Annotated in this window: 95 protein-coding genes (1 of these 95 only partly in view); 55 read left to right on the plus strand and 40 right to left on the minus strand. The window is 71.8% G+C overall.

Features of this window, described 5'->3' with window-relative positions; translation table 11 throughout:
• The first annotated feature begins 84 nt into the window (after positions 1-84).
• Complete coding sequence (locus tag NH2_RS09285) at positions 85-948, plus strand: P1 family peptidase (protein WP_067651230.1); 864 nt, start codon at positions 85-87, stop codon at positions 946-948.
• A gap of 14 nt (positions 949-962) precedes the next feature.
• Here the strand turns inward: NH2_RS09285 and NH2_RS29490 are convergent, their stop codons facing one another.
• From NH2_RS29490 to NH2_RS09325, 8 genes are read right to left on the minus strand one after another with little or no spacing between them, the layout of a single operon-like run.
• Positions 963-1619 carry a LuxR family transcriptional regulator gene (locus tag NH2_RS29490; RefSeq protein ID WP_067651233.1) on the minus strand — a complete coding sequence of 219 codons (657 nt, stop codon included), beginning with the start codon at positions 1617-1619 and terminating at the stop codon, positions 963-965.
• Complete coding sequence (locus tag NH2_RS09295; RefSeq protein WP_067651236.1) at positions 1616-2980, minus strand: cation:proton antiporter; 1365 nt, start codon at positions 2978-2980, stop codon at positions 1616-1618. The genes NH2_RS29490 and NH2_RS09295 overlap by 4 nt, the downstream gene beginning before the upstream one ends.
• A 25-nt stretch (positions 2981-3005) precedes the next feature.
• Positions 3006-3482 (minus strand): PaaI family thioesterase, encoded by a 477-nt coding sequence (locus NH2_RS09300; protein WP_067651239.1) that lies wholly within the window; start codon positions 3480-3482, stop codon positions 3006-3008.
• Complete coding sequence (locus NH2_RS09305; protein WP_067651242.1) at positions 3472-4269, minus strand: alpha/beta fold hydrolase; 798 nt, start codon at positions 4267-4269, stop codon at positions 3472-3474. The genes NH2_RS09300 and NH2_RS09305 overlap by 11 nt, the downstream gene beginning before the upstream one ends.
• Complete coding sequence (locus NH2_RS09310) at positions 4250-6022, minus strand: AMP-binding protein (protein ID WP_067651245.1); 1773 nt, start codon at positions 6020-6022, stop codon at positions 4250-4252. The genes NH2_RS09305 and NH2_RS09310 overlap by 20 nt, the downstream gene beginning before the upstream one ends.
• 1 nt (position 6023) lies before the next feature.
• Positions 6024-6920, minus strand: a complete 897-nt coding sequence (locus NH2_RS09315; RefSeq protein ID WP_067651248.1) for an SDR family oxidoreductase — start codon at positions 6918-6920, stop codon at positions 6024-6026.
• A gap of 26 nt (positions 6921-6946) precedes the next feature.
• Positions 6947-8473: an NAD(P)/FAD-dependent oxidoreductase gene (locus NH2_RS09320; RefSeq protein WP_084505363.1), complete on the minus strand. Its 1527-nt coding sequence runs from the start codon at positions 8471-8473 to the stop codon at positions 6947-6949.
• Positions 8474-8494: 21 nt separating this feature from the next.
• Positions 8495-16936 (minus strand): type I polyketide synthase, encoded by an 8442-nt coding sequence (locus NH2_RS09325; RefSeq protein ID WP_084505364.1) that lies wholly within the window; start codon positions 16934-16936, stop codon positions 8495-8497.
• Positions 16937-17350: 414 nt separating this feature from the next.
• Here NH2_RS09325 and NH2_RS09330 point away from each other — a divergent pair, with 414 nt between their 5' ends.
• From NH2_RS09330 to NH2_RS09350, 5 genes are all read left to right on the plus strand, one after another.
• Entirely contained in the window at positions 17351-17935 is a 585-nt protein-coding gene (locus tag NH2_RS09330) for a hypothetical protein (RefSeq protein WP_157103667.1), read from the plus strand.
• Between the two features lie 415 nt (positions 17936-18350).
• The gene (locus NH2_RS09335) at positions 18351-18836 is read left to right on the plus strand and encodes a hypothetical protein (protein ID WP_157103668.1); all 486 of its coding nucleotides are present in this window, start codon (positions 18351-18353) and stop codon (positions 18834-18836) included.
• A gap of 3 nt (positions 18837-18839) precedes the next feature.
• Positions 18840-20060 (plus strand): DUF6545 domain-containing protein, encoded by a 1221-nt coding sequence (locus NH2_RS09340; RefSeq protein ID WP_067651263.1) that lies wholly within the window; start codon positions 18840-18842, stop codon positions 20058-20060.
• Between the two features lie 119 nt (positions 20061-20179).
• Positions 20180-21715, plus strand: coding sequence for an MFS transporter (locus NH2_RS09345; RefSeq protein WP_169811467.1), 1536 nt, complete (start codon positions 20180-20182; stop codon positions 21713-21715).
• Between the two features lie 250 nt (positions 21716-21965).
• Positions 21966-22400 carry a VOC family protein gene (locus NH2_RS09350; RefSeq protein ID WP_067651267.1) on the plus strand — a complete coding sequence of 145 codons (435 nt, stop codon included), beginning with the start codon at positions 21966-21968 and terminating at the stop codon, positions 22398-22400.
• 90 nt (positions 22401-22490) lie between these two features.
• On the opposite strand, the gene helR is transcribed toward NH2_RS09350, so the two are convergent.
• Positions 22491-24674, minus strand: coding sequence for an RNA polymerase recycling motor ATPase HelR (helR, locus tag NH2_RS09355; protein WP_169811468.1), 2184 nt, complete (start codon positions 24672-24674; stop codon positions 22491-22493).
• Positions 24675-25004: 330 nt separating this feature from the next.
• Between helR and NH2_RS09360 the strand changes: the two genes are divergently transcribed.
• A complete protein-coding gene (locus NH2_RS09360; protein WP_157103669.1) occupies positions 25005-25955 on the plus strand; it encodes a DUF1214 domain-containing protein in 951 nt (316 codons plus the stop codon).
• 60 nt (positions 25956-26015) lie between these two features.
• Here the strand turns inward: NH2_RS09360 and NH2_RS09365 are convergent, their stop codons facing one another.
• Positions 26016-27632 carry an alpha/beta hydrolase gene (locus NH2_RS09365; RefSeq protein WP_245650522.1) on the minus strand — a complete coding sequence of 539 codons (1617 nt, stop codon included), beginning with the start codon at positions 27630-27632 and terminating at the stop codon, positions 26016-26018.
• 148 nt (positions 27633-27780) lie between these two features.
• Positions 27781-28881 (minus strand): oxidoreductase, encoded by a 1101-nt coding sequence (locus NH2_RS09370; protein ID WP_067651275.1) that lies wholly within the window; start codon positions 28879-28881, stop codon positions 27781-27783.
• Between the two features lie 47 nt (positions 28882-28928).
• Between NH2_RS09370 and NH2_RS09375 the strand changes: the two genes are divergently transcribed.
• A complete protein-coding gene (locus NH2_RS09375) occupies positions 28929-29294 on the plus strand; it encodes a MerR family transcriptional regulator (RefSeq protein WP_067651277.1) in 366 nt (121 codons plus the stop codon).
• A gap of 144 nt (positions 29295-29438) precedes the next feature.
• Here the strand turns inward: NH2_RS09375 and NH2_RS30140 are convergent, their stop codons facing one another.
• Positions 29439-32351, minus strand: a complete 2913-nt coding sequence (locus NH2_RS30140) for an AfsR/SARP family transcriptional regulator (RefSeq protein ID WP_067651280.1) — start codon at positions 32349-32351, stop codon at positions 29439-29441.
• Positions 32352-32449: 98 nt separating this feature from the next.
• Between NH2_RS30140 and NH2_RS09385 the strand changes: the two genes are divergently transcribed.
• On the plus strand, positions 32450-33523 hold the full coding sequence (locus NH2_RS09385) for a class I SAM-dependent methyltransferase (RefSeq protein ID WP_067651283.1): 1074 nt from the start codon (positions 32450-32452) through the stop codon (positions 33521-33523).
• A gap of 14 nt (positions 33524-33537) precedes the next feature.
• Complete coding sequence (locus NH2_RS09390) at positions 33538-34287, plus strand: PIG-L deacetylase family protein (RefSeq protein WP_067651287.1); 750 nt, start codon at positions 33538-33540, stop codon at positions 34285-34287.
• 13 nt (positions 34288-34300) lie between these two features.
• On the opposite strand, the gene NH2_RS09395 is transcribed toward NH2_RS09390, so the two are convergent.
• From NH2_RS09395 to NH2_RS09410, 4 genes are all read right to left on the minus strand, one after another.
• Positions 34301-34777, minus strand: coding sequence for a nuclear transport factor 2 family protein (locus tag NH2_RS09395; protein WP_067651290.1), 477 nt, complete (start codon positions 34775-34777; stop codon positions 34301-34303).
• 19 nt (positions 34778-34796) lie between these two features.
• Positions 34797-35243: a nuclear transport factor 2 family protein gene (locus NH2_RS09400; RefSeq protein ID WP_067651292.1), complete on the minus strand. Its 447-nt coding sequence runs from the start codon at positions 35241-35243 to the stop codon at positions 34797-34799.
• A 145-nt stretch (positions 35244-35388) separates the two neighbouring features.
• Positions 35389-36813, minus strand: coding sequence for a rifampin monooxygenase (gene rox, locus NH2_RS09405; RefSeq protein WP_067651295.1), 1425 nt, complete (start codon positions 36811-36813; stop codon positions 35389-35391).
• 84 nt (positions 36814-36897) lie between these two features.
• Entirely contained in the window at positions 36898-37311 is a 414-nt protein-coding gene (locus NH2_RS09410) for a VOC family protein (RefSeq protein WP_067651298.1), read from the minus strand.
• 76 nt (positions 37312-37387) lie between these two features.
• On the opposite strand from NH2_RS09410, the gene NH2_RS09415 reads away from it, so the two are divergent.
• The 3 genes from NH2_RS09415 (at position 37388) to NH2_RS09425 (ending at position 39709) form a co-directional block, all read left to right on the plus strand.
• Entirely contained in the window at positions 37388-37969 is a 582-nt protein-coding gene (locus NH2_RS09415; RefSeq protein ID WP_067651300.1) for a TetR/AcrR family transcriptional regulator, read from the plus strand.
• Positions 37970-38025: 56 nt separating this feature from the next.
• Positions 38026-38250, plus strand: a complete 225-nt coding sequence (locus tag NH2_RS09420; protein WP_067651303.1) for a hypothetical protein — start codon at positions 38026-38028, stop codon at positions 38248-38250.
• A gap of 169 nt (positions 38251-38419) precedes the next feature.
• On the plus strand, positions 38420-39709 hold the full coding sequence (locus NH2_RS09425) for a serine/threonine-protein kinase (RefSeq protein ID WP_169811469.1): 1290 nt from the start codon (positions 38420-38422) through the stop codon (positions 39707-39709).
• A gap of 103 nt (positions 39710-39812) precedes the next feature.
• On the opposite strand, the gene NH2_RS09430 is transcribed toward NH2_RS09425, so the two are convergent.
• The 3 genes from NH2_RS09430 to NH2_RS09440 are packed head-to-tail and all read right to left on the minus strand — an operon-like array spanning position 39813 to position 43093.
• Positions 39813-40646, minus strand: coding sequence for a tyrosine-type recombinase/integrase (locus tag NH2_RS09430; RefSeq protein ID WP_067651309.1), 834 nt, complete (start codon positions 40644-40646; stop codon positions 39813-39815).
• A 43-nt stretch (positions 40647-40689) separates the two neighbouring features.
• Positions 40690-41604, minus strand: coding sequence for a cation diffusion facilitator family transporter (locus tag NH2_RS09435; protein WP_067651312.1), 915 nt, complete (start codon positions 41602-41604; stop codon positions 40690-40692).
• Positions 41605-41626: 22 nt separating this feature from the next.
• The gene (locus NH2_RS09440; protein ID WP_067651315.1) at positions 41627-43093 is read right to left on the minus strand and encodes an alpha/beta hydrolase; all 1467 of its coding nucleotides are present in this window, start codon (positions 43091-43093) and stop codon (positions 41627-41629) included.
• 290 nt (positions 43094-43383) lie between these two features.
• Here NH2_RS09440 and NH2_RS09445 point away from each other — a divergent pair, with 290 nt between their 5' ends.
• Both NH2_RS09445 and NH2_RS09450 read left to right on the plus strand, forming a co-directional pair.
• On the plus strand, positions 43384-44727 hold the full coding sequence (locus tag NH2_RS09445) for a lipase family protein (protein WP_245650482.1): 1344 nt from the start codon (positions 43384-43386) through the stop codon (positions 44725-44727).
• Between the two features lie 151 nt (positions 44728-44878).
• Positions 44879-46285 carry a carotenoid oxygenase family protein gene (locus NH2_RS09450; protein WP_067651318.1) on the plus strand — a complete coding sequence of 469 codons (1407 nt, stop codon included), beginning with the start codon at positions 44879-44881 and terminating at the stop codon, positions 46283-46285.
• A 61-nt stretch (positions 46286-46346) separates the two neighbouring features.
• Here the strand turns inward: NH2_RS09450 and NH2_RS09455 are convergent, their stop codons facing one another.
• Complete coding sequence (locus NH2_RS09455) at positions 46347-46805, minus strand: hypothetical protein (protein ID WP_067651322.1); 459 nt, start codon at positions 46803-46805, stop codon at positions 46347-46349.
• Between the two features lie 251 nt (positions 46806-47056).
• On the opposite strand from NH2_RS09455, the gene NH2_RS09460 reads away from it, so the two are divergent.
• The gene (locus tag NH2_RS09460; protein WP_084505368.1) at positions 47057-48328 is read left to right on the plus strand and encodes a cytochrome P450; all 1272 of its coding nucleotides are present in this window, start codon (positions 47057-47059) and stop codon (positions 48326-48328) included.
• Here the strand turns inward: NH2_RS09460 and NH2_RS09465 are convergent.
• The 3 genes from NH2_RS09465 to NH2_RS09475 form a co-directional block, all read right to left on the minus strand.
• A complete protein-coding gene (locus tag NH2_RS09465) occupies positions 48276-49439 on the minus strand; it encodes a PrsW family intramembrane metalloprotease (protein WP_067651325.1) in 1164 nt (387 codons plus the stop codon). The genes NH2_RS09460 and NH2_RS09465 overlap by 53 nt on opposite strands.
• Positions 49436-50029, minus strand: coding sequence for a hypothetical protein (locus NH2_RS09470; protein ID WP_245650483.1), 594 nt, complete (start codon positions 50027-50029; stop codon positions 49436-49438). The genes NH2_RS09465 and NH2_RS09470 overlap by 4 nt, the downstream gene beginning before the upstream one ends.
• 403 nt (positions 50030-50432) lie before the next feature.
• A complete protein-coding gene (locus NH2_RS09475; RefSeq protein WP_067651328.1) occupies positions 50433-52730 on the minus strand; it encodes a glycoside hydrolase family 3 C-terminal domain-containing protein in 2298 nt (765 codons plus the stop codon).
• A gap of 107 nt (positions 52731-52837) precedes the next feature.
• Between NH2_RS09475 and NH2_RS09480 the strand changes: the two genes are divergently transcribed.
• Positions 52838-53419: a TetR/AcrR family transcriptional regulator gene (locus NH2_RS09480; RefSeq protein WP_067651331.1), complete on the plus strand. Its 582-nt coding sequence runs from the start codon at positions 52838-52840 to the stop codon at positions 53417-53419.
• On the opposite strand, the gene NH2_RS09485 is transcribed toward NH2_RS09480, so the two are convergent.
• The 4 genes from NH2_RS09485 to NH2_RS09500 form a co-directional block, all read right to left on the minus strand.
• The gene (locus tag NH2_RS09485) at positions 53420-54184 is read right to left on the minus strand and encodes an SDR family NAD(P)-dependent oxidoreductase (RefSeq protein WP_067651334.1); all 765 of its coding nucleotides are present in this window, start codon (positions 54182-54184) and stop codon (positions 53420-53422) included. It lies immediately after the preceding gene.
• A gap of 95 nt (positions 54185-54279) precedes the next feature.
• Positions 54280-58107, minus strand: coding sequence for an ABC transporter ATP-binding protein (locus NH2_RS09490; protein ID WP_245650484.1), 3828 nt, complete (start codon positions 58105-58107; stop codon positions 54280-54282).
• A 282-nt stretch (positions 58108-58389) separates the two neighbouring features.
• Positions 58390-59544, minus strand: a complete 1155-nt coding sequence (locus NH2_RS09495; protein ID WP_067651340.1) for an ROK family transcriptional regulator — start codon at positions 59542-59544, stop codon at positions 58390-58392.
• 93 nt (positions 59545-59637) lie between these two features.
• Positions 59638-60228 (minus strand): TetR/AcrR family transcriptional regulator, encoded by a 591-nt coding sequence (locus NH2_RS09500; protein WP_245650485.1) that lies wholly within the window; start codon positions 60226-60228, stop codon positions 59638-59640.
• 102 nt (positions 60229-60330) lie between these two features.
• Here NH2_RS09500 and NH2_RS09505 point away from each other — a divergent pair, with 102 nt between their 5' ends.
• From NH2_RS09505 to NH2_RS09535, 7 genes are all read left to right on the plus strand, one after another.
• Entirely contained in the window at positions 60331-61920 is a 1590-nt protein-coding gene (locus NH2_RS09505; RefSeq protein ID WP_067651346.1) for an MFS transporter, read from the plus strand.
• Positions 61921-61984: 64 nt separating this feature from the next.
• The gene (locus tag NH2_RS09510) at positions 61985-63112 is read left to right on the plus strand and encodes an NDMA-dependent alcohol dehydrogenase (RefSeq protein ID WP_067652516.1); all 1128 of its coding nucleotides are present in this window, start codon (positions 61985-61987) and stop codon (positions 63110-63112) included.
• Between the two features lie 183 nt (positions 63113-63295).
• A complete protein-coding gene (locus tag NH2_RS28665; protein ID WP_067651349.1) occupies positions 63296-64255 on the plus strand; it encodes a terpene synthase family protein in 960 nt (319 codons plus the stop codon).
• Positions 64252-65256 (plus strand): polyprenyl synthetase family protein, encoded by a 1005-nt coding sequence (locus tag NH2_RS09520; RefSeq protein ID WP_067651352.1) that lies wholly within the window; start codon positions 64252-64254, stop codon positions 65254-65256. Before NH2_RS28665 ends, NH2_RS09520 begins: the two co-directional genes overlap by 4 nt.
• 179 nt (positions 65257-65435) lie before the next feature.
• The gene (locus tag NH2_RS09525) at positions 65436-65705 is read left to right on the plus strand and encodes an ArsR/SmtB family transcription factor (RefSeq protein WP_245650486.1); all 270 of its coding nucleotides are present in this window, start codon (positions 65436-65438) and stop codon (positions 65703-65705) included.
• A 26-nt stretch (positions 65706-65731) separates the two neighbouring features.
• Entirely contained in the window at positions 65732-66190 is a 459-nt protein-coding gene (locus tag NH2_RS09530) for an SRPBCC family protein (RefSeq protein ID WP_218021679.1), read from the plus strand.
• A 329-nt stretch (positions 66191-66519) separates the two neighbouring features.
• Positions 66520-67149: a DUF4097 family beta strand repeat-containing protein gene (locus NH2_RS09535; protein WP_067651362.1), complete on the plus strand. Its 630-nt coding sequence runs from the start codon at positions 66520-66522 to the stop codon at positions 67147-67149.
• A 47-nt stretch (positions 67150-67196) separates the two neighbouring features.
• On the opposite strand, the gene NH2_RS09540 is transcribed toward NH2_RS09535, so the two are convergent.
• The 3 genes from NH2_RS09540 to NH2_RS09550 all read right to left on the minus strand — a co-directional run bounded on the left by NH2_RS09540 (position 67197) and on the right by NH2_RS09550 (position 71792).
• Positions 67197-69050, minus strand: coding sequence for an ATP-binding cassette domain-containing protein (locus NH2_RS09540; protein WP_067651365.1), 1854 nt, complete (start codon positions 69048-69050; stop codon positions 67197-67199).
• Between the two features lie 35 nt (positions 69051-69085).
• A complete protein-coding gene (locus tag NH2_RS09545) occupies positions 69086-70240 on the minus strand; it encodes a type III polyketide synthase (protein WP_439951745.1) in 1155 nt (384 codons plus the stop codon).
• Between the two features lie 88 nt (positions 70241-70328).
• On the minus strand, positions 70329-71792 hold the full coding sequence (locus NH2_RS09550) for a fatty acid desaturase (RefSeq protein ID WP_067651368.1): 1464 nt from the start codon (positions 71790-71792) through the stop codon (positions 70329-70331).
• A 442-nt stretch (positions 71793-72234) separates the two neighbouring features.
• Here NH2_RS09550 and NH2_RS09555 point away from each other — a divergent pair, with 442 nt between their 5' ends.
• The 6 genes from NH2_RS09555 (at position 72235) to NH2_RS09580 (ending at position 77230) form a co-directional block, all read left to right on the plus strand.
• Positions 72235-73074: an LppX_LprAFG lipoprotein gene (locus NH2_RS09555; RefSeq protein ID WP_245650487.1), complete on the plus strand. Its 840-nt coding sequence runs from the start codon at positions 72235-72237 to the stop codon at positions 73072-73074.
• 224 nt (positions 73075-73298) lie between these two features.
• Positions 73299-73883 carry a TetR/AcrR family transcriptional regulator gene (locus NH2_RS09560; RefSeq protein WP_067651372.1) on the plus strand — a complete coding sequence of 195 codons (585 nt, stop codon included), beginning with the start codon at positions 73299-73301 and terminating at the stop codon, positions 73881-73883.
• Entirely contained in the window at positions 73880-75115 is a 1236-nt protein-coding gene (locus NH2_RS09565; protein ID WP_067651375.1) for an NADH:flavin oxidoreductase, read from the plus strand. Before NH2_RS09560 ends, NH2_RS09565 begins: the two co-directional genes overlap by 4 nt.
• Before the next feature lie 11 nt (positions 75116-75126).
• Positions 75127-75636: an SRPBCC family protein gene (locus tag NH2_RS09570; RefSeq protein ID WP_067651378.1), complete on the plus strand. Its 510-nt coding sequence runs from the start codon at positions 75127-75129 to the stop codon at positions 75634-75636.
• Positions 75637-75858: 222 nt separating this feature from the next.
• On the plus strand, positions 75859-76641 hold the full coding sequence (locus NH2_RS09575) for an MBL fold metallo-hydrolase (RefSeq protein ID WP_067651381.1): 783 nt from the start codon (positions 75859-75861) through the stop codon (positions 76639-76641).
• An 88-nt stretch (positions 76642-76729) separates the two neighbouring features.
• A complete protein-coding gene (locus tag NH2_RS09580) occupies positions 76730-77230 on the plus strand; it encodes a DUF1772 domain-containing protein (protein WP_067652520.1) in 501 nt (166 codons plus the stop codon).
• A 168-nt stretch (positions 77231-77398) separates the two neighbouring features.
• On the opposite strand, the gene NH2_RS09585 is transcribed toward NH2_RS09580, so the two are convergent.
• Entirely contained in the window at positions 77399-77821 is a 423-nt protein-coding gene (locus NH2_RS09585) for a hypothetical protein (protein ID WP_067651384.1), read from the minus strand.
• A gap of 228 nt (positions 77822-78049) precedes the next feature.
• The gene (locus NH2_RS09590; RefSeq protein WP_067651387.1) at positions 78050-78682 is read right to left on the minus strand and encodes a TetR/AcrR family transcriptional regulator; all 633 of its coding nucleotides are present in this window, start codon (positions 78680-78682) and stop codon (positions 78050-78052) included.
• A gap of 67 nt (positions 78683-78749) precedes the next feature.
• Here NH2_RS09590 and NH2_RS30295 point away from each other — a divergent pair, with 67 nt between their 5' ends.
• The 6 genes from NH2_RS30295 (at position 78750) to NH2_RS09615 (ending at position 82984) form a co-directional block, all read left to right on the plus strand.
• Positions 78750-78797, plus strand: a complete 48-nt coding sequence (locus NH2_RS30295; protein WP_369690040.1) for a hypothetical protein — start codon at positions 78750-78752, stop codon at positions 78795-78797.
• Positions 78798-78860: 63 nt separating this feature from the next.
• Entirely contained in the window at positions 78861-79379 is a 519-nt protein-coding gene (locus NH2_RS09595) for a DUF4242 domain-containing protein (RefSeq protein ID WP_067651390.1), read from the plus strand.
• A complete protein-coding gene (locus tag NH2_RS09600) occupies positions 79376-80392 on the plus strand; it encodes an acyl-CoA dehydrogenase family protein (RefSeq protein WP_067651393.1) in 1017 nt (338 codons plus the stop codon). The genes NH2_RS09595 and NH2_RS09600 overlap by 4 nt, the downstream gene beginning before the upstream one ends.
• Positions 80368-81084 carry an ABC transporter ATP-binding protein gene (locus NH2_RS09605; protein ID WP_067651397.1) on the plus strand — a complete coding sequence of 239 codons (717 nt, stop codon included), beginning with the start codon at positions 80368-80370 and terminating at the stop codon, positions 81082-81084. Before NH2_RS09600 ends, NH2_RS09605 begins: the two co-directional genes overlap by 25 nt.
• Positions 81081-82208, plus strand: a complete 1128-nt coding sequence (locus NH2_RS09610) for an ABC transporter substrate-binding protein (RefSeq protein ID WP_067651400.1) — start codon at positions 81081-81083, stop codon at positions 82206-82208. Before NH2_RS09605 ends, NH2_RS09610 begins: the two co-directional genes overlap by 4 nt.
• On the plus strand, positions 82205-82984 hold the full coding sequence (locus tag NH2_RS09615; protein WP_067651403.1) for an ABC transporter permease: 780 nt from the start codon (positions 82205-82207) through the stop codon (positions 82982-82984). Before NH2_RS09610 ends, NH2_RS09615 begins: the two co-directional genes overlap by 4 nt.
• Before the next feature lie 10 nt (positions 82985-82994).
• Here the strand turns inward: NH2_RS09615 and NH2_RS09620 are convergent, their stop codons facing one another.
• Complete coding sequence (locus tag NH2_RS09620) at positions 82995-83573, minus strand: TetR/AcrR family transcriptional regulator (RefSeq protein ID WP_067651406.1); 579 nt, start codon at positions 83571-83573, stop codon at positions 82995-82997.
• Between the two features lie 161 nt (positions 83574-83734).
• On the opposite strand from NH2_RS09620, the gene NH2_RS09625 reads away from it, so the two are divergent.
• From NH2_RS09625 to NH2_RS09685, 13 genes are all read left to right on the plus strand, one after another.
• Positions 83735-84370 carry a pentapeptide repeat-containing protein gene (locus NH2_RS09625; protein ID WP_245650488.1) on the plus strand — a complete coding sequence of 212 codons (636 nt, stop codon included), beginning with the start codon at positions 83735-83737 and terminating at the stop codon, positions 84368-84370.
• Positions 84371-84483: 113 nt separating this feature from the next.
• Complete coding sequence (locus tag NH2_RS09630; RefSeq protein WP_067651411.1) at positions 84484-84957, plus strand: MarR family winged helix-turn-helix transcriptional regulator; 474 nt, start codon at positions 84484-84486, stop codon at positions 84955-84957.
• Positions 84958-84972: 15 nt separating this feature from the next.
• Positions 84973-86601, plus strand: coding sequence for an MDR family MFS transporter (locus NH2_RS09635; protein ID WP_067651414.1), 1629 nt, complete (start codon positions 84973-84975; stop codon positions 86599-86601).
• Positions 86602-86886: 285 nt separating this feature from the next.
• Positions 86887-87744, plus strand: a complete 858-nt coding sequence (locus tag NH2_RS09640) for an SGNH/GDSL hydrolase family protein (protein WP_067651417.1) — start codon at positions 86887-86889, stop codon at positions 87742-87744.
• A gap of 53 nt (positions 87745-87797) precedes the next feature.
• Complete coding sequence (locus NH2_RS09645) at positions 87798-88457, plus strand: HAD family hydrolase (protein WP_067651420.1); 660 nt, start codon at positions 87798-87800, stop codon at positions 88455-88457.
• A 196-nt stretch (positions 88458-88653) separates the two neighbouring features.
• A complete protein-coding gene (gene gnd / locus NH2_RS09650; protein ID WP_067651423.1) occupies positions 88654-90096 on the plus strand; it encodes an NADP-dependent phosphogluconate dehydrogenase in 1443 nt (480 codons plus the stop codon).
• 33 nt (positions 90097-90129) lie between these two features.
• On the plus strand, positions 90130-90705 hold the full coding sequence (locus NH2_RS09655) for an NADPH-dependent FMN reductase (protein WP_067651426.1): 576 nt from the start codon (positions 90130-90132) through the stop codon (positions 90703-90705).
• A 57-nt stretch (positions 90706-90762) separates the two neighbouring features.
• Entirely contained in the window at positions 90763-92055 is a 1293-nt protein-coding gene (locus NH2_RS09660) for a DHA2 family efflux MFS transporter permease subunit (RefSeq protein ID WP_281202024.1), read from the plus strand.
• A gap of 151 nt (positions 92056-92206) precedes the next feature.
• Positions 92207-93250, plus strand: coding sequence for a fused (3R)-hydroxyacyl-ACP dehydratase subunits HadA/HadB (locus tag NH2_RS09665; RefSeq protein ID WP_067651429.1), 1044 nt, complete (start codon positions 92207-92209; stop codon positions 93248-93250).
• 33 nt (positions 93251-93283) lie between these two features.
• Positions 93284-94282: an alpha/beta hydrolase gene (locus NH2_RS09670; protein ID WP_067651432.1), complete on the plus strand. Its 999-nt coding sequence runs from the start codon at positions 93284-93286 to the stop codon at positions 94280-94282.
• A 39-nt stretch (positions 94283-94321) separates the two neighbouring features.
• The gene (locus NH2_RS09675) at positions 94322-95221 is read left to right on the plus strand and encodes a reductase (protein ID WP_067652522.1); all 900 of its coding nucleotides are present in this window, start codon (positions 94322-94324) and stop codon (positions 95219-95221) included.
• Complete coding sequence (locus NH2_RS09680) at positions 95218-96750, plus strand: flavin-containing monooxygenase (RefSeq protein WP_245650490.1); 1533 nt, start codon at positions 95218-95220, stop codon at positions 96748-96750. The genes NH2_RS09675 and NH2_RS09680 overlap by 4 nt, the downstream gene beginning before the upstream one ends.
• Before the next feature lie 41 nt (positions 96751-96791).
• A complete protein-coding gene (locus tag NH2_RS09685; protein WP_067651435.1) occupies positions 96792-97568 on the plus strand; it encodes a MerR family transcriptional regulator in 777 nt (258 codons plus the stop codon).
• A 122-nt stretch (positions 97569-97690) separates the two neighbouring features.
• On the opposite strand, the gene NH2_RS09690 is transcribed toward NH2_RS09685, so the two are convergent.
• The gene (locus NH2_RS09690; protein WP_067652526.1) at positions 97691-99373 is read right to left on the minus strand and encodes an MFS transporter; all 1683 of its coding nucleotides are present in this window, start codon (positions 99371-99373) and stop codon (positions 97691-97693) included.
• A gap of 38 nt (positions 99374-99411) precedes the next feature.
• Positions 99412-101124, minus strand: coding sequence for a phytoene desaturase family protein (locus NH2_RS09695; RefSeq protein ID WP_067651437.1), 1713 nt, complete (start codon positions 101122-101124; stop codon positions 99412-99414).
• Positions 101125-101289: 165 nt separating this feature from the next.
• Between NH2_RS09695 and NH2_RS09700 the strand changes: the two genes are divergently transcribed.
• The gene (locus tag NH2_RS09700) at positions 101290-101880 is read left to right on the plus strand and encodes a TetR/AcrR family transcriptional regulator (protein ID WP_067651440.1); all 591 of its coding nucleotides are present in this window, start codon (positions 101290-101292) and stop codon (positions 101878-101880) included.
• 134 nt (positions 101881-102014) lie between these two features.
• Here the strand turns inward: NH2_RS09700 and NH2_RS09705 are convergent, their stop codons facing one another.
• From NH2_RS09705 to NH2_RS09715, 3 genes are read right to left on the minus strand one after another with little or no spacing between them, the layout of a single operon-like run.
• Positions 102015-103289, minus strand: coding sequence for a condensation domain-containing protein (locus NH2_RS09705; RefSeq protein WP_067651442.1), 1275 nt, complete (start codon positions 103287-103289; stop codon positions 102015-102017).
• On the minus strand, positions 103270-104709 hold the full coding sequence (locus NH2_RS09710; RefSeq protein ID WP_067651445.1) for a condensation domain-containing protein: 1440 nt from the start codon (positions 104707-104709) through the stop codon (positions 103270-103272). The genes NH2_RS09705 and NH2_RS09710 overlap by 20 nt, the downstream gene beginning before the upstream one ends.
• Complete coding sequence (locus NH2_RS09715) at positions 104706-106124, minus strand: condensation domain-containing protein (RefSeq protein WP_067651447.1); 1419 nt, start codon at positions 106122-106124, stop codon at positions 104706-104708. Before NH2_RS09715 ends, NH2_RS09710 begins: the two co-directional genes overlap by 4 nt.
• A gap of 443 nt (positions 106125-106567) precedes the next feature.
• On the opposite strand from NH2_RS09715, the gene NH2_RS09720 reads away from it, so the two are divergent.
• Complete coding sequence (locus tag NH2_RS09720) at positions 106568-107533, plus strand: ATP-binding cassette domain-containing protein (protein WP_067651450.1); 966 nt, start codon at positions 106568-106570, stop codon at positions 107531-107533.
• Entirely contained in the window at positions 107530-108360 is an 831-nt protein-coding gene (locus NH2_RS09725; protein WP_067651452.1) for an ABC transporter permease, read from the plus strand. Before NH2_RS09720 ends, NH2_RS09725 begins: the two co-directional genes overlap by 4 nt.
• A gap of 1 nt (position 108361) precedes the next feature.
• On the opposite strand, the gene NH2_RS30300 is transcribed toward NH2_RS09725, so the two are convergent.
• Complete coding sequence (locus tag NH2_RS30300; RefSeq protein WP_157103670.1) at positions 108362-110527, minus strand: glycosyltransferase; 2166 nt, start codon at positions 110525-110527, stop codon at positions 108362-108364.
• Between the two features lie 269 nt (positions 110528-110796).
• Here NH2_RS30300 and NH2_RS09740 point away from each other — a divergent pair, with 269 nt between their 5' ends.
• From NH2_RS09740 to NH2_RS09750, 3 genes are all read left to right on the plus strand, one after another.
• Positions 110797-112071, plus strand: coding sequence for a glycosyltransferase (locus tag NH2_RS09740; protein ID WP_067651455.1), 1275 nt, complete (start codon positions 110797-110799; stop codon positions 112069-112071).
• A complete protein-coding gene (locus NH2_RS09745; protein WP_067651462.1) occupies positions 112065-113381 on the plus strand; it encodes a hypothetical protein in 1317 nt (438 codons plus the stop codon). Before NH2_RS09740 ends, NH2_RS09745 begins: the two co-directional genes overlap by 7 nt.
• Before the next feature lie 65 nt (positions 113382-113446).
• Positions 113447-114769, plus strand: a complete 1323-nt coding sequence (locus NH2_RS09750) for a hypothetical protein (RefSeq protein WP_067651469.1) — start codon at positions 113447-113449, stop codon at positions 114767-114769.
• 4 nt (positions 114770-114773) lie between these two features.
• Here the strand turns inward: NH2_RS09750 and NH2_RS09755 are convergent, their stop codons facing one another.
• Positions 114774-115343, minus strand: partial view of an AraC family transcriptional regulator gene (locus NH2_RS09755; RefSeq protein ID WP_067651473.1) — the 3' portion only. It continues 510 nt past the right edge of the window; 570 of the gene's 1080 nt are visible here — the last part of the coding sequence; its start codon lies off the right edge, out of view; the stop codon is at positions 114774-114776.

Raw genomic sequence — 115343 nt, forward strand, 5'->3', positions numbered from 1 at the left:
GGGCGTAAAATCGGAGCGGGTGAAGACCGCATTGATTCTGTCGACGCCTATTCCCTGAAGTTTTCGAACGAGCCGAGGTGGCGCATGACAATAGGGATTCCGGACATCCGGGTCGGCCATTGGTCCGATCCGGACGGGGAAACCGGATGTACAGTCCTGATATTTCCGGCGGGCACGATCGGGTCCTGCGAGATCCGCGGCGGCGCACCGGCGAGCCGCGAGCTGGATGTGCTGGCACCGGACAAGACGGTCCCGTTCGTCGACGCGGTGGTGCTGACCGGCGGCTCGGCGTTCGGCCTCGCCGCGGCCGACGGGGTCATGCGCTACCTGGAGGAGCTCGGGCGCGGCGTGCCCACCCCAGGCGGCAATGTCCCGATCGTGCCGGCCCTGGCGCTGTTCGACCTGGCAGCGGGCGATCCGACGGCCAGGCCGACAGCCGAGAGCGGGTACGCGGCGGCCAAGGCTACCACCGGCGACCAATACCTCACCGGCCGGGTCGGCGCGGGTACCGGCGCTTACACCTCGCAGTGGCGCGGCCCGGAGCGGGTACCCGGCGGGGTCGGCTATGCCGAGCGGCGCTGGAACGACCTGGTTGTCGGCGCCATCTGCGTCGTGAATGCCTTCGGCGACATCGATGACGGGTCCACCGAGATCACGCTGGAGCCGTTCACCCTCTTGGGTTCGCTGGATCCGGCGGCCCGGACGCACACCACGATCGGCGCGGTCGTCACCAATGCCCGGCTGGACAAGGTTGGCTGCCACATCGTCGCGCAGGGCGCGCATGACGGGCTCGCTCGTGCCGTCACACCCCCGCATGCCCGCTTCGATGGTGACGGATTCATCACCGCCGCAACGGGTTCCGTCGAGGCCGACGTCGATCTAGTGCGCTTGATGGCGCTGGCTACGGTGACCGAGGCGATCCGCTCGGTCGGCTTGGCCGCCGGATAGCACGCACCGAACCCTCAGCAGTCGCCGCTGCCGAACTCCGCACGGACAGCGGCGACTGCGGCCTCGATCCGGCTGGTAACCTCGAGCTTGGCGAGAATGCGGCTGACGTATTCCTTCACGGTATCGGGGCTCAGGAACAGCCGCGAACCGACCTCCCGGTTGGACAAGCCGTCTACGATCAACCGGAGCACATCCCGCTCCCGCTCGGTCAGATTCGACAGACGGTGCTGAGCGGCGCTGTCGGCTCGGCGGCCGCGGCCGGTCCGGCGGCGCTGCGGGGCGACGGCCAGCACCGCCCCGGACATCAGCAGATCCAGCACTTCCAGTGCCGTGGCCGCGCCGTGCCCCACCGCCAGCACCGCGTCCACCGGCATCGCCGCTGTGCCGGTGTCGCTCGTCGCGAACAGCATGATCATCGGCACGTGCCTGCCGCCGCGAAGCCGGTCGATGACATCCGGCAGCTCGGCTGCCCGCGCTACCGGGGTGTCGAGCACGACGGCGTCGGGGCGGCGGCACGCCGACCGGTCGACGACATCGCGCCAGGCGCAGGTGCCTGCCAGCACGAAGCGGTCGTGTACCGCGACCGTGTTCTCGAAATCGCCGCGAGCGAACGGAGAGTCGGAGGCAACCAGGAGCGTGCGGGTGGCCTGCCCGGTGTCGAGGCCGATCATGTCGAGGTACCTGCGCTCAGTCTTACGGCGATCGGCTCGGGCTCCTCACCACCGGGACTGAAGACCTTGCCCGCTTTGCGGGCCTGCCGCTCGAACATCCGCTGCAGCGGGGTGGCGAGGAAGGTGGTGATGATGGTCATCAGAGCCAAGATCGTGTACAGCTCGGGGGTGATCAGGTTGGCGTTGGCACCCACATTCAGCAGGATCAGTTCCATCAGCCCGCGGGCATTGGCGAGCGCACCCATGGCGCCAGCCTCCCGCCAGCTCATGCCCTGCCACCGGGCGGCCAGGCCGATCGCCCCGAACTTGCCCGCGAACGAGAGTGTCAGCACCACCAGCGTCATCAGCAGGATGGGGGCGTCGAGGAGCAGGCTCAGCTCGGTGTTCAGCCCGGAGTAGATGAAGAACGCGGGCAGCAGCAGGTAGGCCACGATGGGTTCGAACCGTTCTCGGATCTGGTCCAGCAGCAGCCCGCGCGGCATCACCGTGCCGGCGACGAAAGCGCCGAACACCGAATAGATCCCGACCCAGTCGGTGAACCAGGCTCCGACGAGCACCACGAGCAGGACCGCGCACAGGTACGCGGTCGGCACGCCGCCGGTCGTCGGCTCCGAGTTTTCCCTGAGTACGGTGCGCGCTTCGAACCGGGCCAGCAGGCGACGCCCGGCGAAGGCCATGAACAGCACGTAGCCGACGCCACCGCCCACCGTCAGCACGATGTCGCCCATCGAATTCTTGGTGGTCGCGACGACCGTGGCGAGCAGCACCCAGGAGCAGGCGTCGTCGACGGCGGCGCAGGACAGTGACATCGTGCCGAGGCGGGTGTTCAGCAGCCCCGAGTCGTAGACGATCCACGCCAGCATCGGGAAGGCGGTGATCGCGATGGCCGAGGCCATGAACAATCCGCCCTGCCAGTTCGCTACCCGCTCGGTGAAGTAGCGTCCCCCCGGCACCATGAGCCAGCCGCAGATCCCGCCGAGCACCAGCGGGACGAGGACCCCGAACGCGGACGTCGTCCCGGCCTGCCGCAGATGCGCCTGGAGGATGTCGAGCTTGAACGATGCCCCCACCAGGAACATGTACAGCACCAGGCCCAGCTGGCCGACGACGTACAGCGCGGCCAGGTTGGGGTGCATAGTGGTGGCACCGCCGATCGTCAGCGTAACCGGGAAGAGCCATTCCTGGGCTCCCGGCCACACCGCACCCAGCAGGGACGGCCCCAGGACGAATCCGGCGACCATGATCGCCACGACCTGAACCTGGCCGAGCCGCCGGAACAGCGGCCACAGCAGCCGGTAGGTCGCCAGAATGACGGCGACCTGCAGAAAAAAGTGAGTGGTGACCTGCAGTGGCGTTGGCACTGTACACGCTCCCCCCGGGGATGGATCAGGACGTCGGTTTCGGCAGAACCTGCACGGTGGAGACCGCGGTGGCCACCAGCTTGTCCTTGGCGTTGTGCGCTTCGGCCCCGATGAAGATGGTGGTCGAACCCGCCTTGCGCACTGCCGCTTGCAGCCGCAGCTGCTCGCCGGGGAATACCGGGCGCAGGAAGTGCGTGGTCAGCTCCAGGGTCGTGGTCGGTCCACGCGCGGTCAGGTAGCTGAGCGGCCCGATCAGGTTGTCGAACATCGCGGAGAGGAAGCCGCCCTGCAGCAGCCCTACCGCGTTCGCGAACTGTTTCGACACCGCCGCCGTCGCGGTCAGTGATCGGCCCGGCACGTACTCCACGAACCGCAGGTCGAATGCCTTCGCCGAGGGCGGCGGCAGCTCGAGTTCGATACCGGGCGGGGTGAACTCGCGAAACAGTTCGACCGTGTGCGCCAGCACCGCGTCGTTGCCCCGAATGGTTGCGTCATCGCTCATCGGTATCTCCCTGTGTTCTGCCGCGGACCTGTTCCGCGGACGTCAGAAACCGCTCCAACAGCACGTTGAAGCCGGGCGCTCTCGGCACCGCGTGCCCGGCACCGGGCAGCCGGGCACGCTCGGCATCGAGCTGCTTCGCGAGGGCGTCGCAGACCCGCTCGAGCGCCGGGTTGTGCTCGCCCGAGATGACCAGTGCCGGAATTCCCGCGGCGGTGAGCACCGGGAAGCGCGGCACCGCCTCGCGCGGCGACCGGAGCTTGCGGCCCAGCTCCATCGCCCGCCGGATGCCCTCTCCGTCATCCAGTTTCGCGGGGTCGACACCGGCGAGCGTGAAGAAGTCACGCTCGGCCTGCGCGTCGTCCGAGCTGGCCGCGAACCGATCGGCCAGCTCGGCGATCTGCCGCACCAGCTCGTCTCCTTCGGCGACCGTCCACAACGGAACCTCGATCAGGGTCAGCGACCGGACGAGGTGGGGCAGCCGCTCGGCGGCGAGGCACGCGCCGAGCCCGCCATAGGAGTACCCGACCAGGTGCGCGCCGCCAGGCACCGCGGCGATCAGCTCGACCAGGTCGTCGGTGTCGGCGCGGAAGTCCTGACGCTCCGCGGCCGGGCTGGGGGTGAAGCCGCGGCGGCTCGGCACGAGCAGCGACCACCGTTGTTCGAGCTCGGCCTGCAGTGCCCAGGTCAGCTCGGCGGGGAACCCGCCGTGCACCAACACCACCGGGGGTCCGGTGCCGGATCTCCGGACGACCAGGTCCGCGGTGTGGTCAGGTCCGATCGAGGTCATGGCTACTCCTTGCGCTGACGATGGCCGCATACCGCTCCGGCGTGAGCTCCCGGTATTCGTCCTCCCCCTCGATCCGCACGTAGATCGGCTCACCCGCCCCGGGGGCGAAGCCCGCGCGCTGGAGTTCCAGCTTCGCCAGCTTCAAGGTCGCCGTCGTGTCCAGCGCGGACCGCAGCCGGATGAACAGCGGTCGGGCGTAGGGCGCCAACACCGCGTCCAGATGCGTGGCGACGGCTGCCCCGTCGAACCGCGTACCCACCTCCAGCACGACCGCTGCCATCCCGGCGCGCCCCTCCCGACCGGGTACCGGGACTCCGTATACACAGGCCGCGGCGATCCCGGGTACGCGCACGAGCTGCTCCTGCACCTCGATCGTGGACACATTCTCGCCCTTCCAGCGAAAACTGTCGCCCACCCGATCGGCGAAGAATAAATTCTTCGCGGCATCGATCCGGAACAGATCGCCGGTGTCGAACATCGCGTCGCCCACCCGGAAGGCGTCGGTCACGATCCTGGCACGGGTCGCCGCTGGATCCCGATAGCCGGCAAAGGGTGTCCGCTTCCGGATCGGCCCGAGCAGTACCCCGGTTTTGCCCGGCGCGGGGCGCACCAGCCGCCCGTTCTCCCGGACGAAGTCACCGCGTTCGAAATCCCATTCGGCGAGCTCGGCGCCGAGCCGGAGCTTACCGACCGACCCGACCTCGCCGCCGAGATTGATCGTCGCGATATTTCCCTCGGTCGAGGCGTACATCTCGACGATCCGCGGAATCGCGAACCGCTCGTGCAGTGCAGTCCAGACGTCACCCTGCAGCCCCTGCCCCGCGATCACCCGCACCCGGTGCGACCGATCCCGGTCGCTCGGCGGATTGCTCACCAGGTAGCGACACATCTCGCCGATGTAGTTGAAACCGGTGGCCTCGAAGCGGTGGATGTCCGGCCAGAAACCGCGTGCGGAGAAGCGCCGGCCCAGCGCCAGCGTCGCCCCGTGCGCGATCACGCTGGACAGCGCGATCAGCAGTGCGTTCGAGTGGAAGAGCGGCAGGCAGTTGTAGACTACGTCCCCGGGCTCGAACTGCCAGGCAAGGGCACCCAGTACCCGGCCGATGCTGGTCAGCCGCTGGTAGCTCATGACGGCGGCCTTGGGACGCCCGGTCGTTCCGCTGGTGAAGATGTAGGCGCCGGTCTCCCCGAGGGTGCGCGCTGCGGTGCCGGGCGGGACTGCGGCTTCAGCGCTCCGAACGAACCGCAGCAGCCCCGTGCCCGTCGGCGCCGGGGCGATGTCGTCCTCGTCCACCCGGGTCCGATCCAGCAACCCTTCCGGCAGCCGGTCGCGGATGGCCAGCAGAGCGGGCACGCACTCCGATCCGACGATCAGGTGGGTCGCCCCGCACACCGTGAGTGCGTGCGCGAGTCCGTCCGCGCGGACCCGCGTATTGACCAGGGCCACCACGATCCCGAGCTTCCCGGCGGCGAGGTAGTGCCAGATGAACTCGGGCCGGTTTTCCATGAGTAGAGCGAGGACGTCGCCCTGCTTCAGCCCCGCGGCCAGATAGCCGTGCGCCACCCTGTTGACTGCGAGATCTGCTTCAAAGTAATCGAATTCGTGATCCGCATAGCGCAGGAAGGGGCGCGTCCCATCGCTGCGGCTCCGCCGCTCGAGCTCGGCGGCCAGCGTCCGGTGTGATCCGGGGCCTTCGAGCAGGCCGCGGACGAGCACCGCGTACGAGCGCGCGCGATCCACCGCTGTCACCACGTCAGCCCTCCACTGGATCGGCCGCCGCTACCGCGGCGAAGTACCGTTCCCGCGCCGCCTCGGCAAGCCGATCCCAGCGTTCCCAGGTCATCGGGACCGGCTCCCGGCCAGGCACCGCGCGATACCCGGATAGGTCCTCGATTCCTCTGATCCGCAACAGTATTTCGTCGTCGACCAGCGCGTTGCCGGTGAAGGTTGCCGGATCCTGTTCCAGCACGACCATGGTCGCGTCCACCACGATGGCCTCGGTCCGGCAGTCCGCGGGGTCGCCGATTCCGAGGTTCTCCGTGGCCGCTGTCCTGATCAGCGTCCGGGGCCAGATCGAGTTGCAGGCAATCCCCGCACCCGCCAGCTCGTGTGCCAGACCGAGGGTGAGCAAGGTGGCCTGCAGCTTCGACGCCATATAGGCCACCTTGCCCGCCACGTGCTCAAGCACCGTGAGGTCGAGTGGCGGGCTCATGTTGACGATGTGCCCCCAGCCGTTCTCGAGCATGTGTGGAAGGCAGTAGTGCGCGAGCAGGAACGGCGCCCGCGCGTTGATGTCCGTCACCAGGTCGAATCGCTTCCGCGGGGTCGCTTCGACCGACTGGATCCACATCGCGCCGGCGTTGTTGACCAGGATGTCGACCCGGCCGAACCGTTCCACCGTGCGGTCGACGACGTTGCGCAGATCGGCGTCGTCCCGGACGTCACACCGCACACCGAGCGCCCGGCCGCCCCGCGACTCGATCTGGCGCACCGTCTCAGGCACGCTGCCCGGCAGCCTGCCACCTTCCTCCATGGTCTTCGCCGCGATCACCACGGCCGCGCCACTGCTGGACAGTTTCAGCGCCAGTGCCTTGCCGATCCCCCGGCTGCCACCGGTGATGATGGCAACCCGGTCCTCGAACCGCGTCACGATTCCTCCTGTCGGCCGGGCCGGCCCTACACGCCGGCTATCTCGCGCTCGAATGAATCCGCCCACGATTCCAGCCGGTCGACATTGCGCCGCATGTCACGGAAGCAGCGATCCGCGCTCTTCTCCGTGAGCAGGTCCAAATGCAACTCCGCGCAGATCGGAACCTTGCTGTACTCGACGAACAGGTACTTCTCCGGCTGCGCGGCCTGCGTGCCGAAGGTTCGCAGCGCGGCCTGCATACGCTGCTGAATGCCGTGGTAGCGGGTCGCGATGGGATGAAACTCGGCGACGGCGTCAGGACTCGTGAGCAGCCCGCGGAAAAGCAGCTGCGACGGCAGCGCCCAGTAGAACGAGGTATCCCACAGCACCTTGGTGAACATCGCGGGTGCGTTACCGAAGATCGCGTAGTTGTCGTGATACATGGCGAGGTAGTTCGGCCACAGATCCTCGAGCAATAGCCGGTTGTAGGTCTCCGCCACCTCGGCGGTCAGCCGGCCCCTGCGGTCGAGCTCCACCATACGGGTGGCGATGGTGTTGGTGTAGGCGATGTAATCCGAACCAGGGCTGTAAAAGGCGTCGAGGAAAACTGCCGCCTCGCCCACGCAGGCCCAACGTTCGTGCGAGAACACCTGGGTGGAGCTGTAACTCAGGTTCTTCATCGTCAGGAAGTCGAGCGGCTCGGCGTCCTCGACGAATGCGGCGAGCGTCGGTTCGTGCTCGGACAGCCATTGCCGCGCCTTGATCTGGGTGCCGTACGTCCGGAACGGATGCGGACGCTCGTCGGCGACGATGCCGATGCTGGTATTGCCGGAGGACAGCGGAATCATCCACACCCAGTACCCAGGCCCCATCAGGTGATTGGTGGAGAACCAGCGCCGCTCCTGCGTCTTCGGCTTCCACGTGGGGCTCGTGGCGGCGGCCATTTTGTCCACGTCGTACTCGCCGCGGAAGCGCCACCAGGCCGCCCCGATCTTGTGCGGGCTGGCGGCACCCACCCCGAGCTTGCGCTGCAGCAGCCGGTGCCGCCCGGATGCGTCGACGACGAAGCGTGCCCGTACCTTCCGCTCGGCGCTCTCTCCCGTGACCTCGACGTGCACCACGTGATCGGCGTCGTCGGCGCCGAGATCCACCGCGAGCACCTTGGCCTGCTCGACCAGATCCACCCCGAGCTCACCCATGCCCTGCCGCAGATCCCGCTCGAAGATTCCGCGATCGACCTGGTAGGACGGCACCCGCGGGAACCGGCGCGCGCCCAACTCGGGCCGCTCCTCGAACGGCCCCTGCGGGTCGCCGAAGAACAACCGCAGCCCGAGCTTGTGCAGGTGCCGCTTATTGAAGTACCCGGTGAGACCCAGCTGTTCGGTGAAGTAGTGCGCACCTCCCTCGACGGTCGCCTCACCGACCTTGTGCGCACCCTCGGCGATCTCGCCACCCGATCGCTCCAGCACCAGCACGGTGAGATCCGGCATCGTCCGCTTGAGTTGGCGGGCCAGCGTCAGCCCGGCAAGGCCCCCGCCGCACACCACCACGTCATATCGTTCGGCCGTCTTCATGGTCGTCTCCGTTCCAGCCGATCAGTGCCCGCTAGCCAGGCCCATGAACATCGGGTACAGGTCTTCGGCAGACAGTTCGCTCGCGATAGTCCGCATGATGTGTGTGTCCGGGTTGCGGATGAACAGGTGGTCACCGCGGACCTCGGAGCGGGTGAACCGTCCGATGGTGAGCTGCTCCCAAGCCGCGAGTTGCGCGGCGTCGAAGAGCGGATCCTCCGTTCCGTGCAGCACGGTGATCGGCGCGCGCAGCGCGACGCCGTGCTCGAAGCGGTAGTCACCGAGCATCGTCAGATCGGCGCGGATCGACGGCATCAGCGGTCCGACCGCAGCGTCGTCGTCGAGCGCTGTGGTGAACAGCCCGTTGTCACGCAGCACCTCCATAATTCTGGCGTCCGATTCGGCGTTCAGGTCGAAGCCGTCGCGGATGTGCTTCAGGTTCCGCACGTATTCCTCGACCAGCGATGGTGCGGGCCAGCCGGCGATCACGAGCTTCATCGGCACCTCGGCGTACTGCTGCTCGAGGAACTTGGTGAGCTCGTAGGCGAGCAGCCCGCCCATGCTGTGCCCGTAGATCGCGAAGGAGCGGTCGAGGTAGGGCAGCATGGCGTCGGCCAACTCGGCGACGAGCGCCGGAATCGACGCGATCGGCGTCTCGCCGATCCGATCCTCTCGGCCGGGATACTGGATCCCCATCACTTCGACCGTGTCCGGCAGGTGGTTCGGCCACGACGCGAATACCGACGCACCACCGCCGACGAAGGGCAGCGCGAACACCCGCATGGTGGCGGTGTCCGAACGGCCACACATGCTCCTGATCCACTGCTCCGGACCGGTGATGGCCATCGCGGGCGCGGCCACCCCCGCCGTGTCGCCACTCACCAGGGCCAATACCTCGGTAGCGAGCTCGGTGATCGTCGGGCCGCGCATCAGGCCCATGGTCGGGAAGTCGATCTCCAGATGCTTCGACAGCGCGTTGCGGATCTGCCCCGCCATCAGCGAGTCCATCCCCTGGTCGGTCAGCGAGACGTCGAGCGCCAGCCGTTCGACCGGTGTGTCGAAGATCCGGGAGATCTGCCGCGCAAGCGCCAGCACCAGCCGCGGCTCCCTGGCCTCCTCGGGAAGGTCGAGAAGTTCGGCGCGCAGCCCCTCGGTGCCCGCCACGCCGGAGCCGTCGACGGTGTCCTCCGCGCCCAGGTGCGTGAGCCGCGGCGAGCTGCGCAGGATCGGCATGACCTGGCTCATCTTGGCCCAGTTCACGCCGAAGACACTCGCCCGGCCGACGCCCTGCGTCAGGCATCGCCCCACAAAGGCGAGTGCGTTGGCCGGCGAGATCGCCGTCCAGCCCAGACGGGCGAGGGTGTCGAGCTTGTTCCGTGCGACGAAGCCCACCTCGTCGATGGCGCCCCAGTTGATGGTGAGCGCGGGCAGCCCGCGCTCCCGACGATAGGTGGACAGCGCTTCCAGGAAGCCGTTCGCGGCGGCGTAGTTCGCCTGCCCCGGCGTGCCCACGTTCCAGGTCATCGACGAGTACATGACGAAGGCGTCCAGGTCGAGTGCCAGGGTGTGATTGTGCAGATGCCAGGCTCCGTCCACCTTCGGGCGCACCGCTCGCAGGAACTGTTCCTCGGTCATCGTCGTCAGTGGCACGTCGTCCAGCACCATCGCCGCGTGGAAGATCCCCTTCAGCGGAGGCAGCGCGGAAAGTCGCTCGATGAGCGCGGCGACCTCGGATTCGACCGCGACATCGGCCCGTTCGAGCACCACGGTTGCGCCCTGTTCGCGCATGGCCGCGATCGGCCCCTCGTTCTCCGCGTCGATCTGCCCCCGCCTGCCTACCAGCACCACGGTGCCAACGCCGCTTTCCACCAGCCACTGCGCCGTGCGTAACCCGAAACCGCTGTACCCGCCGGTCACCAGGTAGGTGCCCGCAGCCTCCAGTTTCTCGGTGCCGCCCGCGGCCGGGTAAACGAGTACATCGACCTCCGGCTCGAATTCGACGACTACCTTGCCGATCTGCTTGGCCGAGGCCATATAGCGAAAGGCGGATTCCACCTCCGTGGCGGCGAAGCCGGTGTGCGGCAACGGCGGGAGGACACCCGAAGCGACCCGCTCGAGCACCTGGCCGAGCGCCTCGGCGCACAGCGCCGCGTCCTCCAGCAGGAGTCGGTCTATATCGATCGCCGCGTAACTCAGGTTGTTGCCGAACGGCTTGAGGCCAAGCTTGTAGTTGTCGTAGATGTCCTTCTTGCCGATCTCCAGGAACCGTCCTCGGGGCCGCAGCAGCTCCAGGCTCTTCGGGATGGTCTCGCCCTGCAGGGAATTGAGGACGAGGTCGACGCCGTCGTGGCGGTTCCGGATCTCGTCCGCGAAGGAGGTCGACCGGGAGTCATACACCTCGTCGACGCCGAGCCCGCGCAGGTACGCGCGCTTCTCGTCGTTGCCCGCTGTGGCGACGACGGACGCCCCGAGCGCGTGCGCGATGTGCACGGCGGCGAGCCCGACGCCACCTGCGGCAGCATGCACGAGGACCCGCTCACCAGCCCGCAGCCGGCCCACATCGACCAGCGCGTACCACGCTGTCAGGTAGGCCATCGGCAGGGTCGCCGCTTCGGTGGTGGTGACGTTCGGCGGCATCGGGAAGACCCGCTCGGCATCGGCGATGACCTGCGAGCCGAAGCATCCCCGGGCGAAGGCGACGACGTGATCACCGGGCGCGAACCCGGTGACGCCGTCGCCGACCGCGGTCACCACCCCGGCGCACTCCACACCGAGCGTGCGCTCGTACAGTCCGCCGAGGGTCGCGCCCTCGGAGAGCACGCCGAGCGCGAGCATGATGTCGCGGAAGTTCAGGCCGGTAGCCAACGGTCGCAGGGCGATTTCGCCCACCCCGGGTGCCTGCGGGGTCAGCTGCTCGTACCGGAGCTGCTCGAGTCCGGGTTCCGCGGGGACTGCCAGGGCGAACGGCGTCTCTGGCTCCCGCGACCGGACCGCGACCGAGGCTTCGAACTCGGCGAGCGAAACGTGTTCGAGGCGATCGGTGTAGCGGGTGTCGCCACGGAATGCAACCTCCTCCTCCGCTGTGCGGACGTGCAGGAGTTCGGCCACGAGCTGATCGGCGCGAGCATCGGGATCCGCGGCCGGATCGAAGTCGATGATCTTGGCACGGAGGCTGCTGCGTTCACTCAGCAGCACCCGGAGGATGCCCCAGCCGGGAACCTGGCCCGGCCTGATCCGCTCGGCGGGGTCGATGACGTGCGCCCCGGAGGTTCCTATCCAGAACCGTGGTGCGGTGGCCAAGTCCAGCTCCTCGACCGCCTGGAGCAGCGCGATCAGGCTGTAGGCGCCGTCGCCCTCGACCGCGGGCAGCAGCTCGGTGGTGAGCTCCGCCGCGGCGAAGTCCAGGTTCCACAGGTGCAGCACTCCGGCGACCCCGCCCGCTGCGTCCCGTACCCGCTCCAGCACCTGGCGTAGCTGGCCGGCGCTGGTGGGGTCGGCGCGGAAGGTTCGCTCATCCAGCTGCTCGAACGCCTCTCCTCTGGTGACCAGCACGCTACCGGCGCCTGCCTCACCGAGCCGGCTCAGGAACCGCCCGGCGACATCGTCGAGATCGGCGAGCACGACCCAGGGACCCGGCTCGACCCTTGGCTGGTGTGGCTCCAGGTCGATGACGGGTGTTCGTGCCACGATCACCGAGTTGCCGGACTCCTCCGAGGTCGACATGTCCGAGAAGATCCCGACCCGGTCGAATCCGGCGGTCGGTAGGTACCGCCGCCAGGTCTCCTCGGACATGAGTGGGTAGGACGGGCGCAGCTCGTGGTCGGCGAACTTCCACCAGCCCTCGGTCATGCCGAAGGTGAGGTCCACCCAGTGCGGGGGCACCGTCGCCTCGACGATCAGCAACATTCCCTGTGCCGTCATCAGCCGCTGCACATTGGCGAGGGTGGCGTTCAGGCTCTCGGTGGCGTGCAGGACGTTCGAGGCTATGACGATGTCGAAGTAGTGCGGGTCGAAACCCTGGGCCTCGATATCGGCCTCGATATCGAGGATCCGGTAGTCGACGAAGCCGAAATCGCCGAACCGCTGCCGCGCCTTGGCGAGGAACAGCTGCGTGACGTCGGAGTACACGTACTCGGCACGGTCCTCGGGCAACTCGGGAAGCACGTAGCCGGTAGTACCGCCGGTGCCTGCGCCGATTTCCAGTAGCCGGATCGGCCGGTCGGCGGGCAGTTCGCGCACGCATTCGGCCACCACCCGGCGCACGATCCGATTGCACTTGCCGAAGGAGAAGGACGGGCCGTAGAGGTCGGCGACCGTCTGGAACTCGTGCTCCGGGAAGATCAGCTCGATCGGGTTGACCTCGTCGCGCAGCACCGCGGCCTGCCCGGCACCGCAGCGTTCCAGCACCGCATACTCGGATTCGCACTCCGGGTGCTGCGCACGCAGCCGCGCCAGCAGCTGCGCGGTGTCGACCCGGTCGGGCACGATCCTCAGTTGCCAGAGCTCCCCATCGGATTCGGTGATGCCGTGCAGCGCGAGCAGTTCCAGCAGCCGGCCGAGGTAGCGGCGGTGCTTGTCGTGCACCCGCATCTCGCGCGCGATCTCGTCGGTGGTGAAGCGGCGGCCCACGACGAAGCGCATGCCCAGTTCGTGGAACGCCTCGGTCACATACGCGATGCAGAGCCGGTTCATCTCGATCTCGGTCACGGCGTGGTAGTCCCGGTTGACCGGCCAGTTCCGCAGCTCGTCCAGCAACGGCTCGACGGCGGCGTCCAGTTCCGCCTCCGGCGGCAGGAAGCTGGCCGGAATCCGGGTCCTGGTGCGCACCGGGGCCGGCTGCCAGCGGTATTCGTAGAACCACTGCAGCAGCGTGTCGCTCTCGTCGGCGCTCTGGGTGATCGATTTGCCGACAAAGCCCTCGAGTTCTGCCACGACCGTGCCGTCCTCGGCGACGATCCACAGATCACCCTCGCAGTACAGCGGATCGTCGCTCACCCGCGCTCGCCCGTAGCAATGCACCCGCCCAGTCGCCTTCGCGTGGAAACTGAGCCGCTTGACCTCGACCGGCAGGTAGAGCGTCTTGGCATCGCTGTTCGTGTCATTGCCCATCGCGATCGACAGCGACTGGAAGCACGAGTCGAGCACCGCAGGGTGGATCATGTGCCGGGGCGCTTCATCGGCCAAAGCGCCGGGGGTGTCGATCCGGCCCAGCGACTTCAGGTCGTCGTGCGCGAGCCGCGTGATCGCCTTGAACGTCGGGCCGAGCAAGAGGCCGTTGTTGCGCAGTTTGGCGTAGAGACCGGCCGGATCGACCACGGTGGTACATTCCGCCTCGAGCGCGGCGAAGGGCACCGGAAGCTGTGCGGCGGGCGGGTCCCGGCGCACAGACCCCACTGAATGCAGCGTCCACTCGGTGTCGCCGTCCTGCCTGCTGTACACCGAGTAGTGCAGCGCAGGCGTCAGCACGACCTGCACGACCGGGGCCGGACGATCGTCGAAAACGAAGAGCGCACGGCGGAATTCCACATTCTCCAGCGAGTAGGCCCCACTTCCGAAGGCACTCTCCGCGCACCCGAGAACCATGTCGAGGTAGCCGGCGCCGGGGAAGACGATGGGGCCCTGCACCCGATGGTCGTCGAGCCAGGGGTACCGGACCGGATCCAGCACCACTTCCCACACATACTTGCCCGGTTCGTCTGCCGCGTGGCTCTCGGTGCCGACGAGCGGATGCCGTGGCGGGGGGAACCGGCGTTCCCGCGACGACGGCGCCTCGAGCCAGTACGCCTCCCGCTGCCACGGGTAGAAGGGGAGGTCGGCGCGGGTGCGGACGTCGCCGAAGAGGCCGTCCCACCGCGGCTCCGAACCCGCGACGTACAGGGCCGCCAACGAGTTCAACAGCGTCTCGTCATCGTTCTTTTTGCGCCGCAGCGAGGCGACGACCACGCCGTCGGCCCGGCGCGTGCCGAGCAGTTCGGTGATCGCATTGCCGTGGATGGGGTGCGGACCGAGCTCGACGAAGGCACGGTGCCCGTCCTGGATCAGCCGATCGATGGTGGGCGCGAAAAGCACCGGCTCGCGGACATTGCGCCACCAGTACTCGGCGTCGAGAGCGCCCTCGGTGACGATCGCGCCGGTCACCGTGGAGTACATCGGGATCATCGCGGGGCCGGAGGTCAACCCCTCCAGCAAGGAGAGCAGTTCGTCCCGCAGCGGATCCATGTGGTGGCTGTGAAACGCCACGCTGACCTGGAGCATGCGGCAGAACACCCGGTCCAGCTCCAGTTCCCGTTCGATCTCGCTCAGCGCGTCGGGGTCGCCCGCCAGCGCGACCGATTCGGGTCCGTTGACGGCCGCGACACAGACCCGGCCGCGGTACCCGGCGATCCGGACCTCGGCCTGTTCCGGCGGCAGCCCGACAGCGAGCATCCTGCCCTTGCCGGAGGCCCGCTGCTGGACCCGGCTCCGATGGAAGATGACCCGCACTGCGTCTTCGAAGGACAGCGCACCGGACACGCACGCCGCGGCCACCTCGCCGATGCTGTGGCCGACGACCGCGGCGGGAACGATGCCCCAGCTCTGCCACAGCGTCGCCAAGCCGAGTTGCACGGCGAAGACCGCGGGCTGCGCGATGTAGGTCTCCCCGATTCGGCTATCCGCCTCGTCACGGCGGAGTTCGTCGACCAGGACCCAATCGGCGTACTTGCGCAGCTCGGTGTCGACCCGTTCGACGGTGCTCCGGAATACCGCGTTCTTGTCGAACAGGTCCCTGGCCATCCCCCACCACTGCGGGCCCTGGCCGGAGAAGACGAAGGCGATACTCGGCGGGGCGGCAGCGACGCCGCTGCTGACCGCGTCGGGCGCCGAGCCGCGGGCGACGTCGCGCAGCGCATCGCGCAACTCGCCCGCGCTCGTGGCCGGCATCGCGAGCCGGTGCTCGTAGTGCGAGCGGCATCGGGCCTGGGTGGCGGCGATGGCGGGCAGGGGGGTCGTGGTGTCGCGGCGATCGAGGAAGTCGGCGAAGCTTCCCGCGTACGCGCGCAGCGCGTCCTTCGTCTTCGCGCTCAGCGTGAACAGGGCCGGCTGCCCGGAATCGGACGCGTTCGGTCCCGCCACCTCGGCCGCGGTCTCCCGCTCGGGCGGCCCCGCCAGCACCACATGGGCATTCGAGCCGCCGAAACCGAACGAGTTCACGCCGGCCAGCCGTGGCCGACCGGCCGGCCACGGCTGCCGCTCCTGCGCGAGCCGGAGCCCGAGCTCATCGAACGGGATGGTGGAATTGGGAGCCTCCGCATGTAAATTGGCGGGAATCTCGCCATGGCGCAGCACCAGGCACGCCTTGATGATTCCGGCGATACCGGCAGCCGATTCGAGGTGCCCCAGGTTCGACTTGACCGCGCCGACGAGACACGCGCCGTTACCGTTCCGCCCCGGCGACAGCGCCTTCCCGAGCGCCCTGGCCTCGATCGGATCTCCGACCGCGGTGCCGGTGCCGTGCGCCTCCACATAGCCGATATCGGCGGGCTCGACCCCCGCGTCGCGGCAGGCGTCCGCAATCATCTGCGCCTGCGCATCCTCGCTGGGTACCGAGATGCCGTTCGTGCGGCCGTCCTGATTCGTCGCGCTGCCCCTGATGACCGCGTATACCCGGTCACCGTCGGCGAGCGCGGCGGAGAGCGGCTTCAGCACGATCGTGCCGGACCCCTCGCTGCGGACATAGCCGTCACCGGCCTCGCTGAACGACTTGCACCGACCGTCCGGCGCGAGGAAGGTGCCCTGGCTGAACCCGATCGTCGCTTCCGGCAGCAGCAGCGTGCTGACCCCGCCGACCAGCGCCATCGTGGCCTCACCGGAGCGGAGACTGCGGCAGGCGAGATGGATGGCGATCAGGGACGACGAACATGCCGTGTCCACTGTCATGCTCGGCCCGCGCAGGTCGAGCAGGTAGGACACTCGATTGGCCACGATGCAGTTCGTGATACCGGTCATCGTGTGGCCACCGATCAGGTAGCGGTTGTCCGGGTTCAACTGGATGATGCCGTAGTCGTGACCGGAGACTCCGGCGTAGACAGCGGTTTTCGTACCGGCGAGCCGGTCCGGGACGATGCCGGCATCCTGCAGTGCCTCCCAGGTGGTCTCCAGGAAGAGCCGCTGCTGGGGGTCGATCCGGGCAGCCTCGTGCGGCGTGATGCCGAAGAAGTGCGCGTCGAACGAGGCGACGTCGTCGAGGTAGCCTCCCGATCCCACTCGGAGGTGACCGGGGCGGTTCGCGTCCCGGTCGTAGAACGCGGAACTGGACCAGCGGTCCTCCGGAACTGCTCGGACGGCGTCTCTCTCATCGAGTAACAGACGCCAGTAGTCGTCGACATCGCGGACGTGACCCGGGAAGCGACATCCGATGCCGACGACGGCGATACCCTCGTGGGTTTCCGGAGTGGCTTCGATCGTGGAGCTGGCAACAGAGTCCATCGCATTACCTTCGTGTCGAATCCACGCCGGCCGGCCGTGTGACGGCGACCGATCACCGGTCGCCGACGCAGCCGGCGGTGTGGGTAACTACTGCGGTCGCCCCGAGAACGGGACTGTTTCGAGCGGGCTGTTCATCGACGTTGAATGTCCCCGGGTCCGTGCCCCGTTGTGCCTGGTCTTCGGATCCACGCTCTGGTCCGAAACTATCGACCAGTTCTACACATGTCAATGCATTACTGTGCATTACTGCGCATCACCGTACCGAATTGCGCACAAACCGGACCCTGAGCGGCAGAGAGCCCCCCGGTCACCAGGCACACGCTCACCCATCGAGCACAAGGGAAGCTGAGGGTTATGACGCGTCATATGAGCATGGTGAACAGCTCTGCACTGCCGAGTGCTATCATGCTCCCCATGGGCGACGAGATGGGCGCCAGCGAGACCGCGCAGCGCGAGGGAGCCGAGTCCGCTGGGCAGCGGTTCGGTCTGCAGATGAAGGCGTTCCGGCAACGCAACCTCCCCGACGAGCTGATCACCCACCAGCGCGTACACGAGCTGGGCGGCCCGACCAGGAACGTGCAGTCCCGGATCGAGAGTGGACAGGTCGAAACCATCAGCGCCACAACGGAAGCAAAGTACAACCGGGCGCTGGAGGCGCTGGGGCTCGCTCCTGGTAGTGCCACCGCGGCGCTCTACCACGGCGGCGCCCTCGTCCCGCCCGCCCTCGAGCGCGCCGAGGCTGCAGGCATGGACGACGATGTCGAGAGCGGAGTGAGCGCCTTGCAGAATCTCGCGCGCAGGCACCGAGCGGTCGTCGACCTGGTGACCGAGCTCGATCGGCTCGGCATCGAGTTGAAACGGGCCCGGAGTCACACCGAGGGATATCAGCTGACGTTCCCCAAGCCCGCGATCGACCGGCTACTCCAAGCACTGCAAAACGTCACCGATCCCGAGCATGCCGAGCGAGATCCCGAGGCCGGTTCGTCCACGGAACGGTAGTGGGGCGTAGTCGCCGGTATCCGCCAAAGACCCCGATAACCAGGGCAATCGGCACACGAACTTCCTTTGCGTGTGGCAGTTTCGACTACTGTGACCTATGGTGCATTGAGGCCGCCTTTCCTCCAGAGGAGTAGGAATCGGTGCGCCTCCGGCAGCTGGCTGCCGATGCGGTACCGGTAACGAGATGCCGGCATCGTGCCGTGGGGATATGGGCACGTGAGTACATTCGGGGGCAACGGACGACGTCGTGCCGACGGGCCCCGCACGGCCTGGCCGGCGCACCGCAGAGTGCCCGACGGCAGCGAGGCCGCCGGGCACGGACGAAAGTCGGATTTCGTATTCGGGGGAGGAATTGCTCTTGGCCACGATCCGCATTCCACACTTCATGGAGAATCCGTTCCGACGGAAGTCCGCCATGACAGCGCGCCGTAGACGGAGCACGCGCGCCCGCCTGCACGCGCTCATCGACAACCTCGAGCTGCCCGCGGACTGGACGATCGAGGAGTTCATCGCGGCGGTCGAGCACAAACGCGGACGCCCCATCGTGCGCCTCCTCCTCCCCCCTACGGCACCGGTCGGGCTCTGCGGCCTGTGGCTGGCCTGCGAGAACCACGACATGATCCTCCTCAGGCAGTGCTCCGACCCCGCGGTGGAGCACCATGTGGTCCTGCACGAGGTCTCCCACATGCTGCTCGGCCACGGCAGGGACCCCGCGATTCCCGCGGTCCACTGGGGCGGGGCCCCGGGCCGCGGGATCGACCTCTCGGCGGTGCGCGCCGCACGCGGCGTCTCCGGGTACGCCTCCAGAGAGGAGTACGAAGCGGAACTGCTCGCGACCCTGGTCGGTCTCCGGGCCAGGGTCGATGGCCCGCGCCGGGATCCGATGCTGAAAGAGCTGTAGCGCGTGTGGCCGCACCATCACCTGCCCACCGCGATCACCGTGGCCGCGACGGCCTTCATCGTCGCCGTCACGGCGATCCGGCTGACCCTGATCGGCCGGACGAGCGCCTTCGGTCGCCTGATCAATACTCTGCTCGCCCTCGACGCGACAGCGGCACTGCTGCGTGAGCCGATCATCGCGCGCCGGCTGGCGGATCGGATACCCGGCGGGCTGGCCACCGTCTTCGACGCCTGGCACTGGCTTACCGTGGTGGCCTGGGCCTGCGGCATGGGCATGGTGCTGCTGCGCGCATACGGCCCGGTGCGCTATCGGATCCGGTTCGCGGCCGTGCTCGGGTCGACGGCACTGCTCGGCCTGTTCTTTCTGATCCTGAGTGCGCCGGCGCGCGCCGGCGCCGCGGTCTCGATCGCCGAGTACGGCGGCTGGCGCTACGGCGTATACATCGCATTGTATCTCGCTCTGCCGGTGATTGTTTCGTGTCAATTCTATTTGCTGAAGAAGCGAGGGTTGGCATGGCGAGCGACCACACCCTGGGAGAAGTTCACGGTCAACGCCCTGATCGGGCTCGGGATCGCCAGCCTGCTCCCGGTGTGCTCGCTCATGATCACCGCCGCCCTGGACGCCGCCGGGATGGACACCGCGCCGACCCGCGCCGTCTACGACCTCGCCGTCGGCGGAGTCACCTCGGGTGAGCCGGGGTTGTTCGTCTTCGCCGCTGTCGTCGTAATCTTCGTTCCGTCCTCCACTCGCGCCGTGCTCCAGTTCCTGCGCCTCGATTCCGAATCCCGGTGCGCGCGTCGTCTGCATGCGGTCTGGGACGATCTCACCACCGCCGCGCCCGGGGTGGTGCTCCGGTTGCGGCGGGTGGACAGCTGGAGGGCGGCGCCGCGAGAGCGACTGCATCGCCGCCGGATGGAGATCCACGACGCGGCCGAGATCGTCGCCCGGTATGTGCGCCCGCTCCCGACCGGCATCGACGACTACATCGAGGCCACTGTCGCCGAGCGCGACCAGGAGTCCGTCCGGCTCGTCGCGGAACTGGTCCTTGCCGCCGCGCGGCTCACCGAGTGCGGCGGACAGCCCGGTGATGCGACGGCGAGGCGAACCGACGTTCCCGACGAGAGAACGCTGCTGCGACTGTGGGCGCCCGCCACGACCATCGTCCGCGCGGCCGGCCATCCTGCCGCTGAGCTGCCCCGGCCGGCCCCGATTTCGACGGCATGAACGCGAACTGTGTTCCACCACAACATTCCTCGGGAATCCGGCGCCTTCCTTGCGGGCCGCCGGCCGTTGCGGTCGCCGGAAGTTCTTCACGTTGTTCGTCCAACCCGAAGGAGGAGTCCATGGTGGTCGAGAGCCGGGAAGGCGAAGACTCTCAGCAGGAACGATGGCGCTGGCCGGTGCTCGGCGTCATGAGCGTCGGATTGCTCATGGTCGGGCTCGACGTCACCGTGCTGAACGTCGCACTGCCGACCCTCGTCGACGATATGCACGCCTCGACGAGCGAACTGCAGTGGATCGTCGATGCCTATGCTCTGCTCGTCGGTGGGCTCGTGCTGTTCGCCGGGAGCCTCGCCGACCGGCTCGGCCGAAAGACCACGTTCGTTGCCGGACTGGTGCTCTTCGCGGTGGCCTCCGTCGCCGCGGCCTACGCGAGCGAGCCGGGGCACCTCATCGTAGCCCGCGGCTTCATGGGCACTGGGGCTGCGCTGATCATGCCGTCCTCGCTGGCCACGATCGCAACGGTCTTTCCGCGCCAGGAGGAGCGCGCGCGAGCCATCGGGATCTGGTCAGCCGCGGTCGGCGTCGGAATCGCGATCGGCCCGCTCCTCGGCGGCTGGTTGCTCGGGCACTTCTGGTGGGGCTCGGTCTTTCTGATCAACGTGCCGATCGCGCTCGCCGCCGCGCTCGTCGCCCTCTGGCTGGTACCCGCAACCCGCGCCTCGGTGGTGCGGCGCGTCGACATCGTCGGCGCCGTGCTGTCCGTGGCCGGCCTCGGCACGCTGCTATGGGCGGTCATCGAGGCCCCGGTGCGCGGCTGGACCAGCGCCGCGGTGATCGGTGGCATCGTCGCGGGTATGCTTCTGCTCGCCGCGTTCGTCGGCTGGGAGAAGCGCAGCAGCCATCCCATGCTCCCGCTCGGGATCTTCCGGCATCGACGCCTCGCCGCGGGTGACATTCTGGTCTTCCTCGGGATGTTCGCCTTGGTCGGGACCTTCTTCCTCCTGGTCCAGCAGCTCCAGTTCGTGCTCGGGTACGACGCTCAGGAGACCGGCGTGCGGTTGGCTCCGGCGGCGCTGATGATCCTGGTGGCGGGTCCGCTGGGCGGCGTGCTCGCCACCCGGTTCGGCCCGTCAGTGGTCATCGCGGCCGGTCTCGCCGCTCTGGGTGGTGCCATGGCCGTACTGGCCACCTCGACTGCCGACGGAGGTTACACCCGACCCCTCGTGGCCATGGTCCTGCTCGGATTCGGCGCAGGCTTCACCATCAGCCCCACGACCGACGCGATCGTCGGATCGCTGCAGGAATCCGAACTCGGGATCGGATCGGCGACCAATTCCGCGGCCGTGCAGACCGGTTCCGCGTTCGGTGTCGCCGTGCTCGGCAGTATCGCCGCGACCGCCTACCGGAATCGTCTACAGCACGGCACCGGCGCCGACCTTGTCCAGAACCTGCCGCCCGCCGCCCTGGAGGCTGCGCGCGGCTCGGTGGGCGGCGCGCTCCGCGTCGCCGGAGAACTTCCTGGCGACGCCGCACTTCTCCTGGCCGACGCCGGCCGTGACGCATTTACCGGTGGCATGCACGTCGCCATGGTGGCCGGAACCGCAGTCGCGGCAGTGAGTGCCGTGGTGGCCCTGCTGCTCATGCCCCGGCGATAGGTGGCCGACTACCGGATGCGGTGGCGCGCCCGACCTGCGTCCGCACAGCCCGGAGAGCGCACCGCCCGTAATGGAGCTGGCCCGGGGCGGTCAGGCGGCGCTACGGTCCGGCCGCTGCCGGGGCGGACGCGATGCTCCTGCTCGGCACCCAGGCGGGCTTGTCCCGGACCCTGACGTCCGGACCGAGGTGGCGGCGGCGCTGTCCGATCTGTGCAAGACCATGCCGCCTTCGATGCGCCGTACTGAGCACATGACGATCAGTGCGATAACTCTCGGCGTACGCGATTTGCAGCACTCGCTGCGGTTCTACCGGGACGGCCTCGGGCTGCCCTTCCCCGGCATCATCGGCACCGAATTCACCGGCGACGCGGAGAATCCGGGCGGCAGCACGGCCATGCTGACGCTCGGCAACGGCCTGATCCTCTCGCTGTACGGCCGTGACGACCTGGCGAAGGACGCGGGCGTCGCCCCGGACCGGGTAACCGGGTCCGGGGTGAGCCTCGGCTGGTTCGTCGAGTCCGGGGGCGAGGTCGACGACATTCTCCAGCGGGCCGCCGCGGCGGGCGCGACCATGGTGCGGGCGCCGCTGCAGCGGCCATGGGGCATCTACGCCGGGTACTTCGGCGACCCCGACCGGCACCTCTGGGAGGTCGTGCACTTCCTGTCGGGCAGCGCGCCGGGCTGAGCGGCCCGTGCCGCTTGCCGCCGGCGGCACTGGCAGCACCCGGTCGGCGCCGTCCTTCGCCGACCTCGCGTACGTTCGCGAGGTTCGCGATCACTCCGAACCGTGTTCCGGCAGCGGTTCCAGCCCGCGCAGCGCGGGCGGGAGCTCGCCGCGGTGCAGCACACCGAGCCGCTGGGTGGCGCGGGTGAGCGCGACGTAGAGCTCGGCGGCGCCGCGCGGGCCGTCGGCCAGGATCGCCTCCGGCTCCACCACCAGCACCGCGTCGTACTCCAGCCCCTTGGTCGCCGCGGCGGGGACCGCGCCGGTCACCCACCGCGGCCCGATCACCACCGCGGTACCCGGCTGCCCTGCCTCCGCCCGCACGAATTCCTGCACCGCCCCGGCGATCTCGTCCTCGGTGACCCGCCGGGACCAGGGCCGGACCCCGGAGGAGCGCACCGACTCCGGCGGGCGCACCGCGGGCGCGAACTCGGCGAGTACCGCCGCCGCGACCCCCATGATCTCGGCCGGGGTCCGGTAGTTCACCGTCAGCGACCGGTATAGCCAGCGCCCCGGCACGTACCGGTCCAGCGCGGCGCCCCAGCTCCGGGCCCCGGCCGGGGAGCGGCGCTGCGCCAGATCGCCGACGATGGTGAAGGAGTGGCTCGGGCAGCGCCGCATGAGCACCCGCCAGTCCATGTCCGAGAGCTCCTGCGCCTCGTCCACCACCACGTGCCGGTAGGTCCAGTCCCGATCGGCGGCGGCGCGCTCGGCCAGGTCACGGGTGTCGCGCTCGACGAAGCGCTCGGCCAGGTCGGCGCCGTAGAGCAGGTCGGTGGCGAAGAGGTGGTCCTCGTCGTCCATGGAGTCCTCCCGGCTCACCAGGATGTCGAGGACGCCCGCGGCGTAGGTTGCCTCGGCGCGCTCCGCCCGCTCGGCCGCGCCGTCGGCGGGGTGCACCGGGCCGAGCAGGTCGGTGAGCTCGTCCAGCAGCGGCACGTCGGAGACGGTCCAGGCGGTGCCGTCGGCGCGCAGCAGCGCGGGGTCGGCGCCGGCCGCGGCCAGCCGCTCCGGCGACTCGTAGAGCGCGGCGAGCAGCTGCGGCGGGGTCAGCAGCGGCCACAGCTCGTCGAGGGCGGCGGTGAAAGCAGGCAGCTCGGCCAGTTCGGTGGTCAGGTCCTCCCGCAGGTTCGCCCAGGCCTCGCGGTCGTCGCGGGTGAGCCAGCCGCGGCCGACCCTGGCCGCGGCCCGCTCGCTGAGCACGTAGCTCACGATCTCGGTGAAGACCGCGCGCGCCTCGTTGTGCGGGCGCCCGCTCTCCCGCGCCTCTTGCCTGGCCCACTCCGCGGTCTCGGCGTCGAGCCGGACCGTGACATCGCTCAGCTCGAGCTCGATCGGCCGCTCCGGCAGCCGCTGCCGGTCGGCGACGGCGGCGGCCAGCACCTCCAGGATGTCGAGCGAGCCCTTGACCCGAGCCGCCGCCGGGGTGTCCTCGGCGGTGACGCGCAGCCCGGGTACCAGGTCGCCGGTGGTCGTGAACACCACGTTGGTCTCGCCCAGCGAGGGCAGCACCCGCCCGATATGCCGCAGGAAGGCCGGGTTCGGGCCGACCACGAGCACCCCGTTGCGCTCCATCTGCTCGCGCTGGGTGTAGAGCAGGTAGGCGACCCGGTGCAGCGCGACAACGGTCTTGCCGGTGCCGGGACCGCCCTCGATCACCAGCACCCCGGAGTGCGCGAGCCGGATGATCTCGTCCTGCTCGGCCTGGATGGTCGCGACGATGTCGCGCATGCCGTCGCCGCGCGGCGCGTTCACCGCCGCCAGCAGCGCCGCGTCCCCGCCCTCGCCCGCACCGGGGCGGCCGAGCACCTCGTCGGTGAAGGCGGTGACGGCGCGGCCGCGGGTGTGGAACTGCCGCCTGCGGCGCATGTGCTCCGGGTGCGCGGCGGTGGCCACGTAGAACGGCCGCGCCGCCGGCGCCCGCCAGTCCAGCAGCAGTGGCTCGAATTCGTTGCGCTCGTCGAACAATCCGATGCGGCCGATGTAGGACCGCTCGCCGGACGCGGCGTCGAGCCGCCCGAAGCACAGCCCGTTGTCCGCGACGTTCAGCCGCCCGATCTCGCGGCCGAGCGCGCGCACCTCGGCATCGCGCTCCAGTGCGGAATCGCCCTCCGCCCGCAGCGCCGCGGCGTGGCGCTCGCGGGCCTGGGTGCGCTCCGCGTCCAGCCGGACGTAGAGCCCGGCGACGTACCCCTGCTCGCCGCGCAGCTCCGCGTCGTACCCGTCGGCAGTCATGCCCCTCACTTCCCGCGTTTCCGCAGCTTCCGGCTCCGGCGGGCTATTCTGCGGGAAGACCGGGGCCTTGCCGCAAGCCCGGGGGGCCGCGATAGAATGAGCGCGGGAACGAGACGTGCGCATGCCCCCTTCCCTTCCCGACACCCCTTCGCCCCGGTCGATCTCGGCCGCGTACGGCGCAGTGCCGCCCGGCTGCGGGATCGGCTGGACGGGCTCGGCGTCCCGCAGACCAGGTCCGCATCGTGAGTCCCTACCGAGTCACGGCCCGGGGTTCGTCGGCATCCACACCGTTTGCTCTATGATTGCCAGACGCCGACGATCGGAGTGCTGATGCCTGAGGTCGTGACCCCACACACCTATATTCGGGCCGAGGTCGATGGCAGATTCGCTGTCTTCCAGCAACGCGCCGGCGGGGAGGTGAACAAGTTCTACCTGATCTCCCGGCCGACTCCGACCGACGAGCAGCCGGTGGTGCGCATGAACCGCGACACCCTCTACGGTGGCGGTGTCATCGACACCGCGGGCGGAGCGCGGGTATTCGTTCCCGATCTTCCCGACGACCGGTACCGGTCGCTGTTCGTGATCGACAACGACCACTACGTGATCGACATCCTGCACGAACCCGGCTGGCACGAGATCACCTCCCCCACCCGCTACTGCTGCGCGATCCCGCGCGTCGAACTGCACGACCTGACCGACGACGAGGAGATCGCCCGGGTCGCGGACATGCTGCGCCGGTTCGAGATCGAGGCGAACAGTGCCCAGAACTTCACGCCACCGGACTGGGACGTCGACTCCGTGTTCGCGCTGCGAGCCGAGTATGAGCAGCAATTCCGCACCCACACCCAGTACCCGTCGGGCTGGATGGGACGACGAGGCGAGGTCGACGAAGCCACCCGTCACCTCGCGGTCGCCGGCGCGTGGGGGTTGTTCCCCGAGCACGAAGCGGTCTATATCAACTACACCGGTCCCGCCGACGCGTCCAAGGCGTACACCGCGACCTACGACGTGCCGCCCTGCGAGGCATTCTGGTCGATCGCCGTCTACGGCGACGACGCGTTCTTCCACTCCGACAACGCCACCCTGAGCCCGGCCACCACCCACTTCAACGACGACGGCACCTTCACCGTCTACTTCGGCTCCGCCGACATCGTCGGGAACCGGCCGAATCGCCTCGACATCAGCGAGGGATGGAACTTCCTGTTCCGGATCTACCAACCCGCCGCGACCGTCCTCGAACGCGCCTACACCCTGCCCCAGGTCCGCGAATACACCCCCTGAACCAGACCCGGACACCTCCCGGCCAGTACGCGCGCTACCACGTGCTCGAGGACGGTGAGCTCACCCCTCGCGCAGGGCGTTCTCGACCCGTTCGGTGGCGGCGGCGCTCCAGCCGGGCGGGTCGAGGATCTGCGCCCAGAGCTGGGCGGCCTCGGGGCCGTAGGTGTGGCCGAACCCGGCGGGGACGTCGGCGGAGAAGACCATGTCCAGCGTCACCTGCCAGAACGTGACAGCCGGGAGCCAGCGCATGCCGGGGTCCACGTCGGGGCCGAGCGGCTCGCGCAGCCAGTCCGGGCGGTGCCAGAGCAGGTCGAAAGACCACCAGGTGATGGGGTCGCTGGCGTGCTGCCAGAAGACCAGCCGCGGGAACTCCCATCGCGCCGGCAGCGCGGTGTCGTCCGGGCGGGAGGCGAAGCGGAGGTGCGCGCCGCCGTCCACCACCGGCAGCCGCTCGGGTGAGCCGGGGTCGCGGTCCGCGGTGATCCGGCCCCACGGCTCGGCGAAGTTCGGGGTGCCGACCAGCAGCGCGCCGTCGGTGCGGGCCACCAGGTCCGGGCCGGAGGCGAAGGCGGCCTGCCCGCCGTAGGAGCCCAGGCTCTCGCCGAAGACCACGAGCTTCGGCCGCCGGTCATCGGGCCGCGCGGCCCACACCTCGTACACCGCCTCGAAGAGCGCCCGGCCCGCCACCTGGGGAGTGTCGCGATCGGCGATGAAGGCCAGCGGGCTCGGCAGGAACGAATACTGCATGGCGGCGATGGCGGTGTCGCCACCCGACACGTACTCGAAGCTCGACGCCACATTGCCGTTCACCCAGCCGCGCCCGGTGGTGGTGACCACCGCGAGCACCCTGCGGTCGAAGCCGCCGGTGCGCTCCAGCTCGGCGACGACGCGGTCCGCGATCCCGGCGATGGTGTCGGCGGATTCCCGGCCCGCGTACACCCGGATCGGGGTGCGGGCGGGGGCACCGGTGACCGCGGCGATCCGCTCCGCGCTCGGGCCGCCCGCCACGAAGGTGCGGCCCTCCTTGCCCAGCGAATCCCAGGGCTCGGCCGAGGCCGGCGAGCCGGAGCGTTCCGGGAGGAGGGGCTGCTCCACCCCCTCCGCGGTGGCCTTGTCGGCGAGCTTGGCCGACTCCTCGGCCGCCCCGAGCAGCCCGCGGTACAGCGCGCCGTTGAGCAGCACCACCACGACCGCCACCACCAGCACCACCGCGCCGAGCTTCGCCACCGGCGCCGGGAGCCAGCGGCCGGCGAACCGGGTCAGCCCCGCGGTGGCGGCGCGCAGCCCGCGCCCGGCGGCGAGCAGCAGGACCGCGACGAGCACCGCGATCAGCAGTACCAGCAGGTAGAAGGAGCGCTCCACGCGCGCCACCCCGACCAGGTCGCGAATGATCTGCTGCCACCACGAGCCGAGCACCAGGAACAGCGGCACCAGGATCGCCGCCGCCCCGGCCAGCGCCGACCAGCCGATCCGCCTGGTGCGCGCCGACCACTCGGGTGCGACGCCGCAGCGCCGGATCACCCAGGCCACCAGCACGCCGATCCCGTACCCGGTGACCATGGACAGCCCCGTCGCCACGCCCTGCAGGTACCAGACCCGGGGCAGCAGCGACGGCGTCATGGACCAGACGAAGAACAGCAGCGCCCCGGCCAGCCCGACCGGGTGCGGGGCGCGCAGGAAACCGGGCCGGGGCGTTTCGGTATCCGGTGCGTCGACAGGGGGCGATTCGACGTCGGGTGAATCGGGCACGGCCACGTTCCTTCCGGGGCGCGACCGGCGGGGTCCTGGCACGATCGCGTGTGAGCAGGCTACACAGTCGCGGCGATCACCGGCCGTTGGCGGGAGCCGGCGCCCCGGTGGCGGCGAACTCCGGGTAGTCGCTGTAGCCGCGGGCATCGCGGCCGTAGAGCAGCTCGTCGCGGATGGCGGCGAGCGGCAGCCCGTGCGAGATCCGGTGCACCAGATCGGGATTGGCGATCCAGGCGCGGCCGAAGGAGATCAGGTCGGCGTGCCCGGCGCGCAGCACCGCCTCCGCGCCTGCCGCGTCGGTGGGCGCGCGGTTCTCGCCGATATTGCCGATGAGCGTGCCGTGCCAGCGCGGCCGCAGATCGGCCAGCGCCCGGTAGCGGTCGTTGTCGGTGAGGTGCAGGTAGGCCAGTTCGCGCCGGTCCAGCTCGGCGACGAGGGCGCGGTAGAGCGGCGCCGGGTCGGCCTCGGCCATGTGGAACTGCGGATTGCCCGGGGAGAGCCGGATGGCGGTGCGGTGCGCGCCGATCGCCGCCGCGACAGCGTCCACCACGGCGAGCGGGGCGCGCAGGCGGTTCGCGATCGAGCCGCCGTACTCGTCGGTGCGCAGGTTGGTGTTGTCGGCCAGGAACTGGTGCAGCAGATAGCTGTTCGCGCCGTGCAGCTCGACGCCGTCGAATCCGGCGGCGACGGCGTTGCGGGCGGCCGCGGCGAACTGCGCGGGCAGCGCGCGGATTTCGTCCCTGGTCAGCGCGGCGGGCACGATCGGCGCGGCCTTGCCGCCCGCGATGAGGTGCACCGGGTCCGGGTCGAGCACCGCCGACGGTCCGGCGGGGTGCGAGCCGTCGATCCGCCCGAGCGGGTGGTTCTTCCTGCCGCCGTGCATGAGCTGGGCGACGATCCGGCCGCCCCGTGCGTGCACGGCCGCGGTCACCGCTCGCCAGGCTGCCACGTGCGCGGGCGTCTGCAGGCCGGGGACCCAGGCCTCGCTCTGCCCGGTGGAGTGCGGCCAGATGCCCTCGGTGACGATGAGCCCGGCGGCGGCGCGCTGGGCGTAGAAGTCGGCGACGGCGGCGGTCGGCGAGCCGTCCGGGTGCGAGCGCAGCCGGGTCATCGGGGCGAGCACGACGCGGTTGGGCAGGGTCAGGTGGGCGGTGCGGTACTCGGTGAGCAGGTGCATGTGCCGTACGCTAGAACCTCACATGGATGTGAGGTCAAGGAGCTGTGATGCGGATCGGGGAGCTGGCCGCGCGCACCGGGGTCAGCGTGCGGTCGCTGCGCTACTACGAGGAGCGCGGGCTGCTGGCCGCCGAGCGCGGCTCCGGCGGGCAGCGCGAGTACGACGAGGCCGCGGTGGCCAGGGTCGAGCGGATCCAGCGCATGTTCGCGGCCGGGTTGAACAGCGAGACCGTGGGCGAGCTGCTGCCCTGCGTCCACGATGCCGACGGCACCCCGAACGCCGCCGCCACCCCGTTCCTGGTCGACAAGCTCACCGCGGAGCGCGAACGCATCGACCGCGCCCTGCGCGACCTGCACCACACCCGCGACGTCCTGGATGCCGTGCTGCGCGCCGCAGGCGGCGACCCCGCGTGAGCGCCGAGCGCTACCCGGCCTTCGCCGCGCGTGCGGCCGCGGGGAGTGCGCCGCCCAGCGGGCCGCGAGCACCGGATCGACGGCCTCCGCCGCCGGGCCACGGCCGGCCCGATGCCATCGCTGGGTCCGGTCACGATGGCGCGCTCACCCTGCAGACGCAGATCCACCCGCCCCGGCCGAGCCGGTGCGCGCGGCCGGGTCCGCCGTCCCGCTCGAGCCGATCCGAATCGCCGCCGCGGCCAGCGCCGCGAGCGCGGTATCGGCCACCGCCTCCCGGCTGAGCACCGCCCCCTCGGCCCGCGCCCGCGCGAAGGCGACCTCGCCGAGCGCCGCCCGCAGCGCGGCAGCCATTGGCGGCACCGCCTCGGCATCCGCGCCGAACCCGGGCTCGCCGCGCTCCAGCGCGCCGAGCAGCACGGCGGCCTCCCGCTCGGCGAGCCGGGCGAGCAGCGGCAGCAGGGCGCGCAGCGTGCTGCGCTGGTGGTGCCAGACCTGCATGGCCCGCCACCCGCGCACCGCCGCGCCGAAGGCGTCCAGCGCCTCCGGAATCTGCTCCGCCCGCAGGTGCAGCGCGGCCAGCCCGACGTGCGCGACATTGGCCGCGAACACGCTGTACACGGTGGCCGCCAGCGCGACGACCTCGCTGTAGCCGAGCAGTGCCGCCGCCGGATCGAGCACGGCGAGCGCCTCGGCCCGGTTGTAGAGCGCCCAGGCGCGCAGGCTCGGGCTGCCCGCCGCGGCGGCCTCGTCCAGGTTGCGCTCGGCCAGCGCGAGCCCCTCCGCCGGGGCGCCTGCGTAGGTGCGGGCGAGCCCGGCGAAGAGCAGCGCCTCGGCCGCGTGCCAGTGCGTACCCGAGCGCTCGGCCAGGGCCAGCAGCTCGGCGGTGGCGGCGCCGCACTCGTCCAGTTCGCCGCGGTAGAGCGCGACGGCGGCGCGGATCTTGAGCAGCGGCATGCGCTCCGGTGCGTCGGGCGGCAGCGGGGCGAGCGCGGCCTCGGCGACGCGGAGCGCGCGCTCGTGCTCCCCGCCGAAGGTCAGCGCCTCGCCGACCGCGGCGCAGACCGCCGGGTAGCGCGGGTGCCCGGCCGCGCCGGGCAGCGTGAGCGCGGTCTCGCTCCAGGCGACCACCTCGTCCGGGAAGCGGTAGAGCACCGCGAGCGCGAGCCCGGCGCTGAGCCGGAGCGCGCGGTCGGTGTCGCCGGTGCCGACGGTGTGCCGGTGCGCGGCGCGCAGATTGTCCAGGTCGGCGCCGACGACGGCGTACCAGTGCGCCTCGTCGGGGCCGCGCAGCCCGGCGTCGGCGCGCTCGGCCAGCCCGGTGAACCAGGCGGCGTGCAGCTCGAGCACCACATCCGCCTCGCCGCGGCGGCGCAATAGGTCGGCGCCGTACTCGCGCACCGTCTCCAGCATCGTGAACCGGGTTACCCCCGCGGATTCCGTCACCGTGACCAGCGAATTGTCGATCAGGGCGGTGAGCGGCTCCAGCGCGGGGGCGCCGTTGACGACCTCCGCGGCGTCCGCCCCGAATTCACCGTGGAAGACCGAGAGCCGCGCGAAGAGCCGCTGTTCGGCCGGGCCGAGCAGCGCGTACGACCAGTCGAGCACCGCGCGCAGGCTGCGGGCGCCCGCGGCGCCGAGCGGGTCGGTGAGCCGGGCCGCCAGGTCGGCGGGGTTCAGCACCCGCACCCGGGCGGCGGCGAGCTCCAGCGCCAGCGGCAGCCCGTCCAGCCGTCGGCACACCTCGGCGATGTGCCGCAGGTTCGCCCGGTCCAGCTCCAGGCCGGGCCGCACCGCCCTGGCGCGCTCGGCGAAGAGCCGCACCGCGGGGGCGGTGGCGTCCTCCGGCGAATCCGGCAGGCCGAGCGGCGGAATCGGGCGCAGCCACTCCCCCGGCACGCCGAGCGCGGTCCGGCTCGTCACCAGCACGGTCACCAGCGGGCAGCCGCGCAGGATCGCGGTGACCAGCCGCGCGGCCTCCTCGACGACGTGCTCGCAGTTGTCGAGCACGAGGAGCAGTTCCCGCTCGGCCAGCAGCGCGAGCAGCGAGTCGGTGAGGCCGGTGCCCGGCTGGCGGCGCGCACCCACCGCGGTCGCCACCGCCTGCACCACGGCATCGCCGGTGAGCGGGGCGAATTCGCACCAGGCCGCGGGCACCCCCGCCGCGTGCGCGGCGTGCAGCGCGAGCGTTGTCTTGCCGACCCCGCCCGGACCGGTCAGCGTGAGCACGCGGTGTTCGCGCAACCCGCGCGCGATCGCCGCCAGCTCACCCTCCCGGCCGATCAGCGCGGTCTCCGGCAGCGGCACCCCGCGCGCCACCGCCGGTGCCGCCGCCAGCCGCGGATCCTGGCGCAGCACCGCGGTTTCCAGCGCGCGCAGCGCCGCCGACGGCTCCACCCCGAGTTCGGTGTCGAGCCGGACCCGCAGCGCCCGCAGCACCGCCAGCGCCTCGGCCTGCCGCCCGTCCCGGTACAGCGCCCGCGCCAGCTGCCCCACCGGCCGCTCCCGCACCGGGTACTCCGCCACGTGCGCCTGCAGCGCGGCCACCAGCCCGTCCCGCCGGTCGGCCGCCAGCGCCGCCTCGAACCGCTCCTCCACCGCCTCCACCCGCAGCGCGGCGAGCCGCTCCGCCTCGGGGCGAACGGCATCCAGCTCGGCGAACTCCGCGTACGCCGGGCCGCGCCAGAGCGCGAGCGCGATATCGAGCAGCTGCCCGGCCCGCTCCGGATCGGCGTCGCGGGCCGCGCCGAGCAGCTGCGCGAACTCGGCGGCATCCACCGCATCGGCCTGCAGCAGGTAGCCGGGCGGGTGGGTGTGCAGCCGCTCGACCCCGTCGGCCCGCAGCGCGCCGCGCAGCCGGGCGATGTGGCTGTGCAGGGTGCGCAGCGCGGTCGGCGGCGGCTCCTCGCCCCAGAGCGCCAGGATCAGCCGATCGGTGGAGACCACCGTCCCCGCGTGCACCAGCAACACGCTGAGCAGCACCCGCTGCGCACGGCTGCCGAGCGCGACCGCGCCGCCCGCGTGCCGCACCCGCAGCGCCCCGAGTACCTCGAACTCCATCCGGCCCCGATTCCGTGCTCGCAACCGCGCGACAACCGCGCGGCAACAGGGTCGCCCCATCCTCGCATCGACGACATCCACACAGGAGGACGGAAACCATGACCACCACGGAACAACAGCTCGACCCGGCTGCGGTGGAGACCTTCGCCGGACGGGCGGTCGCGGACGCGGCCACCTGGATGGCCACCACCATGACCATGCTCGGCGACCGGCTCGGGCTGTGGCGCGCGCTCGCCGATTCCCGCCCGGTGACCAGCGCCGAGCTCGCCACCCGCACCGGCACCGACGAGCGCTACCTGCGCGAGTGGCTGGCCGCCATGACCGCGCACGGCTACCTCACCCACGACCCCGCCGCCGCCAGCTACCTGCTCCCGCCCGCCCACGTGCCGGTGCTCGCCACCGAGAGCCCGGCTCATCTCGGCGGGCTGCACCAGGCGCTCTACGGCCTCACCGGCATGCTCGCGCCGGTGCTCGAGGTCTTCCGCACCGGGGGCGGCGTGCCGATCACCGCCTACCCGCCGGACTGGTTCCAGGGGCTGGAGCGGTTCAGCGCGGGCTGGTTCGACTTCCTGCTGCCGCAGGTCTGGCTGCCCGCGCTGCCCGAACTGGACGCGGCGCTGCGCCGCGGCGCCGACGTCGCCGATATCGGCTGCGGCCGCGGCCGGGCGCTCATCCGGCTCGCCGAGCGCTACCCCGCCGGTCGCTACACCGGCTTCGACGTGCACCCGGAGTCCGTCGCGGCCGCCGAGGCGGCGGCGCGGGCGGCGGGCGTCGCCGACCGGGTGCGCTTCGAGTGCCTCGACGTCTCCGGCGGGCTGCCCGGCGACTACGACGTGATCACCACCTTCGACGTGATCCACGACGCCGCCGACCCGCGCGGCATCCTGGCGGCCATCCACGCCGCGCTCCGCCCGGACGGCCGCTACCTGTGCCTCGACATCAATTCCAGCCACCGGCTGCAGGACAACCAGGGCCCGATCGCCGCCTACTTCTACGGTGTGAGCGTGCTCTACTGCATGACCACCTCGCTCGCGCACGGCGGCGCCGGGCTCGGGACCTGCGGGTTCCCCGAGCACACGGTGCGCGAGCTGTGCGCGGCGGCCGGTTTCGGCACCGTCCGGCGGGTCGAGATGGAGAACCCGTTCAACATCCTCTACGAGATCACCCACTAGAAGGACGCGCCGTCATGTCTCTCGCACTGCCGGGCACCGGCCCGGTGCTGGGAATCTGGGCCCACCCCGACGACGAGGTCTACCTCTCCGGCGGGCTGATGGCGGCCGCACGGGCCGCGGGCAGGCGGGTCGTCTGCGTCACCGCCACCCGTGGCGAGCACGGCACCGGCGACCCGGAGCGGTGGCCGCCGGAGCGGCTCGCCGCGACCAGGGACGCCGAGCTCACCGCGAGCCTCGCGGCGCTCGGCGTCACCGAGCACCACCAGCTCGGGCTGCCGGACGGCGGCTGCGCCGCGCAGCCGTTCGACACCGTGGTGGCCCGGCTCGCCGCCATCGTCGCCGAGGTGCGCCCCGGGGTCGTGGTCACCTTCGGCCCCGACGGCTTCACCGGCCACCCCGACCACCGCATGGTCTCGGCCTGGGCCGAGGCGGCGCGGAGCCGGGCCGCGCCCGCGGCCCGGCTGCTCTACCCACGGCTCACCGCGGAGTTCGCCGACACCTGGCGGGACCTCTACGACCGGCTGGCGCTCTTCCCCACCGCCGACCTGCCGTGGCGCGCCGCCCCCGACCGGATCGCGGTGCGGCTCCGGCTGGACGACGCGTCGGCCGACCGCAAACTGGTCGCGCTGCGCGCCCAGGCCAGCCAGACCGCGGAGCTGGTGGCGCTGCTCGGCGTCGAGACCATGCGGGCATGGGCCTGCACCGAGGAGACCTTCGTCGACGCGCTCCCCGCGCGGGCGCTCGACTTCGCCCGCGGCTGCTGACCGCCCGGCGCCCTCAGCTCGGCTCGGCCCACATATTGGCCAGCAGCCGATGGCTGGGGGTGTCGGCCAGCGCCTGCGAGGACTCGTAGATGCGCCGGTACCCGGTGGCGGTGATCCGCCAGGCGCCGTCCGGGTCGCGGCGGTACTCGTCGGTGTAGTAGCCGGAGCCGCGGATCAGCACGTTCCACTCGGTGGCGAGGACGGTGTCCTCGAAGAGCCAGCTGCCGGTGGCGGTGTCGCCGTCCACCCGGATCTCCGGGTGGTTCGCCACGTGCGTGGTGACGATGCCGGGCCCCAGGTTCTCCCGCAGGAAGGCGACGATGGCGGCCCTGCCGTCCAGTACCGGCGGCTCGCCGAGGGCGTGCGTGCCGTACCGGCCCCGGCAGTCCGCGGCGAGGGTGTCGGCGAACTCGTCCCACAGTTTCAGATCGAGCGTGCGGAAGTAGCGGTACTTGAGCCCGCGGATCGCCTCGAGCGCAACCAGGTCCATCGGGTCAGAATAACGTGTTCTAGTTTTTCGGAGCGGAATCCGGCGCGAAGGCGGCCTCGAGCCCGTCGAACCACGCCGCCTCCTCGATCAGCCTGCGGCTGCGCCAGCCATCGGCGGTGCGCACGAGCTCGTGGTTGTACCAGCCGCCGCAGAAGAACTGCTTCCCCGGCTTCACCACCATCGGGTTGATGAACATGGCACGCACCCGCGCCGTGTCGCCGTCCAGCTCCACCGCGATATTGGAGATGAAATGCTGTGTGCGGGTGAATAATCCGAGCCCAACCGTGAGCCCCTCGATCACCGCCTCCAGGTCGCCGACCGGGCCGCCCGCGGTGCCGTAGTCGATGTGCGCGTCGGCGGTGAAGACGGTCCGGTAGAGCGCCCAGTCCTTGCCGTCCACCGCGTGCGCGTAGCGGGTGAGCAGGTCGGTGATCTCGATCCGGTCGGCGACGGTCTGCAGGTCCATGCCGTCCATCCAAGCGCACCCGCGCCCCGATGGGAGGCGGAACGCGTTATCGTCCGGCCCTGTGCGCGCCGGGTGCCGTCGGCTCGGCCGCCGGGCCGAAACATCCGGTGCGTCTCGGCCGGCGCGCCGAATCATCCGGTGCGTCTCAGCTCGGCGCGCCGAACCAGCCGGTCAGCGCCTCGCTCAGCCCGGGCCGATCGGCGCCTGCCCAGGCGACGTGGCCGTCCGGGCGCAGCAGCACCGCGGGCTCCGCGAGGTCGGGGCTCTCGGCCACCAGGTGATCGACGCGGTCGGCCCAGCCGGTGACCGACAGCTCACCGGTCCGGTCGAGCAGCAGCCCGCGTCCGGCGTGCAGGTGCTCGTAGAGCCTCCCGTCGCCCACCGGCATATCGCGCAGCCTGCGCCCCACCGGCTCGGGGCCGGGACCGAGGTCGTACCGCACGCCGATGGCGTGGATCGACTCCACCAGGTACCGGTTCACCTCCTCGAACTCCATGAGCCGGGTGACCAGCCGCCGCACCGCCCGCGCGCCCGGATCCAGCGCCATGAGCTGCATCTGCGCCCTGGTGTTGTCCAGCACCTCGGCGGCGACCGGGTGCCGCTCGGCCTGGTAGCTGTCGAGCAGCCCGTCCGGCGCCCACCCGCGCACCGCGGCCGCGAGTTTCCAGCCCAGGTTGACAGCGTCCTGGATGCCGAGGTTGAGCCCCTGCCCGCCGGTGGGCGGGTGCACGTGCGCGGCATCGCCGGCGAGGAACACCCGGCCGCTGCGGTACCGCTCGGCCTGCCTGGTGCCGTCGCCGAAGCGGGAGAGCCAGCGCGGCGAGTGGACGCCGAAATCGGTGCCGGCCACCGCGTGCAGCCGGGCCCGGAACTCGTCGAAGGTGGGGGGAACGGTGCGATCGGCGCTGAGCCCGGGGGCGGGCACCACCACCCGGTACCGGCCATCGCCGACCGGCCCGATCCCGAAGCGCAGCTGGGTCTTCCGGATCTCCGCGGTGACCGCCGCCAGCTCCTCGGGCGCCGCCGTGGCCGCCATCTCGCCGAGCAGCGTCTCCACCCGGCTCGGCTCGCCGGGGAACTCGATACCGAGCAGATTCCGCACGGTGCTGCGCCCGCCGTCGCAGCCGACGAGGTAGCAGGCACCGATTCGCGACCCGTCGGCCAGCTCGGCGGTCACCCCCGACTCGTCCTGACGCAGCCCGGTCACCGCGATGCCGCGCCTGATCTCGGCGCCGAGTTCGGTGGCGCGCTCGGCGAGCAGCCGCTCCGTGATCGGCTGCGGCAGCCCCAGCGTGAAGGGGTGCGCGGTGTCCAGCCGCTCCGGCGGCGGCTTGGGGATCCCGGCGAAGAACCCGCCCGCGGGGTGCTTCGTGCCGAGCGCGAGGAAGCGCTCCAGGATGCCGCGCATATCCAGGATCTCGATACTGCGCGCGTGCATGCCGAGCGAGCGCACCACCTCGGTGGGCTCCGGCTCGCGCTCCAGCACGAGCACCCCGACCTCGTGCAGCCGCAGCTCGCTCGCGAGCACCAGCCCGGCCGGACCGCCGCCCGCAATGATCACGTCGATCATGAAACTCCCGATTTCCGCAGGTAGAAGCCAACGGGAGGAGATTCTGCGGCACACCCCGGGTCTTGCCGCAAGACCCCGGGTTCGCTATACCTTGAAGAGGGCGGAGAACTCTTCCGACGGTTCGATCGGCTGGATCATGTCCACCAGCACCCCGCCCGGGTCGGCGACGATGAAGTGCCGCTGCCCGAAATCCTCGCTCCTGATCGCCAGCACCGGACGCAGCCCGCCCGCGGTCACCATGCGCTCCCACTCCGCGTCGACATCGTCGACCTCCACATTGAGCACGATGCCGCGCGCAGGCGCGCGGTAGCCGGCCGGGACGGTCGGGTGCGCCGGGTCCAGCAGCGCCAGCTCGCACGGCACCGGGCCCGGCCTGCGCAGGCTCACGTACCAATCCGCCTCGAAGGTCACCTCGAAACCCAGCCAGTGGCAGTAGAAGTCGCGGCTCGCCGCGATCGCCTCGGTGCCGAGCACCGGGTAGAAGCTCTGCAGTCGCATGTCACACCTTTCACATACCGATAGTATGTGAGCTACGGTAGGCCGCATACCGTCGGTATGTCAACGAGGAGGACGGATGCCGCCGAACCAACGCGCCGCGCAGCGCGAGCAGACCCGCGCGCTGCTGGTGCGCCGCGGCCGCGAGCTCTTCGCGGCCGAGGGGTACGCGGTGGTCGGGCTGGCGCGCATCGTCGCCGCCGCCGGGGTCACCAAGGGCGCGCTATACCACAATTTCGCCGGCAAGGAGGAGCTGTTCCGCGCGGTGCTGGCCGAGGTGCAGCGAGAGGTGGGCACGCGGGTGGCGGCCGCCGCTGAGGCCGCATCCGGCCCCTGGGAACAGCTGCGCACCGGCTGCGACGCCTTCCTGGTAGCCGCCACCGACCCGGCCATTCAGCGCATCCTGCTGGTCGACGGCCCCGCCGTCCTCGGCTGGCACGAGTGGCGCGCCCTGGACGAGGCGAACTCCGCGAGCCACCTGCGCGACGCGCTCGCCCCGCTCGTCGCCGACGGCACACTGCCCGCCCAGCCGCTGGAGCCGCTGGTGCACCTGCTCTCCGGCGCCATGAACGAGGCCGCGCTGTGGCTGGCCACCGAGCCGGAGGCGCTCCCCGACACCAGCGCCGCGCTCGGCCGCGTCCTGGAAGCGCTGCGCGCCTGACTGGACTTCCCGGTCGGTTACCCGAATGCTGTACGGGGCTACCGAAGGAGTGAGGGATGACGGTACACAGGTTCGCCACCGCGGCAACCGCTCTCGGGCTTGCCGCGGCGGTCGCGCTCGGCGTCTCGGGCTGCGGCAAGTCCGAGCGCTGGTGCGAGCGTGACCAGGGCGACGTCCTCGTCGCGAACTCCTACTGCGAGGCGAACACGCCCGGCTACGAGTGGGAGCCCGACCACGACAAGCCCAAGAAAAAGAAGAAGCCGATCAAGAAGAAGCAGTAGGTCGGCGCGACCAGGACCTGCTCGGACTCCGCCGACCGGAGGCCCTCGGCGCGGCCGGGGCGACGGTCACGGTGGCGCCCGCAGGAACTTTCCCCCTGCACCTCGGTTCGGCGGGGTGGCTTGCGCGGGCGGCCCGGACGGTGTGAGGCTGGAAATGTCCGGAATCACGGTGCTGGGAGGACTCGTGGCGCTGACGCCCGGTGCGGTACTGGCGGAGTACACGATCGTGCAGCCGCTCGGCTCCGGCGCGCACGGCGTGGTCTACCTCGCGCGCCACCCGGACCGGCGCCAGGACGTGGCGCTCAAGGTGCTGCACGCCGACCGGGCCGGGGAGCCGGAGCTGCGCGCCCGCTTCGAGCGGGGGCCGCGGCTCGAGCACCCCAATATCGCGACCGTGCTGGAGCGCAGCCGCCCCGGGGACGAGGTGTGCTGGCTGGCCATGCGATACGTGCCGGGCGGCGACGTCACGCCGCTGCTCGCGGCCGCCGCGGGCGGGCTGGAGCCGGCGCGGGCGGTCCGGCTGGTCACCGATGTCGCGCGCGGGCTGGACTACGCGCACCAGTGGGGTGCGCACCACGGCGATCTCAAGCTCACCGACATCCTGGTCGAGCCGCACCCGGAGGGTGATCGCGCGGTCATCACCGACTTCGGGCTGACTTGCTCGGGCGCCACCCCGGCCTACACCGCGCCGGAGCGCTGGGCCGGAGCGCCGGCTGATTCGGGCTCGGACCTCTACGCCCTCGGCTGCCTGCTCTACCAGCTGCTCTCCGGGCGGACGCCGTACGGCGTCATCGACCCCGAGACCGGGCACCGGTCGGAACCGGTTCCGCCGCTGCGGGTTCCGGGGCTGCCCGCCGGGCTGGACGCCGTGCTCGCCACCGCGATGGCCAAGGATCCGGCCGACCGCTACCCCACCGGCACCGCACTGGCCATCGACGCGCTGCGCGCGGTCACGGCGCACGAGCCGACCCGCGAGCCCGCGCTCACCGGCGACCGGCGATTGCGCGCGGCCGCCGAGCGGGGCGTGCCGGAGGCGGTGCTCGAGCTCGCGCACGCGTACCGGGATCGCGGTGATGTCGAGGCGGCCGAGTCCTGGTATCGCCGCGCGGTCGACCTCGGGCGTCCGGAGGCCGCCGCCAATATCGGCAATATCCAGTACGCGCGCGGGGATTGGGACGATGCGGTCATCTGGTACCGCTGGGCCATCGACCGCGGCGATACCTCCGCGCTGTACAACCTCGGCAAGCTGCACTACGAGCGCGGGTCGCCCGCCGAGGCGGAGGGCTGGTTGCGCCGGGCGGTCGAGGCCGGGAATCCGGCCGCGCTGAATGCGCTGGGGGTGGTGCTGTTCGAGTTGGGGCGGGCCGGGGAGGCGGAGTTCTGGTTGCGGCAGGCGGTGGATCGGGGTGATCCGCACGCGGCGCGGAATCTCGCCGTCGTGCTGCGGGGAGAGCGCTGAGGCGCTGGTCTTCCCCGTCGGAGCCGGGCTCCGGCGGCGATCGCGGCGGCTGAGGCGTCCCGGTCGCTCGGTGCCGGTCGGCCGGGCACGGCCGGCGTCGGCCTCACGAGGCCGACTGTCTGCCTGCTACCTCGTCACCGAAGAGGTCGAGCTGTTCGCGGCCGCACGGCGGAAGCGGGATCCGGCCCGACGGAGGTCGCCCGAGCCGCGCGGCGACGGCATCCGGTGTCAGCCCGGAGCGGGCCAGCCGCTGCTCGGCGGTGCGCCGCAGTATCCCATTGCCCACCTCGACCCCGGCGTCGGCGCCGATTCCGCGCAGAATCTCCTCCACCGTACGATGCGCGAGCCGCCGGTGCGGCGCCTGCTCGGTCACGAAGACGGCGAGCACATCACCCCCGGCGAACAGCCGACGTTCCGCCAGCCACGCGGTGACCGCCCCCCTGGTGGCCCCGGCGATCGGCACCGTCCGCCCGGCCCCGAGGGTGATCCGGCCCGGCCACTCCGCCAGATCGAGCAGACCCAGATCCAGCCCGGCCAGCTCCGCTCCCCCGGCCCCGGTATCCAGCGCGAGCAGGATCAGCGCATAGGCCCGGCTGCCGCGCCGCGCCGCCGCGCCGAGCACCGCCCGCTCCTGCTCGGCGGTCAGCGCTCGCTCGTCCACCGGAACCCGCCGGGCGGAAGGCACCCCGAGGCCGAGCCAGCGGTAGAAGACCCGCAGCGCGGTCAGATCACCGTCCCCGGCCCCGGCCCGCAGATACCCGCACACCGCCAGATCTCGCCCGGCGGCGCTCGCCAGCGCGTCCTCGTGCCCACGCCGTGCGGCCAGCCAGCCGAGGAACCGGGCGACCGCAGCGCGCTGCGCCGGGAAGGCGGCGGCGAACCCGGCGAGCAGCGGTGCGGCGGAAACCCCCACCGGAACACGGATGTCGTCGCTCACTCGGCATCACCTCCGCCCCAAGGGTGCCAGCGGGTACCGACACCTACGGCCCGGCGACGGTCAGCACCGCCTGCGCCACCCGCTCGTTCGCCTCCAGCTCACGCTCCAGCTTGCGGAGCGTGGTGGCGATCGTGTGCTCGGCCGGATCGCCGACCAGGTCCACGCTCGCCACCAGGAAGACCTTCCGCGGCCCGACGTACTCCAGCCGCACGAACCGCACCGATTCCACCTGCGCCAGCGCCTCGATCCGGGCGCAGGCGGCCGCGTGGCTGGGCGCGCTCGCCGGTTCGCCGGTGAGGAAGCGGCGATTGCGGTCGATCAGCAGCACCGCGACCCCGCCGAGCAGCACCCCCACCAGGATCGAGCCGAGCGCGTCCCAGAGCGGGTTGCCGGTGAGCTGGTGCAGCCCCATGCCCGCGGCGGCGAGCAGGATGCCGATGAGCGCGGCGCTGTCCTCGGCGAAGACCGCGCGCAGCGTCGGGTCGGAGGTCTCCAGCACGTAGTCGAGCAGGTCGCTGTCGCGCTCCCGCGCCTCCCCGCCGAGCTGCCGCACCGCCTGCAGCCAGGACACCCCCTCCAGCACGAAGGCGATCGCGAGCACCGCGTACCCGACGAGGTAGTCCTGCCCGCCCGGCGTCTCGTGCACCAGTTCGGAGACCCCGTGCCACACCGACACCGCCGCACCGGCCACGAACAGCCCGACCGCCGCGAGCAGCGACCACACGTACGCCTCCCGCCCGTACCCGAGCGGACGATCGGCGTCCGCGGGGCGGCGGCCGCGCCGGTCCGCGATGAGCAGGAAGATCTCGTTCCCGGTGTCCGACCAGGAGTGCGCCGCCTCGGCCACCATCGACGCCGATCCGGTCAGCACCGCCGCCACCGATTTGGCCGCCGCGATCGCCAGGTTGGCGGTGAACGCGATGACCACGGTCCTGGTCGATTCCCCTGCTTCCGTCATTCCACCCAGTCTGCCCCTCCGGTCAGCAGGAGAGGTCCGCCGCGGGCAGCGTGCCGTCGACGAGGTAGGCGCTGGTGACGTCGTTCGCGCACGCATTCCCGCCGAGCAGGTAGGCGCCGTGGCCGCTGGCGTCGACGCTCACCAGCCGGGCCCGGTCGCCGAACTTCGCGCGCAGCAGCTCGGCCCCGCGGTACGGGGTGGGGACGTCGCGCCGGTTCTGCACCAGCAGGATGTTCACCGGGCCGTCCGCGGCGACCGGGACCGGCGGCTCGGCCGGTTCGTGCGGCCAGAACGCGCACGGGATGATGTTCGCGGCGGCGGCGCCGTAGAGCGGGTACCGCTCCCGATCCTCGGCGACGGCGTCGCGGTAGGGCCGCACCTCCTCGGGCCAGTCGACGTCGTTGCAGGTCACGGTGAGGAACACGGTCCACGAGTTGTCGAACGAGGCGAGGTCGGGCACGTCACCCAGGTCGGGCAGCGGGGCCCCGGTGCGCAGTGCCTGCCACAGCCCGGCCATCGTCGGGTACTGCACCGCGTTGAAGAGGAAGGCGAAGACGCTGCCCCGGAAGGCAGCGCCGTCCAGCCCCTCCCTCGGTTCCCGGTCCAGCCGCCCGGCCAGCTCGAGGTAGGTGGCGCGGACCTCCTCGGGGGTGCGGCCCAGGCCGTAGGTGCCGTCGCGCTCGGCCGCCCAGGCGGCGAAGTCGGGGAAGGTCTGCTCCATGCCGATGGCGTAGCGGCGCAGGCCGTCGCGGTCCAGGTGGGTGTCGCCGACATTGCTGTCCAGCACCACCCGGTCGGCGCGGTCGGGGAACAGCGAGGCGTAGGCGGCGCCGAGCGCGGTGCCGTAGGAGTAGCCGAGGAAGCTCGCCTTCTCCTCGCCCAGTGCGGCGCGGATCCGGTCCAGGTCGCGGGCGGTGTTGGCGGTGGTGATGTGGCGCAGCCTGCCGTCGCGGTCGTTGTCGCCGCACTGGCGGGCGACCTCGCGGGCGACGTCGGCGCGCGCCGTCACCGCCGCGTCGTCGACGGCGTACGGCGGCAGATTGCCGACGTACGGCCCCTCGCCGGTGAAGCCGCAGCGGATCGGCGCCGAGTGCCCGATGCCCCTGGAGTCGATGCCGATCACGTCGTAGGCGTCGGTGACGGTGGCGGGCATGCCGCGTTGCACCAGGAAGGCTGGGAAGGCCAGCCCGGAGCCGCCCGGTCCGCCCGGGTTGGTGAGCAGCACGCCCCGTCGCTTCTCCGGGGCCGGGCTCGCCAGCCGGGAGATCATGATGTCGATCTCGCCGCTCGCCGGGGCCGCGTGGTCCAGCGGGACCGGCACGGTCGCGCAGTCCAGCACGCTCGGCGCCGCCTCGGTCACCACCTCCTCGGGGCAGGGGCCCCACGCCAGTGGCCGCGGTGCGGGCTGGTCGGTGCCGCACGCCACCGCGGACGCCGCGCCGACGGCGATGGCCGCCAGTGCCGCGAGGGTTCGGGTCACGCCGTTCATCGGGTCCTCCTCCTCGATTCCGGATGCGCCACCCAGTCGACACCGTGCCGCCGCGGCACAGTCAATACCGGTCGGACTGCGGCACTTTCCGCCATCGATGTGCGATCTCCAAGATCACTCCCGGGCGCGCTGGTGAAAGTCCCAGACATCGGCGGGCGGTGTCCGGGAAGGGTCGCCGGGCTACTACGGTGGCTCCCGCGGGCCGGGTTCAGCGTCGAGCCGATCGCCCCCGCCTGGTTCCGGATCGATTGTCCGGGAATAGTATTCGTATTGACGCGCGAGGTCTTTCGATGAACGAACGCTGGTCGTTCCGTGCCCTGATGGTCACCGCTGCCACCGCATGCCTGCTCGCGGCCGGGCAGCACCCGGCAGGCGCCGAGGAGGATCCCGGCGCACCCTCCGGGCTGCAGCAGGGAATCGACAGCGCCGTTCCGGCGCCCGTGCTGCCACCGGTGCCGGCGGTCGACGGGCTGACCCCGGACCAGGCCGCGCTGCTGGCCGCCGTGCACTCGCCGCCGACCGGCGACCCCTTCTTCGACGCCGCCCCGCCCGGGCTGGCGGGGCTGAACCCCGGCGACATCCTGGAGCAGCGCGACGTCACCGCGACGGCCGCCTTCGTGGTCGGGGTGCCGATCGCCCGCGCCACCCTGCTCAAGTACCGCTCCACCTCGGCCACCGGCGCGCCCTCGTTCGGCACCGCCACCCTGATCGTGCCGCTCACGCCGTGGACCGCGGGCGACCGGCCGGTGCTGGTCGACAACCAGCCGATCAACTCGCTCGGCTCCAAGTGCACCCCCGGCTACGCCATGGCCTACGGCCCGGCCTTCAAGAACTTCGCCACCGACTCCATCCCGCCGACCGCGCCCTGGGGGCTGAACCAGGGCTTCGCCGTGCTGGTCACCGACCACGAGGGCCCGAACATGGCGTACGCGGAGCCGAACGTGGCCGCGCACGTCATCCTGGACGGCATCCGCGCGGTTCGGTCCACCCCGGGCTTCGGCGCCAGCCGATTCGCCCTCGGCGGCTACTCCGGCGGCGCCATCGCCTCGCACGGCGCGGCCATGCTGCTCGGCGAGTACGCCCCCGAACTGCGCGAGGCGGTGGTCGGCGCGGCGATGGGCGGGCTGGTCACCGACAACCGGGTGATCGCCGACCGGTTCAACGGCAACTTCGCCTCCGGCGTGCTGCTCGCCGTCGTCCTGGCGTACTCCCGCGAGCACCCGGAGATCCTGGACCGGATGAACCACCTCGGCGCCTGGGCGGCCACCTCGCCGCTGAACGCGGTGTGCGGGCAGGCCATCGGCTTCCTCGGCGCGGTCGGTATCCCGATCGACGTCGCCGCCAATGTCGCCGACTCGCTGGACAGCGCGGTCGCGGACGAGATCTTCGCGCGCACCGATCTCAGCGACCGGACCTCGCAGGTGCCGCTCTACATCTACCACGGCGCGCACGACCTGTGGATTCCGTTCGAGGGGGCGCGGGAGCTGTACGAGCGGCAGTGCGCGCGCGGCGTCGACGCGGTCTTCCGCAGCGAGCCGGGTGAGCACATCGTCGCGCTCGCCAGCGGCTTCCCCGGCGCCGCGGGCTGGCTCGGCGCCCGGCTGCGCGGGGAGCCTGCCCCGAACGAGTGCTGACCCGGACTCAGCCGTCCAGGGTCGCCTCGCCGCCTGTGCGGTTCCCACGAGGTGGGCCCGGCGAATTCATCGGTCCGCGTGTTCACGCTGCTCCCGGCAGACACGGCGGATAGGCTTCGCGATCGAAGGGGAACGCTTGCGAGGAGAGCCGATGACCGCAGCCCGGACGCCGCCCGCGCCCGTCGACCTCACCCGCACCGCGCACCTCTCCGGCGTGTTCGCGCCGCAGCGGAGCGAGGTCTCGGTCGCCGGGCTTCCGGTCGCCGGTGCGCTTCCGGCGGACCTGAACGGCACCTACTTCCGCAATGGCCCGAACCCGCGCTTCGACCCCATCGGCACCTTCGTCTACCCGCTCGACGGCGACGCCATGGTGCACCGGGTCACCCTGCGTGACGGCGCCGCGAGCTACGCCAACCGCTTCGTCCGCACCCCCATGGTGGTGGCCGAGGAGCGCGCGGGGCACGCCATCTGGGCCGGCGTCACCGACCTCTACACCCCCGGCGCCGACCTCGTCGGGCCGGAGCTCGCCGGGACCAGCCGGGAACTCCCCGACATCAACGTGGTCGCGCACGCCGGGAAGTTGCTCGCCATGGCGGAGAGCGACCTGCCCTACCGCCTCGACCCCGGCGACCTGGCCACCCTCGGCCGCGACGACTGCGCAAACGCCATGGCGCTCGGCAGCACCGCGCACCCCAAGCTCGACCCGCGCACCGGCGAGCTCGTGCTCTTCACCTACCGGCTGGAACCGCCCTACCTGGCCTGGTCGGTGGTGGCGCCGGACGGCGGGCTGCGCCGCGCGCCGACCCCCGTCGACGGCGTCGACGAGCCGATCATGGTGCACGACATGGCGCTCACCGAGCGCTACATCGTGCTCTTCCTCGGTCCGCTGATCTTCGACATCCCCGGCATGCTGAACGGTGGCTCGCTGCTGGACTGGCGGCCGGGCAACGGCACGAGGATCGCGCTGATCCCGCGCGACGGGTCGGCGGTGCGGTGGTCGCACACCGATCCGTTCTGGGTGTGGCACTTCGCCAACGCGCACGACGACGAGCGGGGGCAGGTGGTCGTCGACTACGTGCGGTGGAGTTACCCGACCGGGCTCGCGGAGGTCGCCGACGAGCAGCGCGGCGGGGTGGAGCGGGCGGTGATCGACCCGGAGTCGGGTTCGGTGCGGCGCACGGTGCTCAGCGATCGGTTCGTGGAGTTCCCTCGGGTGGACGACCGGCTGCTCACCCGGCCGCACGGCACCGTCGCGACCGCATCGAGCGGCCCCGGCCGCAACGCGCTGGTCTTCCTCGATGCCGAGCGGGACACCGAGACGGTGTGGAACGCGGGTGATCTCGCGGTCGGGGAGCCGGTCTTCCTGCCCGGCGCCGAGCACGACTACTGGGGCACGCTCGCCACCGACCCGGGCGACGAGACGTCCTGGTTCCACATCCTCACCGCCGAGGATCCGGGTGCGGGGCCGATCGCCTCGGTCCGGCTGCCCATCCGGGTGCCCGCCGGGTTGCACGGCGCCTGGGTGGGCGCGGACAGCGACGTGCTCGACCCGCCCTGAGCGCGGTGCCCCCGCTTGCCGCTCGACGCGGGCGCCGGGAAGCACTCGGTGGCCGGGCCCGCTACGGCAGCTCCACGGTCTCGGCCCGCTCGATCTCGGCGAAGGCGTTGCGGATCGCCGCGGCCGGTGGCACCCGCGCCACGGCGGCGAGATCGGCGATCAGCAGCAGCGCGGCGGGCTGGGTGACCGCGGGCGCGGGCGGGGACTCGTCGGGTTCGGTGACGCCGAGCGCACCGGTGAGCGCGGCGACGAAGCCGGCCGGGTCGAGCTCCGGCAGCCAGGCGAGGGCCGCGCGGAGCGTGCGCGCGAGCGCGGCCTGGATATCGTCGCCGTCCAGGCCGTCCGGGTGCGCGACCTCGAGCAGCTCGCGCAGCGCGCCGCCGAGCACCAGCCCGGTCTGCTCGGCGGGCAGCGCGGCGAGCTCGGCGGTCGCCGCGCCGAACGCGGCCGCGTCCTGCCCGGTGACCGCGACCAGCGCCGCCTCGATCCCGCGCCCGATCCGCTCGGCCGTCGATGCCACGTGGCTCCCCTTTCGTCGCGGCCACTGTCTCACGCGGCACCGACGGCCGCGATCGACGGCGCCGATCGGGCATTCGGCACCGGTGATCGCGCCGCCGCTCCCGGCATCTAGGACAGGTCGAGTACTGTTCGTGCACAGCCACTTTCGCCGTGAGACCGGAGACGCCACCGTCCGCGGCGCCGGCCGCGCCACTCCGTCCGGCGAGTAGGCTCGGGAACACTGACCGTCTCGGCGCCGAAGTGGGGGTGACGATGACCGCCGACATCGAATCGACCGGCACCGACCTGATGGCAGTGCTGACCGAGCTGTCGAGCCAGGAGGGCCGCGCCGACCCGTACCCGCTGTACCGGCGGCTGCGCGCGCTCGGCCCCGCCGTGCTCGACCCCACCGGCACCCTGCTCGTCTCCGACTACCGGCTGGCCGCCGCGCTCATCCGCGACCATCGATTCCTCAAGCGCCCCGAGATCGCGCTCGCCGCGGCCGGTTTCGAGCACTGGCAGGAACGTCCGGCGCTGCGGCTCATGTTCAACAGCATGCTGCTGCGCAACCCCCCGGTGCACACCCGGCTGCGCCGCTCCGCCGCGGGCACCTTCACCGCCCGCCGGGTCACCGCGCTGCGCCCCGCCGTCGAGCGCATCGTCGACGAGCTGATCGCCGAGCTGCGCGCCGCGGGCAGCGCCGACTTCATCGAGGCGTTCGCGTTTCCGCTGCCGGTCACCGTGATCGGCGAGCTGCTCGGCATCCCGGAGCCGGACCGCGCGCAGTTCCAGCTGTTGGTCCGGCACTGGACCGGCGTCCTGGACTGGCTGACCCCGGAGATCGTCGACCGCGCCGACCCGGCCGCCGTCGAGATCGACGCCTACTTCCGCGACCTGCTCGCCCGCCGCCGGAACGAGCCCGCCGACGACCTCATGTCCGCGCTGGCCCAGGTGGACGGGCTCGCCGACGACGAGATCATCACCACCGCCGCGCTGCTGCTCGCCGCCGGTTTCGAGACCACCACCGGGCTGCTCGCCAACGGCCTGGTGGCGCTGCTCGCGCACCCCGGCGAGGCGGCGGCGCTGCGCGCGCGCCCGGAGCTCGCGGCCGCCGCCACCGAGGAGCTGCTGCGCTACGACTCACCCGTGCAGCTGCTCTCCTCGCGGACCGCGCCCGAGGAGCTGGAGGTGGCGGGCCGGGTGCTGCCCGCCGGGCAGCGGGTGGTCACGCTCATCGGCGCCGCCAACCGGGACCCGGCGGTCTTCCCCGACCCCGACGTGCTGCGCTTGGACCGCGACGGCGAGGCGCCGCTCTCCTTCGGCGGCGGGCTGCACTACTGCCTCGGCGCCCCGCTGGCCCGGCTGGAGGCGCAGATCGCCTTCCCCGCCCTGCTCCGCGCCTTCCCCGAGCTCGCGGTGACCGGTCCGGCCGTGCACCGCGAGGGGCTCGCGCTGCACGGGCTCATCGAACTGCCGGTCACCACGGGTTCGGTCAGGACGCGGGCTGGTGGCGCAGCCGCGCGATTTCCCGACGTGATTCGGTGACCTCGGGGCTGTCGGTTCCTTTGCTGGCAGCCAGGTCCGCGCAGAGATCGAGGGCCGCGCGGACCAGGTGGCGACGCCTGCGGCGTTCCGCGCGACCGGCTCCGGCCTTCACGTAGCGTCGCTGCAGGCGCCAGCCGCCCGCGGCGGTCACCTCGTCCTCGGTCAGCACGCCGGATTCGACCTCCGGGGCGAGCACGTCGCGGGCGAAGTGAGCCTCACGAGGGTGGGCCCAGACGAAGGCGATCCACAGCGCGGTCAGCGCGAAGATCATGTCACCGGCCATCACCACGACCACCAGCAGCGCGGTGCCGCCGGCGAGGGCGACCATCGAGTCCCAGACGCCGTGGATCAGGATCGGGGCCACGATCAGCGCCACACCCCGGCCGATGCGGCGCGGCTGGGCCGCGGTGCCGATCAGATAGATCACCCCGGCGCAGAACAGCGCGGTGAACAGGGGATGGGAGATGATGTCGGAGAAGGTGCGCTGCGCGATGGACCCGGCGAGGCCGTCGGTCTGGTGCGCGCCGAAGCCCTGGATGGCCCCGGCGAACGAATACAGGAAGTCCTCACTGGTCTGGAACCCCAGCCCGATGAAGGCGCCGAGCAACAGCCCGTCGGTCACGGTGCGCACCAGGCGCGGGGCCAGAGCGAGAAGAACGATGATGCCGACGCCCTTGGCGGTCTCCTCGACCAGCGGCGCGGAGAGCCCGGCGTGCCAGTCCTGGGCCCACACCTGCCCGAACAGCTTGGTGTAGAGGGATCCGAGCGCGGTGTTGCCGGGCAGCGCGATGGTGAATGTCGCCGCTGTGGCCCCCCACACGAAGCCGGTGACCACCAGTCCGACGGGTTGGCGTTCGAAGCGGTCGATGTGGCGGAACCACCACCCCCACACCAGGACGCTGATGACGCCGACGATGCCCGCCACGAGCAAGGATCGCCCGAAGTACCCGGAGTAGGGGGCGAACATCTGCCATCCCTTGACCGCCCCGACCCCGCAGAGCCACAGATAGATCCAGAAGACCACGTTGCGGGGCTGGACGAACCGGAACCTCTCGCCCCACGCGGTCTGCTCCAGCGCGGCCGCGCGCGCGTCGGCCAGTGCGGTGCTCACTGTCCCCCCTCCTCGGTGGCGCCGATAGCGGCGATCATCGCCTCGATCTCCGGGCCGCGGTCCGCGATCTGATCGGGCGGACCGACCACCTGCACCCGCACCCCGGTTCCACCGGCGACGAAGGTCGTCACCGAACCCGCGGCGCTGGGCGTGTCGAACCGGACCTGCACACCGGACAACCCGCCGTCGGTGGTGACCGGCTGCGGCGGGCTGGACATGGCGAGCACGGAGTTGCCGCCGGTGGCCGCGCCCACGGCATCGATCTGGGTCAGCAATTCGCTCGCCGTCCCCGCGAAGGCGTCGGCATCGACGGAGAAGGTGACATTGCCGCGGGTCAGGGCCACCCGGGGAACGGAATCGCTCGCGCCGCGCTGACCGACCCGGAACCCGCTGTCGACGTTCCACCCCGGCACCGCCACGAACGACAGCGAATCGGTCACCTGCAGCCGCTCACCCGCCACGACCGGATCCTCCGACGACACCGCCGAGTCGATTGCAGGCACCACCACCACCCACAACAGCCAGACCGCCAGGATTACCAGCGCATGCGGGAACACCCGCGTGTCGAGCCCGAGGAATCGATGATCCACCGGCGGACGGCGACGATGCGCCGGGCGGGCCCGCCCGGGCACCACACTCGCTGCACTACTCATCCTCGGCACTCCTGACCCCGGCGATTCCGGAAGAACTGCGACCGGCACCGGCCCCTTGCGACCCGATCGGTGACAGCCCGTACCGCGCGTGCGGCTCGATTCGATCTTCGCAAATCCAGCCCGGAGATGCCGACCGACGCGCCAGAGCCGCCGACCGGGCGCGCGGATCAGCGCACGAGCGGGCGCTCGCGGGCGGCGCTGTACTCGGCGGTGACGCGACCGACCACGGCGGCCGCGGGGCGGACCTCGCGCACCGCACCCAGATATCGCGCCCAGCGGGTGGCATCCTCGGTAGTGGGGTCGCCCCGAGCCGCTCGGCACGCCCGTGCCGCTCTCCCGGCTATTCGCCGGCGGCTTCGAGCACGTCGGCCAAGCGCTTCTCGTCCATGCCGAAACCGGTGAGCCTGCCCAGCGGGATGGACGACATCATCCGCAGCATGTCCATGCCCATGGCGCTGCCGTCGCCCATGGACTCGGTCATCCCGCCGAACACCTCCGCGAGCGCGGCCGCTGCCTTCGGGTCGGCGAGTGCCTCGCCCAGGGTGGAATCCATGGTGATCGGGATGCGCACGACGTCGCCGGGCAGGTCGAGGTCGGTCTCCGCACGCAGGTCGCGGCTGGAGGCGGCGGCCCAGATCCGGTAGCGGCCCGGCTCGACGACCCAGGTCTCGGTTCGGGTCTCCCAGTAGGCCAGGTCCTCGCGGGCGAGGGTGATCGAGAGCTGTTCGCTCGCACCCGGTTCCAGCTCCGCGGTGACGGCGGAGCCCGCCAGCGCCCGCGCCGGCCGGACCACGGCGGAGTCCGGCACCGCCGTGTAGATCTGCACCACCTCGCGGCCGGGGCGGGCGCCGGTATTGGTGACGGTGAGGCGGACGAGAATCCCCGCTGCGGTGGCTTCGGCGGTGAGGCCGTCGTAGCCGAAGGTGGTGTAGGACAGGCCGTGGCCGAAGGGGTAGCAGACGTCCATGTCGCGGGCGTCGTACCAGCGGTAGCCGACGAAAAGCCCCTCGCCGTAGCGGATGTGCGAGTTCTCGCCGGGGAAGTTCAGGTAGGCGGGGGTGTCCTGCAGGCGGATCGGCACCGTCTCGGCGAGCCGCGCGGACGGGTTCACCGCGCCGAACAGCACGTCGGCGAGCGCGCCGCCACCCGCCTGGCCGAGCAGCCCGCCGTCCAGCACCGCGGGGGCGAGGCAGGCGACCGGCTCGAGCCGCAGGACGCCGCCGTGCGAGAGCACGACGACGGTGTCGGGCTGGGCGCGCACCACGGCCGTGAGGAGCTCCAGCTGGTCGGCGGGGAGTTCGATGTGCTCGCGGTCGAAGCCCTCGGATTCCTGGTCGGCGGCGAGGCCGAGGAAGAGCACGGCCACGTCGGCCGCGGCCGCCGCGGCGACCGCCTCGTCCCGGTCGGAGCCGCTGTGGTGGGTGACGGTGCCGTCGCCCGCGAGCGCGCGGAGCTCGTCGAGCGGGGTGTCCACCCGGGTGGGGGTGACGTGGGAGCTGCCGCCGCCCTGGTAGCGGGGTTCGGTGGCGAAGGTGCCGAGCACCGCGATCGAGCGGCCGGGGGTGAGCGGGAGGATGTCGCGGTCGTTCTGCAGCAGGACGATGCAGCGGGCCGCGGCCTCCCTGGCCAGGCGGTGGTGTTCCTCGGCGAGGGCGTCGATTCCCGTCGGGTTCGGGCCGGTCGCGTGGTCGGGGACCGCCGATCCGGCCGCGGCGCCGTTGAGCTCGGCGCGACCGTCCGGCGCGTCGTGGCCGCCCAGCGTGCCACCGAGCGCCGCCTGCGCCGCGCGCACCCGCGCGACCAGCCCCGCGACATTCGCGGCGGCGGCGTCCACCGCCGCCTCGGGCAGCGTCCCGGCCGCGACCGCAGCGACCACCCGCTCGTCGCCCGCCCCCGCACCGCCCGGCATGGTCAGGTCCAGCCCGGCCGCGACCGACGCGGCCCGATCCACCACCGCGCCCCAGTCGCTCACCACCACCCCGTCGAATCCCCACTCCCCCCGCAACAGCTCGGTGAGCAACCAGCGATTGTGCGCCGCGTGCACGCCGTTGATCCGGTTGTACGAGCACATCACCGTCCACGGCTTCGCAGTGCGCACGATGTGCGAGAAGGCCCGCAGGTAGATCTCGCGCAGCGGCCGCGGATCGATATCCGAGCTGGTCCGCATCCGATCGTGCTCGGCATTGTTGGCCGCGAAGTGCTTGAGCGAGGCCCCCACCCCGGCGCTCTGCACGCCCCGCACCCACGCCGCGCCCAGCCGCCCGGTGAGGTACGGATCCTCCGAGTAGTACTCGAAATTCCGCCCGCCCCGCGGATCCCGCTTGATGTTCACCCCCGGCCCGAGCAGCACATCCACCCCGAGCGCCCGCGCCTCCCGCCCCAGCGCCACCCCGACGCGGCGCACCAGCGCCGGATCCCAGCTCTGCGCCAGCCCGACCGCGGGTGGGAAGCAGGTCGCGGGCTCGCTCCCGGCCAGCCCCAGGTGGTCGGTGGCGCCGGTCTGCCTGCGCACCCCGTGCGGCCCGTCGGTCAGCACCAGCGACCCGGCCGGCCCGATCGCCTTCGTGGACCAGAAGTCCGCACCACTGCCGAGCGCGGCCCGCTCGGCCAGGGACAGATCGCTGAGTTCGCTCACCATCGAGACTCCTCGAGTCGGGGGTATCCGGATCGATATCGCGGCACTCCCACCGTAGCGAGCGGCCCCATCCTGGCTACGATGAATTAGCCACGACCGAGGGAGCCGGGATGACGAGCACCGCGTCGGCGCGCCCGGCCGCCATCCGCCGGGCCGCGCTGGAGCTGTTCATGCGCCAGGGGTACCCGGCCACCACCATGAGCGAGATCGGCGCGCTGGTCGGGATGCGCGGGCCGAGCCTGTACAAGCACGTCGCCTCCAAGCAGGAGCTGCTCGCCGCGATCATGGACAGCATCATGGACGCGCTGCAGGACGCGCATCAGCGCGCGATCTCCGGTACCGCCGACCCGACCGAGCGGCTGCGCCGGGCAGTGGAGGCGCATGTGCGCTACCACGCCAGGCACCGCGCGGAGGCGTTCGTCGGGAACCGGGAGATCCGCAGCCTCACCGAGCCGCACCGCTCGGCGGTGCTGGCCCGGCGCGCCGCCTACGAGCAGGCGTTCCGCGCGCTGATCGCGGACGGGGTGGCCGCCGGGGTGTTCCGGGTGACCTCCACCCGGGTCGCCTCCTACGCGGTGCTCGACCTCGGCATGGGCGTCGCCACCTGGTTCCGGGACGACGGCGAGTTCAGCGAGGACGAGATCGTCTGGCAGTACGCCGACTTCGCGCTGCGGCTGGTCGGCGCGGAGTGATCAGGTGACGGTGAAGCCGCCGTCGACCGCCAGCGTCTGCCCGGTGACGTAGCCGCCGGCGGCCCCGGCCAGGAAGACAACGGCGGCGGCGAGCTCGGCCGGGTCGCCGAGCCGGTTCACCAGCACCCGTCCTAGCTGGCTCTCCAGGTAGCCGTCTCGGTACTGATCGGTCATCTCGGAGCTGAAGAAGCCGGGGGCGATGGCGTTCACCCGGATGCCGCGGCGCCCGCTCCACTGCTGGGCCAGGTCGCGGGTGAGCCCGATCAGCCCGGCCTTGCTCGCGGCGTAGGCGGCCTGCGGCAGCCCGGCCGTGGTGATCCCGAGCACGCTGGAGATATTGACGATGCTGCTGCCCGGCTGCATGACCGCGGCGCAGGCCTGCGCCATCCAGTAGCAGCCGTTCAGGTTCACATCGATGACCTGGGTGAACTGCTCGGGGGTCTCGCGCAGCGCGGGCACCGCGGTGCCGATACCCGCATTGTTGACCAGCACGTCGATCCGGCCGAACTCGCGCACCGCGGCGTCGGTCACCGCCCTGCAGTCCTCCGGGTTCGCCACGTCGAGCTGCACCGGGAGCGCGCGCTGCCCGGCCTCCTCGACCAGCAGCGCGGTCTCCTTCAGCCGGTCCACCCGGCGGGCGGCGAGCACCACGTCGGCGCCCGCCTCGGCGAGCGCGCGGGCGAAGGCAACGCCGAGCCCGGACGAGGCGCCGGTCACCACGGCGACCTTGCCGCGCAGGCTGAACAAATCGAGTACGCCGGCCACTCCGACCTCCTGGCAATTCGTGAATCGGTCGCGATCAGGCTAACAACCATTAGCCGCTGCCGTACGCGTGCCCTCGCCCCGAGCCTCGGGCACGGTCACGGGTTCGGCACCGCGGCCCCGCCGCCGACGTAGGCCGCCCACAGCTCCCGGTACGTCCCCTCGACGGCGAGCAGCTCGGCATGCGTCCCGGTCTGCTCGATCCGCCCGCCGCGCACCACCACGATGAGGTCGGCGTCGGCGGCGGTGGCCAGCCGGTGCGCGACCACCAGGGTGGTGCGGCCCGCGGTGAGCACGTCGACGGCGGCGCGCACCCTGGCCTCGGTGGCGAGGTCGAGCGAGGCGGTGGCCTCGTCCAGGATGAGGATGTCCGGCTCGACGAGCTGCGCCCTGGCCAGCGCGAGCAGCTGGCGCTGCCCGGCGGAGAGCGCGCGGCCGTTGGGGCCGATCGGCTGGTGGTAGCCGTGCTCCAGCGCGGCGATCATCTCGTGCGCCCCGACCGCCCGCGCGGCCCACTCGATCGCGGCGGGCTCGGCGTCCGGGCGGCCGTAGGCGATGGCCTCGCGCACGGTGTCGCCGAAGAGGAACGGCTCCTGCGGCACGATGCCGAGCCGGGCCCGGAAGTCGGCGAGCCGGTAGCGGCGCAGGTCGACGCCGTCGACGAGCACCGTGCCCGCAGTCGGGTCGTAGAACCGGGCGAGCAGCTTGACCAGCGTGGACTTGCCCGCGCCGGTCTCCCCGACCAGCGCCACCTGCTGCCCGGCGGCGATGCTCAGCCCGACGCCGGTGAGCACATCGGGGGTGTCCGGGTGGTAGGCGAAGGCGACGTCGCGCAGCTCGATCCGGCCCGCCAGCCGCTCGACCGGCACCGCGTCCGCGGCCTCGGGGGTGGCGACCGGGGTGCGCAGCAGCTCACCGAGCCGATCCACCCCGACCACCGCCTGCTGGTAGCTGTCGAAGACCTGCGACAGCTGCTGGATGGGGGCGAAGAGCAGCTCGATGTAGAGCAGGAAGGCGATCAGGGTGCCCGCGGTGAGCACACCCTCGCGCACGTCGTGCACGCCGACCGCGAGCACCGCCGCGGTGGCGATCACCGACATGAACTCGATGAACGGGAAGAACACCGCCATCAGCAGCTGGCTGCGCAGCCGGGCGTTCCGGTACGACCAGGAGCGCCGCTCGAACTCGGTGCGGTTGACCGGCTCCCTGCGGTAGGCCTGGGTGACGGCGATGGTGTCGACGTTCTCCTGCAGGTAGGCATTGACCGCCGCGACCCGCTCTCTGGCCAGCACGTACGCGGGCACCGAGAGCCGGCGGAAGACCGCGGTGGAGACCACCAGGATCGGCAGCAGCGCCAGCACCACCAGCGCCAGGTGCGGCTCGATCAGCAGCAGGGCGATCACCACCCCGGCCACGGTGAGGGTGCTGGTGAGCGCGGTGGCGAGCCCGGTCTGCAGGAAGGCGGAGAGGGCGTCCACGTCGGTGGTCATCCTGGTCATGATGCGGCCGCCGAGCTCGCGCTCGTAGTACTGCAACCCGAGCCGCTGCAGGTGCGCGAAGGTCTTCACGCGCAGGCCGTAGAGCAGCCGCTCCCCCGCCCTGCCCATCAACCGCAGCTGGCCGATGCCGATCACCCAGTCCACCAGGCAGACGACGAGCGCGGCGGCGGCCGCGAGCAGCACCACGTCGCGGGAGCCCGCCAGCACGCCGTGGTCGATGCCGTACCGCACCAGCACCGGGATCAGGATCTGGGCCAGCGCATCCAGCGCCACCAGCCCGAGCCCGGCCAGCAGCGGCGCGGCGAACGGGCGAAGCAGCCGGGCGGCGCCGAAGGCCGGGTCGGGGCTGCGGGCGAAGGAGTCGGGCACCTCGGGCTCGCCGGTGACCGGCGGCAGCGCGTCGATCTGCGCCCGCACGTCGCCGCTGGGTGGCGCGGCTGTCATCATGCCGCCGCCCGCGGCGCCGCGGCCGAGACCGGCGGGCGCGCCCGCCGCGCGCTGGGAGAAGGCCGCGGCCGCCTGCTCCAGCGCGCGGTCGTCGTCGGGGCCGCCCGCCGGTTCGTTCCAGAGCGGCGCGGTGGTGGAGCGCGCGCTGCCTGCGGGCGGCTCGGTGTCGATCTCGCTGACGTCCGGCGGGGTGAAGAGCGCGCGGAAGAGCTCGCCGGAGGCGCGCAGCTCCGCCAGCGTGCCGAGTTCGGCGACCCGGCCGCCGTCGAGCACGGCCACCCGGTCGGCCAGCGCCAGCGTCGACATCCGGTGCGCGACGACGAGCGTGGTGCGGCCGCGCACCTCGGCGGCGATGCGCTGGAAGATCCGCTCCTCCACCCTGGCGTCGATGGCCGAGGTGGCATCGTCGAGTACCAGCACCGTGGCGTCGGTGAGCAGGGCGCGGGCCAGGGCGATGCGCTGCCGCTGCCCGCCGGAGAGCCGCTGACCGCGCTCGCCGATCCTGGTGTCGAGGCCGTCCGGGAGCGCGGCGACGAACTCGTCGGCGGCGGCCAGGTGCAGCGCGTGCCGGATGGCATCGTCGGTGGCGTCCGGGACGCCGTAGGCGACATTGGCGCGCACCGTGCCCGCCACCAGGTGGGTGTCCTCGAAGACCATGGCGACCTCGCCGCGCACGCCGGGCAGCTCGCGGATGTCGGTGCCGTCGAGCGTGATCCTGCCCGCGTCCGGGTCGAGGAGCCGCGGAATCAGCAGCGCCAGCGTGGATTTGCCGCTGCCCGCGCCGCCCGCGATCGCTACCGTCTCGCCGGGCTCGACGGTGAGGTCGAGGCCGTTCAGCACGGTGGTGGCGCCGAACGTCACGGTGACACCGTGGAACCCGAGCCCGGGTGGCGGGGTGGTGGCTTGCGCTGTGGCCGCGCCCGGACACCGGATACCGGGCGACGCTGCGGCGACCTGCGGTTCGGCCGCGCCGCGGAGCCCGGCGTCGAGCGGCGGGGCGGCGAGGTACGGTCGGGCCGCGGTGGTGGGCGTCGCGGCGCGGCCTGCGGCTGCCGTCGCTTCCGGCGGCGCGGCAGCGGCGGTGGCCGACGGCTCGGTCTCGATCACCTCGCGCACCCGGTCCAGCGCGGCCCTGCCCTGCTGACTCACGGTGAGCAGCATGGCGAACTGCCGGATCGGCGCGACGAAGGAGCCGAGGTAGGTCATGAAGGCGAGGAAGGTGCCGAGGCTCACCGAGGCGTTCAGCGCCAGCACCCCGCCGAGCACCAGGACGAGCGCCTGGCCGATGGCGGGCACCGACTGCACCGCCGGGGTGAAGCGGCTGGTGATCCGGTTGACCCGGAGCCGGGAGCGGTAGAGGTCGCGGGCGGTGCCTGCGAGCCCGTCCAGCTCGCGCCGCTCCTGTCCGAACCCCTTCACCACCCGGACGCCTGCCACCGCGGCCTCCACCCGGATGGCGACCTCGGCGGCCCTGGCCTGCGCGTCCCAGTTGGCCGGGAACAGCTGGCGCTGGCTGCGCCTGGTCAGGATCCACAGCGCCGGGATCACCAGCAGCGCGATCACGGTGAGCGGCGGCGACATGACCGCCATCAGCACCAGCGCCGCGATCAGCAGCAGCACATTGCCGGTGACGAGCGGGATGAGCAGCAGGAACATCTGGATCAGGGTGACGTCGGTGATGGCCCGGCTCACCACCTGCCCGGTGCGCAGCTCGCCCTGCGCCCGGCCGTCCAGCCGCAGCAGCGCGGCGAAGAGGTCGCGGCGCAGGTCGTGCTGGACGCCGAGCGAGAGCCGCGAGGAACTCACCCGGCGCACGAACGAGGCGCCGAAGCGCAACAGCCCGAGCCCGACCAGCAGCAGCGCCCACGGCAGCACCGAGGCGGCGGTGCTCGTGAGGGTGTCGACCACGTGCCGCACGATGAGCGGCAGGCTCGCGGTGAGCAGCGCGGCCCCCGCCGCGCCCGCGGCAGCGCCGAGCACGGCCCTCGGGTGCGCCCGACATCGGAGGATCAGGTATCGGATCCAGTCGCCGCGCGGTTCGTTCGGAGAGCTAAGCACTTCTCCATTCTGCGCGATCACCGCACGACCGCGAGCGGGACCGCGGTGCCGTACCGATTTCTCCTGGCGGTCGAGGCCAACGTGGCGTACTCGGTGCGGAAGAGCCCGCGCCCCTGCAGGATCGGCCCCACCGTGTCGACGAAGGCGGTCCGGACCGGAGGGCAGCACCGCGGGCGTGATGTCGCAGCCGTCGGGCACGGCCGATCACACGGCGAGACAGGCGGTGCCCGGCGTCGAACCCGCCCAGCGCTCCAGCGCATCGAGCGGGGCGCGGAAGAGGCCGTCCAGCGCGACGGCGGCGCCCGCGATCTCCAGCACCCGCCCCATGAAGGTGGAGGCGGCGATGAGTTCGTCCGGGTCGCTGCTGGTCACCGAGTGCCTGCGCACCGTCTCGACGTAGCTCTCCCGCACCGCGGGCAGCTCGGGCAGGCTGCGGTCCACGATCACCACCGCCTCGGGGTCCAGGATGTCGACCAGCATGGCCACGATCCGGCCGAGCACCGCGGCGCGCTGCACGAAGAGCTCGTGCGCGGCGGGGTCGGTGCCGGCGGCGGCGAGCAGCTCCGGAAGGGTCGCCGCCGGAATCGCGGCCGCCGCGGCACGGCGCAGCAGGGCGTGGTCGGAGTAGTCGTCGCGTGGCGGCTCGGCGCCGCCGACCAGCCGGGAGATGGAGCCGGCCGAGGAGCGCGGGCCGTAGTGCACCCGGCCGTGCACCGCGAAGGCCGCGTCGATCACATTGCCGACGAAGAGCATCACCGCGCTGCTGGTGCCGCGCAACCTGCCGAAGCGCTGCTCGGCGTGCATGAGCGCGCGGGCGTGGCTGTCCAGCTCGACCGGGAGCCCGGTGGCCGCCGCGAGCCGCGCTCGCACCGGGACGTGGTGCCAGCGCAGGAAGGAGTGCTCGAGCACGATGCCCGAGCGCCGGTCCACCCGCCCGCCGATGGCGACCCCGACGGCGAGGACACGGTGCCCGTCGCCGGCGCCGCGGGCCGCCGCGATCGCGGCCACGGCGTCGGCGAGGATGTCGTCCGGGTCGGAGGAGCGGTGCGGGATCTGGTTGCCGGTGAGCACCGTCCCGGCGATGTCGACCACCGCGACGGTGGTCTGCGCGGCCGCGATGTGCACCGCGATCACCACATTGCCCGCGCTGTTCAGCGCCAGCGGCGCGGACGGCCGCCCGATCCCGGAGAGGCTCACCTCCTCCGGCAGCTCGACCAGCAGCCCGGCGTCGAGCAGAGACCTGGACTGCCAGGTCACCGTGGCCGGGGAGACGCCCGCGTGCCGCGCGACCACGCTGCGCGGGACCGGGCCCGATTCCAGCACCGCCCGCAGCACCGCCGCCGCGCTGTTGTCCGTCACCGTCGCCTCCGCCCTCCGCCATGTCTCCCGGCCTCCGCGCCGACAACGCTAGGAGCGCGGGGGAAGAGTGCGAAGGCTTCAGCGCACGCTGATCTATTCTGCTCGCCTCCTGCTCGATGCCGAACGGGCGGCGAGGAAGTCGTCGACCAGCCGGGCGCAGGCCGCGGGCGAGGTGTCGCCGAGCCCGACCAGCCGGGTGAAGACCAGCGGCCCGACCAGCTGGATCAGCACCTGCACCCGGTCGTGCTCGCCGAGCAGCGCGCGCGCCTCGTCTCCGTCGAGCAGCTCGTCGAAGGGCACCCGGTACTGCTCGATCAGCCGGGCCCGCAGCGCGCTCGTCGCGGGGCCGTCCCCCGGGTCGGTGGCGAGCCAGGCCACGGTGGCGAGGTGCAGCGGCACCTCCTCGATGACCTGAGCCTGCCTGGTGAGCAGCTCGACCAGGCGATCGCGCAGCGGGCCCTCCGCGGGGGCGGGCACCGGCGGCGGCAGCAGCCGCTCCAGAGTGGCCGCGCGCAGCTGCGCGGCGCTCTCGAAGTGCCGGTAGAGGGTGGTGCGCGCGACCTTCGATGCCCGGGTCACCGCGTCGACGGTGACCGCGTCCAGCCCGCCACTACGCAGCAGCGCGGTGGCCGCGTCCAGCAGGCGGGCCCGGGACCGCAGCCTGCGGGGGTCGATCTCGGTCATGCTCGCCAGCATTCCTCGCTCCCGGTGCGGATCGCCGCCCACCCCCCTATGATACCGACAGTACCGCTACGATACTGACAGTTTCGTTTCTCCGGGAGGGCGATGATGGCGACGCGGGTGTGGAAGTCCGGGATGTGGATGGTGACCCTCGCCTGCCTGGCGCTGGCGCTGGTGGTCGGCTCGATGGCGGCGCTCTACACCGCGCTGCCGGACATGGCCGTGCGCACCGGGGCGGACCAGCACCAGCTCACCTGGATCGTGGACGGCTACACGCTCACCCTCGCCTGCCTGGTGCTGCTCGGCGGCGCGCTCGGCGACCGCTACGGCAGGCGCACCATGATGGTGCTCGGGCTCATCGTCTTCGCCGCGGCGTCGGCGGTCCCGCTCTTCGCCGAGGGACCTGCCTGGATCATCGTCGCGCGCTGCGTCTGCGGGGCGGGGGCGGCGCTGGTGATGCCGTCGACGCTCTCGCTGCTGACCGCGAACTTCGGCGAGGAGCGGCGCGGGCTGGTGGTCGGCGTGTGGGCCGGGGTCGCCGGAATCGGCGCGATGCTCGGCATCCTCGGCTCCGGGCTGCTGCTCAGGTTCTCGTCGTGGAGCGCGATCTTCGTCGCCATGAGCCTGGCCGGGGTGGCGCTGGCGCTGGCTTCGTTCTCGCTGCCGGAGTCGCAGGACGACTCGCGGCCGCCGGTGGACCTGCTCGGTGCACTCACCTCGGGTGCGACGGTCGGTGCGCTGGTGCTGGCCGCGGTGCAGGTGCCGCTGCACGGCTGGACGCACCCCGCGGTGCTGATTCCGGCGGCGCTGGCGCCGCTCGCGGCCGCGGCCTTCGTGGCGGTGGAGCTGCGGATGGCCAGGCCGCTGCTCGACGTGCGGCTCTTCGCCGACCGCGGCTTCGGCGCGGGCACCATCTCGGTGACGCTGCAGTTCCTGGTCTCGTTCGGCGTCTTCATGGTCTACGTGCAGTTCCTGCAGCTGGTCTTCGGCTACTCGCCACTGCGGGCCGCCTTCGCCATGGCGCCCATGATGATTCCCATGTTGGTGCTGGCCGTGATCGCGCCGAAGCTGGCCGAGCGGTTCGGGCTGCGGATCCTGCTCGGCACCGGGCTGGCGATCATCGGGGCCGGGTTGCTGCTGCTCGCGCAGACCGACGCGTCGAGCACCTACGGCGGCATTGTGCTCGCGCTGCTGGTGACCAGCGCCGGTGTCGGGCTCTCCACCTCGCCCGCCACCGCCGCCATCGTGGCGGGCACGCCGGAGGAGCAGCACGGCGTCGCGGCGGCGGTGAACGACGCCGCGCGCGAGATCGGCGCGGCGGTCGGCATCGCGGTGGCGGGCAGCATCCTCGCGGCGGGGTACGCCGCGCGGATCGACCCGGTGGTCGCGCGGTTGCCGGAGCCGCTGCGCGAGCCGGTGAGCGATTCGCTGGCCGCCGCGCTCGCGGTGGCCGAGCAGGTGGGGCCCGCCGGACAGCCGCTGGCCGATGCCGCGGTCGAGGCCTTCGTGCACGGCACGCACCAGGCGCTGGTCGCGCTCGGCATCATCGCGCTGGTGACCGCCGCGGTGGTCGGGGCATGGGCGCCGGGGCCGAAACGGGGTGCGGCGGTACCGCAGGCCATCGAGCCCGAGCAGGAAGCTGTACAGCTGTCCAAATTAATGTCCAGTTCAAGCGATCATACGCTGGACACGTAGTTGTATGACGGTCTACGGTGACGCCGACGGCGCGCTGCGCGGAAGTGACGAAGGCAGGTTCACCATGAAGACCAAGGGTGCTCTGATCTGGGATTTCAACCAGCCCTGGACGATCGAGGAGATCGAGATCGGCGCACCGCGCCGGAACGAGGTGGCGATCCGGATGGAGGCCGCGGGCATGTGCCACTCCGACCATCACCTGCAGACCGGCGGCATCCCGATGGCGGGCTTCCCGGTACTCGGCGGGCACGAGGGCGCGGGGGTGGTGATCGAGGTCGGCGACGGCGTGGAGGACGTCGCGGTCGGCGACCACGTGGTGCTGTCGTTCATCCCGTCCTGCGGCAAGTGCCCGTCCTGCCAGTCCGGGCTGCGCAACCTCTGCGACCTCGGCGCGCTGCTGCTCGGCGGCGCCTCGGCCAGCGACGGCTCGTTCCGGATCACCGCGCGCGGCGAGAACGTCTACCCCATGTCGCTGCTCGGCACCTTCTCGCCGTACATGGTGGTGCACCGCAGCTCGGTGGTGAAGATCGATCCGTCGATCCCGTTCGAGGTGGCCTGCCTGGTCGGCTGCGGCGTCACCACCGGCTACGGCTCGGCGGTGCGCACCGCGAACATCCGCCCCGGCGAGGACGTCGCGGTGATCGGCATCGGCGGGCTCGGCATCTCCGCGCTGCAGGGCGCGGTGAACGCGGGCGCGCGGCACATCTTCGCGGTGGACCCGGTGCCGTGGAAGCGCGAACAGGCGCTGAAGTTCGGCGCCACGCACGCCTACGCGACCACCGAGGAGGCCACCGCTGCCTGCGCCGAGATCACCGCGGGCGGCATGGCCAAGAAGGTGATCGTGACCGTCGGCGAGGTGCGCGGCGGCGACGTCGACCTCTGGATGGGGATCACCGCCAAGGCGGGCACCTGCGTGCTCACCGCCATGGGCAACCTGGTCGACAACCAGACGACGCTCAACCTGGCCATGCTCACCCTGCTGCAGAAGAACCTGCAGGGCACCATCTTCGGCGGCGGCAACCCGCACTACGACATCCCGCACCTGCTCTCCATGTACCAGGTCGGCAAGCTCAACCTGGACGACATGGTGACCAGGCAGTACCGCCTCGAGCAGGTCAACGACGGGTACGCCGACATGCTCGAGGGCCGCAATATCCGCGGCGTCGTCCGGTACACCGACGCCGACTGGTGAGCTACGTCGCCGCCTGCGCGTACCGCTCGCCGGTGTAGCGCGCGGGTGCCGCTGCGGTGTCTCGGCCGCATGAACCGTTCGCGCCTTCCGGCCTCCATGCCCGGCAGCGCGGGACGATCCGAGATAGTCTCCGCCGCAGGACTATTCGGCGGAAGGCGGCACGATGACCGTTGCGGGGCGCGGATGAGCGCATTCGCCGACGCCTTTCTGGCGCTACCGCCCCGGCGCAACCCCCACGTCGACACCGCCGCCGCGCACGTCGACGCCTGGGTGCGCGGCCACGGCCTGGTCGAGCGCGCGGCCGTGCGGGCCCGGTTCGCGGAGACCGATTTCGGCGCCTTCGCCGCCGCCACCTACCCGGCCGCCGACGCCACGCGGCTGGAGCTGGTGACCGACTGGCTGGCCTGGCTCTTCCTGCTCGACGACCAGCTCGACGACGGCTCGCTCGGCCGCTCGCCGGACCAGCTGGCGACGCTGCTCACCGCCGTCATGGCGGTGCTCGCGGGCGGCGCGGCCGATCCCGCCGCCCCCGGGATCGTGCGCGCCCTCGACGACCTGTGGCGCCGCACCGCCCCCGGCACCGGCGAGGTCTGGCGGCACCGCTTCACCGGGCACGCCACCGAGTGCGCGCTGGCCGTGGTGTGGGAGGTGGACAACCGGGTCCGCGGGGTCGTGCCCGCCGAGGCCGAGTACCTGGAGCGGCGCAGGCACACCGGCGCCATCTACCCGTGCATGGATCTGATCGAGGTGGTCGAGGGGATCGAGCTGCCGGAGGCGGTGTACCGCGGCGAGCCGTTCACCCGCGCCCTCGACGCCGCCTGCGACGTGGTGTGCTGGACCAACGACCTGGTGTCGCTGGACAAGGAGGCCGCGCTCGGCGAGTGCCACAACCTGGTGCTGCTGCTCGAGCACTGGCGCGGGGTGGAGCGGGGGGTCGCGGTGGAGCTGGGCAGGGCCCGCGCCGCCGAGCGGCTGCGCGAGTTCCACGGCGCCGAGGCCGCGGTACTCGCCGCGCACCCGGGTCACCGCGCCGAGCTCGCGGCCTACCTGGGCGGGATGCGCTCGTGGATGCGCGGGCACCTGGACTGGTCCGCGAGCTCCGGCCGCTACCGGGTCGCCACCGGCGGAGGCGGCGCCGGATGACCGTGCTCTCGCATCCGGTGCAGCCCATTCTGGCCCGCACCAGGCAGCAGCTGCTCCCGGTCCTCGGCGCCGCGATCGATCGGCTGGACGGCCCGCTCCGGCTCATGTGCGGCTACCAGCTCGGGCTGCTCGAACTGGACGGCTCCGCCACCGGCAGGCTCGACGGCAAGCTGCTGCGCCCGGCCTTCACCCTGCTCTGCGCCGATGCCACCGGCGCGCGCAGCGCCGACGTGCTGCCCGCCGCGGCGGCGGTCGAGCTGCTGCACAATGCCTGCCTGGTGCACGACGACGTCATGGACGGCGACCTGCTGCGCAGGCATCGCCCCACGGTCTGGGCGCACTTCGGCACCGGCGAGGCGATCCTCGCAGGCGACGCGCTGATCGGGCTGGCCTTCGAGGTGCTCGCCGAGCACGAGCACCCGGCCGCGCGCGCCGCGCTGCGCCAGCTCGCCGTCACCCTGCGGCTGCTCGGCCACGGACAGGAGCGCGACCTGCGGGCCAGCGCGAAATCCGAGGTGAGCGTGGCCGATTGCCTGGCGACCTTCGCGGGCAAGACCGGCTCGCTCTTCGGCTGCGCCTGCCGCTTCGGCGCGCTCTACGGCCCCTCCGGTGCCGAGGCGGAGCGCTTCGACCGGTTCGGCACCGAGCTCGGCATCGCCTTCCAGCTCGCCGACGACCTGCTCGACATCTGGGGCGATACCGCCGTCACCGGCAAACCCGCCTCCGACCTGCGCACCCGCCGCAAGAGCGCCCCGGTCGTGTACGCCATGGCGGCCTCGCCGGAGCTGCGCGACCGCTACGCCGCCGACACCGAATTCGACGAGGCCGCGACCGCGCGGGTGATCGCGCTCATCGAGGGCACCGGCGCCAGGGCGTGGACCGAGGGCGAGGCGGGTGCGCGAACCCGCGCCGCCTGGCAGGAGATCGACGGGCTGCCGCTCGATCCCGTGGCGCGTGGCGAATTGAGCCAGCTCGCCGCCGCCATCCTGGACGCGGGCTGAGCATCGCGCACCGCGCCGCTCGGAGTCGCCGTGGAGTCGGCCGAATTTCGACCGGATATGACGTAATCCTCTGGTAGAAGGTGGTTTCCGCGCTCTGCCGGTCAGGTCGGTGCGGTCGCGGCACAGCCAGTACGGTTCGCCGACAGGCGGGATCGTCGCGGCGGGCGATTCTGGCTCGGTTGGCGCGGGGGGAGGCGACGGTCAACGAGATCGCCGAACCCTTCGAACTGACGCTTCCCGCGGTGTCCAAGCACATCAAGGTGCTCGAGGCGGCCGGGTTGATCGTGCGCGGTCAGCGTGCCCAGTATCGGCCCTGCGTGCTCGAGGCGGCGCCGTTGGCGCAGGTCTGCACGTGGGCCGAGCAGTACCGTCCGGTGTGGGAGGCCCGCTTCGACCGGATGGAGAACTATCTCGACGAATTGCGCTCTCCCGGAAAGGAAGCCCCATGAGGACTCTCGACTTCGACCCGGCGCACGTGGTGGTGATCGAACGCGGTTTCGCCGCGCCGGTGGAGGTGATCTGGCGGATGTGGACGGTGCCGGAGCATTTCGCGGCGTGGTACGGCCCCGGCGGCGCGAGTGTGCCGGTGGCGAGGATGGACGTGCGTGTCGGTGGCGCGCGTTTGGTGTGTATGCGGGTGGAGACACGCGATGGTGCGAGGCGGATGTGGTTCGCCGGCGAGTACCTCGAGGTCGTCGAGAACGAACGCCTCGTCTACACCGAGTCGGTCTCCGACGAGGATGGCCGGATCCTGACGCCCGCAGAGGCGGGGACGCCGCCGGGCCATCCGGTGACCACCGAGGTCCGGGTGCAACTGCGCGATGTCGGCGGCCGGACCGAGATGGTCCTGACCCATCGGGGCGTGCCCGCCGGCTCGCCCGCGGCGAGCGGATGGAGCGCCGCGCTGGACAAGCTCGCCGCGCACATCGAATAGCCCACGCCGCCAACGATCTGCCATCGGTCTCGGACACGGCCCGCGTCGTCGTGTCCGATGTCCGGTCAGGAAAATCGTGGTGCGCGTTCGGTGCGGAACGCGTCGGGGAAGGTAATACGCGGAGGTGCCATCCGGGCTCAGCCCCGCCTTCGTGATCATCCTCGAGAAATCCGCGATCCCAGCCGGCCAGAGCGCCGCCGTCACCTCGCCGTAGAAGTCGGCGACGGTCTCGGGCTCCAGCGCTACCGCGCAACTCCGGGTCTTGCTTATACGTACACTTCTACTTATAGTTCTTCTACGTATACATCTACGCATAGGAGTTCGCAGCCATGACCACCTTCAGCACCCCCACCCCGATCACCGCCACCCTCGACGTGCCGGTCGGAAACGTCACGGTGACCGCGACCGACCGCACCGACACCGTGGTCGAGATCCGCCCCGCCGACCCGTCGAACAAGACCGATGTGCGGGCGGCCGAGCGTTTTCGGGTCGAGTTCGACGGAACAACGCTGACCGTCGAACTGCCCCGCGGCGGCTGGAACCCGTTCGCGGGCACCCCGTCGGTCGAGGTCGGCATCCTGGTGCCGACCGGCACCCGGCTGACGGCCGGCCTGGCCGTCGGCCGCCTGCACACCGCCGGCGCCTTCGACGGCTGCGAGCTGTCCGTGGCCGACGGCGATATCCGGGTCGAGCGGCCGCGCGGCGCGGTCACCGCGGTGGCGGCGCGCGGCGACATCCGGGTCGAGGACGCTGCGAGCGGGGTGCTCCGGCTGGAGACCTCGACCGGCGAACTCGAGGTCGGCATCCGCCCCGGTGGCGCGGCCCGCTTGGCGACGCACGAGTCCTTCGGCCCGGTGCGCGATGCGCTGGAGCCGGCCGCGCCCGGCGCCGAGCTGGTCGAGGTGCACGCCCGCAACTCCTGCGGCCCGATCGTGGTCGGCCACACGGTCGGGGTCTGACCGGAAACCGACAGGGCCCCGCGAATACTCGCGGGGCCCTGCGGCGCTCAGTCGGCTATCCGCCCGAAATCCAGCTTGACCAGCTGGTCGGCGCGGTCGAAGTACCGGTCGTCGTGGGTGATCACGATGACCGTCTTGCCGCGGCGCTTCAGGTCGTTCAGGATCTCGCCGTAGAAGACGTCGCGGAAGCGCGGCTCCTGATCGGCGGCCCACTCGTCGAAGAGGTAGATCGGGCGGTCCTCCAGCAGCGCGGTGAGCAGCGCGAGGCGCTTGCGCTGGCCCTGCGAGAGCGCGATCGTGGAGAGCTTTCCGTCCTCGACCGTCACCTTGTCCGCGATCCGCAGCTGCTCCAGGTAGTGCCGCACCTCGTCGTCGATGCCGGGGCGGTCGAAGCCGAGGTAGTCCTCGAAGAGGTGGAAATCGGTGAACACCGCCGAGGAGTTCTGCCGGAACCACTCCACGTTCTCGTGGTCGACCTTCTCGCCGTTCAGCGAGATCGAGCCGGTGCGCGGGATGTAGAGCCCGGTGATCAGCTTGGCCAGCGTCGACTTGCCGCTGCCGTTGCCGCCGACCACGAAGGTGATCTGCCCCGGCTCGAACACCAGATCCAGCGGGCCGAGCGCGAAACCGGTGGCCTCGGCGGTCTCCAGCACCGGCGCGCCCATGGGCACCGGGTGGTGGTCCCGGCCGCCGTGGTCGATCCGGCGGCGCCCGTTGACATCCGGCGCGGGCGCGGCGTGCGGCCTGCCGGGGCGCGGGTGCCCGGGGTGCGCCCCGCGGGGCGGCGGGCCACCCGGCGGCCTGCCGCTGCCCGGCCGCGCACCGGGGCGGCCGTCGGGGTGCGGCGGCGGCGCGCCCGGCCCGTCCTCGAACGGCGCGGGCGGCTCGCTGGCGTAGTGGTAGCCGACATTGCTCAGCTCCAGCCGGGCCGAGTCCACCACCGGACGCTCGGTGTAGGGCAGCTGCTCCTCGTTGTGCAGCGTGGCCATGGAGAGGTTCATGGTGCGGATCTTGGCCAGCGCCACGTCACCGCGGACCAGGTCGGGCAGCCGGTGCATGAAGTTCTGCATCGGCATCGCCAGGAAGGTGGTGACCAGCACGTACCCGATCATCACATCGCGCGGCAGGTCGAGCGCGGCGGCGATGGCGAACAGGATCAGCGCCATGGTGCCGAGCTGCAGGAACTGGCCGAGCCCCTGCGCCACCGAGAACTTCTGGCTCGCCGCCACGTTCTGGTCGCGCAGCGTGCGGGCCGAGCCGAGCAGGTGCCGCTGCATGAAGTCGCGGCGCCTGCCGCGGTGCAGCTTGAGCTCCTTGATCCCGAGCGTGACCGCCTGGAAGGAGCTCAGCAGCAGGTCCTCGTTCTCCCTTGCCCGGTGGTAGATGGCGCGCACCCGGCGCAGGAAGAACTCCACGCAGCAGATGCCGACCAGGGTGCCCGCCACGCTGATGGCGAAGATCGGCCCGGAGAGCACCGCGAGGAAGACGAAGCAGCCGACGATGGTCGCCACGTCGATGCAGATCGCCGGGATCGCGGTGACCGCCTGCGAGAGCGAGCGCACGTCCTCGGTGAGCGTCGCGAGCAGCCGGTGCGAGCCGAGCCGCTCCAGGTGCTCCAGCGGCGCGGCGACCACGCCGCCGCTGAGGTCGGCGCGCAGCCGGTAGATGGCCTCCTGCGCCAACCGGATCAGCAGGATCTGCGAGATCAGGCCGCTCACCAGCAGGACGACTCCGGTGAGGACGAACCGCGGCAGCAGGTCGTCCGGCCGCGGACCCGGCGACACCACAGCGTTGATGAGGGTGACCAGGTAGGTGTTGGCGGCGCCCGCGACCAGGCCGGAGGCGACGACGCCCGCGATCCGCACCCAGGAGATCGAGATGAGGAATCTGATGAGTTGCATGGTTACTGTGCTTTCGAAAGTGCCGGCGGTGCGATCTACCGGCGGATGATGTCGAAGATCATGCCTTCGAGCGTGACGCCGGGGGCGAAGGAGAACGCCACCCCGGTCGAGATCGGTGCGGTGCTGTCGGCCTGGCCGATCATCCGCTGCAGCACGAAGATCAGGGAGACGCTGAGCATGTTGCCGTGCTCGGCGAGCACGTCCCAGCTCACCGCGGCGGCCTCGCTCGGCAGCCCGAGCGAGCGCGCCGACTCCTCGATGATCTTGGGCCCGCCCGGGTGGATGGCCCACAGCGCGACATCGGACTTGCGCAGCCCGTTCTCCGCGAGCCGCCGGGTGACCACCGGGTCGACGCCCTCGTAGATGTACCTCGGCAGCTCCTCGGCGAGCTCGCAGGTGATGCCGTTGTGGTTCACCCCGAGCACGATGCCGTCCTCGGCGTCGTCGAGCAGGTGGCTGAAGCTGTCCCGGATGACGACCTTGCCCGGCGCCAGCGGCTGGTGCACCTTGCTCGCGCCGATCACCACCGCGCCGCAGCCGTCGCCGAAGAGGCTGTGCGTGATCACGTCGTTGACGTCGTCGGCGAAGACGGCGTTCACCGAGCTGAGCTCGATGCAGATGAGCATGGCCTTCTTGTCCGGGTGCGCCCGGACGTAGTCGACCGCGGTGCGCATGCCGTTCATGGCGGCGGCGCAGCCCATGAAGTTGACCACCACCCGGCCGACCGACGGCGCGAGCCCGAGCTGCTTGACCACCGCGACATCCACGCCGGGCGCGATGAACCCGGTGCTGGTCACGAAGACGAGCAGCCCGACCTCGGCCGGATCCTCGATCCCGGCCAGCGCCCGCCCGGCGGTGTCGACGGCGAGCGGCACCGCGTGCTCGTGGAACAGGTTCATCCGCTCCCGGATGGTGCCGGGCCGGCGGCTGTAGGCCAGGAACTCCGGCTCCAGCGGGTCGACGACCAGCCGGCGGGTGTCGATCCTGGTCTTGCGGTACACCCGGCCGATCCGGGTGCGCTGCCGCTCGTCGCCGAAGAGCTCGGCGACCCGCTCGGCCGCGGCCGCCTGGTCGAAGACCCGCAGCGGCGAGCCGGTGGCGATGCTCTCGATCACCCCGACCGTGGTCGGCGGCGCCGGCGGCAGCATCCGCGCGGCGATGTCGTGCCCGTGCTCCCCCTCCGCCCGCAGGCGGGTTGTCCCCGGGCGATTGCCCTCGTCGATCGTTACAGACACGACCTTCTACCTTTCGCAGTGATATGTGACCGTGGAATGCGGCTCAGACGGTGCCGATTCCGGTGAAGCCCTGGACCGTGTAGACGGCGCAGGTCTTCAGTGCCGACGGCGAGCAGTGCTCGCGCACGAACCCCCAGTTGCGTTCTTTCGCCTCGTCGGAGCGGGAAAGCAGATAGGTCCGGATCTGTTTCGGGAAACGATCCGTGAGGAAACTCTTCGCGGGCAGCCACGCCACCCCGAATTTCTCCGCCTCTTCGCGCAGTACGTCCTCGGTCGCGATATTCGCGAAACCGCTGCGCTGGTAGGGCAGCACGTGGTGCACCCGGTGCGAGCTCAGCCCGGCGGAGAGGAAGCAGTCGATGTAGCGGTTGCCGACCACCTTCAGGTCGTACGCCTGCTCCAGCTGGTTGATGCCCCAGTCCTCGGTGTCGGTGTGCGTCTCCTCGGTATCCAGCTCGAAATCGTGGCTGGCCACCACCAGGAAGGTGCTGATCCAGAGCGAGATCACGAACTGCAGGAACCAGGCGAGGAAATCGCCTGCGAGGGTGAAGGCCACCAGCTCCGCGACGAGCAGGAAGCGCACCCCGAAGGAGCCGACGAAGTGCGGCAGCGCGCCGCGCATCGAGCCGTACATCTCCGCGACACCCACCTTGCGGGTGAGCCGGCAGACGTCGAGCAGCCGGATCGTCATGCCGGTCAGCGTGTGCCCGAGTTTGTGCAGGGTGTGCACCGGCATCCGGTAGAGCCGCGGCACCCGCATCATCATGGTGAAGACGTTCTTCTTGATGTCGACTTCGCTCTGCGTGTGCGGGTGGTGCAGCAGCGCGTGGCCGTCCGCGGTGACGAAGGAGAGCGCGACGTAATTGAGGTCGAAGGCATTCACCCAGACCTTGTTCATGCCCTTCTGCGCCCGGTGGATGGCGTAGTGCCCGAAGCCGGCGAGCGAGCTGCGCAGCACCACCATGGCGAGCACGAAGATCGGCAGCGGCATCCAGCCCGGCTCGAAGAGCCGCAGCCCCTGCACCGCGAAGTAGGCCACCGCCAGCACCGCGACCACGATGTTGAAGATGGTGTCCATGCGCTTGATCCGGGCGGCCAGCGCGGGCTCGCGCAGCCGGGCCCGCACCCGGTGCAGCAGGTCGTCCTTGTTCCCGAAGGAGTACTTCGGGGTGTCCCGCCAGCTGTCGAAACCCTCCTTGAAGAGGAAGTCCGGCGCGTTGTTCTTCGGGTGGATGTCCTCGGGCAGCGCGTCGCGGTCGAGCGCGTAGCGCTCCAGCATCTTCTCGACGGCCTGCGGATTCTTGTGGTACGAGCCGATGATCGAGGTGATGTCGCGGTTCTTGGTCCGGCCGATGAAGAACTCGCCGCCCGGATGCTTGGAGATCCAGTCGCTGAGGTCGTAGGCCCTGCCGTTGTAGACCCAGACGTTCGAGATCGGGGGCGGCCCGTCGGGCGGCGGGGGACGACGGAAGTCCTGCTCCTCCGTCGCGGGGCGGGTGTCGGTCATCGGTGTCCTTCGTGCTGTGTTCGCCGGTGTCTCGGGCCGTATCGCTCGAACCCGGGATTTGATTTCAGACACCGAGCGGCTCGGCACGTCGTGCCGCGCCGTGCCAGTCCGGCCCCGGAAGATTCCCCCAGGTCAAGCGGTCCGCCTCGGTGGTCATGCTCAGTATGGTGCGTCGTCTCGCCTACAGCGCACTGAACGATTCCTTAAGCCGGAACCCGGTCGCGACGCGTTTGCCCGCGGCTCTATGCGAGACGACGGCGCACAGGGTAACGTTCCGGCCCGCAGCGGCTTCCGACCGTGGTTCGGCCATGGGTCGGCCACCGAGAATCACGGCCGGCGTTGGGCTCTCCCTCCGCCGGACGGGGCCGCTGTGCCCACCCCGGCAGCGCCTGCTGCCACTCCACCCCGGTCATCCGACCACGCACTCCCACGGGGGCAGACCATGAGTGACCCGACAATGTCCGAATCCACCGCTATCCGGCGCGGTACCCGCCGGTACTCCCCGGTGCGCTTCGGCACCGCCGCCGTCGCGGCCTCGCTCTTCGCGGCCATCCTGACCGGTTGCGGCACCGACGATTCGAGCACGAGCACCAGCACCGCCGCGACCGCCACCGGCCCGCTGCCCGACGCCGCGCAGATCGTGCAGGAGTCCGCGCGCACCACGCAGACCCTGCAGGCCGTGCACCTGGAGCTGGAGGTCGAGAACATCCAGAACCTCCCGGTCGAGAAGGTCGACGCGGACGTCACCAACCAGCCGCAGGGTCAGGGCGCCGCCCAGGGCAGCGCGACCGTGCGCACCAAGCCGGACGCGCCGTTCGTCGAGGCGGACTTCGTCGTCGTCGACAAGTCCATGTGGGTCAAGCTCGAGGACGGCAAGTTCGCCGATCTCGGCCCCTCGGAGAAGGTCTACGATCCGGGCATCATCCTGGACAAGGACAAGGGGCTGGCGAACGTCATCGCCAAGGTGCAGAACCCGAGGGTCGAGGGGCGCGAGAGCGTCGAGGGCACCGCGGTCGTCAAGGTCAGCGGCACCATCGACTCGGCGGTCATCGACCCGATCGTGCCCCGGGTCGGCGAGGGCGGCGGGACCTTCCCGATCACGCTCTACATCGCCGACGTCGCACCGCCGAGCACCTCGGCCGCGGCCAAGCCGTCCGACGCGCCCTCCGCGGGCGAGGGGCCGAACCTGGTGCGCGCCGTCGTGCAGAAGGGGGACGGCACGATCAACGTCACCCTCTCCGACTGGGCCGAGCCGGTCACGGTGACGAAGCCCGCGAACTGACCGCTACCGGCCTCCCGGCCGGAGCCCGGAGCCGGGTGTCCGCAGCGAATCCGCCGCGGACACCCGGCTTCTCGCGTTTCCGGGGCGGCACGGCGCTACCCGATCGTCGCGACGCCTGACGCACCTGCGGCGCAGCGCACCGCGCGGGGACGGGTTCCGGCCGCTCCGACGGGACGTTTCAATCAGTGATTGAACGATTGATTGAAACGTGTTCTAATTCAGTGGTGGGACGAGCCGAGACCGGAACGCGCGAGCGCATCCTCACCAGCGCCGAGCGATTGCTGCTCGAGTCCGGGTACGACCGGGTGTCGGTGCGCGCCGTGTGCGCCGCCGCCGGGGTGAACCCGGCCGCCGTGCACTACCACTTCGGCTCCAAGGAAGCGCTGGTCGCCGCGCTCCTGGAGGCCAGGCTCGGCCCGCTCTGGCAGACCGCGCTGGACGATCTCGCCGCCGACGCCCCCGACGTGCGCGCGGTGGTCGCCGCGCTGATCGCCCCGCTCGCCGAGCTCGCCGCCGACCCCACCGGCCGCCTCTACCTGCACCTGCTCGCCCGCATGGTGCTCGGCAGGCGACCGGTGCGCTGGGCCGCCACCTGGTTCCGGCTCGACCCGTGGGTGGCGCTGCTGCGCGAGCTGGTGCCCGGCCTCGACGCCGCCACCGCCCGGCGGCGCTGGCTGCTCGCCTTCGATCTCGTGCTCGGCCAGTTCGGCGACCCGCTCGCCGGCGACCGGGTGCTCTCCCCCGCCGCGGTGGCAGCCCTCACCGCGTTCGTGAGCGCGGGGCTCGCACTCTCCCCGGAGGAAGCATGAACGACGTGTTCGCCCCGGCCACGCTGGGGCCGATCCGGCTGCGCAACCGGGTGGTCAAGTCCGCCACCTTCGAGGCCCGCACCCCGGACGCGCTGGTCACCGACGATCTCATCGAGTACCACCTGCGCCCGGTGCGCGGCGGGGTCGGGATGACCACCGTCGCCTACTGCGCGGTGGCGCCGGAGGGCCGCACCGAGCGCAGGCAGATCTGGATGCGCCCGGAGGCGGTGCCCGGGCTGCGCAGGCTCGCCGACGCCGTGCACGCCGAGGGCGCCGCGGTGAGCGCGCAGCTCGGCCACGCGGGACCGGTCGCCAATGCCGCCTCCAACCGGGCGCCCGCGCTCTCGCCGAGCCGGCTCTTCAGCCCGCTCGGCATGGCCGCCACCCGGCGGCCGAGCGCGGCCGAGGTGCGCGGGCTGGTCCGCGCGCACGCCGCGGCCGCGGCGCTGGCCCAGGACGCCGGATTCGACGCCGTCGAGCTGCATTTCGGGCACAACTACCTGGTCAGCGCCTTCTTCAGCCCGCTGCTCAATCACCGTCGCGACGAGTACGGCGGCGCACTGGAGAACCGCGCCCGTTTCGCCAGGGAGATCGCGACCGCGGTGCGCGAACGGGTCGGCACCGGCATGGCCGTCACCGCCAAGCTCAGCATGGACGACGGCGTGCGCGGCGGACTGAAACTGCCGGAGAGCCTGCAGATCGGGCGCTGGCTGGAGGCCGACGGCGCGCTGGACGCGCTGCAGCTCACCGCGGGCAGCTCGCTGCTGAACCCCATGTACTTCTTCCACGGCAGCGCGCCGCGCAAGGAGTTCGCCCTGGCCTTCCCGCCGCCGCTGCGCTGGGGGTTGCGGGCGAGCGGCCGCTTCTTCCTGCGCGAGTACCCCTACCGCGAGGCCTACCTGCTCGACCTGGCGCAGCAGTTCCGGCGCGAGCTGACCATGCCGCTCATGCTGCTCGGCGGTATCAGTACCAAGCCGACCATGGATCTGGCGATGTCCCGCGGCTTCGAGTTCGTCGCGATGGCACGGGCCCTGCTCCGCGAACCGGACCTGCTGCAGCGGCTGCGCGCCGATCCGGCGACCGAGTCGCTCTGCACCCACTGCAATGTCTGCATGACCACGATCTTCCACCGCACCCGCTGCGTGCTGGCGCGCCCGGACGAGCAGGCGGCGGAGCTGCGGGACGGCAGGCCGCCGGTCCGGCTCCGCGGTTCCCGCCCCCGGCGTGCGTAGAGTCGCGGGGCATGGCCCGAACCATGCAGATCTCCGACAGCATCGTGATCGCCGTCGACCCGGCGACGGCGTACGACAATATCGCCGACGTCACCCGCATGGGGCGGTGGAGCCCGGAGAACACCGGGGCGGTCGTGGCCGATCCGGATCGCCCGCCCCGGGTCGGTGACACCTTCGTCGGCGCCAATACGCGCGGCGCCATGCGCTGGCACACCGGCTGCGTGGTGACCGCCGCCGAGCGGGGCAGCCGCTTCGCCTTCCAGGTGCAGCGGTGGGGCCTGCGCAAGCCCGCGCTCCGGGTGGCGGTGGCGAGCTGGGAGTACCGCTTCGAGCCGGTCGACGGCGGCACCAGGGTCACCGAGACCTGGATCGACGACCGCACCGGCTGGCCGGACCCGGTTGCCGCGGTCTTCGACCGCATCGTCACCGGCAAGCGCGGCTTCGCCGAGTTCCAGGAGGGCAATATCCGGCGCACCCTGGCCCGGCTCAAGGAGGCCCTGGAGTCCGAGCAGGTGGATTGACCGTACTGGCCAAGATGGCGACCGGTCGGTCAGCCCGCCCGCTCCGAGGACCGCCGCCCGCATATCGTCCGCCTTCGTTCGGTCTCTGTCGACGGGGTGACGACTCGGCGAGCGGATGTGTGACAACCGGGCGCGCAAACGCCCCGCATTCCGTAGGTTGTCGGTGTCCGCCCTCGTGGCCGAGGCGGACGCCCCCTCTCCCTTCGACGACGGAACGCGCTCGTGAAAGTCCACCACCTGAACTGTGGCAGCATGCATCCCCCCGCGACGGCCGACCTGGTCTGTCATGTCCTGCTGGTCGAAGCACCCGGCTCGCTGGTGCTGGTCGACACCGGCTTCGGCCTGCACGACATCGTCGACCCGGCCGCCAGGATCGGCCCGGTGCGGCACCTGCTACGGCCCGCGCTGGAGCCGGCCGAGACGGCGGCGCGGCAGGTGGAGCGGCTCGGCTTCAAGCGTGACGACGTGCGCCACATCGTGCTCACCCACCTGGACTCCGACCACATCGGCGGGCTCGCCGACTTCCCGCACGCCCAGGTGCACCTGACCTCGGCGGAGCTGCGCGGCGGCGTCACCGAGCCGACCTCGCGCGAGCGCATGCGCTTCCGCGCCGCGCAGTGGGCGCACGGCCCGAAGTTCGTGCAGCACAACCCGGCGGGCGAGCCGTGGCGCGGCTTCGCCGCGGCCCGCGAGCTCACCGAGATCGCGCCGGGAATCGTGCTCATCGCGCTGCCCGGGCACACCCGCGGCCATGCCTGCGTCGCGGTGGACGCGGGGCACCGCTGGATCCTGCACGCCGGCGACGCCTTCTACCACCCGGCCACGCTGGACGGCCGCTCCACGGTGCCGTTCCCGCTGTCCCTGATGGAGTCGTTGGTCGCCTACGACCGGCACCGGGTCAGGGAGAACCACGCCCGGCTGGCCGAGCTCTACCGGCGCGGCGAGCCGGACCTGCGGATCGTCTGCGCACACGACCCCTCGCTGCTCGCCGGTTCGCTCGCCTGAAAGTTCCCTTCCCGGGGGAGATTTCGGGGTCCGGCTCGGGGTCGAGCCCGGATCCCCGGCGCCTCCGTGCGGCCTAGCGTTGCTGTTCATGACACGCGCACGCGCCATCGCACTCTGGCTCCTGGTGATCTTCGTCGGCATCCAATTCGGCGCGGGCTGGTACGAGAAGGTCATCGTGGTGCACCTGTGGGAGCAGGTGCCGCCAGCGGAGACGCTCGCCGCCATGACCGACTCCGGCTTCGAACGGGCGGGCACGGCGTTCTGGCCCTTCGTCTCGCCCATGGTCGCGCTGCTCGCCCTGGTGAACATCGGCTTCGCCTGGCGGGCGCCGGGCCCGATGCGCCGCTGGTGGCTGGCTGCCGCCCTGCTCATGACCACCTACGCGGTGGTCAGCTACGGCTGGTTCGTGCCGCAGATGGTGCTCTTCCAGCGCGACGGCGCGGACTGGAGCCCCGATCGGATCGCCGATTTCGTCGAGCTCTGGACCTCGGCGAACTATGCCAGGATGGCGCTCGGCGGGGTGGGCTGGCTCTGCGCGCTGCGCGCGCTCTCGCTCTCCGGCGACCGGGCGCGCCCGCTCGCCGATTAGGCTCGCGGAAATGACCGGAACGGCCCCGAGCAGCAGCAGGCGCACCAACCGCCGAGGCGGGGTGAGCTCCCGGCCGGGCCGGCCCCCGGCGGCTCGCTCCGGGAGCGACCCGCCGCCACCGTCGCGACCGCCGCCATCGTCGCCCACCTGGAGCACTCGCGCTGCCCCTCAGCGCAGCAGCGCGTTCACCAGCGTGACCAGGTAGTCGACGGTGGCCTCCCGGCTCAGCCCCTGTTCCCGCCGCAGGCTGCGCCACGTGCCGACGTTCAGCACCACGACCAGCAGATCACCGAACCGGTCCTGCTCGTGCGGGCGGCTCGCGATCGCCGCCGCGAAGACCGTCTCCACCCAGTCCCGGTGGAAACGGTGCCCGTCCTCGATGATCGGCAGCAGCTCCGGCATCCGCTCGGCGAGCGCGAGCAGCCGCCAGGTGCCCTCCCCGGTGCGCTCGTAATCCTTCACCACCGTGCGCACGATGGACTCCACGTCGCCGGGCACCGCCACCGAGCGCTCCGCCCGCACCGTCGGCGCGAACCGCTCGGCCGGCCCGGCCAGGTACAGCCCGATCTTGCTGCCGAAGTGGTTGACCACGGTCTGCGCCGCCCGCGGCCGCCGGGTCGGTGGCCGCGCACAGCGTCGCGAGCGCCCCGGTCCCAGCGCTTCCGCGCGCATACCGGGACAAGGCCGACGCAGTGGCTCCTGGACCGCCGCCTACCGAGCGAACCCGCCCGATCAGTGCGGCGATCGGTTGCCTATGCCGTTCGCACCCGTTCTGCGCCCCGACGTCCGTTCGAGCGAATCACCGCATCGCGATGCCGGCTACCGGACCGCCCGGCCCCGGCCCGCCCGGAGCAGCTCCGCCGCGATCGCGCGCCCCAGCCGCAGCGGCTCCACCGAGTGCTCCAGCTTCGACCCGGCCAGCGCACCGTCGTAGACCAGCTGGACCCGCAGCGCGAGCCCGCCCGGATCGGCCATCCCGGCCTCGGCGAGCAGGTCGGTCAGCGTCTGCCGCACCCAGACGCGGTGCGCCACAACCGGTTTTAGCCGCTCCTCCGGGAACTCGGTCGCCGCATTGGCGTACTGACACCCGCGGAACCCCTTGCCGGGCGCCGAGGCCAGCGCCAGGTCGAAGAAGGTCAGCACCCGATCGGCCGGGTCGGCGACGGTGGCGACCGCCTCCAGCCAGCGATTGCGGTCGCGCCGATCGAGATGCTCCAGGTAGGCGAGCACCAGCGCGTCCTTGGAGCCGTAACTGGAGTACAGGCTGGCCCGCGCCACCCCGGCCTCGGCCAGCACCCGGTCGATGCCGACGGCGCGAATGCCGTAGCGGGCGAACAGGGCACCGGCGGTCTCGAGCAGGCGCTGCGCCGGGCTCGCCTTGCTCGGCCGCTCGGCCTGCGCCGCGGATTCCGTCGACGTCGTCACACCACCACCATAACCGCTCCTCCGCATAGACAGATCGTTCTGTCTATGCCATGGTTGAACCGTGACTCGCAGTACCCTCACCCGCCGCCTGCACGTGGATCTCGTGCGCGTCGCCGGTGCTGCCTGTCGTCACTCGCGCTGAGCCGCGTCCCGGTCCCGCATCTGTGCGGGGTACCGCTGTCCGTTCTCCGAAAGGCGATTCCGCATGTCCCTGTACCTGTACGAACTGGCGCCCGCGATCGATCCGGCCAAGGCCGTGGACGAGCTGGCGGCGCGCATCGGCGAGGCCGGCGGCGAGCTGATCGAGGCGCAGGTGACCGGCGGTGCCGGGCGGATCTTCGCGATCGCCGAGTTCGAGTCCTGTCGCGCGCCCGGGCTGGAAGCGGACGGCGCGCTCGGCGCGGTCGACGGCCCGCACGAGGTGCGGCTGGTCGGCGCCGAGCTGGCGCAGCTGAAGGCGGCCCGCCCGGCGGCGGGGTACCTGGTCGAGTGGGACATCCCGGCCGAGATCGACATGGACACCTACCTCGCGCGCAAGAAGGCGAACGCGCCCAGGTACGCGAACGTGCCCGAGGTCGACTTCCTGCGCACCTACGTCCGCGAGGACACCGCCAAGTGCCTGTGCTTCTACGACGCTCCCGACGAGGCCGCGGTCCGGCGTGCCCGAGATGCGGTGAGCACCCCGATCGACCGCCTGCACGCGCTCACGGAACCCCGAGCATGACCGCCGTGCTCGACGCCCGCGCCGAGGCGGTCGCCTTCGTCCGCGCCAGGGCCGCCGCGCTCGACCGGAACGAGACCGACGTCCGCACCGACCTGGCCGAGCTGGGCCGCCTCGGGCTGCTCGATATCGGCCTCGGCGAGCCGGGGATCGAGCCGATCGTCGGCGTGGTCGAGGCGGTCGCCGGGGAGAGTCTCGCGGTCGGCTTCTCGCTCTGGGCGCAGCGCATGACCATCGAATACGTTTCCCGCGCAGCGGAATCCGTGCGCGCGGAGCACCTGGCGGGGCTGACCTCCGGCCGCACCGTCGGCGTCACCGCCATGGCGGCGGCGCTCAAGCACCTGGCCGGGCTCGGCCCGCTGCCGCTGGCCGCCGACGGCGACCGGGTCTCCGGGCCGATCGCCTGGGCCTCCAATGTCTTCCCGGACGCGCTGATCGTCTTCCCGTTCCGGGACGGGTCGGGGCGCGGGCACGTCGGCTGCACCCGCACCGGGGCGGCCGGTGTCGAAGTGGCCCCCGCGCCGGAGCTGCTCGCGCTCGGCGCGACCGCCTCGACCTCGCTGCGCTTCACCGACGTCGCGATCGAGCAGCGGATCACCGGCGACCTGAAGGGCTTCTGCGGCGCCATCCGCCCGACCTTCCTGCTGCTGCAATCCGCCTTCTGCACCGGCATCGCGCGCACAACGCTGGTCGAGGCCGCGGACCGGCTGGACGGGCTCGGCGAGGAGTTCCGCACCGAACTCGAGTCGCTCACCGCCCGCGGCGACGATCTGCGGCACCAGCTGTACCGGCACGCCGCCGACCCCGGCGCGGCTGGCCCGGCCGAGCTGCTGGAGGTCCGGCTCGGCGCCGCCCGGCTCGCGGTCGAGGCCACCCGGCTGGAGTTCGCCCTGCGCGGCGGGGCGAGCTACGCCACCGCGAGCGCCACCAATCGTCGGTTCCGGGAGGCTGCCTTCCTGCCGATCCAGTCACCCTCGGAAGGGCAGTTGCGGTGGGAACTCTCGCAGTACGAATAGCGGACGGCCACAGGAGCTACGCGGATACCCCGGTCCTGCGCGGCCTCGACCTGGCGGTCCCCGCCGGGGAGACGCTCGCGGTGCTCGGCGCCAGCGGCAGCGGCAAGTCCACGCTGCTCCGGGTGCTGGCCGGGCTGGACCGGCTGGACGCGGGGACCATCGACTGGGACGGCGCCGCCACCCCGCCCGCCACCGGCACCGTCTTCCAGCAGCCGCTGCTCATGCCGTGGCTGACCGTGCGGGACAATATCCTCTTCGGCGGCCGCTTCACCCGGCACCGCGATGGCTTCGACCGCGAACACGCGCTCGGCCTGCTCGCCCGCTTCGGCCTGGGTGACCTCGCCGGGCGCTACCCCGATCAGCTCTCCGGCGGTCAGGCGCAGCGCATCGCGGTGATCAGGGCCGCCGCCGTGCGCCCCCGGCTGCTGCTGCTCGACGAGCCGTTCAGCGCGCTCGACCCGGCCGTGCGCGCGGACCTGCAGGACTGGCTGCGCGAGCTGGTCGCCGAGCTCTCCTGCACCACCGTGCTCGTCACCCACGACGTGGACGAGGCGCTGCGGCTCGCGGACCGGATCGTGCTCATCGGGCCGGGTGCCGCCGTGCGCGAGGACGTCCGGCTCATCGGGGCCGACCCGGTCGCCGTGCGCGAGCGCATCGTCGCCGGGTACCGCGAGACGGTGGTGCCCGCGTGAGCCTCTCCCGCCGAGCCCTGCTGTGCGGGTGCGCCGGGCTGGTCGCCGCGGGCGGCATCGCCGGGGTCACCGACCTGGCGCGCTCCGCCGGGACCGACCGCACCCATACCGGCGGCACGCTGCGCATCGGCTACCTGCCGATCACCGACGCCGCCCCGCTGCTGGTCGCGCACGGCGCGAACACCGTCGCCGCGGGCGCGGTGGACAGTGCCGAGCCGGTGCTCTTCCGCAGCTGGGCCGCGCTCGCCGAGGCGTTCCTGACCCGTCAGGTGGACGTGGTGCACCTGCTCATGCCGCTGGCCGTGCAGCTGAGGTACGGGCTCGGCGCCGACGTCCGGGTGCTCGGCTGGAACCACACCAACGGCTCCGCGCTCACCGTCGCCCCGCACATCACCGAGCCGGAGCAGCTGGCCGGGACCCAGGTGGCGATCCCGTTCTGGTGGTCGATCCACAACATCCTGGTCCAGCAGTACCTGCGCGCGCACGGGCTGCGCCCGGTGATCCGGCGCTCCGCCGAGCGCGCCGGCCGCACCGTCGAGCTGGTGGTCATGAGCCCGTCGGACATGGTCCCCGCGCTGGCCAACGGTTCGATCGCCGGTTTCACCGTCGCCGACCCGTTCAATGCCGCTGCCCAGGTGCGCGGCGTCGGCCGGATCCACCGCTACCTCGGCGACCTCTGGCGCGACCACGCCTGCTGCGCGCTCGTCGTGCACCAGGACCTGCTGGACCGGCGCCCCGAGGTCGCCCAGGCACTCACCGACGGCGTCGTGGCCGCACAGGCGCGGATCGACACCGACCGCCCCGCTACCGCGAAAATGCTGGCCGGCGGCTACCTTCCGCAGCCGCTGCCCGCCATCACGACCGCGCTCACCTACCCGAAGCCGCCCCCGGTCCGGCACCCGGAGTGGAACCCGCAGCGCATCGGCTTCCAGGCGTTTCCCTACCCGAGCTTCACCAGGGCGCTGATCGAGGCCATGCCCGCCACCCTCGTCGACGGCGACACCCGCTTCCTCGACCAGCTCGACCCCACCCGGGTACACGCCGAACTCGTCGACGACCGCTTCGTCCGGGCCGGCCTCGGCGGCGCCACCCCCACCCGCATCGAGGAGATCGACCCGTCGTGACCACCACCACCCTCCCCGATAGAGACCCGGTCGCGCGCACCAGGCGCAGCCCGCTCCCCCGCATCGCCGCCATCGTCGCCGCGCTCGCGCTCTGGTGGCTCGTCACCAGCGTGCTGACCGGGCCCGATTCGCTGCTTCGCGAGTTCGCCCCGCAGCACGTGCCCGGTGCGCTGCACGCGCTGTACGAGCGCGGGGTGCTGCTCGCCGATATCGGGGTCAGCCTGTGGCGATTGCTTCTCGGGTTGCTCATCGCCGTGACCATCGGGGTTCCGCTCGGGTTGCTGCTCGGGCTGCACGCCGCGACCGAGCACGCCGTCGCCCCGGTCGTGCAGTTCCTGCGGATGATCTCGCCGCTCTCGTGGGCGCCGATCGCCGTGGCGGTGTTCGGCATCGGGAATCAGCCGGTGGTGTTCCTGGTCGCCGCGGCGTCGGTCTGGCCCATCGTCCTGAACACCAGCGCGGGCGTTCGCGCCATCGATCCCGGGTTGCTGCTCGTGGCCCGGTCCTTCGGCGCCACCCGCCGCGAACGGCTTTTCTCGGTGGTGCTGCCCGCCATTCGCGGGCACGTGCAGGCGGGGTTGCGGATCGCGCTCGGCATCGCCTGGGTGGTACTGGTTCCGGCCGAGATGCTCGGCGTACGTTCGGGGTTGGGCTATCAGATTCTGAATGCCCGGGATCAGCTGGCGTACGACCAGGTGATGGCGGTGATCGTCGTCATCGGCGCACTGGGGTTCGTGCTGGATTCCGGCGCGCGGGCGGTGCTGGACCGGCGATGAGCGCTCTCCGTCAAGCCACGGCGAGGCGGTCGACCAGGAGCTGGATTCGCTGCTCGGCGGCGTCCGGCGGCAGCCTGCCGGCGCGGGTGAGGGTGGCCAGCCCGTGCAGCGCCGCCCAGAAGACCTCGGTGAAAACACCAGGCTCGACGCCGTCCCCCGCGACCTCCGCGAGGGTCTCCAGCAGGGCGGCGAACGCGTCCTTGAGCGGCTCCGGACTCTGATCGCTGGCGAAGGTCAAGCCGCCGTCGAGCTGGAACATGGCGTCGTACACGTGCGGGGTGCGGGCGGCGAAGTCGAGGTAGGCGCGGGCGAGGGCGGTGACCCGGGCGCGCGTCTCGACCGCCGCGGCGGTCGCGGCTCGCAGCTCCGCCGCCAGTTCGGTGGCGCCGTCGAGGGCGACCGCCCCGATGATCTCGCGCTTCCCGCGGAAGTGGCTGTAGAGGACCGGCTGGCTGTACTCGATGCGCTCCGCGAGCCGCCGCGTGGTTACCGCATCCCATCCGTGCTGCTCGGCGAGCTCCCGGGCGGTGTCCACGATCAGCCGCTCCCGCTCCGCCCGCTCCCGCTGCTTTCGCTCCTGAACCGACATCGCTCGATACTAGCATCGCTAGACAATCAACCATTGATAGATCTAGTGTTGATCCAATGACTAGCAGTGCTAGATGTAGACGGCGCGTGGCGAGCGGGGTCCAGTTGCGGCGGAGGCGGCGAGTAGCGATCCTGTCGCACCCCGCCACTAGGGTGCACGAGGTGCGCGAACTCGACGGCCTCCCCTTCGCGGCCCACCTCCGCCCGCTGGACGACCCCCTCGACGACGAGGGCGACTACGACTGCGCCCTCGTCGAGGGCGAGCACCGGAACGCCACCGCGCGCAATGCCCGCTTCACCGAGTGCGCCATCCGCTCGGCCGGGCTGACCGTCACCGACTTCACCGCGACGAGATTCGCCGACTCCTGGTTCCGCAATGCCGACCTGACCGGCGCCACCCTGACCGAGTCCTCCTGGCAGGACGTCGAACTGATCGAATCGGCGCTCGCGGGCGCGGAACTCATCGGCGCCCGCCTGCGCAGAATCACCTTCGAGGGCTGCAAGCTGGACGGCGCGAACTTCCGCGGCGCCCAGCTGCGCGAGGTCACCTTCCGGGACTGTGTGCTGCGCGACGTCGACCTGGGCGGCGCCACGCTCACCGGCGTCACCTTCCCCGGCAGCCGGGTCGAGCTCGCCCTGCGCGACACCACCCTGGAGAAGGTCGACCTGCGGGAGGCCGTGAGCATCTCCGTGACCGAGGGCGTGCCCGCGCTGCGCGGCGCGACCATCTCGCGCACCCAGCTGTTCGAGCTGGCTCCCCTGCTCGCCGCATCGATCGGCCTCCTCGTCCGGGACTGAGCCGGCAAACAGACAGTGATCGACCCCACGCCCGCAAACTAGTTGCTTGTGTCAAACAACCGTCGTATAGTTGCTTACCGCAAGCAAGTAAATGACTCCGGGGAGTGGTGGCGATGGCGGTGTCGAGTGTGACGGCCCAGAGCCTGATCGACGAGCTCTACCTCATGGGCCGGGCCATCAAGATCTCCATCGCCCGCAACGAGGACGAACGGCTGCTCGCCGGCGGCCTCGGCGTGCTCGTCACCCTGGAAGAGCACGGCCCGTGCAGGCAGGGCGATCTGGCGGTCTCCATGTGCCTCAGCCCGTCGGCGCTGAGCCGCCACGTCGCCGAACTGGTCGCGGACCAGTTGCTGACCAAGCGTCCCGACCCGAGCGACGGCAGGGCCACGGTCCTGCACATCACCGACCGGGGACGCGCACTGCTGCGCCGGATCCGGGTCAAGCGCGCCGAGGTCATGGCCGCCATGCTCGACGACTGGGGCGACGAGGACGCGGAACGCGCCCGCAGCACCATCCGGAGCCTCCGGGAAAAGCTCACCGAACACGCTCTCCGCACCGGCGCGGGCGAGCACCAGCCGGTTCGATAGAAAGTCAGGTATTCGATGTCAACCACAGCCGAGGCGGTGAAGAACCGAGAGCCCGCCGCCATGACGCACCGCGAGATCCTGGAAGCGATGACCGGTCTGCTGGCCGCGCTGTTCACGGCGCTGCTGAGCACCACCATCGTCGCGACCGCGTTGCCGACCATCATCGGCGACCTGAAGGGTTCGCAGACCTCCTACGCCTGGGTCATCACCACGGCGCTGCTCGCCAACGCGGCAACCACCCCGATCTGGGGCAAGCTCGCCGACCTGTTCAACAAGAAGCTGCTCGTGCAGTCGGCCATCGTGATCTTCGTGATCGGCTCGGTGATCGCGGGCGTCGCGCACAGCGTGCCACTGCTGCTGGTCGCCCGGGTGATCCAGGGCGTCGGCATGGGCGGGCTGACCGCGCTCGTGGTCGCCATCATCGGCTCCATCGTCTCGCCGCGTGAGCGCGGCCGGTACTCCGGCTACATGGGCGCGGTCATGGCGGTCTCCATGTCCGGCGGCCCGATCCTGGGCGGCGTGATCGTGGACAGCCCGCTCGGCTGGCGCTGGTGCTTCTTCGTCTGCGTGCCGCTGGCCGTGATCGCGCTCTTCCTGCTGCAGCGCACGCTGCGGCTGCCCACCGAGCGCAAGACCGGCGTCTCCATCGACTGGCTCGGCGCCACCCTGCTCACCGCGGGCGTCTCGGTGCTGCTGATCTGGGTCTCCTTCGCGGGCAAGGCCGGGTACTACGACTGGTTCTCCCGGGAGTCGGCGCTCTACGTCGGCGCGGGCGTGCTGCTGCTGGCCGCCACCGTGTGGGTGGAGCGGCGGGCGGAATCGCCGATCGTGCCGCTGCCCATCGTGCTGGAGAAGACCACCGGGCTGGCGATCATCGCCTCGATCGCGGTCGGGGTCGGCATGTTCGGCGCCACCACCTTCCTCGGCCAGTACTTCCAGACCGCGCGGGGCTACTCCCCCACCGCGGCAGGCATCCTGACCATCCCGCTGGTGGCGGGCATGCTGATCGCCTCGGTGACCTCCGGGCAGCTGATCACCCGGTTCGGCAAGTGGAAGCGGTTCGTGGTGTCCGGCGGCGTGCTGCTGGTGATCGGCTTCGCGCTGCTCTCCACCATCGACCACGCCACCAACCTGTGGCTGGTGGGCGCCTACATCAGCGTGGTCGGCCTCGGCGTCGGCATGATGATGCAGAACCTGGTGCTGGCCGTGCAGAACACGGTGAGCGTGCAGAACATCGGCGCCGCCTCCAGCAATGTCGCGTTCTTCCGCACCTTCGGCGGCGCGATCGGGGTCTCGGTGCTCGGCTCGATCCTGGCCTCCCGGGTGGGTGAGCTCTCCGCCGAGGGCTTCGCCAGGCTCGGCATCCCGGCCGGTAGCTCCGGCGGCGGCAGCCTCGACCTGGCGTCGCTGCCGCAGCCGGTGCTGGAGATCGTGCGCGCCGCCTACGGCGACGCCACCGGGCGCATCTTCCTGGTCGCCGCCGCGGCCTGCGTCATCGCGCTGATCGCCACCGCGCTGCTGCCGAACAAGCCGCTGCGTACCACGATCGATATCGACCCGGCGCTGGATCCCATGCGGCCCGGAACGACGCCGCCGACCGACACCACCGTCGACGACACCAGGGAGCGCGTGCTCCAGCACTGACTCCCCGAGCAGCGGGCCCCGGAGCGATCCGGGGCCCGTTTCTCCTGTCCGGCGCAGCAGCCGGACGCGGGCGGGCCGGGTGGTGTGGGCCCAGAGCAGCGCCACGCGGGTGAGCTGGCCGAGTGCGGTGGAGCCGGAACTCGAGATCACGCCACGCCGTAGCGAAACGGACGATCTCACCCGTTGCGGGTGATCTGCTGGCACGCTGTCACCTGCCAAGCTCACCCGCACTGAGACCCGGAGGTGCCCATGTGGCGGACCGCTGTCGCTGCGCTTGCTGGAACCTTGCTCACCTGCGCCGCGGCGCCGCTCGCCACGGCGCAGCCACCGGGGTACAGCGAGTACGTCTCGCTCGGTGACTCGTGGTCGGCGGGCGCCACGCTGAACCCTGCCCTGCTGAACTCCGAATTCGTGCCGCTCGGCTGTCTGCAGCGCACGCAGAACTTCGCCAGGCAGGTGGCCGAGGCGCTGAACGTCCCGACCTTCCGGGACGCGGCCTGCGCCGGCGCCACCACCGAGGACATGACGGCCGACCAGCCGCTCGGCAAGGACCAGTACCCGTCGTACAACACGCCGCAATTCGACCGGCTCACGCCGAACACCGACCTGGTGACCATCTTGATCGGCGGCAACAACGTGGGGCTCGCGGCAACGGTGCGCACCTGCATCACCCCGAACCCGGCGATCTCGCCGTGCGTCTCCCGCTTCGTGGTGAACGGCGTGGACCAGATGACGCAGCGGATCGAGGCCGCCGAGCCGACGATCGCCGCGACCATCGACGGCATCAAGGCGCGGTCGCCGCGGGCTCGGATCGTCATGCTGAACTACCTCGACGGCGTCGCGGTCGGCGACCCCTGCTACCCCATCATCCCCATCTCGCCGACCGACGTGAACTGGCTCGCGGAGAAGCTCTCCGAGCTCAACACCATGCTCGCGGCGGTCGCCAGGCAGACCGGGGTGGAGTTCGCGAACACCTACGCGGGCAGCGTCGGGCACGACGCCTGCCGCGCGCCCGGCGTGCGCTGGGTCGAGGGGCTGATCCCGGTCACCGCCGAGCCGCCCGGCCCCGCCCTGCCCTTCCACCCGAACCAGCTGGGCGTGAACCACCAGGCGAGCACGGTGCTCGCCACCCTCGGGGGCTGATTCCCGCGCGGCGGCCCGGGTACCCGGGCGTCACCCCGATCCGAGGAGGAGCCGTGCCCGACCCCGCCGCCGTGCTGTTCGATGTCGACGGAACCCTCGTCGACTCCAACTACCTGCACACCCGCGCCTGGCACCGCGCCTTCCGCGCGGCGGGCGCGGTGGTGCCGAGCTGGCGCATCCACCGCGCGATCGGCATGGACGGCAGCACCCTGATCGAGACGCTCGCCCCCGAGGCCGACGCCGACCGCGCCGACGAACTGCACACCCGCTACTACCTGGATTCCGCCGGGGAGCTCACCCTGCTCCCCGGCGCTCGGGAAATCCTGCACGCCCTGCACGATCGCGGCCTGCGCATCGTCCTCGCCACCTCCGCCGCACCCGACGAACTGGCTCGTCTGCGCGAGCTGCTCGACAGTGAGCCGATCCTGCACGCCGTCACCGACGCCGACGATGTGGAGACCGCCAAACCCGACCCGGCCATCGTCCGCGTCGCCCTCGAGCGCGCCGGCGTCCCCGCCGAGCGGGCGGTCTTCGTCGGTGACACGGTGTGGGACGCCAGGGCCGCCACCGATATCGGGGTGCGCGCGGTCGGCGTCCTCAGCGGCGGCGTCTCCCGCGATGAACTCACCACGGCGGGAGCGGAATTCGTCTGCGACGATGTCGCGGAGCTGCTGCGCGAGGTCGAGCGGAGCCCCCTCGGAAAACTGCTCTGATCAGGTCGCCGGCGCCGGGCGTCACCGCCGAGGCCGCCGAGGCCGGCGCGACCCCGCGCTCCGCGCCGCACCCCGCGTGAGTGCGCCGCCGGGTCGCGCGGCCGTCCGCTGACACCGCCGGTGGCGGCGCAGGGTAAGAAGAAGTGTGCGGTGCCTGCGCCGCCACCACCCACCGTCGAACGAGGAGAGCTGGTTCATGACGAACCCCACCGCGCGCGCACAGATCGGGGTCACCGGCCTCGCGGTCATGGGCAGCAATATCGCCCGGAACTTCGCGCGGCACGGCTACACCGTCGCGCTGCACAACCGCAGCGTCGCCAAGACCGACGCGCTGCTCGCCGAGCACTCCGGTGACGGCGATTTCGTGCGCACCGAGACCATCGCCGAGCTCATCGCCGCGCTGGAGAAGCCGCGCCGGGTGCTCATCATGGTCAAGGCAGGCGATGCCACCGACGCCGTGATCGAGGAGCTGGCCGCCGCCATGGAGCCCGGCGACATCATCATCGACGGCGGCAATGCCCTCTACACCGACACCATCCGCCGCGAGGCGGCGCTGCGCGAGCGCGGCCTGAACTTCGTCGGCGCCGGCATCTCCGGCGGCGAGGAGGGGGCTCTGAACGGCCCCTCGATCATGCCGGGCGGCCCGGCGGAGTCCTACGAATCGCTGGGCCCGCTGCTGGAATCCATCGCCGCGCAGGTCGACGGCACCCCGTGCTGCACGCACATCGGCCCGGACGGGTCGGGGCACTTCGTGAAGATGGTGCACAACGGCATCGAGTACGCCGACATGCAGCTCATCGGCGAGGCCTACCACCTGTTCCGCGACGCGCTCGGCTTCGACGCCAAGCAGATCGCGGACGTCTTCACCCAGTGGAACACCGGGGATCTGGAGAGCTACCTGGTCGAGATCACCGCCGAGGTGCTCAACCAGGTCGACGCCAAGACCGGCAAAGCTCTGGTCGATGTGATCGTGGACGCCGCCGAGCAGAAGGGCACCGGCCGCTGGACCGTAAAATCCGCCCTCGACCTGGGTATTCCGGTGACCGGGATCGCCGAGGCGGTCTTCGCCCGTGCCATCTCGGGCTCCCGCGCGCAGCGCAAGGCGGCCCAGGGGCTCGCCTCGGGCACGCTGGCCGACAAGCCCACCGACGCCGAGACCTTCACCGAGGACATCCGGCGTGCGCTGTATGCCTCCAAGGTGATCGCCTATGCCCAGGGCTTCGACCAGATCGCCGCGGGCAGCGCGGAGTACGGCTGGAACCTGACCCCCGGTGACCTGGCGCGGATCTGGCGGGGCGGCTGCATCATCCGGGCCCGGTTCCTGAACCGGATCACCGAGGCGTACGACGAGAACCCGGAGTTGCCCAGCCTCATCCTGGCCCCGTACTTCCGGGACGCCATCGAGACCGGTATCGACAGCTGGCGCCGGGTGGTCGCCACCGCGATCCAGCTCGGCATCCCGGTGCCCGCCTTCGGCTCCTCGCTCTCCTACTACGACGCGCTGCGCGCCGAAAGGTTGCCTGCTGCACTCACCCAGGGCCAGCGCGACTTCTTCGGCGCGCACACCTACGAGCGGACCGACGCCGACGGCAAGTTCCACACCCTGTGGAGCGGGGATCGGAGCGAAGTCTCCGCTTGACCTGAACAATGGTTGAGGAGTCACGGTGGAGCCATGAACTCCACCGTGACCGAACCATTGCAGATCGCCGTCGTCGTCGGCAGCACCAGGCCGGGCAGGTTCGGCCCTGCCGTGGCGGAGTGGTTTCTCGATCGCGCCCGCGCGCGGCCGGAGCTCTCCCCCGCGGTCGTCGACGTCGGCGACACCGAGCTCCCGCACGCCTTCGGCGCCCCGGCTCCCCGGCTGGCCCCGGCGGCGGCCGCGCTGGCCGCCGCCGATGCCTTCGTCGTCGTCACCCCCGAGTACAACCACAGCTACCCCGGCGCCCTCAAGAACCTGATCGACCTGCACTCGGCAGAGTGGCGCGCCAAGCCGGTCGCCTTCGTCAGCTACGGCGGCGTCTCCGGCGGGCTGCGCGCGGTCGAGCACCTGCGCGGCGTCTTCGCCGAGCTGCATGCCGTCACCGTCCGGGACACGGTCAGCTTCCACAATCCGTGGGGCCGCGCCGACGGCGGCAGCCTCGCCGCCGACCCGGAGTCCGACGCCGCCGCGGGTACCCTGCTCGACCAGCTCACCTGGTGGGGCGAGGCGCTGCGCACGGCTCGCGCCCACCGCCCGTACGGCAGCTGAGGGCGCTCCCATGACTGAAATCCTCACGAAATCCGCTGCCGTCGAGCGCAACCCGATATCCAGTGGGTCGCCACCGGCTACGCGTTGGCGCTCGGCGCGGTGGTGCCCGCGTCGGCCTGGGCGATCGGGCGGTTCGGCGCCAAGCGGCTCTACCTGGCCGCGGTCCTGGTCTTCGCGCTCGGCTCGCTGCTTGCCGGGCTGGCCTGGGACATCGGCTCGCTCATCGCCTTCCGGGTGCTGCAGGGCGCGGGTGGCGTGCTGCTCATGCCGGTCGGCATGACGATCCTGCTGCGCGCCGCCGAGGCCACCCCCGAGCGGCTGGGCCGGTTGATGAGCACGCTGGGGCTGGCCATCCTGGTCGGGCCGCTCGCCGGGCCGGTGCTCGGCGGGTACCTGATCGACGAGGTCTCGTGGCGCTGGATGTTCTTCGTGAATGTGCCGGTGGCCGCGCTGGTGGTGCTGCTCGCGGTCCGGGTCTTCCCGGCTGACCTTCCCGAGCCGCGCAAGCGGCTCGACGTGCTCGGGCTCGCGCTCATGTCGCCGGGGCTGGCGCTGTTCATCTACGGCGTCACCGCCGCGGGCGAGCGCGGCGGCTTCGGCTCGGCCGCGGTGCTGGTGCCGCTGCTTCTCGGGGCGGCGCTGGTGGCGGCGTTCGGGTACCGCGGGTGCACCGCCGAGGATCCGCTGATCGACCTGCGGGTGCTGCGCAACCGGTCAGTGGCGGCGGCCGCTGCGGTGCTGGGGTTGTTCGCGGCCGGGTACTTCGGCTCGATGCTGCTGCTGCCGCTGTACTTCCAGCTGGTGCGCGGGGAGTCGGCCATGGTCGCGGGGGCACTGGGGATCCCGTTCGCGCTGGCGTCCGGCGGTGCCATGCAGGTGGCGGGGCGGCTCATCGACCGGGTGCCGCCGGGGCGCTACCTGCCGGTGTCGATCGGGGTCGGGCTGCTCGGCTTCCTGCTCTTCCGGGCGCAGCTCGACGCGGACGCCTCCTACTGGGGGCTGTGCGCGGCCATGCTGCTCATGGGCGCGGGCGGCGGCGGCACGCTCATGCCCGCCATCACCACCGCCACCCGCAACCTCGCCCCGGAGCAGCGGGCGGGCGGCACCACCACCGTCAACATGGTCAACACCACCGCGCTCGCCATCGGCACCGCCGTCACCTCCGTTGTGCTCGCCGCGCTGCTCCCGGTCGACGGCGGGTTGCAGGCGCTGCACCACATGGGCCCCGACGCGCACGCCGAGCTGGCGCCAACGCTGGCCCAGGCATTCCAGGACTCCTATTTGGTCGCCCCGGTCCTCATGGCGCTGGCCGTGATCCCGGCGCTGCTCCTGCCGCGGCACACGGTGTGACCGACACCGATCCGCCGTTCCGGCCTGCGCTGCGCGGGCGCGGCCGGTCCCGCCACCTGCCCAGCGGTGCGCCTGCTGCCCGGTAGACCGGTACGGGGGATGTGAGAGGGTGTCCGTTCACTCGTGAAATCGGTGCTCTCGGAGGAAAACTGTGGTGGAAGCGGCATTCGACGTGGCCGGGCTGGTGGGGTATCGCTACCGCGCGGACGACTTCTACGAGGTCGGGCGGGAGAAGATCCGCGAGTACGCGCGGGCGGTGCAGGACTACCACCCGGCGCACTGGAGCGAGGACGCCGCCGCCGAGCTCGGCTACCAGGGGCTGGTCGCGCCGACCACGTTCATCTCCACCGTCGCCATGCTCGCCAACCGCAGGCTGCTGGAGACCGTGCTGGCCGGGTACGACGTGATCGTGCAGACCGACCAGGTCTTCGAGATGCACAAGCCGGTGCGCACCGGCGACCGGCTGGTCAGCGACGTCGAGCTGGCCTCGGTGCGCCGGATCGGCGGCAAGGATCTGCTGACCATCACCAATACGTTCAGTGATCAGGCGGACGAGGTCGCGCAGGTCATGCACACCACCGTCGTCGGGCTCACCAGCGAGGACGTCGCGGGCGACATCGGCGCGACGATCGAGCGGGTCATCATGACCGGGCTCGGCACGACCGGAACCGCCCCCGACGAGCAGCCCGCGGCCGAACCCGCCACCGAGCGGCGCCTCTCGCCGGAGTCGCGCACCCGTACCCCGCGCACCGCGATCCGCCTGGCGGACATCGCAGCCGGGGACGAACTCCCCGCCCGCACCGTGCACCTGACCCGCGGCGACCTGGTGAACTACGCAGGCGTCTCCGGCGACGCGAACCCCATCCACTGGCACGACGGCATCGCCGCGCTGGCCGGGCTGCCCGACGTGATCGCGCACGGGATGCTCACCATGGGGCTGGGCGCGGGCTTCGTCACCGGCTGGCTCGGCGATCCCGGCGCGATGCTCCGCTACAGCGTCCGGCTGTCGAACTACACGGTCATCGAGGCGCTCGCGGCCGGGACGGTGGAGTTCACCGGGCGCGTGAAGTCCGTCGACCCCGAGGCCGGGACGGCCGTCCTCGTCGTCGTCGCCAAGTCGGCGGGCCGCAAGATCTTCGGCCTCGCCACCGCCGAGGTCCGCCTGGCTGACCACCCCTCCACTATGTGCCATTGACAAATGGCACATAGTGGGCTGATGCTGTTGACCATGACAACCCCACGGTCGACGGTGACATCGCGGTCCCGGCCGGTCCCCGCGGCCGCATCGCTGCGCAGCAGGCTCGCGGCGGAGTTCTCCGCCCGCAGCCTGCGGCACCTGAACGGCGCGCTGCCGCTCAATGCCGCCGGGATCTTCGCGGGCAGGCAGATCATCGCCGGGGTGATGGCGGCGTTCGGCCCGGTCCTGCCCGGCACCGGTGTGCGGCGGGTACGGGAACCGGGTGTGCGCGGGGAGTGGGTGCGCGCCGCGGGCGTCCCCGACGGGCCGCGGGCGGTCTACTACCTCCACGGCAGCGGTTACGTCATCTGCTCGGCGCGCACGCACCGCGGCCTGGCGTCGCGGATCTCCGCGGCGACCGGGCTCCCGGTCTTCGTGGTGGACTACCGGCTCGCGCCGGAGCACCGCTTCCCCGCCGCCGCCGACGACATCGCCGCGGGCTACTCCTACCTGCTCGAATCCGGTTATCGGCCGGGCGATCTCGTGCTGGGCGGCGACTCGGCGGGCGGCCACCTCGCGCTCGACCTGGTGCTGCAGCTCGCCGAGCAGTCCGCGCCGCAGCCCGCGGGCGTCTTCTGCTACTCGCCGCTCATGGACCTGACCTTCGCGCTCGCCGAGGAGCGCGACCGGGCCCGCCCCGACCCGATGGCCCCGGTGGCCACCGGGCGCCCCATGGTGGCGCTGTACACCGCGGGGCAGCGGGTCGATTCGCCGCGGCTGCGGCTCACGGCTCGGCAGGGGGCGGTGCTGCCGCCGGTCTTCGTGCAGGCCGCTGCCGAGGAGATGCTGGCGGGCGATGCCGAGTACCTGCACAGCATGCTCACCGCCGCCGGGCAGCGCTGCGAACTGCAGCTGTGGCCCGGCCGCATCCACGTGTTCCAGGCGCTGCCGCTGCTGGTCCCCGAGGCCGCCGCCGCGCTGCACCACACCGCGACCTTCGTCGCCGCCGCCCTGGCCGAGGCCGACACCCACATCGCCAGGCCCGCCTGACCCCGCACCGACAGGAGAACCGTCGTGGACTTCGACAGCATGCTCGCCAAGATCAAGGCCAAGCAGTGGGCGCTGGCCGAGTTCGACTGGGACGCACCCGGCGCCGAGCTCATAGACCCCGCCCTGCATGCCAAGCTCAAGCCCTTCATGGCCGACCTCATGTGGATCGAGAACGTCGGCGCGCGCGGCTTCGCCGCCATGGCCACCAAGGCGCCCACCGACACGCTCGCGCAGATCTACCGCTACTTCCACGCCGAGGAGCAGCGGCACGCCAATGCCGAGCTGGCGCTCATGCGGCGCTGGGGCATGCTCGACGGCGACGAGATCCCGGAGCCGAACATCAACGTCAAACTGGTGATCGACTTCCTGGACAAACACGCCGACGAGATGTCGCTCTCCTTCCTCGGCACCGTCATCCCCATGCTGGAGGTGGCGCTGGACGGCGCGCTGATCAAGTTCGTCACCGACGAGATCGAGGACCCGGTGGCGCAGGAGGTCTTCAAGAAGATCAATGCCGACGAATCACGGCACCTCGCGACCGACTACGCGGTCATGGAGCTGCTCGGGCACTCCGGCGCGCGCAAGCTCGCCATCGACCTGGTCGGCGGCTGGGTCAAGCCATCGTTCATCGTCGGGGTGCTCAGCTACGTGCCGCTGCTCAACAAGATGCGCGACAACATCGTCGCCATGGGCGTCGACGAGGAGAAGCTGTACGCGGCCATGCGCCGGTTCAAGCAGGTCGGCGAGCGAATGCCGCAGGCGAACCGGGTGCCCATGTACCGGATCGTGAAGATGCACGGCGACTGGGTGATCGACCGCGGCCACCCCTACCACCTCTTCGCGGACGCCATGGTGAAGATCACCGCGCGGATCCCGGAGCGCTTCCTCGCCAAGCAGCCCAGCTGGTCGCAGGAGCTCACCTACGAGCCGGTCGCGTGAGCGGCGTGACGGCGCTGCCGGGGCGCGGCGGCTCGCCGCTGGACGCGGTGGTGATCGGCGCCGGATTCGCCGGCATCGGCGCCGCGATCCGGCTGCGGCAGAAGGGCACCACGAATATCGCGGTGCTGGAGCGAGATACCAGGCTCGGCGGCACCTGGCGGGACAACACGTACCCCGGCGCCGCCTGCGACATCCCGTCCCGGCTCTACTCCTACAGCTTCGCGCCCAATCCGGACTGGTCGCGGACCTACTCCGGCAGCGCCGAGATCCTGCGCTACATCGAGCACATGGCCGACGAGTTCGGGGTGCGGCCGCTCATCCGCTTCGCCCACACCGTCACCGGGCTCACCTGGGACGAGGTCAGCGGGCTGTGGGAGGTGTCGCTCGCCGACCGGCAGGCGCTGTGGGCGCGCAGCGTGGTGCTGGCGTCCGGTCCGCTGGCCGAGCCGGGCTACCCGGACATCCCGGGGCTGGACCGGTTCGAGGGCAAGGTGGTGCACAGCGCGCGCTGGGATCACGAGTACGACTTCGCCGGCAAGCGGGTCGCGGTGGTCGGCACCGGAGCCAGCGCGGTGCAGATCGTGCCGGAGCTGGTCCGGAGGGCGGAGTCGGTGCGGGTCTTCCAGCGCACCCCGGGCTGGGTGCTGCCCCGGCTCGACCACCGGACCCCTCCCCTGCTGCGCGAGCTCTACCGGCAGGTCCCCGCGAGCGAAAGGCTGGCCAGGGAGGCCTGGTTCTGGGGGCACGAGTCGGTGGCGCTCGGCGTGGTCTGGAACTCGCCGCTGACCAGGGTGGTGGAGACGGTGGCGCGGGCGCACCTGCGCAGCCAGGTGCGCGACCCGTGGCTGCGGCGTCAGCTCACCCCCGACTTCAGGGCCGGGTGCAAGCGGCTGCTCATGAGCAGCGAGTACTACCCGGCGCTGCAGCGGCCCAACTGCAAGCTGATCACCTGGCCGATCGCCGGAATCCACGCGGGCGGCATCCGCACCGCCGAGGGGATCGAGCACCGCGCCGACTGCCTGGTGCTCGCCACCGGGTTCGAGGTCTCCAAGCAGGGCACACCGATCCCGGTGCGCGGGCGCGGCGGCCGCGAACTGGCGGCCGAGTGGAGCGGCGGGGCCTACGCGTACAAGAGCATCACGGTGGCCGGGTACCCGAACCTGTTCCTCACCTTCGGGCCGAACTCCGGGCCGGGGCACAACTCCGCGCTGGTCTACATGGAGGCGCAGCTCGAGTACCTCTCCGAGGCCATCGGGGTGCTGCTGAGCCGCGACCTGCGCGGGCTCGAGGTGCGCCGCGAGGTGCAGGACCGGTACAACGCCAGGCTGCAGCGCAGGCTCGCCTCGACCACCTGGAACTCCGGCTGCCGCAGCTGGTACCTGACCGACGACGGCTTCAACGCCACCATGTACCCCGGATTCGGCACCCAGTACGTGCGCGAGCTGTCGACCGTGGATCTGGACGACTACGTGCTCACCCCGCGGCAGCCGGTTCGCGCCGCGCCCGGGATCGCGGTGCCGTTCGGCTAAGGTCGAGGCCGGGTAGCGGGGCGACGGAAGGACGGCGGGCGATGGCGGAGTACCGCATCGACGATCTCGCCAGGGCCGCGGGCACCACCTCCCGCAATGTGCGCGCGTACCAGGAGCGCGGCCTGCTGCCCACGCCCGCCCGGCGCAGCGGCCGCGCGCTCATCTACGACGACTCGCACCTGGCCCGGCTCAAGATCATCGACGCGCTGCTGCAGCGCGGCTTCACCACCGGCCACATCGCCGACTTCATCACCAGCTGGGAGACCGGCAAGGATCTCACCGAGATCCTCGGGCTGCAGCACGCCGTCACCGCCACCTGGGGCAAGGCGGGCGACCCGGTGACGGTGCCGCGCGAACTCGTGCACGCCTTCCTCGGCGGCGACGAGGACCGGCCGGTCGCCGACCACGATCTGGAGCGGCTCTGCGAACTCGGCCTCGCCCGGCTCGATGACGACTCGGTCGAGTTCACCCGCCCCGAGCTGCTGGAGACCTTCGCCGCCCTGCACGGCTACGGCTTCGACCTGCACCGCCTCATCGACGTCTTCGCCGCCATGATGCCGAAGGTCGAGGAGATCGCCCGGCTCATGATCACCACCGCGGAGGAGCAGATCGTCGCCCAGCACGGGCGCGGCTGGCTGCCCGAGTCCAAGGCCGAGATCGCCGCCACCACCGCGCTGCTCGAGCACCTGCGCGAGCTGGGGATGAGCGTCGTGCAGAGCACCTTCGCGCAGGCGCTGGAGCAGGTGTTGCGCGCGGAGCTGGGGGCGTATCTGGAAGTGGCGGCGGGGAGCCGGGTCGGGCGCGTGAATATCGAGTGACAGGGCGGGCCGGGGCGGGAGACTGCCCTGATGCGAACGGTGCGAAAGTCGCTGGCCGGTGATGATCCGCGGGGCAGGCGATTTACGGAGCCGGCGGGGGTCGAATCTGCTCGGTTTCGCACTCAGGGATGCCAGGCACGCGCGGCGGCAGGCGGGGATGCCGGTCGGGCAGCCAGATCTGCCGGGCCGGGGTCGGCGTCGTCGTGCCGGGGCGGGGTGCGCTGCCAGGCCAGGAGTGCGGTGGCGGCGGGTTTCCACGGCATGAGAGCTGCGACGACGACAGCGGTGAGGGTGACGGCGGTGACGGTGACCCAGGAGGCGGTGTGGAAGCCGTCCATGCTGGCGATCTTCATGGCGCGCACGAGTTCTGCCTTCTGCGTGGCGAAGAGCGGAGCGACCTCGGGTTTGTTGATCTCCAGCACGGCAAGCCCGGTGTGGCGGGCGATGTCCTTCTGGGCCGTATTCATGAGCGCGTCGGGGACGGCATCGATGCGGGGGCCGATCCGGCCGGTGTAGACCGAGCCGAGGATGGAGCCGAGGATCGCGACGCCGAGGGTGCCGCCGAGTTCGCGGGTGGTGTCGTTGACCGCGGAGCCTGCGCCTGCCTGGTCTTCGGGGACCGAGGCCATGATCGAGTCGGTGGCCGGGCCCTGGACGACAGCGAGCCCGAGACCCATGACGACCATGGAGACGAGAACGGCGCCGAGATAGGGCGAGTCGACGGTGACCTGTCCGGCGATGTACATGCCCGCGGCGAGGACCAGCAGCCCGGTGACGATGACGGCGGTGGCGCCGAGGCGTTGCGCGGCCAGGGTGGCAACGGGTGCGCCGAGTGCGACGGCGGCGGCGAAGGGCAGCGAGTGGATGCCGAATTCGAGCGGGCTGTATTCGCGGACCGCCTGGAAGTACTGGGTGATCATGAACAGGAAGCCGAACATCGAGAAGTAGGCCACCGCGATGGCGAGCGCGGGCAACGAGAAGCGGCGGATGGTGAAGAGCCGGATGTCGAGAACCGGTGCGGTGACGCGGGTTTCCCACCACACGAAGGCGGCGAGGACGAGGGCGGCCACGGTGTAACCGGTGAGGGTGATCGGTGCGGTCCAGCCGTAGCGGGGTGCTTCGATGATGGTCGCGACCAGGATCGTGATTCCGGTCAGCGACAGCGCGATCCCGGTGATGTCGAGGCGGCCGCTGTGGGCCACGCGGGATTCCGGCACCAGCGCGAGCGCGGCGGCCGCGACGGCGAGCGCGGCGGGGACGTTGATCCAGAAGACCGCGTGCCAGGTGAAGGTCTCCAGCAGCCAGCCGCCTGCGGTGGGGCCGATGGCGATGGCGAACCCGGCCATGGCGGTCCAGGCGGCGATGCCGGCGGCGCGTTCGCGGCCGCGCGGCAGCAGGTTGATGATCAGGGCGAGGGTGGCGGGGAAGACCGCGGCCGCGCAGATGCCCATGGCGGCGCGGGCGGCGACGAGCTGGCCGAGGCCGGTGGCGAGGGCGCCGCCGAGTGACATGACCGCGATACCCGCCAGACCGATGACCATGGCGCGGCGGCGGCCGTGACGGTCACCGAGGTGGCCGAAGGCGAGCAGCAGCCCGGCGAAGGTCAGCGTGTAGGCGTCGACGATCCACTGCAGCCCGCTCATGGTGGCGCCGGTCTGGACGCCGATCGAGGGCAGCGCCACGTTGACGATGGTGTTGTCGAGTACCACGAGCAACTCGGCCAGGCAGATCACGATCACCGCGGCGATGCGCCGCCCGCGGCCGAGCGGCGCAGCGGTGTTCCGGTCGATGGTCTCGGTACGCATGGGCATGTCCTGCCTGTTTCTCGGGTTGCGGGTGTCGCTCATCGGGTGGCGCGGATCTGCCCGCCGCGCAGGGCGGCGACGTCGGTGGCCACGGCGAGCGGGTCCCAGCCGGCGTCGTGGCCCGCGAGCTGGTCGGCGTTGCCGAATACCGCGCCTGCGCGGATCTCGGTGAACAGGTCCCGGTCCAGCACGGCGGCTGCGGCGCCGACGCCGGAGAGCATCACGCCCTCGACCCCCGGCCCCCAGGAGGTGCTGGCGCCTGCCAGGAACAGCCCGGTGATCGCGGTGGCCGGGCGCGGGCGCAGCGGCCCGATCTGGGCGACGTTCATCTCGATGCCGTAGGAGCCGCCCGCGGTGGAGTGGGTGTAGCGCTGCTGGGTGATCGGGGTTCCGGCCTCGTGCCAGACGATGTGCTCGCGCAGCTCCGGGATCGCCTCGGCGGCCAGGTCGATCAGGATCTCGGTGACCGCGTCCTTGAGCGTGACGTAGCGGGGGTTGCGGCGGTAGGACTCCCCGCCCACCGGGCCTGCCCCGGACAGGCCCCACAGGTCGTGGTCGGGCGGAAGGTAGGTCATGATCTCGATCACCGAGTGCCCGGCCGGTGCCAGCGCGGTCCCCGGATCCTTGTTGGTGGCGATGTGGATCATCGCTCCCGCGTGCTCGCGCAGCGCCGCCAGCCAGCGCTCCCGGTCGCGACCGGCGCCCGCCCAGGAGATCGCCTCCTGCGCGGCCCCGAAATCGGCGTCGGAGCGGAACTTCCAGATCTGGCCCGACCCGAGCGCCGACAGATCGGTGTCCACGCCCAGATACACGATGAACAGCGGCCAGGCCATGCGGTAGCCTGCGACCCGGCGCCTGGTGCGCGCGGGGACCACCTCGGGCTCGAGCATCTCCAGGTAGGTGCGTTTCAGGTCGGCGTTCGAGACGACGACGGGGGCGGCGATCCGTTCCCCGCCTGCCAGTGTCACCCCGGTCACCCGATTGTGCTCGACCAGGATCCGTGCCACCCGCGCACCGAGGCGGTAGTCGCCGCCGTTGGCGCGCACCACCTCGGCCAGGCTCGCCGAGAGCACCTGCCCGCCTCCGACCGGGTAGTAGGCGCCGCCCTCGACGTAGTTCTTCAGGTACCCCGCCTGCACGATCACCGGCGCGCGCGAGGCCGGGGCGGCGTAGGCCGGGGTCTGGCCTGCCAGCACCGGCCGCGGCTCCGGCCCCACCCGGCACAGATCGAACAACCTGGTCAGCGGGATCAGGGCCAGCGGCGCCGCCCACCCCGCGCGTAGCGCCATCTCCGCCATGGCCCGCGGCGAGGACGGAGTCAGCGCCCGATCCATCGCGTCGGCGATGCGCCGGATCACCCGCAGGTACCGCCGCAGTGCCGCGGCGTCGCGCGGAAAGGTCTCGACCAGCCTCGCTTCGTAGGCGTCCCAGCCGCGCGGCACCGCGAACCGCACCGAGGGGTAGTCCAGCACGTCGAACCCGTCGGGGTCGAGCTCACGGAAATCGACCCGCGCACCCGCGCCCACCCCGGCCAGGATCGAGGGGATGTTGCCCTCCGGGCGGCCGCAGTCGCCGAGGTAGTGCACCCCCACCTCGAACTCGTAGCCCCTGCGGCGGAAGACGTGCGTACACCCGCCGAGCACCTCGCCCTGCTCCAGCACCACCGTGCGCCGCCCGTTGGCCGCCAGATACGCCGCCGCGGTCATTCCCCCCATCCCCGAGCCGATCACGATGGCATCCCAGTCGCTCATCACGCTGCCTTCCTCTCGTCCGCAGACCCTGGTCACCGGCTGCTGCACGCCGCTCCCGCCGCGGCAACACCGACATAGACCAGATGGTCTACACGTTGGTGGTACCGGACGTTACATCATCATGGACCGGTTGGTCTATCATCGAGGTCGGAAGGGAGTCTCTCGGTGACCACGCACGGACCGCGCGAACGGCTGCTGCTGAGCGCGATCACCCTCATGTGCCGGCGCGGCGTGCACGCCACCGGCCTGGCCGAGCTGCTCACCCACAGCCGCACCGCTCGCGGCTCGATCTACCAGCACTTTCCCGGCGGCAAGAGCGACCTGATGGAACAGGCCACCCGCGCGGCGGGACGCACGATCGACGATCTGCTCGACTCCCTGCTCGGCGCGGGGGATCCGGCCGCGGCGGTCGAGGGGATGATCGGCTACTGGGAGCAGATCCTCACCGGCAGTGACTTCGCCATGGGGTGCCCGATCCTCGCCGCCGCGCAGGCCGGGCCCACCGAACCCGGCATCCAGGCCGCCGCCGCGGAGGTCTTCCTCGGCTGGACCGACAAGATCGCCGCTGCCCTGCAGGCCACCGGCGCCGAGCCCGTCCTGGCCCGTTCCATCGCCAGCACCGCCATCAGCTCCATCGAAGGCGCCATCGCCCAGGCCCGCACCGCCCGGACCACCGCACCCCTGGACCAACTGCGCCCCGCCTTGACCCAGCTCATCGCCGGGCTCACCGCACCCACGCCCGAGGCGGCCCGCTGAGGCAGGTCAGCGGGTAACGGAGCGGGCGCGGCTACCGGGTGCGCCGACTCCACCCCCGATGCCCGCGGCGAGCGCGTCATGACCGCGCCGCTCGACGGCCCTGCCGAGTCGCTCTGTCGGCGAGCCGGATTCGATCAGGTGCGGGTGAGCAGCCGCGACCGCTCGGTGAGCGCGCGGGCGAGGTCGTCGGTGAGGCGGGCGACGGTGGCGCGGGCGGTGCCGGTGTCCGGGTACCTGATGCGCAGGGCGAGCCCGGAATCGGTGCGGGAGAACCAGAACTGGGCGTCGTCGGCGCGGCCGGCCGCCGAGATGTGCCTGGCGCCGATGGCGTCGGCGCCGGGCAGCGTGCGGTAGTCGATCCAGGAGACCATGAAGATGTCGCCGCGGCGCAGGGCGAGCCCGCCGAGGTGCGGGAGCACCGCGCCGAGCGGCAGCGTGCCGAGCGGAATGGCGGCGCGCACGGCGGCGGACGACGTGCGGGTGGCCGCGGCGGGGTCCGGCAGGGCCGGGATCTCGACCGGGACATTGGTGGTGAACCAGCCGAGCGCGGCGCGCCAGCGCTCGTCGTGCCTGGTGTGCATGGGGAAGACCAGGCGCAGCCGGTCCGGGCCGCCGCCGAGATGGGTGGCGTGCGCCAGCGCGGCGAGCGCACCGGCGAAGGGGCGGGCGCCGAGTTCGCGGCACCATTCGTCGAAGGCGTCGGCGCCGGGCCCGTCGAGCAGCGTGCGCAGCTCGACGGCCTGCGGTGCGGTCTCGCCCGGCGCGACGCCGAGATCGAGCGGGAACTCCGGCGGGCGGGCGCCGCCGGAGCCGAAGAAGGCGCGCCAGCCGCGCAGCCGCGGGTCGTCCGGCGCCACCTCCAGCAGTGCCTGCTCGGCGCAGTGGTCGAGGAAATCGCCGGTGGGCGTGAGGGTTTCGCCGTCGTAGAGGCGCCGCAGGTCGTCGATGACCAGCGCGATGGAGTAGCCGTCCACGTGCGCGTGGTCGAAGGCGCAGAGCACCGTGGCCACGTCCGGGCGGTCGATCACGCCGAGTAGGTACGACGGGTGCCCGAAGGCGCCGCAGCGCTCGTCCAGCAGGCCTGGCAGCGCCGCCACCGGCACCCCGGGCAGCCGGTGCAGCACCGCGGGCACCGGGTGCCGCAGCCGCACCGGGCCCGGTGCGAAGGAGCTGCGCAGGGTGCCGTGTCTGGCGATCAGCGCCAGGTAGGCGGCGGCCAGCCGCTCGTGGTCGACCGGCCCGGGCACGTCGAAAACCGCGGCGAGCCAGATGTTTCCCCCGCCGGCCAGGTGCACCGCCTGGTTGAAGGATGGCGGAATCGGTGAGGGTTCGCCGGGCCCGGACTCCGGGCGGTACTCGACGAAGGTGCCGGGCGCGGGGGCGAAGCGGTCAGCGGTGGTGACCCGCACCGATCACCTCCCGCGGGCAGATCGCGCGATCACCGTCCCGCGCCACCTCGGCGAAGACCTCGCGCAGCCGCGCGTGGTACGGCGCGAGCGCCGCCTGGGCGGCCGGGGTGCCCGGGCTCTGGCAGCCCAGGTAGAGGTGGCGCCGGTCGCGGTTGATCCAGAGCGAGGCATTGCCGGTGGCGCCCTCGCCGGTGAAGAGCAGGCCGTGCTCGTACTCCGGGGTGCCTGCACCGGGGAAGCGGCGGAAGTCGATGTAGGAGAGCATGTTCGGGCTCGCCGCCACCTTCGCCGGGTCGGCGCCTGCCATCAGCAGCGCGGTGATCACCGACTGCACCGGCGCCGCCGCGAGCCGCAGCGCGCGCTCGTAGCCCGCGTGCGCCTGCGCCAGCAGTGCACGGAAGGTGCCCGCGGAGCGCACCGGGAAGGCGACCGGGGCGAAGTTGCAGAACCAGCCCTGCGACAGCAGGTAGTCGCCACGGTCCCTGGTGCTGGTGACGATCATGCCGTAGTAGTCCGGCTCGCCCGCGATCTCCAGGTCGGCCACGGCCACCGCGGCGAGCACGCCGGCGATGAACCGGACGCCCTCGTCCTTGCACACGGCGTCGAAGGCGGCGGTGCCGTCGGCGTCGAGCAGGTCGAACTCGATGGGCCGCATGGGCGCGGTCTCCCCCGGCGCGAGCCCGAGCTCGACCGGGCAGGTGGGCAGCTCGCCATTGTTGCGCTCGACGATCTCCAGCCACTCGGCGATCTCCGGGCTCTCCGGCCCGAACTCCGCGGCCAGCGCGTGCTCGGCCGCGGCATATTCCGGAAAGCCACCGGCCGGGATGCTGGTGAAGGGGCCGAGCGCGGCGCCGGTGGCCTCGGCCCGGTACAGCTCCAGCAGCTCGGGCAGCACCAGCGCCTGCGAGACCCCGTCGCTCAGCGCGTGATCGCAGCCGTAGTACAGGGTGAACGACCCCGGCCTGCGCACCGCGCCGACCACGAAGCCGGGGTACGCGGTGACGATCGCCTCGCGGGAGAACCGTTCCAGCGCGTACCCGCGGAACGCCGCCCCGCCCGCGGTCGCGCCGAGCTCCCGCGCCTCGAAGGCGACCGCGTCCGCGGGCACCCGCCACCGGGTGACCGCGCCGTTCGCCACCTCGAGCCAGGTGCGCAGCCCCTCGTGCCGCCGGGTGAAGCGCTCGACGGCCCGGCTCATGGCGGCGGCGTCCAGCTCGCCCTTCACCTCGGTGGCGGTGGCCAGGTACGCGTGGTGCTCGCGGCCCGCCAGCTGCCCCGCCGCCACCCCGCGCACATGGTTCTCCTGCAGGAACGAGGCGCGGCCGGGATCGGCCTCGCCCGCCGGTGCGGCCCCGGCCGGATGCCACTCGAGCACGGTGCCGGCGGGCGGATTCCAGTTGGCCAGTGCGGTGATGATCACCCGTGCACCGCCAGCGCGGAGACCGGCAGCTCGCCCGTCGTGGCGACGGCGCCGAGCAGCTGGGAGACGGCATTGATGAAGCGGTGCACGTTGGCGGCCGCGACCTCGTTACTCGGGAAGCGGGCGGAGATGGCCAGCCCGTCCGGCGAGCGCGCGATCCAGAAGTACACCTCGTCGTCGGAGGTCTCGCCGCTGCGCAGCGGGCGCACCGCCCAGCGGCGCCACTCGGCGGAGTCCGGCACGGCGCGCACGTCCAGGTAGGAGACGACGAAGCGCGGCACCGAGGCATTCCCGAGCAGGTGCGCGACCCGCGGGTACGGGTAGCGGGCCAGCGGGCGGGCGGCACGCACGGCGGCGGCGGTGCGGTCCATGACCGCGTCGAAGCCGTCGGCGCCCTCGCTCTCGATCCGCACCGGCGCCAGCCCGACGTACCAGCCCATGGCGTGCACGTCGCCGGGCTGCTGCCTGGTGTGCATGGGCATGGCGAAATCCAGGGTGTCGGTGCCCGCGAGGGTGCGGGTGGCCTCCGCGACGGTGGCGAGCACGCCGGTCTGCACCGAGTGGCCCGCTGCCCGGCAGCGCTGCTCGAACGCGGCGGCCCGCTCGGCCGTGAGCGACCAGGCCGAGAGCCCGCTCTGGTGCCTGCCCGGCGTCGGCCTGCGCGGCGAGACGATATCGAGCGGGAAGCCGGGGAAGCGATCGCCGCAGCGGCCGAGGAACTCCTGCCAGCCGCGCACGGCGGGGTGCGCGGTGGTCAGCTCGTCGCCGTAGCCGCGCTCGACGCCGCCGTAGTCCACGCAGCTGCTCACCTCGGGCAGCACGGCGGGCTCGCCGGTGCGCACCTCGCGGTAGAGCCGCTGGATCTCGCTGATGGCCAGCATCATCGAGTACGCGTCCATAACCGAGTGGTCGGCGCCGAAGACCAGCAGGAAGCCGTCGCCGGCGCGGGCGGGCAGCGGATCGGTGACGGTGGCGAGCAGGCAGTGCGGCCACCGCGTCGGCGCCAGCCTGGCCTCGAAGAAGTCGGTGATGTGCTGGTACACGCGGGTTCCGGTGCGCAGCGCGCCGACCAGGCGCGGCTCGACGTCGATCTCGTCGGCGCGGCAGCTGAGCCGGTTCCAGCGCGGGTCGTCGGCGCCGCCGGGGCGCACCGTGGTGTGGAAGGTCTCGTGCCGGGCGATCCAGCGCCGCAGCGTTTCCCGCAGTGCCGGCTCGTCGTAGCGGTCCGGGATCTCGAAGATGGTGCCGAGCCAGGAACCCGGCCCGGAATCGGCCTGTCTTCGGGCGCAGTGCTCCTCGTGGATCCAGCTCAGCGGCCGGTCGTCCGGACGCCACGGATCCCCCGGTGTCACGGGCACCCATTCGGTGAGGGTGCCCGCGGGCAGCGGGTAGTCGGCAAGCTCTGTGAATTCCATCTGGAAGGCGCCCCATTCATTTTGCTGACCGCAAGCTGACAACGACGAGAATGTACGTAAAAAGCCTGTGTTTCGAAAATCGCTACTTCGCGGCCCCTGTGCCGGCACATGATCCGCACACCGTTGTCAGAGTAGGACGACCACCCCGGAACCTTCTCACCGACCCTGAGTGGCCTTCGTCACCATCAATATTTTCGGACATACTGCCTGGTAGGCGTTTTGAAGCGGCGGGAAGTGGCTATCTGCGACGGTTCGAAAATTTCTTTTGTGTGAACTTGCGGTTTCACCCATCCGGCACCAGGAGCGTATCGAATCACGGATTGCTCATCACATTGCTCCAGCCCGTTGCGGATCATATGCTGGCGCAGCGGTTCGCAGTGTCGCGAGCTATTTCGAGCAATGAAGTACTTTTATTCCGCGACTCGAGCGAGCAGGGGGTAGACATGTCCGGGGACCCGGTTCCCGCTATCGAAACAACGGGGCTGTCCAAATCTTTCGGCGCTTTCCGGGCCGTGGACGGTATCGACCTGACGGTCCCGGCCGGAAGTGTCTGTGCGGTGCTCGGACCCAACGGCGCAGGCAAGACCACCATGGTCCGGATGATCGCGACGCTGCTGCGTCCGGATTCCGGCCGCGCCACGGTCTTCGGCTACGACGTGGTGCGCGAGGCCACCGCGGTGCGCGCGCTGATCGGGCTGACCGGGCAGTACGCCTCGGTCGACGAGGATCTCACCGCGCGGGAGAACCTCACCATCTTCGGCAGGCTGCTCGGCCGCACCGGCCGTGCGGCCCAGCTCCGCGCCGACGACCTGCTCGATGAATTCGGGCTGGCCGAGGCGGGAAACCGCGCGCTCAAGCACTTCTCGGGCGGCATGCGGCGCCGCCTCGACCTGGCCGCCAGCCTGGTGGCCCGGCCGCCGCTGCTCTTCCTGGACGAGCCGACAACCGGACTCGATCCCCGAACCCGCGCGCAGATGTGGCAGACCGTCCGCGATCTGGTACGAGAGGGAACCACCGTCTTGCTGACGACGCAGTATCTGGACGAGGCCGATGAACTCGCCGACCGGATCGTGGTGATCGACCACGGCAGGCTGGTCGCCGACGGCACCGCCGACGAGCTCAAGGCCGGAATCGGCACCGCCACCCTGACGCTGCGGGTGCCCGACCCCGACCTCACCGTCGCCATCGGCGTGGTGCACCGCTTCCTCGGCGACACCACCGCGGTCTCCGCGGGCGATGGCAGGCTTGCGGTGCCCGCCATGAACAATGCCCGGCTGCCGGAGCTGCTGATCGCGCTGCGCGACAGCGATGTCGAGGTGCTGGAGGTGGCGCTGGCCAAGCCCAGCCTGGACGAGGTGTTCTTCGCCATCACCGGCAGCAGGCGCCCTGCCGTCGCGGAGCCGGTGTGACCGCCGCGCCGCTCGCGCCGGCGAGCATCGCGAGCACGCAGGCGAGGCCCGCGGTCCCCACCCGCATCTCGCTGCGCGCCTCGGTCGACCACGCGCTGGTCATGGCGCGCCGCGGGCTGCTCAAGATCCGGCACAACCCGCAGGAGCTCTTCGACGTCATCGCGCTGCCGGTGGTCTTCGCGGTCATGTTCTCCAGCATCTTCGGCGGCGCCATCGCCGGGACCGTGACCGGCTACCTGCCGACGCTGATCCCCGGCGTGCTGGTGCAGGTGGCGGTGGCGGCCTCGGTGGGCACCGGGGTCAAGCTGCGCGAGGACATGAACAAGGGCGTCTTCGACCGCTTCCGGTCGCTGCCGATCGCCCGGATCGCGCCGCTGGCCGGGTCGCTGCTCGCCGACATGGTGCGGTACGCGGTGGCCGCGGTCATGACCGTCTCGGTGGGGCTGGTGATGGGGTACCGCCCGGCCAGCCTGGCCGGGCTGCTGGTGGCCTGCCTGCTGGTGATGGTGGTGGCCTTCGCGCTGAGCTGGATCTTCGCGCTGATGGGCGTGCTCATGGACAAGCCGTCGACGGTGCAGGGCGTCTCGATGCTGGTGCTGATGCCGCTGACCTTCGTCTCCAACGCGCTGGTGCCGGTGGACACCATGCCGGGCTGGATGCAGGCCTTCGCGCACGTGAACCCGGTCTCGCACCTGGTCTCGGCGGTGCGCACGCTCGCCGACACCGGCCGGGCGAGCACCGAGATCGCGACCTCGCTGCTCGGCGCCGTGCTGGTGCTCGCGGTGATGGCCCCGCTCACCGTGCGGGTCTACATGCGCAAGGCGTGAGTCAGGGGGCGGGCCGGTCAGCGTTGTTCTCGGCACTGCGGAGCAGGTTCCGCAGCCCGTAGGTGCCGGTGCGGCGGTCGTAGGCCCGGATGAGCAGCAGCCGCGCCGCGTGCAGGACCACGATGGACGGGACGTAGACGAGCGCCGCGCCGGCCGCCAGCCCCCAGCGCCGGTGCAGCAGCAGGGTGCGCGGCAGGCAGGCCATGTACCGGACGAAGGCCGGGATCCCGGTCTCCATCCGGCGCGGCGCCACGCCGACGGTCAGGTTGTTCAGGAAGGCATTGCGGCCGCCGATCTCGGTGACGCAGAGCCCCATGTCGACATCCTCGAAGACGTCACGGCGCATGGCGACCGATTCCCGGATGGCGCCCCAGGTCTCGGCGCGCAGGATCATGTTCGAGCCGTAGAGGACCGGCACCTGCCTCACGCCGTCCGGGTCGCGCTCGCGCAGCCGCTTCTTGGCCCGGCCGAGCCGGTCGCCGTAGGGCAGGCCGTACGCCTCGCCGCGTCCGCAGGCCGCGGCCCAGTGACCGGTGGTGTCGGCTTCGAAGAACTCCACCACGGTGGCGGCCCAGTGCTCCGGAATCCTGGTGTCGGCGTCGATCCGGGCGAGCAGCGCACCGGTGGCGGCGTCCAGCCCGCGGTTGCGCGCGTGCACCAGCCCCTGCCGCTCCTCGCGCACCAGCACGACCTGCGGGAAGCGCTCGGCGTAGCCGCGCACGATATCGGCGGTCTTGTCGGTGGAGTTGTTGTCGACCACCACGATCTCGGTGATCGCCCCGAGCTGGCCGGTGAGCCGGTCGAGGCATTCGCCGATCACCTCCTCCTCGTTGTACGCCGGTACGACCACCGACAACGTGCCCGCCTGCACCGCATCCCCTCTCGATCGGCGGGTGGCCACCTCGGCCACCCGTTCGGCGATCCGCACCGCCCGTTCCGCCGCCGCCGCGGGCGGGACCAGCGCCGCCGCCGCGCGCGCCGCCGCCGCCGCGCGCTCCGGGCGCAGCACATCGACGAGCGCGGACTGTAGCCGCTCCACCGTCAGCCCGGCGACCGGGACCGCCGTCCCCGCGCCGAGCGCGCGCAGCCTGCGGCCCCACAGCGGCTGGTCGGCGCCGTGCCAGCAGATCAGCGCCGGACGTCCGGCGCGCAGCCCGGCCGCCACCGTCCCGGCTCCGCCGTGATGCACCAGCGCGACGCAGCGCGGCAGCACCGCGGCGTGGTCGACGCTGCGCACCACCCGGATCCGGTCGCCGTGCGCCGCGAACTCGGCGGAGTCGAGCCCGCCCCAGCCGGCGACCACCAGCACCCGCAGGCCGAGCCGCTCCGTCACCAGGGCCAGCGCGCGGGCCAGCTGCGCCGGGTCGGCGACCTTCATGCTGCCGAAGCCGACGTAGAGCGGCGGAGGCCCGGCGGCGAGCCAGGCGTCGAGCCCGTCGTCGGCGGGTGCCGGGTCGAGGAGCGCGCGGGTCGCGGGCGCGAGGCCGAGGAAACCGATGAGCGGCCGGGCCGCACCCCACTCCGCCGCGAGCCCGGGAAAGAGCAGCGGGTCGTAGGCCTGGATCTCCGGGACCCCGGTGCGCGCGATCCGGCGCGCGGCCGGGCCGACCGGCGCCGGCAGCCCGAGATCGGCCGCGAGCGTCCGCTCGGCCCCGCGAATACCCAGCCAGAGCAGCTGTTCCAACCCCGTCCAGCTCGCCCGGTGCACCGCGGCGGGCAGCCCGGGTGCGGGCAGCAGCGACGCCACCCCGTTGCGGCGCAGCGGACAGTAGTGGACCGGAAGGTATGGAATGCCGAGCGCGGTGGCGACGTTCAGCGCCCGCTCCTGCCCGGCGCTGCCGCCGATCAGCACGGTGGCGCCGTCGGCGATCTCGGCCAGCTCGCGCTGGGCGCGCCTGCCGTCGCGCAGCGTGAGCTCGGCGACGGCCCGCAGCCGGGTTCGCGGATTCGCCGACTTCAACTGCCGCGCGACGAGTTCCGAGCCGAGCAGCGCGCCGGTGTCGGCGCCGGCGGGGTACGCGTCCAGCCCGGCCGCGCGGCCGAAATCGACCAGGTTGGGCGGCACCGCGAGCCGCACCGGGTGGCCCGCGGCCGCCAGCGCGGTGCCGAGCGCCACCGCGGGCTGCACATCGCCCCGGCTCCCGGCGAACGCGAGAACGAAAGTCATCGAAGGCCCTCCTGGCACCTCGGAACCGGGACGCGAGAATCGTCAGCCTAACCAGCCGTCCGAGGGCGGAGCGCGGCGGGAACGGGTCCCGGTGCTCCTTCTCACAGCCACCCATACGGGCGGCGCGGCGCCGCGAATCCACTCCTTCGCCCACCGTCTGCCCAGGTGACCGCCGCCGCGCATGGCGCCGGTCACATCCGGCCAACCATGTCGGGCATCCGCGACGAATACCACCTACAGTGCGGTCGAGCCGACAGCAGGGAGATCCGGTGAAGTTTCTGCTCGCGTTCAACGGGACCCGCGGCGACGTCCAGCCCGCCGTGGTCGCCGGTGCGGAACTGCAGCGGCGCGGGCACGACGTGGTACTCGGCGTCCCGCCCAACCTGGTGGAGTTCGCCGCCGCCGCCGGGCTGGACGCGCACCCCTTCGGCTACGACACCAGGGCGCACATGAACTCCGAGCCGGTACAGGCGGTGCTGCGCGGCGGCGGGCCCCGGCAGCGGCTACGCGCCCTCGCCGAGGTGCGCGATCTGGGTTGGGCGCAGGGCGTGCGCGACATGGGCACGCTCGCCGACGGCGCGGACGCCATCGTCACCGGCTTCGTCACCGAGCAGATCGGGCTCGCCTACGCCGACGCCCGCGGCATCCCCGGCGTGCTCATCCAGCACGCCCCCATCCGGCCCAACCGCAGCACGTTCCCCGTCCCCGGGGTCTCGCCGACCCTGCCCGGCCCGGTGAAGGCCGCGGGGTGGTGGGCCGCCGAGACCGCCATGTGGGCGCTGACCCGCAACCGGCAGAACGCGCTGCGCCGCGCGCTCGGCGCCCCCGCCCGCGCCCCGCGCTCTCCGCGCGCCACCGCGGAGATCCAGGTCTACGACCCCGTGCTCTGCCCTGAGCTGGCCCGCGAGTGGGCGGGCACGAACCGCCCGTTCACCGGCTTCCTCGACCTCACCGCGGACCAGCGCGCCCGCATCGGCACCGACTCCGGCGCCGACCTGCTGGAGTGGATCGAGCGCGGGGAGCCGCCGCTCTACGTCGGCTTCGGCAGCATGCCGATCGCCGACCCGGCCGCCACCGTCGCCGCGGTGACCGCGGCCTGCGCGCACTACGGGGTGAGGGCGCTGGTCAGCGGCGGCTGGCACGACCTGCCGGTGCCCGAGACCGAGACCATCCGCCCGGTCGGCGCCATCGACCACGGGCTGATCTTCCCGCGCTGCCGCGCCGTGCTGCACCACGGCGGCGCGGGCACCACCGCGGCCGCGCTGCGCGCCGGGGTGCCGAGCCTCATCGCCTGGATCGGCTCGGACCAGCCGTTCTGGGGGTCGGTCCTCGAGCGTTTCGGCGCGGGTGCCTGCACCAGGGCGCGTGGCCTCACCACCGAGCTCCTCATCGACAAGCTGCGCACCGTGCTAGCCCCGGAGACCGCGGCGGGAGCGAGGGCACTCGGCGCCCGGCTGCTCGGCCCCGACGAGGCCCGCACCCGCTGCGCCGACGCGCTGGAGGCGAGCCTGGACCGCACGGCGGCGGGAGCGGGCGGGTGGTGACGCTGCGCGCGGCCCGGATGCAGCCGGAGGACAGCACCTACTGGTTCGTTCGCGAGGCATTCGGCTGGTCGGTGGTGCTGCAGCTGGTCTGGCGCTTTCCGCGCCCGCCGGAACCCGCGGCGCTGCGCGCCTTCGCCGCCGGGCTCGCCGACGGCGTGCTCTCGCGGCGCATCGTCGTCCCGCGCACCCCGCTGGCGCGGCCGCGCTGGCAGCACGAGCCGCACCCCGCCGTGCTGCTCACCGACCCCGGCGCCATCCCCGCGGGCAGCGTCGAGGCCTGGGCCGGCGCCGAACTCGACGGCGCCCCGCTCGATCCGGAGCGCCGCCCGAGCTGGCGGCTGCGCGGCACCGCGCTCGACGACGGCGGCTACGCCCTCTCGCTCACCACCCTGCACCTGGTCGCCGACGGCCGCACCATGGTCACCGCCGCGCTGGACGCGCTGGCCGGAACCGCCGCCGACCCGCTCCACCGCCGCCCCGAACCGCGCGCGCTCGCCGACACCGTCGACGGCATCGGCGTGCTCGGCGCCGCGGGTCGCGGCATCGCCCGCGCGGCCGCGGCAGCCACCCGAACCCGTTCCACCGCACCGGAGATCACCCGCGACCGGGGTCCCGCGCACGAGCGCGCCCCGCTGGCCCGCCCGGCCTGGACCACCGTCACCGTCGCCGCCGAGGCATGGGAGAAGGCAGCCCGCGCGCACGGCGGCACCCCGAACACGCTCTTCGTCGCGGTGCTGGCCGGGGTGCTGCGCGCCGCGGGCTACACCGGCACGCTGAAACTCGGCATCCCGGTGAGCACCCGCGCCGACGGCGACGACGAGCGCGGCAATGCCACCGCGGGCGTCTCGGTGCCGCTCGCGGGCGACCCAGCCCCCGGCGACGACCTCACCGCGCTGCGCCGCGCCTGCAAGGCGGCCTTCACCCGGCTCGCGGCCGGAAACCGCACGCCCCTGGTGCATCTCACCCCGCTGCTCGGGCTGCTGCCGACCAAGGCCGTGGTGAAGGCGGTGAGCTCCGGCTCCGGCATGCCGGACGCCGTCGCCTCCAACCTCGGCGACTTCCCGGCCGAGCTGGCCCGCGTCGGCGATGTCACCGCGAGCGCCGTCGCCTTCCGCGGCACCGCCCAGGGCGTCGACCCGGCACTCCCCTACCGCTTCGGTGACGGGGTGCAGTCCTGGCTGCTCCGCATCGGCGGCTCGATCACCTTCTCGGTCGCGGCATTCGACGAGCAACACTTCCCCGGCGACACCCTGCGCACCCTGCTCGGGGCCGAACTCGACCGCTGGGGCGTGCCCCGGGTGCTGTGGTGAATCCCAGCGATCACCGCCCGACCGGCGGAGATGCGATCCCGCCGCGGAGCCACTACCCTGCGGGAATGGACCGTGTTGCCGGAGCAGACGAGTCATACCTCCTCGCCGAACGGCTTTTCGGGATGTCGGCGCCGATCCAGTACGCCTGGATCTTCCCCGCCGCGCCCGATCCCGCCGCGCTGGCCCGATTCGGGGATCAGCTGGCCGCCGGGCTACTGAGCCGCAAGGTGGTTCCCGCGGTGGTGCCGTTCGCCAGGCACCGCTGGGTCCGCTCGCCGCACCCGCCGGTGCTGCGCATCGAACCGGAGCCGGTGCCGGATGCCGAGATCGGCGCCTGGGCCGACCGCACCCTGCGCACCGCCGACCTCGACCCGGCCGCCGGGCGCGGCTGGCAGCTCGTCGGCGCCGACACGGTGTCCGGGAAATTCGTGCTCTCCCTGCTGATCTCGCATATGGTGGCCGACGGCCAAGGGCTCTACAACGCCCTCGCCGCCGCGCACGCGGGCACCTCCGTGAGCGGGCTGCCCACCGAGGACCAGGTGCGCGGCTGGCCCAGAGTCCGCGCCGACCTGAAGGATTCGCGCACCGCGCTCGCCGAGGCGGCGTCGTCGGCCAGGGTGATCGGCACCGAGCTGTGGCGGCAACGCAAGGCCGCCAGGCCCGCCGCCGCGCCGAAGGCCGCGCCGCGCTCGGGAACCGCGCAGTCCGGCTCCACCCTGGCCATCGTCGACGTCGACCGGCACGCCTGGACCGCCGCCGCGACGGCCGCGGGCGGCACCGGCGCCAGCCTCTTCACCGCGCTGCTCGGCGGCCTGGTGCGCCGCTCCGGCTACCCGCTCGCCCCCGACGGGCTGCTCAAGGTCTGCATCGCGGTGAGCAATCGGGAGGACGGCGACGACCGCGCCAATGCCTCCGGCGGCGTCTGGATCCGGGTGCCGGGCGAGATCGGCCCCGACAGCGGGCTCGCCGAGATCCGCGCGCTCAGCAAGCAGGCCTTCATCGAGTATCGCTCGCGCGACGACAAGCTCACCGAGAACCTGCAGCCGGTGGTCCGGCTGCTGCCCAAGGCGGTCATCCGCAGGCTCATGCGTTCCGTGCCCGGCCCCGACACCACCGTCTCGAACCTCGGCGCCGCCCCGGACAGCGCGCTGGAGATCGGCGGGCAGCGCGCCGAGTCCTTCGCCATCCGCGCCATCATGCAGGGGCAATCCCCCGCCGAGCGGCGCAGGCAGGGCCCGGCCATCGCCGCCTGGGCGGTGGAGTACGACGACAAGCTCACGCTCACCTTCTTCGGCATCGACCCGGACCACTTCGGCGACGCCGAGCAGCTGCGCAAGGCGATCGCCGCCGAGCTCGATTCCTGGGGGTTGGCGGGCACGCACTGGTGAGGGTTCAGCGCAGCCGCTGCCGCCTGGCCGCGAACTCCGCCCGCCGCCGGGCCGGGGTGGTGCCGGTCCACCGCTTGTACGCGTGGATGAAGCTGGCCGCCTCCGCGTAGCCGAGCCGCACCGCGATCTCCTCCACCGAGTCGCTGGTCTCGGCGAGCAGCCGGTCGGCGGTGGCGTGCCTGGCCTGGTCCAGCAGCACCCGGAAGCTGGTCCCCGCCGCGGCCAGCCTGCGGCGCAGCGTGCGCGGGCTGACGCTGGCCCGCGCCGCCAGGTCCTCGAACGAGGGCGCGCCGCCGCCCGGTGCTGCCAACCGGGACCGGAGCTCGCGCGCCAGCGCCGCCGCGTGGGGGTCGCGGCGGCGGGCCAGCAGCGCCCGGCACTGCTCGATACAGCGGGCGTGCGTCTCGGCGTCGGCGTGCGGCAGCGGCCGGTCGAGCACCTCGACCGGGAAATCCACCGAGCTGCCCGGCTGGCCGTAGCGCAGCGGGCGGCCCATGAGCCGCTCCAGCGCCGCGGCGTGCGCGGGCTCGGGGTAGGAGAGCCGCACCGCGCTCGGCAACTCCGCAGCACCCGT

This window comes from Nocardia harenae NBRC 108248 (assembly GCF_001612885.1).
Classification (GTDB): Bacteria; Actinomycetota; Actinomycetes; order Mycobacteriales; family Mycobacteriaceae; genus Nocardia; species Nocardia harenae.

Excerpts from the sequence above, each read along its gene's own strand:
- NH2_RS09620 (WP_067651406.1), bottom strand. The coding sequence starts at position 83,573 with ATGTCGGTTCAGGAGCGAAAGCAGCGGGAGCGGGCGGAGCGGGAGCGG.
- NH2_RS09555 (WP_245650487.1), top strand. The coding sequence starts at position 72,235 with ATGAGTGACCCGACAATGTCCGAATCCACCGCTATCCGGCGCGGTACC.
- NH2_RS09600 (WP_067651393.1), top strand. The coding sequence starts at position 79,376 with ATGACCGCCGTGCTCGACGCCCGCGCCGAGGCGGTCGCCTTCGTCCGC.
- NH2_RS09475 (WP_067651328.1), bottom strand. The coding sequence starts at position 52,730 with ATGGTGAGCGAACTCAGCGATCTGTCCCTGGCCGAGCGGGCCGCGCTC.
- NH2_RS09510 (WP_067652516.1), top strand. The coding sequence starts at position 61,985 with ATGAAGACCAAGGGTGCTCTGATCTGGGATTTCAACCAGCCCTGGACG.
- NH2_RS09720 (WP_067651450.1), top strand. The coding sequence starts at position 106,568 with ATGTCCGGGGACCCGGTTCCCGCTATCGAAACAACGGGGCTGTCCAAA.
- NH2_RS09400 (WP_067651292.1), bottom strand. The coding sequence starts at position 35,243 with ATGGACCTGCAGACCGTCGCCGACCGGATCGAGATCACCGACCTGCTC.
- NH2_RS09415 (WP_067651300.1), top strand. The coding sequence starts at position 37,388 with ATGCCGCCGAACCAACGCGCCGCGCAGCGCGAGCAGACCCGCGCGCTG.
- NH2_RS09435 (WP_067651312.1), bottom strand. The coding sequence starts at position 41,604 with ATGACGGAAGCAGGGGAATCGACCAGGACCGTGGTCATCGCGTTCACC.
- NH2_RS09695 (WP_067651437.1), bottom strand. The coding sequence starts at position 101,124 with ATGAGCGACTGGGATGCCATCGTGATCGGCTCGGGGATGGGGGGAATG.
- NH2_RS09395 (WP_067651290.1), bottom strand. The coding sequence starts at position 34,777 with ATGGACCTGGTTGCGCTCGAGGCGATCCGCGGGCTCAAGTACCGCTAC.
- NH2_RS30140 (WP_067651280.1), bottom strand. The coding sequence starts at position 32,351 with ATGGAGTTCGAGGTACTCGGGGCGCTGCGGGTGCGGCACGCGGGCGGC.
- NH2_RS09330 (WP_157103667.1), top strand. The coding sequence starts at position 17,351 with ATGGGCGACGAGATGGGCGCCAGCGAGACCGCGCAGCGCGAGGGAGCC.
- NH2_RS09410 (WP_067651298.1), bottom strand. The coding sequence starts at position 37,311 with ATGCGACTGCAGAGCTTCTACCCGGTGCTCGGCACCGAGGCGATCGCG.
- NH2_RS09535 (WP_067651362.1), top strand. The coding sequence starts at position 66,520 with ATGACCACCTTCAGCACCCCCACCCCGATCACCGCCACCCTCGACGTG.
- NH2_RS09375 (WP_067651277.1), top strand. The coding sequence starts at position 28,929 with ATGCGGATCGGGGAGCTGGCCGCGCGCACCGGGGTCAGCGTGCGGTCG.
- NH2_RS09550 (WP_067651368.1), bottom strand. The coding sequence starts at position 71,792 with ATGACCGACACCCGCCCCGCGACGGAGGAGCAGGACTTCCGTCGTCCC.
- NH2_RS09480 (WP_067651331.1), top strand. The coding sequence starts at position 52,838 with ATGACGAGCACCGCGTCGGCGCGCCCGGCCGCCATCCGCCGGGCCGCG.
- NH2_RS09520 (WP_067651352.1), top strand. The coding sequence starts at position 64,252 with ATGACCGTGCTCTCGCATCCGGTGCAGCCCATTCTGGCCCGCACCAGG.
- NH2_RS09450 (WP_067651318.1), top strand. The coding sequence starts at position 44,879 with ATGACCGCAGCCCGGACGCCGCCCGCGCCCGTCGACCTCACCCGCACC.
- NH2_RS09595 (WP_067651390.1), top strand. The coding sequence starts at position 78,861 with ATGTCCCTGTACCTGTACGAACTGGCGCCCGCGATCGATCCGGCCAAG.
- NH2_RS09580 (WP_067652520.1), top strand. The coding sequence starts at position 76,730 with ATGACACGCGCACGCGCCATCGCACTCTGGCTCCTGGTGATCTTCGTC.
- NH2_RS09565 (WP_067651375.1), top strand. The coding sequence starts at position 73,880 with ATGAACGACGTGTTCGCCCCGGCCACGCTGGGGCCGATCCGGCTGCGC.
- NH2_RS09750 (WP_067651469.1), top strand. The coding sequence starts at position 113,447 with ATGGACCGTGTTGCCGGAGCAGACGAGTCATACCTCCTCGCCGAACGG.
- helR (WP_169811468.1), bottom strand. The coding sequence starts at position 24,674 with ATGACTGCCGACGGGTACGACGCGGAGCTGCGCGGCGAGCAGGGGTAC.
- NH2_RS09690 (WP_067652526.1), bottom strand. The coding sequence starts at position 99,373 with ATGCGTACCGAGACCATCGACCGGAACACCGCTGCGCCGCTCGGCCGC.
- NH2_RS29490 (WP_067651233.1), bottom strand. The coding sequence starts at position 1,619 with ATGATCGGCCTCGACACCGGGCAGGCCACCCGCACGCTCCTGGTTGCC.
- gnd (WP_067651423.1), top strand. The coding sequence starts at position 88,654 with ATGACGAACCCCACCGCGCGCGCACAGATCGGGGTCACCGGCCTCGCG.
- NH2_RS09540 (WP_067651365.1), bottom strand. The coding sequence starts at position 69,050 with ATGCAACTCATCAGATTCCTCATCTCGATCTCCTGGGTGCGGATCGCG.
- NH2_RS09360 (WP_157103669.1), top strand. The coding sequence starts at position 25,005 with ATGCCTGAGGTCGTGACCCCACACACCTATATTCGGGCCGAGGTCGAT.
- NH2_RS09460 (WP_084505368.1), top strand. The coding sequence starts at position 47,057 with ATGACCGCCGACATCGAATCGACCGGCACCGACCTGATGGCAGTGCTG.
- NH2_RS09320 (WP_084505363.1), bottom strand. The coding sequence starts at position 8,473 with ATGAAGACGGCCGAACGATATGACGTGGTGGTGTGCGGCGGGGGCCTT.
- NH2_RS09305 (WP_067651242.1), bottom strand. The coding sequence starts at position 4,269 with ATGACCTCGATCGGACCTGACCACACCGCGGACCTGGTCGTCCGGAGA.
- NH2_RS09715 (WP_067651447.1), bottom strand. The coding sequence starts at position 106,124 with ATGGAATTCACAGAGCTTGCCGACTACCCGCTGCCCGCGGGCACCCTC.
- NH2_RS09345 (WP_169811467.1), top strand. The coding sequence starts at position 20,180 with ATGGTGGTCGAGAGCCGGGAAGGCGAAGACTCTCAGCAGGAACGATGG.
- NH2_RS28665 (WP_067651349.1), top strand. The coding sequence starts at position 63,296 with ATGAGCGCATTCGCCGACGCCTTTCTGGCGCTACCGCCCCGGCGCAAC.
- NH2_RS09570 (WP_067651378.1), top strand. The coding sequence starts at position 75,127 with ATGGCCCGAACCATGCAGATCTCCGACAGCATCGTGATCGCCGTCGAC.
- NH2_RS09635 (WP_067651414.1), top strand. The coding sequence starts at position 84,973 with ATGTCAACCACAGCCGAGGCGGTGAAGAACCGAGAGCCCGCCGCCATG.
- NH2_RS09350 (WP_067651267.1), top strand. The coding sequence starts at position 21,966 with ATGACGATCAGTGCGATAACTCTCGGCGTACGCGATTTGCAGCACTCG.
- NH2_RS09390 (WP_067651287.1), top strand. The coding sequence starts at position 33,538 with ATGTCTCTCGCACTGCCGGGCACCGGCCCGGTGCTGGGAATCTGGGCC.
- NH2_RS09500 (WP_245650485.1), bottom strand. The coding sequence starts at position 60,228 with ATGACCGAGATCGACCCCCGCAGGCTGCGGTCCCGGGCCCGCCTGCTG.
- NH2_RS09385 (WP_067651283.1), top strand. The coding sequence starts at position 32,450 with ATGACCACCACGGAACAACAGCTCGACCCGGCTGCGGTGGAGACCTTC.
- NH2_RS09335 (WP_157103668.1), top strand. The coding sequence starts at position 18,351 with ATGACAGCGCGCCGTAGACGGAGCACGCGCGCCCGCCTGCACGCGCTC.
- NH2_RS09630 (WP_067651411.1), top strand. The coding sequence starts at position 84,484 with ATGGCGGTGTCGAGTGTGACGGCCCAGAGCCTGATCGACGAGCTCTAC.
- NH2_RS09670 (WP_067651432.1), top strand. The coding sequence starts at position 93,284 with ATGACAACCCCACGGTCGACGGTGACATCGCGGTCCCGGCCGGTCCCC.
- NH2_RS09590 (WP_067651387.1), bottom strand. The coding sequence starts at position 78,682 with ATGCGGAGGAGCGGTTATGGTGGTGGTGTGACGACGTCGACGGAATCC.
- NH2_RS09445 (WP_245650482.1), top strand. The coding sequence starts at position 43,384 with ATGAACGAACGCTGGTCGTTCCGTGCCCTGATGGTCACCGCTGCCACC.
- NH2_RS30300 (WP_157103670.1), bottom strand. The coding sequence starts at position 110,527 with ATGACTTTCGTTCTCGCGTTCGCCGGGAGCCGGGGCGATGTGCAGCCC.
- NH2_RS09685 (WP_067651435.1), top strand. The coding sequence starts at position 96,792 with ATGGCGGAGTACCGCATCGACGATCTCGCCAGGGCCGCGGGCACCACC.
- NH2_RS09655 (WP_067651426.1), top strand. The coding sequence starts at position 90,130 with ATGAACTCCACCGTGACCGAACCATTGCAGATCGCCGTCGTCGTCGGC.
- rox (WP_067651295.1), bottom strand. The coding sequence starts at position 36,813 with ATGATCGACGTGATCATTGCGGGCGGCGGTCCGGCCGGGCTGGTGCTC.
- NH2_RS09440 (WP_067651315.1), bottom strand. The coding sequence starts at position 43,093 with ATGAACGGCGTGACCCGAACCCTCGCGGCACTGGCGGCCATCGCCGTC.
- NH2_RS09285 (WP_067651230.1), top strand. The coding sequence starts at position 85 with ATGACAATAGGGATTCCGGACATCCGGGTCGGCCATTGGTCCGATCCG.
- NH2_RS09420 (WP_067651303.1), top strand. The coding sequence starts at position 38,026 with ATGACGGTACACAGGTTCGCCACCGCGGCAACCGCTCTCGGGCTTGCC.
- NH2_RS09675 (WP_067652522.1), top strand. The coding sequence starts at position 94,322 with ATGCTCGCCAAGATCAAGGCCAAGCAGTGGGCGCTGGCCGAGTTCGAC.
- NH2_RS09505 (WP_067651346.1), top strand. The coding sequence starts at position 60,331 with ATGATGGCGACGCGGGTGTGGAAGTCCGGGATGTGGATGGTGACCCTC.
- NH2_RS09370 (WP_067651275.1), bottom strand. The coding sequence starts at position 28,881 with ATGCACCTGCTCACCGAGTACCGCACCGCCCACCTGACCCTGCCCAAC.
- NH2_RS09325 (WP_084505364.1), bottom strand. The coding sequence starts at position 16,936 with ATGGACTCTGTTGCCAGCTCCACGATCGAAGCCACTCCGGAAACCCAC.
- NH2_RS09300 (WP_067651239.1), bottom strand. The coding sequence starts at position 3,482 with ATGAGCGATGACGCAACCATTCGGGGCAACGACGCGGTGCTGGCGCAC.